Below are 107467 nucleotides of genomic sequence, written 5' to 3'. Positions count from 1 at the left end.
TCGTCATGGGTGCGCCCAACGTGGTGCGCGGCGGCTCTCAGGCGGGCAACGTCTCGGCCGCGGACCTGCTGCGCAAGGGGCAGTGCGACGCGCTGGTGTCGGATTACTATTACCCCGCCCTCGCGGCGGCGGCCTTCCGGCTGGTCGACGACGGGACGATGAGCCTGCCGCAGGCCTGGTCGCTCATCTCGGCACGGCCGGCGGAGATCCTGCGGCTCGCCGACCGCGGGGTGATCGACTACGGCAAGCGCGCCGATCTTGCCGTCGTCAACGAAAGAACCCGCGTGGTGGAAGCCACCATCGCGGGCGGGCGCGTCGGCTATCTCGCGGGCGAGGCGGCGCATCGCTTCTTCGCGGCGGGGGCCCCGCTCGCACTCGCCGCGGAATAGACGCGCCGCCGTCATCCGCGCTTCACTGTCGTGTCGTGGATCGTGTGTATCCCCTGCATCGGGCGGATCGCCCGAATGTGATGCCAGTCGATTTTCGGTTCTGGTGCGATCTCTTCCGGGTGCGATTGCGGGGCGGGCGGCTTGCGGGCCGCCCGTTTTCGCATCTGCGGGGGCTGCACCGCATCAGCCCCCGTATCTTTCGAGAAACGCCTCGGCCGGGAGCGTGCGGAAATCCTCCAGCGCGGCGCGCAGCGCGTCATGGCTCCAGTCCCACCAGGCCAGCGCCATGAGGCGCTCGGCGATCTCCGGGGGCTGGCGCGGCCGGACCGGGCGCGCGGGCACCCCGGCGACGATGGTGTAGGGGTGCACGTCGCGCACCACGACGGCCCCCGCGGCCACGACCGCGCCGTGGCCCACGCGCACATCGGGCTTCACCTGCGCGTTGTGTCCGAGCCAGGTGTCGTGCCCGATCCGGGTGCGCCGGGCGCGGCGGCGCGCGAACCACGCCGCGTCGTCCTCCGCGTCGTTCCAATAGCTCGCCGAGCGATAGAGGAAGTGATGCAGGCTGGCCTTGTCGAGCGGGTGATCCGTGGCGCCGATGCGCACCTGGCTCGCGATGTTGGAGAAGCGGCCGATCTCGGCATTGGCGATGTCGCAGCCGCGATCGCAGTAGGAGTAATCGCCGAACCCGACATGCGTCAGACGGGTGCCGCGCCCGATCTCGGTGTAAGCGCCCAGCCTTGCGTCCGTCAGGTCGCAGTCGGGATGGACGACGGGCGTTTCGCTCAGGCGGGCCATGCGGTTCCGAAAGCCACCCTTACTGTCCGCCCTCGCCGCCCTTGATGAGGCGGCTGCGAAGAAGCCCCGACACCCAGTCCATGAAGATCACCATGAGCACGATCAGCACGATGTAGTAGCTGACCTCTTCCCAGTCCTTCTGGGTGATGATCGCCTGCGTCAGCAGCAGGCCGATCCCGCCGCCCGTGATGGCGCCGATCACGGTGGCGCTGCGCGTGTTGGATTCGAGGTAGTACAGGATCTGGCTCAGGAAGATCGGCGTCACCTGCGGGATCACGCCGAAGCGATAGCGCTGCAACGGCTTCGCGCCGGTGGAGGACACGCCCTCGATCTGCTTGTCGTCCACGTTCTCGAGCGCCTCCGAGAACATCTTGCCGAAGCTGCCGGTATCGGTGACCAGGATCGCGAGCGCGCCCGTGAGCGGGCCCGGTCCGAAGGCGCGCGCCAGGATGATCGTCCAGATCAGCGCGTCCACGCCGCGCACGAAGTCGAAGACGCGCCGCGCGGCAAAGCGCAGCGGTTGCAGCGGGGTGAAGTTCTTCGCCGCGAGGAAGGCCAGCGGCAGCGCCACCAGCGCCGCGCCCATCGTGCCTAGGAACGCCATGAGGATCGTCTCGAAAATCGCCCACATGACGTCCTTGTGCCGCCACATGGCATTGTTCCAGAAATCCCCCGCCATCGCGGCGAGGTTGCTCTGCCCCTCGACGAGACGCTCGCCCGAGACGGCCAGCGCGGCAAGTTCGCCGAAGGACTTGCCGTGGAACGGGCTGTCCAGCGTGAACCAGAACAGCTCCCACCCGAAGGCGTAGCGATAGACCTCGGTCCTGGCCCGGGTGACGATGGCCCGCCCGCCATCGGTTCTGATATCCACGCGCGCGCCGCTTGCGCTGATCCAGTCCGGCACCTCGTCCGAGGGCAGGTCGAGCACGATGTCGCGCCCGTCCACCGTGACCGTCACGTCGCCGTATCCGGGGACCGAGAAGACCAGCGTGGACCCGTCGATCACCGCCGAATGATCGTGCGGCAGGGCGATCTCGGCCCGGTCCTCGCCGGTCAGCGTCACGAAATCGGGCACCATGCCGGGGGGATAGGTGCCCTTGTTCTCTCCTTCCACGGCGAAGCTCAGTCCGCCGTTCCGGTTGTCGTGGGTGACGTGGGTCTTGTAGCTGTAGCTGTCGGCGATCAGCACGCGGGCGTTGTCCATCCGCGCGCGTTCCGCCAGGCCGGGAAGGTCGAAGGCGAAGAAGATGTAGACGAAGTAGATCAGGATCGCGGCGGGCAGGCCGAAGGCGATCCGCCGCTTGCGCGCGAAGAGCCGCGCAACCTCGCCGCGCATGCGGTCGGCCTGGGGGATGTCGGTCACGGACATGCTCAGTGCCCCCTGGTCAGCTTGTTGCGGTAATGGCTCGACACCTGGTCGAAGGTCACGATCGTCAGGAACAGCAGGATGAAGATCGCGGCCACCTCGTCGTAACGGCCCTGCCCCCAGCTGAAGGCGTTCTTCAGGTCGTAGCCGATGCCGCCCGAGCCCACGAAGCCCAGGATCGCCGAGGCGCGGATGTTGATCTCGAAGCGCAGGAGCCCGTAGCTGAGGTAGTTCGGCGCCACCTGCGGCAGCACGCCCAGCCACATGCGCTGCCCCCAGCTCGCGCCCACGGAGTGCAGCCCCTCGACCGGCTTGAGCGAGGCGTTCTCGTTCACCTCGGAGAAAAGCTTGCCCAGCGCGCCGGAGGTGTGGATCGCGATGGCGATCATGGCGGGCACCGGCCCGCCGCCGAGGATGAAGATCAGCACGAGCGCGATGACGATTTCCGGGATCGCGCGCGCGATGTCCATGATCCGGCGGAAGACGCCGATCAGCCGCGGCCAGCGCGCCAGCCCCCGGGTCGAGAGCAGCGACAGCACGATCCCGGCGAATGCGCCCAGAAGCGTCGCCGCGGCGGCGATGTTCACGGTCTCGATCAGCGAGGGCAGGAATTTCCACATCAGCCCGGGCAGGTTGGCCGCTTTCTCGGCGGCCTCGGACAGCACCTCGCCCGGGAAGTCGAAGATGCTGGTGATGCCGCGCCAGAACCCGCCCGCGTTGCGGTCGTTCGCCAGCATGAAGCCCGAGGCCATCAGCGCCACGAAGATCGCCATCAGGATGCCGCCATACATCCGCTTGCGGCGCGTCATCTCCATGTAGGCGGTGCGGACATCCGCCGTGCCGCCCGCGCCGAACGCTACCTCTGCCATGCCATGTCCCCGGTAATGAAACGGCCGGGCCCGCAAGGGACCCGGCCGGAGAGCGCGGTTGCGCTTACATCTTCGACTTGCGCGCCTCGATGATCGAGATGTAGGCGTCGTGGTTGATGGGCTGCATGCCCAGAGCCTCGCCGGCCATGAAGTTGTAGGCGCAGTCCGGGTCCATGTAGGGCAGCGACGCCATCAGCGCGATCATGTCGAGCTTCACGCGCTCGGGCAGGTCGGTGCGCAGCACGATCGGCCCTTCCGGGATCGGCTTCGACTTCCAGATCTCGACGAGCTCGTTCATGTCGACCAGACCCGCGTCCGACGCCTTGCGCAGCGCGCCGGAATTGTAGCCGTCTTCCCACTCTCCCAGGCCGTCGGCCCAGGTCACGCCGGCATCGATGTCGCCGTTGAAGACCGCGACGATAGTCTGCTCGTGTCCGCCGGTGAACTTGACCTCGCCGAAATAGTCGTCCGACTCCATCGATGCGCCGGTCATCTCGGGGATCTCGATCGAGGGAATGAGGTAGCCCGAGGTCGAGTTCGGGTCGCCGAAGCCGAAGACCTTGCCCTGCATGTCCTCGAGCGAGGCGATGCCGCTGTCCTTGCGGGCGAAGCCGACCGAGTGGTAGCCGTAGGAGCCGTCCACGTTGACCTTGACCAGAACGGGCTCGACCGCGTCGGGGTCGGTCAGATGGGTCTTGGCGTAGGCCGAGGCGCCAAGCCACGCCATGTCGATGGTGCCGCCCAGAAGGCCCTGGATCACGCCGTCGTAGTCGGCGGGCGTGAAGAGCTTCGTCTCGACGCCCAAGAGCTCCTCGGTCTTTGCGCGGAAGCACTCGTTGGAGGTCATGCGGTCCTGGGCGTTCTCGCCGCCAAGGATGCCGATGCGGAATTCCGTGATCTCCTGCGCGGCCAGCGGGCCCGCGAGCATGGTGGTCGCCAGTGCGGCGGCAACGAAGTGTTTCATGGTTTTGCACTCTCCTGTGGATGGGCCCCGGCTGTGCGGGGCCGGGGTTGAAACGGGGTGTCGGTCAGACGGTGGCCTCGGCCTCGCGCAGGGCGCGTTCCTGCCGCGCCTCGAGAGCCTGGAGCGACGTCGAGGTGGCCGCCTCCGAGAAGCTCGCGTCGGCGCCATAGATGTCGCGCGCCACGCCGGTGGTCAGCTGGTCCGGCGTACCGTCGAACACCACGCGCCCGTCGCGCATGCCGATGACGCGTTCGCAGTAGCGCCGCGCGGTATCGAGCGTGTGCAGGTTGCAGATCACCATGCGCCCGTCCTCGTCGTGGATGCGGCGAAGCGCGTCCATCACGATCTGCGCGTTCATCGGGTCCAGGCTGGCGATGGGCTCGTCGGCGAGGATGATCCGCGGGTCCTGCATCAGCGCCCGGGCGATGGCCACGCGCTGCTGCTGGCCGCCCGACAGCGCCTCGGCGCGCTTCGGCGCGTGCTCGGCGATGCCGAGCCGGTCGAGGATGTCGATCGCGCGGTGGATGTCGTCCGCGGGGAAGAGGTTGAACATCGTCGCGAGGACGGAGCGTTGGTTTAGCGTGCCGTGCAACACGTTCGAGACGACGTCCATCCGCGGCACGAGGTTGAACTGCTGAAAGATCATCGCGCAGTCGGATTGCCAGCGGCGCTTGGCGGCTCCGGTCAGGGCGGTGATCTCGAGATCCTCGTAGAACACGCGCCCTTCGGAGGCGTCGGTCAGCCGGTTCAGCATGCGCAGAAGCGTCGACTTGCCCGCGCCCGATCGGCCGATGATGCCCACCATCGTGGGCTTGTCGATGGTGATGTCGGCGGCGTCCACGGCCGTGTTCACGCCGAAACGCCTGGTCAGTTTGTCGATACGTAGCAAGCGGCGACCTCCAGAGCGGTTGCCGCCGCAGTACGGGCGCGCCGCAACCGCTTCATGTCAGTTCCGCAAAAGTTTTGTGACGGCCCTGCCCGCCCGCCGGGCAACGAAAAGGGGCCGGCGCGAACGCCGGCCCCTTGCCCGGTTTCCGTGCGCTCAGTTCAGCGCGGCATCGGTGATCGCGTGGGTCCAGGCGCCGTTGCCCGGATGCGCGCTGATCACCGGGTCCGAGCCGCCGGAGAGCAGGCTTTCCACCGTGCGCTCGAAGTCCGCGGGGTCGAGCGCGCCGTTCGAGCCCGCGGTCAGCTTGGCCACCTCGCCCATCATCCGCTTCTGGTGCTTTTCGGTCTGCGCGCCGGTGGCGTCGTTCTCGAGCACGATCATCGCCGCCTCGTCCGGGTTCTCCTCGGCGTATTTCCAGCCCTTCATCGAGGCGCGCACGAAGCGGACCATCTTGTCCGCGAACTCCGGATCCTCGAGCCGGTCCTCACGCACGTAAAGGCCGTCCTCCAGAGTGGCGACGCCCTGGTCCTCGTACTTGAAGGTCACCAGCTGCTCGGGCGTGATGCCCGCGTCGATCACCTGCCAGTACTCGTTGTAGGTCATGGTCGAGATGCAGTCGGCCTGGCCCTGGAGCAGCGGATCGACGTTGAAGCCCTGCTTGAGCACCGTCACGCCGTCCTCGCCGCCCTCGGTCGGGATGCCGAGCTGGCTCATCCAGCTGAGAAACGGGAACTCGTTGCCGAAGAACCAGACGCCGAGCGTGCGGCCCGGGAAGTCCTCGGGGCCGGTGACGCCGGTTTCCTCGAGGCAGGTGAGCATCATGCCCGAGCTCTTGAAGGGCTGCGCGATGTTGACGAGCGGCAGGCCCTTCTCGCGCGCGGCGAGCGCGGCGGGCATCCATTCCACCGTGACGTCGGCGCCGCCGCCCGCGATCACCTGGGTGGGCGCGATGTCCGGGCCGCCGGGCTTGATCGTGACGTCGAGGTTTTCCTCCTCGTAGAAGCCCTTTTCCTGGGCGACGTAGTAGCCCGCGAACTGGGCCTGGGTGACCCACTTCAGCTGCAGCGTCACCTCGTCGGCGGCCTGGGCAAGCGTGCCGGCGGCCATCAGCGCGCCCGCGATTACGGAAGTCTTCAGATGTTTCATGGTTCTCTCCTTGTTGGACCTTTTGATCTTTCGATGCTCCACGGTCTTGCCTGCCGTCTTTTCCGCCTCACGCCCGGCTTCGCTGCGAGGGATGCCAGAAGGTCACCGCCCGCTCGATCAATGCGACCGCGCCGTAGAAGGCCGATCCGGCGAGCGCTGCCACCACGATTTCCGCCCAGACCAGGTCCAGCGCAAGCTGGCCGACGCTGGTGGAGATGCGAAAGCCCATGCCTTTCACCGGAGAGCCGAAGAATTCGGCGACGATGGCGCCGATCAGGGCGAGCGTGGTGCAGATCTTGAGCCCGTTGAAGATGAACGGCATCGCTGCGGGCAGGCGCAGCTTGAGAAGGGTCTGCCAGTAGCCCGCGCCGTAGGTGCGCATGAGGTCGCGCTGCATCGGTGCGCTTTCGCGCAGCCCCTGCACGGTGTTCACCAGCATCGGGAAGAACACCATCACCACGACCACGGCGGCCTTCGACTGCCAGTCGAATCCGAACCACATCACGAGGATCGGCGCCATGCCGATGATGGGCAGCGCCGCGACGAAGTTGCCCACGGGCAGGAGCCCGCGCTGCAGGAAGGGCACGCGGTCCACGGCGATGGCGGTCAGCACCGCGGCGCCGCAGCCGAGGACATAGCCGGTGAGCGCGCCGCGGATCACCGTCTGCACGAAGTCCTCCCACAGGATGCCGGTGGAGGCGGCGAAGCGCGCCGCGATGGCCGAGGGCGGGGGCAGGAGAACGGCGGGGATCTCGAGGCCGCGAACGACGCTCTCCCAGATCACCACGAGCGTCAGCCCGAAGACGGCGGGCACGGCGAGGGAGGTGACACGGCTCCTCGGCAGCCGCGCGAGGCGGACGTTCGTCCACCACCCCAGCCCCCATGCGAGGAGGCCGAGCGCGAGCCAGCCGGTCATCCCTGCGCCTCCATGCCCATGCGCCGGAGCACCATCTTCTGCAGGACGCCGATCAGCCCCACCAAGAGGGCCGCCAGGATCGCCGCCATGATCAGCGCCGACCAGATCTGGATCGTCTGGCCGTAATAGCTGCCGGCGAGAAGGCGCGCCCCCAGCCCCGCCACCGCGCCCGTGGGCAGTTCGCCCACGATCGCGCCCACGAGGCTCGCCGCCACGGCGACTTTCAGCGACGCGAAGAAATACGGCATCGAGGCCGGCAACCGAAGCTTCCAGAAGCGTTGCCGGTCCGAGGCGTTCCAGGTGTGCATCTGGTCGAGCTGCATCACGTCCGGGCTGCGCAGCCCCTTCACCATGCCCACCACCACGGGGAAGAAGGAAAGATACATCGAGATCACCGCCTTGGGCAGGAGCCCGGAGATGCCGACGGCGTTCAGCACCACGATGATCATCGGCGCGAGGGCGAGGATCGGGATCGTCTGGCTCGCGATGACCCAGGGCATCACGCTCATGTCCATCACGCGGTTGTGGACGATCCCCACGGCCAGCGCGATGCCGAGCGCGGTGCCCATGAGAAAGCCCAGAAGCGTGGAGCTGAGCGTGACCCAGCTGTGATACACCAGCGAGCGCTTGGAGGTGACGGCCTTCTCGGCCGTCGTCTCCCAGAGTTCGATCGCCACCTGGTGCGGGGCCGGGAGCTTGGGCTTGTCCTGGCTCCAGGTGTCGGCGACGAGTTCGATCGTCGAAAGCTCGACGCCCGCGCGCCGGGCCTGGTCCTCGGCCCATTGCGCGTTGAGGAAGACCGCCGCGACATACCAGATCGCGACGATCGCCGCGACGACTGTCAGGACCGGCAGCACCCGGTCGCCCAGCCGGCCGAGCCAGGGCGCGCTGCGCCCGGTGCCCGCGCCCGGCGCGGCGATCTCGGCGGCGCTGCTCATCGGCCGCTCTCAGTCATGGCCGTGCCCCGCCCGAAGCCCCTCGCGCACGCGGTGGGCGATCTCGATGAATTCCGGCGTGTCGCGGATGTCGAGCGGGCGTTCGGCGGGCAGGGGGCTTTCGATCACGTCCGTGATACGGCCCGGTCGCGGGGACATCACGACGATCCTCGTCGAAAGATAGACGGCCTCGGGGATCGAATGGGTGACGAAGGCGATGGTCTTGCCCGTCCGCGCCCAGAGCGCGAGAAGCTGCTCGTTCAGATGGTCGCGCACGATCTCGTCGAGCGCGCCGAAGGGTTCGTCCATCAAGAGGATGTCGGCGTCGAAGGCGAGCGCGCGGGCGATCGAGGCGCGCTGCTGCATCCCCCCAGAAAGCTGCCACGGGAACTTGTTCTCGAACCCCGCGAGATCGACGAGCTCCAGCACGCGGCGGGTGCGTTCGGCCTGCTCGGCCCGGGAATACCCCATGATCTCAAGCGGCAGGCGTACGTTGCGCCCGATAGTGCGCCAGGGGTAAAGCCCCGCCGCCTGGAAGACGTAGCCGTAGGCGCGGGCCTGCCGCGCCGCGTCGGGCGTCATGCCGTTGACGGTCATGGAACCCGCGGTCGGGTGCTCCAGCGCCGCGATGACTCGAAGAAGCGTGGTCTTGCCGCAGCCCGACGGGCCGATGAAGCTCACGAAGTCGCCCTTGCCGATGGCAAGGTTCACATCCTTCAGCGCCTGCACCGGGCCGTCGCCCGTCTCGAAGACAAGGTCTAGATCCCGGGCCTCGATCACCGCCTCGCTCGCGCGCGTGTCCTTCATGCCGCCGGTCTCTCCCCTCGCCGCCAATCCCTTGGCCGGTGCGTTCACACGCCGCTCGCCGGAATGCCGGTCCGCTCCACCTTGCGGGGCGCGGTGAGCTCCTTCCAGGTGGACAGCGCGGTGCTCACCGGCCCCATCGGCGGGCGTTCCACGAACTGGCCGTGGCCTTCCTCGGTGCGGATCTCGCCGTCATGCACGGCCACCTTGCCCCGGGTGAGCGTGAAGCGCGGCAGCCCTTTCACATGCTTTCCCTCGAAGACGCTGTAGTCGATGGCGGATTGCTGCGTGTCGGCCGAGATCGTCTTTTCCTTCGCCGGATCCCAGACCACGATATCGGCATCCGCGCCTTCGAGGATCGCGCCCTTCCGGGGATAGACGTTCAGGATCTTGGCGATGTTGGTCGAGGTCACCGCCACGAATTCCTGCATGGTGAGCCGGCCGGTGTTGACCCCGTGGGTCCACAGCATCGGCATGCGGTCCTCGAGCCCGCCGGTGCCGTTCGGGATCTTGGTAAAGTCGCCAACCCCGTAGCGTTTCTGCTCGGTGGTGAAGGCGCAATGGTCGGTGGCGACGACCGAGAGGCTGCCGCTCGCCAGCCCGTTCCAGAGGCTGTCCTGATGCTTCCTGTCGCGGAAGGGGGGCGACATCACCCGCCGCGCCGCGTGGTCCCAGTCCTTGTCGAAATACTCGCTCTCGTCGAGGGTGAGGTGCTGGATCAGAGGCTCGCCCCAGACGCGCTTGCCCTGCATGCGCGCCCGCCGCACCGCCTCGTGCGCGTCCTCCGACGACACGTGCACGACGTAGAGCGGGACGCCCGCCATGTCGGCGATCATGATGGCGCGGTTGGTCGCCTCGCCCTCCACCTCTGGCGGGCGGGAGTAGGCGTGGCCTTCCGGCCCGTCGTTGCCCTCGGCGAGAAGCCTCTGCTGGAGATCGGCCACCACGTCGCCGTTCTCGGCGTGGACGAGGGGAATGCCGCCCAGTTCGGCGCAGCGCCGGAACGAGGCGAAAAGCTCGTCGTCGTTGACCATCAGCGCGCCCTTGTAGGCCATGAAATGCTTGAACGTGTTGATGCCGCGCTCCGTCGCCTGCTTCATCTCGTCGAACACCTGCTCGCCCCACCAGGTGATCGCCATGTGGAACGAGTAGTCGCAGTTCGCCCGCGTCGACTTGTTGTCCCACATCTGTATGGCGTCCATCAGCCCCTGCCCGGGCTGGGGCAGCGCGAAATCGACGACCATGGTGGTGCCGCCCGCCAAAGCGGCGCGCGTGCCGCTTTCGAAGTCATCGGCGGAATAGGTGCCCATGAAGGGCATCTCCAGATGGGTGTGCGGGTCGATCCCGCCCGGCATGACGTAGCAGCCTGTGGCGTCGAGCACCTCGTCGCCTGTCAGCTCCGCGCCGATCTTCGCGATGCGCCCCCGCTCGACCAGCACGTCGGCCTTGTAGACCAGATCGGCCGTGACGATGGTGCCGCCCTTGATGACCTTGCTCATTGGCGTCGTCTCCCTGTTGTCCTCTGTCCGGTCAGACCGAGCCGAAGCAGTCGATGGCGGGGCCGTGCACCCCGATGTCCAGCGGGCCGAAATCGCTTTCCACGCAGAGCGAGAAATAGCCTGCCGTCGGCAGATAGATGACCCGGTAGGATCCGTTCGTGCGCGTCACCGACCAGCAGGTCTGCGTGATCCCGCCGGAGAAGTTGACCGTGACGGGACGCGGCGGGCGGCGGTGCCGGCGGAACTCGTGCAGCGTGCCCGCGCGGGGTGGCCCGGCGCCGTCCCACGCCGCTTCCTCGGCGTCCAGCATCGCGTCGATGCGCGCCGCCATGGCGCTGTCGCTCACGCCGTCACTCCACGATCTCCGCCGTCTCGAGCACCGCGTGCATCAGCACGTCGACGCCTGCCCGGGCCCAGTCCTGGCTGATCTCCTCGGCCTCGTTGTGCGAGAGCCCGTCCACGCAGGGGCACATCACCATCGCCGTGGGCGCCACGCGGTTGATCCAGCACGCGTCGTGCCCCGCACCCGAGACGATGTCGCGGTGCGAGTAGCCCAGCCGCTCGGCGGCGTGGCGCACGGCCTTCACGCAGTCGGGGTCGAATTCCACCGGGTCGAAGCCGCCCACCTTCTCGAAGGCGACCTCGAGCCCCATGTCGGCGCAGATCTTCCCGGCGCCGGCGCGCAGCCGCGCCTCCATGTCCTGGATGACCGCCAGTTCGGGCGATCGGAAATCCACGGTGAAGACCACCTTGCCCGGGATCACGTTGCGCGAGTTCGGGTAGACGTCGATGTGGCCCGCGGCGCCCACCGCGTCGGGTGCGTGCGAAAGCGCGATCTCGTCCACCAATTCCAGCACCCGCGCCATGCCGAGGCCCGCGTTCCGGCGCATGGGCATCGGGGTCGAGCCCGTATGCGCGTCCTTTCCGGTGATCGTGACCTGCGTCCAGGAGAGCCCCTGCCCGTGGGTGACGACGCCCACGTCCTTGCCCTCGGTCTCGAGGATCGGGCCCTGCTCGATGTGCAGCTCGAAGAAGGCGTGCATCTTGCGCGCGCCCACCGGCTCGTCGCCCTTCCAGCCGATGCGCTCCAGCTCGTCGCCGAAGCGTTTCCCCTCGGCATCGGTGCGGTCCTTCGCCCAGCTCTCGTCATGCATGCCGGCGAAGACGCCGGACGAAAGCATCGCCGGGGCGAAGCGCGTGCCTTCCTCGTTGGTCCAGTTCGTCACCACGATCGGATGCTTCGTGCGGATCCCGAGATCGTTCATCGTGCGGATGATCTCCAGCCCGCCGAGCACGCCCAGAACCCCGTCGTACTTGCCGCCGGTGGGCTGGGTGTCGAGATGGCTGCCGACATAGACCGGCAGAGCCGCGGGATCCGCGCCGTCGCGGTGGGCGAACATGTTGCCCATCGAGTCGAGGCCCATCGAAAGCCCCGCCGCCTCGCACCATTCCCGGAAAAGCGCGCGGCCCTCCGCATCGGCATCGGTCAGCGTCTGGCGATTGTTGCCGCCCGCGACGCCGGGGCCGATCCTTGCCATGTCCATCAGGCTGTCCCAGAGCCTGTCACCGTCGATCCTGAGATTCTCGGCCGGTGCCGCCATCCCGCGCTCCCTGTCGTGGTCGCGGTCGCGCGGGCGCAGCCTGTGTCCGGGCTTGCGTCGCGCGCCGCAACTTTTTACCGTTTGGTCAATCGAGCATTGCAACCGCCCCATGGCCTGTCAAGGTTTGACAGGCGGCACTCTTGCCGGCAGGCGCACGACCGGTGACGCTGCCGCGAAAATCATCAGGACCCCGGCATTGGATCAGAGCCCGCCGCAAAAGCAGACCCGCATCCAGCGCCGGAACCGCGCCCGTATCCTCGAGGCCGCGCTCGAGGTGTTCTCGACGGAAGGGTACCGCGGCGCGACGCTGGACCAGATCGCCGCGGCGGCCGGGCTGTCGAAACCCAACATCCTCTACTACTTCGACGGCAAGGAAGAGATCCACGTCACGCTTCTGGCCCAGCTCATGCAAACCTGGCTGGAGCCGTTGCGGCGGCTCGACCCGATGGGCGAGCCGCTGGAGGAACTCATGGGCTATATCCGCCGAAAGCTCGAGATGAGCCGGCAATTTCCGTCCGAAAGCCGTCTTTTCGCGAACGAGATCGTGCAGGGCGCGCCCCGCATGCGCCCGCATCTGAAATCGGAACTGAAACCGCTGGTGGACGAGAAGGCGGCGCTGATCGCGCGCTGGGTGGCCGAGGGGCGGCTCGCGCCCGTGGATCCGCGGCACCTCATTTTCTCGATCTGGGCGACGACGCAGCACTACGCCGATTTCGAGGCCCAGATCGCGGTGCTGATGCCCGAGGGAGACGTGTGGGATCGGGCTGGGGCGCATGTCGAGACGCTGTTCCGCAAGCTGCTGACGCCGCAGCAGGATTAAGGCGCCGTTTACGCTGATCGGGCAAGAGTTGGGGCCATGGCCCACGATCTCGCCCCGCCCGCCCTGCCGGTCCGGCACCCCTCCTGGGGCCGGCGCATCTTCCACGCCAAGGTGGCGGCGCGCGGGGGCGTGCTGCGCCGCTCGGTCCGCGATGTCGAGCGCGAGATCGGGCGCGAGGCGCTGATCGAGGAGGTGCGCGCGCGGGGCTTTTACCTGATCGAATGCGGCGGACAGTTCATCATCATCTGCAACGCCGGCGACATGCGCGTGATCTGCTGACGGGTCCGAAGATTTTTCGATCGAAAAATCTTCCGTCTCCCACCCGGGTCGCCCGCCATCTTTCGATCGAAAGATGGCGGGCTCCGGCTCACTCCGCCGCCTCGGCCGCGGCCGGGTTGTTCGGATGCGTCGTCCAGTTGGCATAAGCCTCGCGCACCACCTCGCCGGTGCGCGGGTCCACTGCGCCCGCCTCCATGCGCACCATTGTGATGCAGTCCTGCACCGGGCAGACGTTGACGCAGAGGTTGCAGGCCACGCATTCGCTGTCGTCCACCTCGAACACGCGCTCCGGCGACATGGTGATCGCCTGGTGGGACGTGTCCTCGCAGGCGGCGAAGCAGCGCCCGCACTTGATGCACATGTCCTGGTCGATCCGCGCTTTCGTCACGTAGTTGAGGTTGAGCGCGTTCCAGTCCACCACGTTGGGCACCGCGCGTCCGATCAGGTCGGGCAGCGCGATCTCCTTTTCGTCGAGATACTGCGAGAGGCCCGAGATCATCTCCTGCACGATCTTGAAGCCGTAGGTCATGGCGGCCGTGCAGACCTGCACATTGCCCGCGCCGAGAGCCAGGAACTCGGCGGCGTCGCGCCATGTGGTGACGCCGCCGATGCCGCTGATGGGCAGATGTGCGAGTTCCGGCGTCCGGGCGATCTCGGCCACCATGTTGAGCGCGATGGGCTTCACCGCGGGGCCGCAATAGCCGCCATGCGCGCCCTTGCCGTCGATGGTCGGTTCGGGCGCGAACAGGTCGAGATCGACCGCGGTGATCGAGTTGATCGTGTTGATCAGGCTCACCGCATCCGCGCCTCCGGCGAGCGCGGCCGCGGCGGGTTTGCGGACGTCGGTGATGTTGGGCGTGAGTTTCACGATGACCGGCATCCGGGTGTTCGCCTTGCACCAGCGGGTCACCATCTCGATGTACTCGGGCACCTGGCCCACGGCCGAGCCCATGCCCCGCTCGCTCATGCCGTGGGGACAGCCGAAATTCAGCTCCACCCCGTCGGCGCCGGTGTCTTCCACCTGTTTCAGGATCCAGGCCCAAGGCTCCTCCTCGCAGGGAACCATGAGCGAGACGACCATCGCCCGGTCGGGCCAGTCGCGCTTGACGGCCTTGATTTCGCGAAGGTTCACCTCCAGCGGGCGGTCGGTGATGAGCTCGATGTTGTTCATGCCCAGAAGGCGCCGGTCCGCCCCCCAGATCGCGCCGTAGCGCGGGCCGTTGACGTTCACGATGGCCGGGTCAAGGCCGAGCGTCTTCCAGACCACCCCGCCCCAGCCCGCCTCGAAGGCGCGGCGGACGTTGTATTCCTTGTCCGTGGGCGGCGCGGAGGCCAGCCAGAAGGGGTTGGGGGATCTGATCCCCACGAAGTCGGAGGCGAGATTGGCCATGATCGGTGTTCCCTGGCTGGTGGCGGCCCGGCGGTCAGCCCGCGAGCGCGCGGTGGATGTCCTCGGCGGCGTCGCGACCCTGGGCCACGGCCGTCACGGTGAGGTCGTCGCCCCCCGCCGCGCAGTCGCCGCCCGCCCAGACGCCCTCGACGCTGGTACGTCCCGCGCCGGTCACCGCGATCTTGCCGCGGTCGAGCTCCGGGAGCGCCGCACCGTCGAGCCGCTGGCCGATCGCCTTGAAGACCTGATCGGCGGGAAGGCGGAAGCGCGCGCCGGTCGGGGCCAGGTCGTCCACGACGAACTCGAATTCGACCTCGCGCACTGCGCCGTTGCCGTGCACGGCGACCGGGACCGCGTTGGTGACGATCTTCACGCCGCGCCGCGCCGCGTGGTCCTGTTCCTTGCGGCTCGCGTTCATCCGGTCGCGCCCGCGGCGATAGACCATGGTGACGTTGAGCGCGCCGAGGAGTTTCGCCTGCACCGCGGCGTCCACCGCGGTCATCCCGCCACCGATCACCACCACGTCGCGCCCGATCGGCAGGGCGGCCAGGTCTTCGGCCTGCCGAAGTTCCGCGATGAAATCGACGGCGTCGTCGACGCCCTCCCGGTCCTCGCCGTCGAGGCCGAGGGCGTTGACCCCGCCGAGACCGATGCCGAGGAACACCGCGTCGTAGGCGTCGCGCAGCGTGTCGAGGGTCATGTCGGCGCCCAGCGCCCGACCCTGCTCGAGCGTGATGCCGCCGATCCGCATCAGCCAGTCGACCTCGCGCTCGGCGAAGCCGTCGACGGTCTTGTAGGCGGCGATGCCGTACTCGTTGAGGCCGCCGGGCTTCGGCCTCGCGTCGTGGATCACGACGTCATGTCCCTTCATCGCCAGCCGGTGCGCGCAGGCAAGGCCGGCCGGTCCCGCGCCGACGACGGCGATGCGCTTTCCCGTCGGCGCGTCGCGCCGGAAGGGGTGACTGCCGGCCGCCATCAGCGTGTCCGTCGCGTAGCGCTGAAGACGCCCGATCTCGACCGGGTTGCGTTCCGCCGTCTCGCGGACGCAGGCGCCCTCGCACAGGGTCTCGACCGGGCAGACCCGCGCGCACATGCCGCCGAGGATGTTCTGCTCGAAGATCGTCTTCGCCGCCGCCTCGGGGGTGCCCGTGGCGATCTGTCGGATGAAGAGCGGGATGTCGATCTCGGTCGGGCAGGCGGCGATGCAGGGCGCGTCATGGCAGAAATAGCAGCGGTCGGCGGCGACCATCGCCTCGTGCGGATCGAGCCGGGGGTGGACGTCGCAGAATCCTTCCAGAAGGCTCTCCTCGTCCAGTCGGCCGGGCCTGATGCCCTCGGCCAGCGCGTTCGGGGTCATCGTCCACCTCTCTGTCGGTCTTTTCTTGAAGAAAACGTCTCACAGCCAAAAATTTTTATCAAGCGGTAAAAGATTTGCGGCCCTTTCGCCGACGTCCTTGCGTCCGGTCTTGCCGAAGAAAACGCCGATCGGGGCAATGACTGCCTCTTTCGGCGCGTTTCCGCGAAGCGTGGCGCATCAGCGGCCGAGTGGACTCACATGCTGGGGGCCAGTGTCATATGTAGGAAACATGCGGGTGCTACCGCCGTCACCGCTTCAACCGGTGGCTGTTCGATGCCCGCGCAGCGGTCTGACGCCCGGCCCGCGCACGAAAGGCGTCGGCGGTCCCGGACCGGGCCGCAACGCCTCGACAAGGGAGAGATGCATGAAAACCGCCGCAGACCCGGTCGCCATGTCGGTCGCCGCCTTCCGTCTTTGCAGCCACACGATCGAGGCGCAGATGCGCATCGGCACGCTCATCGCGCGCAGTTGCTTCGACGTGATGTTCGCCTCGCCCTGGATGCACGGCGCGCAACCGGCCGCGCCGCGGCCCGCGCGGCCCACGCCAAGCGCCCGCAAGGCGAAAGCGCCCGCGCGCAAGCGGCCCGCCGCCAAGCCCGCGACGCCGACCGCGACGATTGCGGCGCGGCCGGCGACGCCGCGGATCGTCGCGTCCACCGACACGCCGGACAACCCGCCCCGTCCGAAGCCCAAGCGCGCACCGTCTCCGCCGCCGCCGATGCCGGAGCGCGCCTCCACCGGCACCGACGAAGGCTGACGCGCGGCCGCCAGGCTTGCGCCAGGCGTCATCCGGCTATGCAGCGCCGCCCGTGGTCATGCGGGCGGGCGCTGTCTATCTATCCGGGCAGGGAGGAAACACGCAAACCGAAGCGAGGTTTCCAGATGACGGACTCGACAGCAACAGACTTCGCGCCAACCCGGCGCAGCGGCTTCATGGCTTTTCTCGTGGCGATCGGCGACGCGCTCGCGATGGCCAGCGACGTGGGCCGGCGCGTGCACCGCGTCGACACGCTGAACGACATGACCGACGATGAACTCGCCGCGCGCGGACTGAAGCGCGACGAAATCGTCCAGCACGTCTTCCGCGATCTCTACTACATCTGAGGCCGGGCCCGGGCAGGGCCCGCCCCACTCCGGCGTGCCGGACCGCACAAGGTCGCAGGCGGGACGCCGCATCGGTCTTTCGACGCAGGGACGGACAGGCCCGGGGCTGCATCCCGCCGCCGCGAGTGGTGAGGCTGTCGGCGGCGCAAGCCGTACCCTGGAGTGTGACGCCTGGCCCGACGCGGCGCGCCACGGCGCGTCTTCCGGGCGCGGATCTCTGGCCCGAACAGCCTTGCAGCGCCTGCGCCCTTGCGGCCTTCGGCCCCGCCGTCATTCCTGTCCGATGAATGGTCGGAGTGGCAGGATTCGAACCTACGACCCCCGCCTCCCGAAGACGGTGCTCTACCAGGCTGAGCTACACTCCGACCGTGACGCGCCGCATAGCCCCTCGCGCGGGGCTTGGCAAGAGCGGATCGCGGCTCAGAGGCTCTCGTCGAGAGCGGCGAGAACGGCGTCTCCCATCTCCCGCGTGGAGGCGGGGGCGCGGCCTTCCGCGTTCATGAGATCGGCGGTCCGCACGCCCTTTGCGAGCACGGATTCCACGGCGCGCTCCAGCCGGTCGGCCTCCGCGCCTTCGTCGAAGGAGTAGCGCAGCGCCATGGCGAAGGAGAGGATGCAGGCGCAGGGATTGGCCTTGCCCTCGCCCGCGATGTCCGGCGCCGAGCCGTGGACCGGCTCGTAAAGCGCCTTGGGCCGGCCATTCGCCATCGGCGCGCCGAGCGAGGCCGAGGGCAGCATGCCGAGCGAGCCCGTCAGCATCGCCGCGAGGTCGGACAGCAGGTCGCCGAAGAGGTTGTCGGTCACGATCACGTCGAACTGCCTGGGCCAGCGGGTGAGCTGCATTGCGCCCGCGTCGGCATACATGTGCGACAGCTCGACGTCGGGGTATTCCGCGTCGTGCACCTCCTGGACCACCTGCCGCCAGAGCACGCCGGATTCCATCACGTTGGCCTTCTCCATCGAGCAGACCCTGTTCGAGCGCCGGCGGGCGAGTTCGAAGGCCGAGCGCGCGACGCGCGCGATCTCGCTTTCGGTGTAGCGCTGGGTGTTGATGCCCACGCGCTCGTTGCCGTCCTCGATGATGCCGCGCGGCTCGCCGAAATAGACGCCCGAGGTCAGCTCGCGCACGATCATGATATCGAGCCCGGCCACGACCTCCGTCTTGAGCGACGAGAACTCCGCCAGCGCGTCGAAGCACTGCGCCGGCCGGAGATTGGCGAAAAGATCCATCTCCTTGCGCAGGCGCAGAAGCCCGCGCTCGGGCTTCACCGAGAAATCCAGATCGTCGTATTTCGGGCCGCCGACGGCGCCCAGAAGCACCGCGTCCACCTCCTGCGCCTTGGCCATGGTGGCGTCGGCGAGTGGCGTGCCGTGCATGTCGTAGGCCGCCCCGCCCACCAGGTCCTCCTCCACCTCGAAGGCCAGCCCGCGCGTCTCGCCGAACCAGTCGATGATGCGGCGCACCTCGGCCATCACCTCGGGGCCGATCCCGTCACCGGGCAGGATGAGAAGCGAGCGGGTGGACATGGGCGAGGGCCTCCTTCGACAGGGTTCGCGACCGCCTACTCACTGGCTTCCACGGGGTCAAGCGGGGCGAGATCCACCCAGACGAGGCGGTGACGGCTGGCGTGTGCCGCGGTTTCGGCAAGGGGGCCGTCATCCGGCCAGAGCACGCCCGCGGCGGTCACCTCCCAGTCCGCCGACGGCAGGACGTAGTCGACGCGCAGGTTGCCGGGCGCCGGTTCGCGCCAGTCGGCGGTGTCGCGCGCCGGGTCGCCCGCGTGGCCGGGGCCGGCGGCGGCGCGCCCGCCTTCGCTGCCGGGGCGCGCGTCCTGCAGGCGCGGGTCGTCCAGAAGCGCGCGGATCGCGGCGTGGCGCCCCTCGCCGTCCACGGGATCGAGATTGGCGTTGCCGAGGATCACGAAGCGCGCATCCGGCGCGGGGCCGAAGGCGCCGTCCATCACGTGCCGCCAGAGCAGGATCTCGTCGTGGTTGCGCCGCCCGTTCATGTCCTCGGGGCCGTCGAAGACGGGGGGCGAGGCGGAAAAGGCCATGATCACGAGCAGGGGGCCGGCCGCCGGACGCACCGGCACGATCCAGTGCCCGGTCGTGGACAGGCGGCGCACCGCGCGGTGATCCTCGGGCATCGCGTCCGGCACGAGCGCGCCCGGCACCTCCGCCCAGAGCAGGTCGCTCAGGTCGCGCGCCGCCGAGCCGTCGATCGGGTGGCGCGACAGGAGCGCCATGCCGCCGGCGCCGGCGAACCGTCCCCAGCCCTGCGCATCGCCCGGCCCGCCGAGCCGCCCGTCGCCATCGAGGTCGAGGCCCGTGGCCATGCCGGTATTGGGCCGACGCGCGAAGAGATGCGGAAACGCGTGGCCCGCCTCCGCGATCCGGTCGCGAAAGGCGCCGAGCGCCGCGAGGCCGTGATCGTAGTCGATGCCGGTCAGCAACAGCACGTCCGGTGCGGCGTGGGCGATCGTCTGCGCGGCCGCGGCGATCTGGGGGTCCTCTCCGCGCAGGATGTCGCGCAGCAGAAGGCCGGGCCCGCGGCGCGTGAGTTCCGCGTGGAACGTGGCAATGCGAAGCGGATCGGCGGCGGCGGGCGCGACGAGTGCAAGCAGCGCCAGCGCGGCAAGCGCGGCCGCGCGCCTCAGGCGGCGGCCAGCTCTCCGTAGGTGCGGCGGCGCTTTTCCTCCACGAGGTCGGCGACCCTGTGAAGGGCGATACCGCGCATGATCATGCTGGTGGGCAGGAAGGCCCATACGCTCATCATCCAGATCAGGGTGTGCGGATCGCCGAAATGGAGCGGTCCGAGCAGCACGCCCGCAAGTGCCACGAGCGCGGGAAGGATGAAAGGTACAAGGCAGCCGATCGCGACGTTCAGCCGGGCGTCGCGCCGCAGGCGCAGCAACACGTCCCCGCCGCTCGTCGGGTCGAAAAGCGGCATGTTCACCCAGACGTTGAAGGCGCCGGACTGCAACGGCCAGTTCAGGAGGCGCACGAGCAGCGCGAAAGCGGCGAGCGTCGCGGCCGATACCAGAAGCGCGAGACCCGCCGCACTGAGCGCGATGTCGAGGTAGGAGACGGGCGCCGTCTCGGCCAGCGCGATCAGGAGGAGCCGGACCGGGGAATAGGGGAAATCCGCCAGGTCGCCGATCAACAGGCCCAGCGAGAACATCGCCCCGGTGAAGAGGGTGGGTTCGATGACGTCGGCGCAGACGACGGCCGTCAGTGCGACGACCCCGAAGAGGCTTGCGAAGCGCAGGCGATTGAAAGGCGGCGCGTCGCGGAATTCCACGAAGCTGGGGTAGTCGGTGGCGTATTCCATGAAGGTGAAGGCGGCCGCGATCAACGCGATGAGCGGGATCAGCAGCCCGGAGGACGGGCTGACCCCCGGAAGCAGAAGCGCCGGCGCGATGACAAGCGCCAGGACGCAGAGCGCGCGCAGAGTTGCGCCGACGAGCCGTCGCATCAAGGACTTATCCCTTCGTACCCGAGGGGAACGATGCAATGCCGTTCCCGCGTTTTTTGCCGTTTTCCGCCGGGACGGACGGCCTGCCTCATTTTTGCCCGATTTCTGCCCTTTTCCGTCCCAACTCTCAAGTTGCCCGCCCACCTAACGGGGAGATTGCGGCGTTTTCGGGGAAAAACTGATGCGACATTGCACCAATCCGGGGTCGGATAGGCACATTTTTCGCCTTTTTTCAACATTTTGTGGGTAAGGGGCGCGGGCCCACAATGCTGGCCTGCGCCGAACGCCCCTCAGACCCAGGGGCGCGCGGCGGAGGCGCGCGATTCGAAGGAATCGATCGCGGCGGATTTCGACAGCGTGAGGCCGATGTCGTCGAGGCCCTCGAGAAGGCAGTGCTTCATGTGGGCGTCGATCTCGAACGGGTAGACCGTGCCGTCGGGCGAGGTCACGGTCTGCGCCTCGAGGTCCACCGCGATGCGGGCATTCGCGCCTTTCTCGGCATCGCGCATCAGCGCGTCCACGGCCTCTTGCGGCAGGGCCACGGGCAGGATCCCGTTCTTGAAGCAGTTGTTGTAGAAGATGTCGGCGTAACTCGGCGCGATGATGCAACGGATGCCGAAATCCTTGATCGCCCAGGGCGCGTGCTCGCGAGAGGAGCCGCAGCCGAAATTCTCCCCCGCGATCAGGATCTCGGCATCGCGATAGGGCGCCCGGTTCAACACGAAATCCGGGTTCTCTTCCCCGTTCTCGTCGTAGCGCATCTCGTCGAAAAGATGCTTTCCGAGCCCCGAGCGCTTGATCGTCTTCAGAAACTGCTTGGGGATGATCATGTCGGTGTCGACATTGATCAGGGGAAGCGGGGCAGCAATGCCGGTGAGCGGGGTGAATTTTTCCATGTCTCGTCTCCGTCAGGGCCGGCGGACGGCCGGCGATTGCGGCTGTGGGTCAAGGGGATCCGTCGGCAGCGAAGAGCGCTGCGCCGCCGACGCCAAGGGGTGGAGGGCCCGTAGCGCGGCCAAGGAAGCGCCGATCCGGCGGGTCCGGCTCCGCCCTTTCCACGGGCTGGCGCATCGTTCGATCGCGGCGCCACGGTGCCGCCCGGCACATCCCCCGCAGAGGGTTCATGCCCGCTTTTCCACCAGGAACACTTCGCGGAACTCTCCGAGAACGCCGATGCGCGGGTCGTTCAGGGTGATCATGCGCACACCGCACGAGGGCGCCCAGGCAAGGATCAGGTCCGAGAGGTCCGTGCCGAAATGGAACGTGACGAGCGCGCCGCGCGAATCGATGGGATTGCCGTGATACTCGGGCTCGGCGAAATGACGCACGCCCTCGGGGCCGTAATGGGCGCGCCGTTCGGTTTTCGGTTTGCCCTCGTAGACGGGGGTCGTGAACAGCATCCGGCCGCCGGGCTTCAGCGTACGCTCCATCTCGGCAAAGCAGGCGGCGGGGTCGTTCACATGCTCGAGCACGTCGAGATGCACATGCAGGTCGATGCTCTCGTCCGCGAAGGTCAGCGCCTCCAGGTTCTCCGAGCGCATGCTCGACCGCGTCTCGCCCGGCGGAACGTCGGGGAAGAACTGCGAGCCGATATACCCCGGGCACTCGGTCCGCATGCGCGCCGAGATCGACCGGTCGGCCGGCGACGACTCGTGCAGCACCAGGCCCCGCCAGTCGGGGCACAGGACGTCGAGGCACCATGCGAAGGCCCGTTCGCGCGGGATGGACCCGCAGGAGGAACACAGCAACCCGTCGCGCAGCCAGTCGTGCGCGCTGACGAACTCGGCATCCGTCCTGCAGACGGGGCAGGTGCCCTGATGGCGGTGGATCAGAGCACCTCGCGCACATCGGTCAGCCGTCCGGTGACCGCCGCGGCCGCCGCCATCGCCGGGCTCATCAGGTGGGTCCGTCCGCCGCGGCCCTGGCGGCCCTCGAAATTGCGGTTGGACGTCGCCGCGCAGCGTTCGCCGGGGGCGAGCTGGTCGGGGTTCATGGCTAGGCACATGGAACAGCCCGCAAGGCGCCATTCGAAGCCCGCTTCGGTGAAGATCTCGGCAAGGCCCTCCTCCTCGGCCTGCGCCCGCACGAGGCCGGAGCCCGGCACCACCATGGCGCGAAGGCCCGGCTTGATCTTCCGGCCCTTGAGCACCGCCGCGGCGGCGCGCAGGTCCTCGATGCGTCCGTTGGTGCAGGAGCCGATGAAGACGGTGTCGATCTCGATTTCCGACAGCGGCGTGCCGGGCTCGAGCCCCATGTACTCGAGCGCGCGCCTCGCCGCGCCGGCCTTGCCGCCCGCGAAGCTGTCGGGATCGGGCACGGCGTCGGTGATCGGCAACACGTCCTCGGGGCTCGTTCCCCAGGTGACGACCGGCGCGATGTCCTCCCCGCGGATGGTCACCACCTTGTCCCATTCCGCGTCCGGGTCGGAATGCAGCGTCCGCCACCAGTCCATCGCCTGGTCCCACTGGGCGCCCTTCGGCGTGTGCGGGCGGCCCCTGATGTACTCGAAGGTGGTCTCGTCCGGCGCGATCAGACCGGCGCGCGCGCCGCCCTCGATCGCCATGTTGCAGACGGTCATGCGCCCTTCCATCGACAGCGCGCGGATCGCCTCGCCGCAGTATTCGATGACATGGCCGGTGCCGCCCGCCGTGCCGGTATGGCCGATCACGGTGAGCGTGATGTCCTTCGCCGTGACGCCGGGGGGAAGCTGCCCGGTGATCTCGACCTTCATGTTCTTCGATTTCCGCTGGATCAGCGTCTGCGTGGCGAGAACGTGTTCCACCTCCGAGGTGCCGATGCCGTGGGCGAGCGCCCCGAAGGCCCCGTGGGTCGCGGTATGGCTGTCACCGCACACCACCGTCATGCCCGGCAGCGTCCAGCCCTGCTCGGGGCCGACGATATGCACGATGCCCTGCCGGATGTCGTTCACCGGGTAGTAGTTGAGGCCGAATTCGCGGGCGTTGCGGTCGAGCGCCTCGACCTGGATGCGGCTTTCCTCGTTCTCGATCCCGTTCACGCGGTCCGGTGTGGTGGGCACGTTGTGATCGGGCACCGCGATGGTGCGTTGCGGCGCACGGACCTGGCGGCCGGCCATGCGCAGACCCTCGAAGGCCTGCGGGCTGGTCACCTCGTGAACCAGGTGACGGTCGATGTAGAGAAGGCTGGTGCCGTCCTCGTCCTCGTGCACCAGGTGGGCATCCCAGATCTTGTCGTAAAGCGTCTTGGGGGACATTGCGGTCTCTCCCGGTTTCGGGTGTCAGGGGGCTGGACGGGTCGGCCGGCCCGCGGCGTCGCGCGCCACGGGGCGTCTGCTCATAGCCGGGCGAGAATACTCCGCGCCGCGCCGAAGAAGCGCCAGGGCAGACGCGCCCGATCGTCCATGTCGAAGACCCGCATCATGGGGCATGAGATACTACCGCGGCCCGCGACTCGCAAGCCTGTCGGCAGCTGCGTGGCCCCGTCGCGACAGCGCCGCGCCCTGAAGGGTCGCGATGCGAGGTTTCATTGAAATGCGGCCGTCCGCTTGCTACCTTCATGACAGGTCCGGCGCCGGGGCCTGCATGCGGCGCGTCAGACAAGGAGGACGATGTCCTGTCTTTTCACGTTGATGCGGCGTCTGCCGCAGACACCGGGATGCCCATGATGAGCCATCCCGCAAACGAGGCTTCGGACATCCCGCTCGCCTCGCTCATCCTTTCCACTCTCGAGGACGCCAAGGCCGAAGACGTCGTGCAGATCGACCTGCGCGGCAAGTCGGCGATGGCCGATCTCATGGTGATCTGCTCGGGCCGGTCGTCCCGCCAGGTAGCGGCGATCTCGGACCGGCTGGTGGACACGCTCAAGCAGGAGCGCGGCGTTCACTGCTCGGTGGAGGGCAAGGAGGCTGGCGACTGGGTGCTCATCGACGCCGGCGACGTGATCGTTCACGTCTTCCGGCCGGAGGTGCGGGAGTTCTACCAGCTCGAGAAGATGTGGATGACGCCCGCGGCGGCGGCCAGCCGCGCCTGAGGGCGTGCGCGTCCACATCTGCGCCGTGGGTCGCCTGCGCGGCGGCCCCGAACGTGCCCTGATCGACGACTACCTCGCGCGCTTCGATCGCGCGGGCCGGGCGCTGGGCCTGACGCTGGGCGCGGAGCACGAGGTCGAGGCCCGCCGCGGCGGCGGGCCCGAGGCCGAAGCGGCGCTTCTCGAGAAATCCCTGCCCCGCGGCGCCGTCGTCGTCGCCCTCGACGAGCGGGGGCGAACACGCTCCTCACCCGACTTCGCCGATGCGCTTGGCGCTTGGCGCGACGGCGGGCGCCAGGATGCGGCCTTCCTTCTCGGCGGCGCGGACGGGCTCTTTCCGCCGCTGCGCCAGCGCGCCGACCTGTTGCTGTCCTTCGGCGCGATGGTCTGGCCGCACGCGCTGGCGCGGGTGATGCTGGCCGAACAGCTCTACCGGGCCGCCACCATCCTTGCAGGGACGCCGTATCACCGGGCATGACCGGGGCCGCCGCGACTTTCCGCACGTCTTTGCCCCGCGCGAGGTTCAATCCCGGCGCCCGGGGCGCTAGAAGGGCCCCGTGGCAAGGAAAGCGAGGGCAGGGCGATGGGCGCTCCGAAACCGGTGGTGCTGTGCATTCTCGACGGCTGGGGGCTGCGCGCGGAGACGGAGGCCAATGCGCCCGCTCTCGCGCACACGCCCAATTTCGACCAGCTCATGGCCGCCTGCCCGAACGCCACGCTGGTGACCCACGGCCCGGATGTGGGTCTGCCCGAGGGCCAGATGGGCAACTCCGAGGTGGGCCACATGAACATCGGCGCGGGCCGCGTGGTCACGATGGATCTGGGGCGGATCGATGCCGTCATCGCCGAGGGTCGCTTCGCCGAACGCCCCGCGCTCCGGCGCTTCATCGAGGCGCTGACCCAGACGGGCGGGATCGCCCATCTCTGGGGTCTGGTGTCGGACGGGGGCGTGCACGGCTCGCTCGATCACATGCTCGCGGCGGCGCGCGCGATCACCGACGAGGGCGTCGCCGTGGCCATCCATGCCCTGACCGACGGGCGCGACGTGGCGCAGAAATCCGCCGCCGAGTATGTCGCGCGGCTGGAAGACCAACTGCCCCAGGGGGCCTATATCGCGACCGTCACGGGGCGTTACTATGCCATGGACCGGGACAACCGCTGGGACCGGATCGCGCTGGCCTTCGAGACCATCGTGCAGGGCAAGGGCCCCCATGCGCGCAGCGCGGCCGATGCCGTCGCCGAAGGCTACGCGCAGGGGCTGACCGACGAGTTCTTTCTTCCGACCGAGATCGGCGACTACACCGGCATGGCCGACGGCGACGGCGTCTTCTGCCTCAACTTCCGCGCCGACCGTGCGCGCGAATTCCTGCGCGCCCTGGCCGAGCCGGGGTTCGACGCGTTCGAGACCGGCCCGCGCCCGGCGCTCGCCGCCTGCCTCGGGATGGTGTCCTATTCCGACGCGCACGACGCCTACATGGACACGCTCTTCGAAACCGAAGAGATCGCGAACACGCTCGGCGCCTGGGTGGCCGCGAAGGGCCTGCGGCAGTTCCGTCTCGCCGAGACCGAGAAATATCCGCATGTGACCTTTTTCCTGAGCGGCGGCGAAGAGGTCCCGGCGCCCGGCGAAGAGCGGTACATGGCTCCGTCGCCGCCGGTCGCGACCTACGATCTCGCCCCCGAGATGTCGGCCGGCGAGGTCACCGACCAGCTGGTGGAGGCGATCGGCGCGGGCTATGACCTGATCGTCGTGAACTACGCGAATCCCGACATGGTCGGCCATACCGGGGATCTGGATGCGGCGATCCGGGCCTGCGAGGCGGTGGACGAGGGCCTCGGCCGCGTGCGCGCGGCGCTCGCGGCGGCGGGCGGCGCGATGATCGTGACCGCCGATCACGGCAATTGCGAGGTGATGGTCGATCCCGATACCGGGGCGCCGCACACCTCGCACACGACGAACCCGGTGCCGGTGATCCTTGTGGGCGGGCCGGACGGCGCGAGGCTGCGCGATGGCGGCCGGCTGGCCGATCTCGCGCCCACGGTGCTCGAGCTCATGGGGCTGGAGGCACCGCCCGAGATGACCGGCCGGAGCCTGATCGCGCGATGAGATCGCTTGCCGCGCTTCTTCTGGTGCTCTTCGCCTCGGCGGTCGCCGCGGCGGAGACGGACCCGGCCGCGGCGGCGCGCGGGGCGATCGAGGAACTCGAGGCGGCCGCGCAGGCGCTGGAGGCCGCAGAGACCGCGCGCGACCGGGTGGCGGCGTTGACCGAGACGGTGCGCGGCTTCGAATCCGGGCTCGCCGCGATGCGCGAGGGGCTGCGCGCCGTGTCGATCCGCGAACGCCAGCTCACCCTCGAACTCGAGGCGCGCGAGGCCGAGGTGGCGCGGCTGCTCGGGGCGCTCCAGTCGATGAGCGCCGCGCCGGCACCGCTTCTTACCCTGCATCCGTCGGGCCCCCTCGGGACGGCCCGCGCGGGGATGCTCGTGGCCGACGTGACGCCCGCGCTGCAGCGGCGGGCGGAGGCGTTGTCCGCAACCCTGACGGAGGTGGCGACACTCCGCGCGCTTCAGCAGGGCGCCGCGCGGCGGGTGGAGGAGGGCCTTCTCGGCGTGCAGACGGCGCGCACCGCGCTCAGCCAGGCGGTGGCCGAACGCGAGGATCTGCCGCGCCGCTTCACGGCCGACCCGGTCGGCATGCAGATCCTGATCGCCGCGACCGAAACGCTCGAAGGCTTCGCGAGCGGGCTCTCGGGGATCGTGCAGGACGAGACGCCCGTGCGCCTGCCGCCGGTCGTGCAGCGCAAGGGTGACCTGCCGCTACCGGTGCAGGGCACCGTCATCCGCCGCGCGGGCGAGGCCGACGCCGCCGGGATCGTGCGGCCCGGCATCGTGGTGGCGACGCGTCCGCGCGCGCTCGTCACGACGCCCGCGGCGGCGACGCTCCGTTACCGTGGCCCCTTGCTGGATTACGGTCTGGTCTCCATGCTCGAACCGCAAGCCGGGGTACTCTTCGTCCTGGCGGGTCTCGACGTGGTCTTCGGGGAGGTCGGAGAGGTGCTGCCAGAGGGAAGCCCGGTGGGCCTCATGGGCGGAGAGGACCCGCAGGTCGGGGCGATCGTGTCACAGTCGGGTGATGGGGCTGGAAGAGACCGGAGCGAGACGCTCTATATGGAAGTCAGAGCGGGCGGGGAGCCCGAGGATCCGCTTGCGTGGTTCCGCAGCGAGAAGGACTGAGCAGATGAAGAAATTCGTGATCGCCGCGCTGGGCGGCATAGCGGCCGGGATCGTCGCGACGACGCAGGTCGCCGGCCCGTTGCTGGCGCAGGAGAGCGAGAGATCGACCAGCGTCTACGAGCAGCTCGACCTCTTCGGCGACATCTTCGAGCGCATCCGCGCGCAGTATGTCGAGGAAGTGGACGAGGGAGAGCTGATCGAGGCGGCGATCAACGGCATGCTGACATCGCTCGATCCGCATTCGAGTTATCTTTCGCCCGAGGACGCGGCGGACATGCGCGTCCAGACCCGGGGAGAGTTCGGCGGGCTCGGGATCGAGGTCACGCAGGAGGACGGCTTCGTGAAGGTCGTCTCGCCCATCGACGGCACGCCGGCGGACGCGGCCGGAATCGAGGCGGGCGATTTCATCACCCATGTGGACGGCGAGTCGGTTCTCGGCCTCACCCTCGACGAGGCGGTGGACCTGATGCGCGGGCCGGTGGGCTCCGAGATCATCATCACCGTCGTGCGGGATGGCGAGGGAGAACCCTTCGACGTCTCGATCATCCGGGACACGATCACGCTGACGGCCGTGCGCACCCGGCTCGAGGGCGAAACTGTCGTGCTGCGCGTCACGACCTTCAACGACCAGACCTACGACAACCTGAAGGAAGGGCTGGCCGAGCAGATCGAGGCCGCGGGCGGCATGGAGGGCGTCAACGGCATCGTGCTCGACCTGCGGAACAATCCCGGTGGGCTGCTGACCCAGGCGATCCGGGTCTCGGACGCGTTCCTCGAGAAGGGCGAGATCGTCTCGACCCGCGGGCGCGTCCTGACCGATGGCGATCGCTACAACGCCACGCCCGGCGACCTGGCAGAGGGCAAGCCCATCGTCGTCCTGATCAACGGCGGCTCGGCCTCGGCGTCGGAGATCGTGGCCGGGGCGCTTCAGGATCACCGCCGCGCGGTGGTCGTGGGCACGCGGAGCTTCGGCAAGGGCTCGGTGCAGACGGTGATGCCGCTGCGCGGCGACGGGGCCATGCGCCTGACGACGGCGCGCTATTACACCCCGTCGGGCCGCTCGATCCAGGCGCTTGGCGTCTCCCCCGACATCGTGGTGGAACAGCCGCGGCGCAGGGCCGAAACCGAGGAGGACGCAGAGGACGGGGCACGCCCGCCGCGCTCGGAGGCGGACCTGCGCGGCCGGCTCGACAACGACTCCCTGTCGGAGGACGAAATCCGGCAGATCGAGGAAGAGCGGTCCAAGGCCGAGACCGCGGCGCGGCTGCGTGAAGAGGACTACCAGCTCGCCTATGCGATCGACATCCTGAAGGGCATGGAGGCGCTCGGGCCGGATCAGCCCTGAGCCCGGCATCCGGGCGCGGCGAAGGCATTGTGCGACGCCTTCGCCGCGCCCCTGGCCGGACAGGGGCCGGCCAAAGCTCTTGCCCAGAGGAGTGCGCCGGATGACGCCCGAGGAGATCGCCCGCCTGCCCTACCGTCCCTGCGTGGGCGTCATGCTCTTGAACGCGGGCGGCGACGTGTTCGTGGGCCAGCGCATCGATTCCGATGTGGCCGCCTGGCAGATGCCGCAGGGCGGGATCGACGGGGACGAGACGCCGCGCGAGGCCGCGCTGCGCGAGCTTCGCGAGGAAACGGGCATCACCGCCGACCTGGTGCGCGTCGAGGACGAGACCGAGGGCTGGGTCACCTACGACCTGCCCCACGACCTCGTGCCCCGGATCTGGAAGGGGCGCTACCGCGGGCAGAAGCAGAAATGGGTGCTGGCGCGGTTCCTGGGCACGGACGCGGACGTGGACATCGCCACGGATCACCCCGAGTTCTCGGAGTGGCGCTGGATCCCGGCGCAGGATCTTCCGGGCGTGATCGTGCCCTTCAAGCGTGTCGTCTACGAGCAGGTTCTCGACGCGTTCCGCGCGCGGCTCTGAACCGGGCGCGGCGCGGACTCCAAAAAAGAACAAAACGTGAATATAATGCCGACTCGTCATGGCCGCGGAACTCTCGATCACCTCGAACTTCACCTTCCTGACCGGCGCCTCGCATCCCGAGGAGTTCATGCGCCGCGCCGGGCTCATGGGGCTGTCCGCCATCGCGGTGGCCGACGAGAACTCGGTGGCGGGGATCGTGCGGGCCCATGCCGCGGCGCGCGAGATGGCCCGCGAGGTGGCCGAGCGCGACGCGCTCGAGGCGGCCCGGGGGCCGATCGGCCCGCCCGCCCCCGAGGGCTGCGCCCCCGGCCCCTCTGCGGCGATCCGGAACGTGCCGCGCCTCATCCCGGCCGCGCGGCTCGTGCCGGTGGACGGCCCCGAGATCACCGCGCTCGCGGCCACGCGCGAGGGCTGGGCGCGGCTCTGCCGGCTGATCTCGCGGGGGCGGCTGCGCGCGCCCAAGGGCGGCGCCGCGCTGCGCATGGACGACATCATGGAGGGGATGGAGGGGCTCGAGCTTCTGCTGCACCCGCCCGCCCGCGCGCTGGACTGGCCCGAGGACTGGCGGCGGCAGGCGGCCCGCCTCGCCCGCCGCTTCGGAGAGCGCCTGCACCTCGCCCTCGCCCCGGCCTATGACGGGCAGGACCCGGCGCGCTTCGACCTCTGGGCGGCGGAGGCTGCGCGGCTTGCCCTGCCGACCCTCGCCACCGCGCGGCCCATGATGCATCACGGCCGGCGCCGCCGGCTCACCGACGTGCTCACCGCCATCCGCACCGGCACGCGGGTGGACGCGCTCGGCCGCGCGGCGCTCGCCAACGCCGAGCAGCGGCTGCGCTCGGAGGCGGAGATGCGCCGGATCTTCCGCGGCCACGAGGCGGCGGTGGCGCGGGCGGAGGCGCTGGCGCGGCGCTGCACCTTCTCGCTCGACGCGCTGCGCTACGAGTACCCTTCCGAGGTCGCCGACGGAGAGCGCCCGCGCGACCGGTTGGCCCGGCTGGCCCGGGCGGGTCTCGCCCGGCGCTATCCCGAGGGCGCGCCGGAGCGCGTGCGCGCCATGCTCGAGCATGAACTCGCGCTCATCGCCAAGCTGAACTACGAGCCCTATTTCCTGACCGTCAACGACATCGTCGCCTTCGCACGCACGCGCGGCATCCTTTGCCAGGGGCGCGGCTCGGCGGCGAATTCGGTGGTCTGCTACTGCCTCGGCGTCACCTCCGTCTCCCCCGAGATCGGCACCATGGTCTTCGAGCGCTTCGTCAGTGAGGCGCGCGACGAGCCGCCCGACATCGACGTGGATTTCGAGCACGAGCGCCGCGAGGAGGTGATCCAGTGGATCTACGCCCGCTACGGCCGCCACCGCGCGGGTCTTTGCGCGACCGTCATCCACTACCGCGGCAAGCGCGCGATCCGCGAGGTGGGCCGCGCGATGGGGCTTTCCGAGGACACGGTGGCGGCGCTCAGCTCCCAGCTCTGGGGCTTTTACGGCATGGGCGGGACGGAGGCGGAGCGGCTCTCCGAGATCGGCCTCGACCCTTCGGACAGGCGCCTGAGCCAGACGATGGAGCTGATCGACGAGATCGTGGGCTTCCCGCGCCACCTGTCGCAGCATGTCGGCGGCTTCGTCATCACCGAGGGGCGGCTCGACGAGCTCTGCCCGCTGGAGAACGCGGCGATGGAGGACCGCACCGTCATCTGCTGGGACAAGGATGACATCGACACGCTGGGCATCCTCAAGGTGGACGTGCTGTCGCTGGGGATGCTGACCTGCATCCGCAAGGCGTTCGAGCTGCTGCGCCAGCATCACGGGGCGGATTACACGCTGGCGACGCTGCCGCAGGAGGATCCGAGGGTCTACGACATGCTGTGCCGGGCCGACTCCGTTGGCGTCTTCCAGGTGGAAAGCCGCGCGCAGATGAACTTCCTGCCGCGGATGAAGCCACGCTCGTTCTACGATCTGGTGATCGAGGTGGCGATCGTGCGGCCGGGGCCGATCCAGGGCGACATGGTTCACCCCTACATCCGTCGCCGCAACGGCGAGGAGCGGGTCGAGTTCCCCTCCGATGCGCTGGGCGCGGTGCTGGCCAAGACGCTGGGCGTGCCGCTTTTCCAGGAGCAGGCGATGCAGATCGCCATCATCGGCGCCAATTTCACGCCCGATGAGGCCGACCGGCTGCGCCGCTCGCTCGCCACCTTCAAGAAGCACGGCAACATCAGCGAGTTCCGGAGCCGGTTCCTGAAGGGCATGGTGGCGAACGGCTACGACCGCGATTTCGCGGAGCGCTGCTTCTCCCAGATCGAGGGCTTCGGCTCCTACGGGTTCCCCGAAAGCCACGCGGCGAGCTTCGCGCTGCTGGTCTATGCCTCCGCCTGGCTCAAGTGCCATCACCCGGGCCTTTTCGCCTGCGCGCTTCTCAACGCGCAGCCCATGGGCTTCTACGCCCCGGCGCAGATCGTGCGCGACGCGCGCGAGCACGGGGTGGAGGTGCGCCCGGTCTGCATCAACGAGAGCTACTGGGACAACGTGATGGAGCCCGACGGCCGCGGCGGGCTGGCGCTGCGCCTGGGCTTCCGCCAGATCAGGGGGCTGAAGGAGGAGGACGCCGCCTGGATCGCGGCGGCGCGCGGCAACGGCTACCTGACGGTGGAGGACGTCTGGCGCCGCGCGGGCGTGACGCCCCCGGTGCTCGCCCGGCTGGCCGAGGCGGATGTCTTCGCCGCGCTCGGCCTCTCGCGCCGCGAGGCGTCATGGGAGGCGCGCGCGCTCCGCGCCCCCGCGCCGCTGCCACTTTTCGAGGGCGACATGGACGGGGAAGGCATCGCCGAGCCAGCGGCGCTCCTGCCGGAGATGACGCTCGGCGAGGAGGTGGTGGAGGATTACGTGGCCATGCGCCTCAGCCTGCGCGCGCACCCGGTGGCGCTGCTGCGCGACCGGCTGACGCCGCCTGCAGCGGGATGAGAGGCCGCGGGCGCCGCCGCGTCAGCCGTTCCTCGGCGGGATGTCGAGCGCCCGCTGCACCGCGGGCCGCGCGAGGAAGCGGTCGAGATAGGCCACGGTGCGCGGGTGCGCGTCCCAGCCCACGAGGTCCTTCGCGCCGTAGAAGTCGAGCGCGCGCAGCCAGGGCGCGAGCGCCATGTCGGCGATGGAATACTCCCCCGCGATCCATTCGCGCCCCTCGAGCGCGGTTTCCACCACGCCCAGAAGCCTGCGCGCCTCGTTCACGTAACGCTCGCGCGGGATCGGGTCCTTCACCTCGGCGCCCTTGAACTTCACGAAGAAGCCGAGCTGGCCGAAGAGCGGCCCCACGCCGCCCATCTGGAACATCAGCCACTGCAGCACCTCGTAGCGCCCGCGCGGATCGGCGGGCAGGAACTGCCCGGTCTTCTCGGCGAGGTAGACCAGGATGGCCCCCGACTCGAAGAGGCCCATCGGTTCCCCGCCGGGCCCGTCGGGATCGATGATGGCGGGGATCTTGTTGTTGGGGTTGAGCGAAAGGAATTCCGGGCTCTTCACGTCGGCGTCGTCGAGCGTCACGCGGTGCGCCTCGTAGGGCAGTCCCGTCTCTTCCAGCATGGCCGACACCTTGATGCCGTTCGGCGTGGGGAAGGAATAGAGTTGCAGCACGGACGGGTCCTGCGGCGGCCAACGGCGGGTGATCGGGAAATCGGCAAGCTCGGCCATCGGGTCTCCTTTCATGCTCCGGTCGCACAATAGGCGCATTACCGGCAGGTAAAACCCTTTGACTTGTGCGCGGGTGCAGGATTGCCTGCGCATGAGGGTCAACCCGCAGGCGCGGGGCGACGGCTGCGCGGCGAAAGGATGGGCGCGATGGAAGACCAGGCGAGACAGCTCATGGAAACGGCGTCGGGCTACGGCCCGATCCTGCTCAATGCACTGAAGGCGCTCGTCGTCCTCGTCGTCGGCTGGACGATCGCCGGCATCGTCGGCGGCACCGTGCGCCGTCGGATCAACCGCACCCCGCAGATCGACAAGACACTCGGCAACTTCGTGGCCAGCGTCGTGAAGTGGGTGCTGCTCCTCGTGGTCTTCATCGCGGTGCTGGGCATCTTCGGGATCGAGGCCACGAGCCTCGTCGCGGTGCTGGGCGCCGCGACGCTGGCGGTGGGCCTCGCGCTCCAGGGCACGCTCGCCGATCTGGCGGCGGGCTTCATGCTGATCCTGTTCCGGCCCTACAAGCTGGGCCAGTTCGTCGATATCGGCGGCACCGCGGGGACGGTCGAGAACCTCGACCTCTTCGTGACCGAACTCGTCACGCCCGACAACGTGCAGATCATCATGCCGAACGGGAAGGCGTGGGGGTCGGTCATCACCAACTACTCCGCCCATGCGACGCGCCGCCTCGACCTGGGTTTCGGCATCGACTACGGCGACGACGCGGACAAGGCGATGGGGATCATCCTGCGCATCGCCGAGGCCGATCCGCGCGTCCACGCCGACCCGGCGCCCTGGGTGCGCGTGGTCGCGCTCGGCGAGAGCTCGGTGGATCTCGGCGTGCGGCTCTGGTGCGCGGCCGGGGATTACTGGGATCTCAAGTTCGACATGCTCAAGCGCGTGAAGGAGACCTTCGACGCAGAGGGCATCACGATCCCCTATCCGCATTCGGTCGAGATCTCGAAGCCGGCCTGAGCGGCCGGGACCGGCGCTGCTTGAAGCGGCGCCGCGCGTCGCGCTAGCCTCGGCGCGACCGAGAGAAAGGAGCCCTGCCCATGCCCGCCGCCCAACCCCCCGTCTGCGACTTCGGCTGGAAGGCCCCGGATTTCCGCCTGCCCGCGACCGATGGGCGGAGCTACGCGCTCTCCGACCTCAGGGGCCGGAACGGTCTGGTGCTGGCCTTCATCTGCAATCACTGCCCCTATGTCCTCGCCGTGATCGACCGGATCGTCCGCGACGCGCGCGATCTCGCGCCGCTCGGCATCGGCTTCGCGGCAATCTGCTCGAACGACGCCGAGAACTACCCGGCCGACAGCTTCGAGAACATGGGCGCCATGGCGAAGGAGAAGGACTTCCCGTTCCCCTACCTGCACGACGCGGACCAGTCCGTGGCGCGCGCCTATGGCGCCGCCTGCACGCCGGACTTCTTCGGCTTCGACGCGGATCTCGGCCTCCAGTACCGCGGCAGGCTCGATGCCTCGCGCGCGGAGGCGGGCCCCGAGGACCTGCGCCGCGACCTCTTCGAGGCGATGAAGCAGGTGGCCGAGACGGGGAAGGGACCGGCCGAGCAGGTCCCGTCCATCGGGTGTTCGATCAAGTGGAAGGCCGCCTGAAAGGGCCGCGCGCCGCCGCGCGCCGCCGCGGCGGGCGGTTCAGCCCCGCAGCACCTTCTGCGGCGAGATCACGTCGATCCCGAGCGCCTTGCCCACGGCATAGTAGGTCAGCTGCCCAGCGTGCACGTTCAGCCCGGCCAGCAGATGGGGGTCGTCGGTGCAGGCCTGCCGCCAGCCCTTGTCGGCGAGCGCCAGCATGAAGGGCATCGTGGCGTTGCCGAGCGCGATGGTCGCGGTGCGCGCCACGGCGCCCGGCATGTTGGCGACGCAGTAATGCACGATCCCGTCCACCTCGTAGATCGGATCTTCGTGGGTGGTCGCCCGCGACGTCTCGAAACAGCCGCCCTGGTCGATGGCCACGTCCAGGAGCACGGCGCCCGGCTTCATCCGGGCAAGGTCGTCGCGGCGCACGAGCTTGGGGGCCTCCGCGCCGGGGATCAGCACCGCGCCCACCACGAGGTCGGCGCGGCCGAGCAGCTCCGCAAGCGCGCCGCTTGAGGAGTAGCGGGTGCGGAACCTGTCGCCGAACACGTCGTCGAGGTAGCGCAGCCGGGGCAGGGACCGGTCGAGCACGGTGACCTCGGCCCCCATCCCGGCCGCCACGCGCGCGGCGTGGGTGCCCACGGTGCCCCCGCCGATCACCACCACCTCGGCCGGGCCGACACCCGGCACGCCGCCCATCAGCGTGCCGCGCCCGCCATTGGCCTTCTGCAGGGCCCAGGCGCCCATCTGCGGGGCGAGCCTGCCCGCGACCTCGGACATGGGCGCGAGCAGCGGCAGCCCGCCCTGCGCGTCGGTGACTGTCTCGTAGGCGATGGCGGTGACGCCCGACGCGAGCAGGTCCCGCGTCTGGTCCGGGTCGGGGGCGAGGTGGAGGTAGGTGAACAGCACCTGGCCCTCGCGCAGCATCCCGCGCTCCGCCGCCTGCGGTTCCTTGACTTTCACGATCATATCCGCCTCGGCGAAGATTTCCTCGGCGGTCTCGGCGAGCCGCGCGCCGGCCTCGGTGTAATCCGCGTCCTCGAAGCCCGCGCCCCTGCCGGCGCCCGACTGGACGATCACCTCGTGCCCGTGCGCCACGGCTTCCTGCGCGGCGTTCGGCGTGAGGCCCACGCGGAACTCCTGCGGCTTGATCTCGGTGGGGCAGCCAATCTTCATCGCGGTCTCCTCTTCCCTGGCACGAGCATGCAGGATATCCGGTGCAAATGCGTTGAAATCTCTCGCGCCGGGAATGCAGTCTTCGGCAGTTTCTTCGCAGATCAAGGCAAATCGGCGAAGGACATGCGGCCGTAATGACGATGGACGAAACCGATCGCCGGATCCTGCGCGCGCTTCAGAAGCAGGGCCGCATCTCGAACGCCGACCTGTCGGAACAGGTCAACCTGTCGCCCTCGGCCTGTCACCGCCGGGTTCAGCGGCTGGAGGCGGCGGGCGCGATCGCGGGCTACGTCGCGCTGCTGTCGCCGCGCGCCCTCGGCGTTCCCGCCACGGTCTTCGTGGAGATCACGCTCCAGGCGCAGGCCGACGAGGTGCTCGAGGCGTTCGAGACCGCGGTGCGGCGCATTCCCAACGTCCTCGAATGTCACCTGATGGCGGGCACCGCGGACTACATCCTCAAGATCGTGGCCGAGGACACCGAGGATTTCGCGCGCATCCACCGGCAATACCTCACGCGCCTGCCGGGCGTGGCGCAGATGCAGTCGAGTTTCTCGCTCCGCACCGTCTGCGCGACCACGGCGCTGCCCGTCTGAGCGTTCAACGCTCCGGCCAGTCCACGACCAGTTCCAGAAGCGGGGCGCCGTCCGAGACGGTCCACACGCGCCGGGTCACGACGAAGACCTCGTCCTGCACTCGCAGCCGGTCGCCGGCCTGCATCGCCGGATCTGGCTTGACGGGCCGCAACTCTTCGCCGATCCCTGACGTAAGGGCACGTGCGGCGGCGCTCGCCGTGAGCCGGAACCTGGTCCGCAATCCGGCGCCGTGTGAAACTGGAGTTACCGACATGCTCGTCCGCTACTGCAAGATGGTGATGGTGTTGGGCCTAAGCCTTTTCGCCTTTCTCGTCACGTTCAACAACCTGACCGATTACAATTCGAATTTCGAGTTCGTGAAACATGTTCTCAGCATGGACACGACCTTCGAGGGCAACGCGGGCATGTGGCGCGCGATCACGGTGCCGTGGATGTGGCACGCCGGCTACTGGGGTATCATCGCGGGGGAGGGGATCACCTTCCTCCTGCTTCTCATCGGCGCGCTGCGCATGTTCGCCGCGCGGGACGCAGACGCCGACGCCTTCCAGTCCGCCAAGACCTACGTGGTGCTCGGCGCGACGGTGGGCTTTCTCGTCTGGTTCGTGGGGTTCATGGCCGTGGGCGGCGAGTGGTTCCTGATGTGGCAGTCGGACACGTGGAACGGCCAGCAGGCCGCCTTCCGCTTCTACATGAGCATTCTCGCGGTGCTCATCTTCGTGATGATGCGGGACGAGGAGGCGTGGTGAGCCGCGTCTGACCGTACCGACGCGGGCGGCGCCCGGCGGGGGACCTGACGCCGGCGGCGCCGGGCCGCGCGCGGGCCCGGACGTTCCGGCGTCCCGACGGGCCCGCCCGAACATGACAAACCCCCGGGCACGAGGCCGCGGGGGTTTCCCATTCGTGTTCGATCGCCGGCAGGCGAACGCTCAGAGGAGCCCTTCGCGCTGGGCCTTCTTGCGCGCGAGCTTGCGCGCGCGGCGAATCGCCTCGGCCTTTTCGCGCGCCTTCTTCTCCGAGGGTTTCTCGAAGTGCTGGCGCAGCTTCATTTCGCGGAAGACGCCTTCGCGCTGCAGCTTTTTCTTGAGCGCGCGCATCGCCTGATCGACATTGTTGTCGCGAACACTGACCTGCATGTGGGTGTCACCACCTTTCGGGCTGAAGTTGCTGTTATTGCAGGAGGTGGCCGTATACCAAGGCCACGCTAGCTTGTCCAGAACATCCACGAGATGCCGAGGAGTCGCCAGATGCCCACGACGCCGGAAAGCCCCGAACTCGCAGCGCTGCTCGACGCCGCGCTTCTTCACGTGCCCTTCGACGGCTGGTCCGAGGCCACGTTCCGCGCCGCGATACGTGACACCGGCATCGACCCGGCGGTCGCCCGTGCGCTCTGCCGGCGCGGCGCCCTGGACCTTGCCGTGACGTTCCACCGGCGCGGCGACAGGGCGATGCGCGAGCGGTTGCGCGTCACCGACCTGACGGAGATGCGGATGCGCGACCGGATCGCCTTCGCCGTGCGCGCCCGCCTCGAGGCGGCGGGCGACAAGGAGGCGGTGCGCCGCGGCACCACGTTCTTCGCGCTTCCCAACCACGCGGCGGAGGGCGCGCGCCTGATCTGGGAGACGGCGGACACCATCTGGACGGCCCTTGGCGACGATTCCGACGACGTGAACTGGTATACCAAGCGCGCCACGCTTTCGGCGGTCTACAGCGCGACGGTGCTTTACTGGCTCGGCGACGAGACGCCCGACAGCAGCGCGACATGGGCGTTCCTCGACCGCCGGATCGCCGACGTGATGCAGTTCGAGAAGGTCAAGGCGCAGGTCGGCGAGAACCCGGTGCTGAAACGGGTTTTCGCCGGACCGGCCTGGGTGCTAGGCAAGGTGCGCGCGCCGATGCGCGCCCCCGACATCGACCTGCCGGGCCGCTGGTCCGGCCCGCCCGCCCAGGAGTGAACCCATGCCAGAGCAGACCATGCGCGCCGTCGAGATCAGCGAGCCCGGCGGCCCCGAGGTGCTGCGCCTGGCAACCCGCCCCGTGCCCGAGCCGGGGGCGGGGCAGGTCCTGATCCGCGTGTCCCATGCGGGCGTGAACCGGCCCGATGCGCTGCAACGCGCGGGCGCCTACGCGCCCCCGCCCGGCGCGTCCGACCTGCCGGGCCTCGAGGCCGCGGGCGAGATCGCGGCAATCGGCCCGGGGGTGACGGAATGGGCGGTGGGAGACCGCGTCTGCGCGCTTCTTCCCGGCGGCGGCTACGCCGAACACGTCGTGACGCCCGCGGCGCATTGCCTGCCCGTGCCCGAGGGGCTCGACCTCCAGCAGGCCGCCTGCCTGCCCGAGACCTTCTTCACCGTCTGGTCCAACGTCTTCATGCGCGGCAGGCTCCAGGCCGGGGAGCGGTTCCTGGTTCATGGCGGCTCTTCCGGGATCGGGACGACGGCAATCCAGCTCGCCCACGCCTTCGGCGCCCGGGTCTTCGCCACGGCGGGAAGCCCGGAGAAATGCGCCGCCTGCGCCCGTCTCGGGGCCGAGCGCGCGATCAACTACCGCGAGGAGGATTTCGTCGAGGCGCTTCGCGCCGAGGGCGGCGCCAACCTGATCCTCGACATGGTGGGCGGCGATTACATCCCGCGCAACGTCAAGGCGCTCGCCGATGACGGGCGGCTCGTGCAGATCGCGTTCCTGTCGGGCCCCAAGGTGGAGCTGAACTTCGCGCAGGTGATGACGCGGCGGCTGACGATCACCGGCTCCACCCTGCGCCCGCAATCCGAACTCGCCAAGGCGCGCATCGCCGAGGGGCTTCGCGCCCATGTCTGGCCGCTTCTCGAGGCGGGGCGCATCGGACCGGTGATGGATTCCGAATTCCCGCTCGAAGAGGCCGCCGCGGCCCATGCCCGGATGGAAAGCTCCGCCCATATCGGGAAGATCGTGCTGAAGGTGGGCTGAGCGTCCCTTCGTCCGCCGCTCAGGGGATCGGCGCGAGAAGCGCGTCGTCGAGACGGCAGTCCTCGACCACGTCGCGGCCGCAGGGCACCGGCGCGAGCCCGTCGCGCGACAGGCAAAGCCGCGCCTCCTGGATGCGGCCCGCCCGGCAGGTGATGGTCAGCATGTCGGGCGCCACGCCGGGATTGGCCTTCAGGAACGCCTCCTCCACCACCCGGGCGGGCAGGCGCACCGGATCGCTCAGCCGGCGGAAGAGTTCGGGCCGCGCCACCGACAGGTAGGCGCGGCGCGACAGCGCGAAATAGTCGTCGGCGGCCAGCCCCGAGCAGCTTCCGTGCTTTTTCCACTGGTGCCAGGCGAGCCCCGCGCTGCCCATGATGTCTGCCATCGCGCGGGTGCCGGCGCGCGAGGGCGGCTGCATCGAGGTCGGGCAATGGCTCGGCCAGCCGCGATGGTATTGCGGCCAGAGCCCGTGCAGCGTCCAGCCGTGATCGGCGGCCGGATCGCATTGCGGCGCGCCGCGCGCCCCGCCTTCGAGCGCGCACCAGGTCGGGCTCCAGCTCAGCGAGAGCACCCAGTAGTCGAAATCGCCCGCCGCCTCGCCCTCGGCGCGCAGCGCCGTAGCCCAGAACAGCAGCAGAATCGCCCAGCGCATTCGGCCCTTCCCTTCGCGTTTCGGCTCGACTATATCAGCGCCGAGTTCCCCCACAACTCGATCCAGCCTCGCAGGGCGAGGCCGCCCGGCCCCGGGCGCCGGGCAATACGTATTGAGGAGACGCGACATGGCCAAACTGCTGCACCCGAAGGCGACCGCCGTCTGGCTCGTGGACAACACCACGCTCAGCTTCAAGCAGATCGCCGATTTCACCGAGATGCACGAGCTGGAGATCCAGGGCATCGCCGACGGCGACGTGGCCGCGGGCGTGAAGGGTTTCGACCCCGTGGCCAACAACCAGCTCGAGCCCGAGGAGATCCGCAAGGCGGAGGCCGACCCGAACTACAGGCTCCAGCTCAAGTTCAACCCCGCCGCGCGCGATGAGGACAAGCGCCGCGGCCCGCGCTACACGCCGCTGTCGAAGCGGCAGGACCGCCCGGCGGCCATCCTCTGGCTGGTGAAGTTCCACCCCGAGTTGGCCGACAGCCAGATCGCGCGGCTTGTCGGCACGACGAAGCCCACGATCCAGTCGATCCGCGAGCGCACCCACTGGAACATCTCCAACATCCAGCCGATCGACCCGGTTGCCCTGGGGCTTTGCAAGCAGAGCGAGCTCGACGCCGTCGTGCAGAAGGCGGCGAAGAAGAAGGAAGCCGAGGGCGCGATCATGTCCGACGACGAGCGCCGCAAGCTCGTCTCCACCGAGCAGAGCCTCGGCATGGAGGCCGAGCCCAAGATGCCGACGGCGATCGAGGGGCTCGAGTCCTTCACGCTCACCGGAGGCAGCGAAACGCGCGCCGACGAGGACGACAAGCGGGATCCCGACAGTTTCTTCAACCTGCCCGACGAGACCGAGGACGACGACGAGGACGGCGGCCGCTGAGCGCGAAAGGCGCGGCGGGGCTTTCCTTTTCCTTCGCCGCGCGGCAGCCTTTTCCCCGCGACAGAGCGGGAGGATGCGATGCGGATCGCCATCATCGGCGCGGGTCTGATCGGTGGCGCGGCGGCGCGGCACCTGGCCAGGGCCGGCCACGACGTGGTGCTGATCGGTCCGGCCGAGCCGGGCGACAAGCGGTGCCACGACGGGGTCTTCGCGAGCCACTACGACGAGGGCCGCATCACCCGCAAGCTCGATCCCTGGGCCTTCTGGAGCCGCGCGAGCCGCGAAAGCATCGCGCGCTATGGCGAGATCGAGGCCGAAAGCGGCATTTCCTTCTACACCGAGGCGGGCGCGATGCTCGCGGGGCCGGCTGACGGCACGCTGATCCGCCAGACCGCCGAGGTGCAGGAGGCGGCGGGTTTTCCCGCCGAGCGGCTGACAGGCGGCGCGCTGGCCGAGCGGTTCCCCTTTTTCGCGTTCGCGCCCGGGACGCTGGCCCTTTACGAAGCGACGGCGGCAGGGCACATCAGCCCGCGCCGTCTTGCCCGGGCGCAGCTGGTCGCGGCGGAACGCGCCGGCGCGCGGTATCTCGCGGCCGAGGCGCAGGGCCTCGACGAAACCGCTGCGGGCATCAGCGTCGCCACGTCCGAGGGACCGGTGCGGGCCGATCGCGCCCTGGTGGCGACAGGCGGATTCACCGACGTCCTCCTGCCCGGGGCGCTGCCGCTTTCGGTCTATGCGCGCACCGTGGCGCTTTTCGAGATCGACGCGGCAGAGGCCGCGCGGCTTTCCTCGATGCCGTCGCTCATCGCGCTTCTGCCGAACGGCGAGGATCCCTATCTCCTGCCGCCGATCCGCTACCCCGACGGGCGGCTCTACCTCAAGCTCGGCGGCGACCCGGTGGACGTGCCGCTGGAGGGCCGCGCGGCGCTCGGCGACTGGTTCCGCGGCGGCGGCTCGGCGGAGGTGGGCGCGCGCCTCGAGGCCATGATCCGGAAGCGGATGCCCGGCATCGCGATCCGGCGCACGGTCACGGACGCCTGCGTGACCACCTACACCCCTGCCGATCGCCCGGCCATCGGGCGGCTTTCCGACCGCGTCGCGGTGGCGGTGGCCGGCTGCGGGCGGGGCGCCAAGTGTTCCGACGAACTCGGGCGGCTGGGCGGCCTTGCCGTTCTGGGCGCCGCGTTGCCGGACTGGGCCGAGCTGCAGCCGGTGGCCGCACGGGCCGCCTGAGCCGCCCCGCGCCGCGTCAGAACGACTTTCGCGCGGTGAGCGCCGCGGCGATGGTGCCGTCGTCGAGGTAGTCGAGCTCGCCGCCCACCGGCACGCCCTGGGCGAGCGAGCTGATCGCGGCCCGCCCGTCCAGCGCGTCGGCGATGTAGTGGGCGGTGGTCTGTCCGTCCACCGTGGCCGAAAGCGCCAGGATCACCTCCTGCACGCCTTCCTCCGCCACGCGCTCCAGGAGTTGCGGGATGCGCAGATCCTCGGGCCCCACCGCGTCGAGCGCCGAGAGCGTGCCGCCGAGGACGTGGTAGCGCCCCTTGAACACGCCCGACCGTTCCATCGCCCAGAGGTCGGCGACGTCCTCGACCACGCAGATCTGGCCGTTGCCGCGCGCCGAATCGGCGCAGATCGGGCAGATCTCGCCGGTGCCCACGTTGCCGCAGCGCGCGCACTCCCGCGCGGTCGCGGCCACCTGCTGCATCTGGCGCGCGAGCGGCGCGAGTTGGCTTTCCCGCCGCGCCACGAGATGCAGCACCGCGCGCCGCGCCGACCGCGGCCCGAGACCGGGCAGCCGGGCCATCATCTCGATCAGCGTGTCGATGTCCGAAGGAGCGCTCATGGCGGCGAAGGCGGCAATCCCGGGCGGTGGCGCGGCGCGCGGCCGCGGCCACGCACCTCAGAACGGCAGCTTCATGTCCTTGGGCAGGCCCATCTCGTCGGTGAGCTTCGACATCTCCTCCTGCGCCGCGGTCTGGGCCTTGGTCTGCGCCTCCTTGACCGCCGCGAGAATGAGATCCTCGACGACTTCCTTGTCGTCGCCCGAGAAGATCGACGGATCGATGTCGAGCGCGGTAAGCTCGCCCTTGAGCGTGCAGACGACCTTCACGAGGCCGCCACCCGACTCGCCCGTCACCGTCATCTGCTTCATCTCTTCCTGCAGGTCAGCCATGCGCTGCTGCATTTCCTGCGCCTTCTTCATCATCCCGGCCATGTCGCCGAGCTGGCCCAGTCCCTTGAACATCTTCGTTCCTTTCCTGTCGCGCGCGGCGCCTGCCGGCGGCTTTCGTCAATCGTCCTCGAAGGGGTCCCACTCGTCCTCGACCTCGGGCAGCGCACCCTCGGCGGCCGCGCTTTCCTGCGCCGCCTGTGTCCGGATATCCTTGATCCGGGCGCCGGGAAAGGTGGCGAGCACCGCCTTCACGAGCGGATGGGCCCGCGCCTCGGCCTCGAGCGCGCCCGCCTCCTCGGCGCGGGTCTCCGCGATCGTGGGGCCGCCGCCCGTCCCGACGACGCTCACCGCCCACCGGGCACCGGTCCAGGCCTGAAGACGCTGGCCGAGGCGCTGGGCGAGGTCCGGGGCGGCCTCGTCCGTGGGCTCGAACTCGATCCGTCCGGGTTGATAGGCGGCAAGGCGCAGATGGCTTTCCACCTCGATCAGCAGCGTCATGTCGCGGCGCGCGCGGACGAGCTCGACCACATGCTCGAAGGCCGGATAGTCGGCCAGCGAGGGCGCGAGCGCGTGGGCCTGCGCAGCGCCGCCCGCCGCGCCGGCCGGACCGCGGGGGGGCGCGGGCGCGCGAAGCCGCGCGCCGGACGTGGCCATCTGCCCGGTCGATTGCTGCGCCGCGCCGCCGCCTCCGCCGCCGCCCGGGGCAGGCCCAGGCGGGGGCGGCTCGGATTGCAGCCGGCGGAGCAGATCCTCGGGGCTGGGCAGTTCGGCCACATGCGTCAGGCGGATGATGGCCATCTCGGCGGCCATCATCGCGTTGGGCGCGGCGGCGACCTCCTCGAGCGCCTTCAGCAGCATCTGCCAGCTGCGGGTGAGCGCGCGCATCGGCAGCCGCTCGGCGAGGTCGGCGCCGCGGGCGCGCTCGGCCGGGCCCACCGTGGGATCCTCGGCCGCGCCCGGCGTGATCTTCACGACGCTGATCCAGTGCGTGAGTTCGGCAAGATCGCGCAAGACGGCCATGGGATCGGCCCCGTCGGCGTATTGCGCCGACAGCTCGGACAGCGCGCCGGCCGCGTCCCCCTTCATCACGAGTTCGAAGAGATCCATGACCCGGCCGCGATCCGCCAGACCCAGCATGGCGCGCACCTGCTCGGCCGTCGTCTCGCCCGCGCCGTGGCTGATCGCCTGGTCGAGAAGCGAGGTCGCGTCCCGGGCCGAGCCCTCGGCGGCGCGGGTGATGAGCGCGAGCGCGTCATCCGCGATCGCCGCGCCCTCCCGCTCGGCGATGCGGCGCAGCAGGCCGATCATCACCTCGGGTTCGATCCGCCGCAGGTCGAAGCGCTGGCAGCGCGAGAGCACGGTGACGGGCACCTTGCGGATCTCGGTGGTGGCGAAGATGAACTTCACATGCGCCGGCGGCTCCTCGAGCGTCTTGAGAAGCGCGTTGAAGGCCGAGGTGCTCAGCATGTGCACCTCGTCGACGATGTAGATCTTGTAGCGCGCCGAGGCCGCCCGGTAGTGGACGCTGTCGATGATCTCGCGGATGTCGCCCACGCCCGTGTTCGACGCCGCGTCCATTTCCAGCACGTCGACGTGCCGGCCCTCGGCGATGGCCACGCAGTGCTCGCAGACCCCGCAGGGATCGGTAGTGGGCCCGCCCGTTCCGTCGGTGCCGACGCAGTTCATGCCCTTGGCGATGATCCGCGCCGTCGTCGTCTTTCCCGTGCCGCGGATGCCGGTCATGATGAAGGCCTGCGCGATCCGGTCCGCCGCGAAGGCGTTCTTGAGCGTGCGCACCATGGCGTCCTGGCCGACGAGATCGGCGAAGGTCTCGGGGCGGTATTTCCGCGCCAGAACCTGGTAGCCGCCGTTGTCCGTCTCGCGCATCACGCCTCGCCCGAATCCTGAATGCGCAGCCTAGGGCCGCCGCCCGGCATCGTCCAGCGGGCGGCGCGCGGACGCCCGCCCATCAGAACGCCTGCACCGCGATCGCGAACCCGTAGACCGCCAGGATCAGGACGCTTTCCAGCCCGATGCCGGCCGGCCCGCGCCGCTGCCGGTAGAGCATCCCGAGGACGAGGATCGCGGTCATGGTCAGTCCCGCGGTCAGCCAGAACAGGTCGTCCCTGCCGATCGCGTGGTAGATGGACCCATTGCGATAGCCGGCATCCGAGAGCGTGATGAAGAGCACGTCGAAGGTGTTTCCGCCGATGATGCCGCCGACGGCCATCTGCAGCGCGCCGCGCCGGATCGCGGCGAGCGTCGTGACCAGTTCGGGAAGCGAGGTGATGACCGCCGTCACGAGCGCGCCGACGACGGAGGCGTTCAACGCGTAGCGGTCGGTCAGTTCCGCCGCCGCGCGCGAAAGCGTCCAGCCCGCCGCCGCCATGATCAGCATCAGCGCCGCGAAAACGGTGAAAAGCGCGAGCGTCGATCGTGGCTCGGGATCGTCCTCCTCGGGCTCGTCCTCGCGGGTCTCGTGCGTGCGCACCGGTCGCCACATCGGTGTCTCGCGCACCTCGCGGACCGCGAGCAGCCCGACCGCGTAGACCGCGACGAGCAGGACCGAGACGGGGTGAACGCCCCAGATCGCGAATTCGGGCAGGGTGTAGGCGACGAAGGGCAGGGCCAGCATCAGCATCAGCACGGTGCCCTGGAAGACGTTGGCGAGTTCGGCGGCGGCATGTTCCAGGTTGGCCTTGCGATGCAGGATGTCCGCGAGCGCGAGGAAGGCCGTCTGCACCGCGATCCCGCCGATCCCGTTGGAAAAGGCGAGCGATGCGCGCTCGTCGAGCGCGGCGGTGACCGAGACGATCGTGCCCGAGATCGACGTCGCCGCGCCGAGGAGGACCGCCCCCACCATCGCCTCGCCCAGCCCGGTTCGGTCGGCCAGGCGGTCGGCGAGCGAGGTCATCCGCACGCCGCTGAGCAGGATGACGATGGCCGTCCCGGCGAGGATCGCCGCGAGGGCCGCGAAAGAGAAGTCGGAAAACATCCACCGCGCCTCGGACCGGGTTGCCCACATCAAGGACATATCAGCGGGCGGCGGCCGGAGGAACCGCGCCCCGTCACATCCGCACGCGCGTCAGATTCCGGACTGGAGGGGAAAGGTGAGAGGTTGGAAAACGACCCAAGCGGGGCTCGTTACGGCTGCTTCCTTCCGGACCTGACCGGGTTGGCGAGGCGCTTGCCCGCACCAACCTCTCAAGCGAGTATCTAAGGCCGGCGGCGCGGATTCGCAACCCGTGCGCTCAGAGCCGCAGCCGGAGTTGCAGAAACCCGTCCGCCGTCTCGCCCGTCTCGGCCACGTCCAGGCCTGCCGCGTCGACAAGATGCGCCCGCGCGGCCGGCCCGGTCGGCGCGAGCGCGGTGGCGCCCGGCAGCCGCGCGAACCGCCAGACCGGGATCGGGTCCGGCCGGACCGGGCTTTCCCGAAGAAGGTGGTCCGCGAGCGCATCGCGGTCGGTCAGGTCCGCATCCCAGACGACCTCCCAGTCGGCGGCGCCGCCGGGCGGGTCCGACGCGCCGGTGCGATGCGCGCTCGTGACGACGAGGAAGTCGTCGGCCGGCCGCACCGGGCGCCCCGCGTGCCGGACCGCGTCCACGCGGCAGGGCCCCGGCCCGGTGGGCCGGCCGGAGATGTCGTAAAGGGCCGGGCGCGACAGGTCGATCCGATAGCTCAGGCCGTGCAGCACGTCGAAGCGGTGGGTCGGGAAATCGGGCTGGAGGAGCGGCTGGTCTGCGACGCCGGGCCGCAGCGTGCGGTAGAGCGCGGCGGCGCGTTCCAGCCAGTCGAGCAGTGCCGCGCCGCTCAGCCGCACGACCTGGAGCGCGTTGCCGAAGGGGAAAAGCTCCGACAGGTGCCGCGCGTGCAGCGGGCCGGCGGCGATATCGACGAAGTGCCCGGGTCCACCGGGCCCGCCCGCCTTGGACGGCGCGACGGCCGAAAGCAGGGGAAGGCCCGCCCATCGGGTGCCGGCGAGCCCGCGCTCTGCCGCGGCGCGCTGCGCCTCGGCCAGAAGGCGCAGCGCCGGCGCGTCGGTCAGAAGCGCGAAATGGCTGTGAAGCGGCCGCGAGGTGGCGCCCGCGACCACGGCGAGACGCGCCTGCGCCGCGCCGTGGTCGCGGGCCGCCGCGCGCAGGACTGCGGCGTCCTCGCCTTCCCCGCCCGTCGGGGCGACGCGGCGCGCCCGGTGCGCCGCCACCCGCCACCCGCCGGTCGACCGCCGCTCGAGGACAAGGTCGATGACGCCCACGCTCTTGCCCAGGAAATCGGGCATCACGGCGGGGATGCCCGCCAGCGTGGCGCCGGGCGTGTCGTCGGGCGGGAAGGCCGCGTGGCTGTGTCCGGCGATCACCGCGTCCAGACCGGGAACCGCCGCGAGCGCGCGGACCACGTTCTCGGCGCGGGGGGCGGGCCGCCTCTCTCCGAGGCCGCTATGGGCGAGCGCCACCACCACATCGGCCCCGTCCGCGCGCATCCGCGGCACGAGCCGGCGCGCGGTGTCGAGGATGCAAGCGGCGCGCACCGCGCCCGCGAGCGCACGACCGCTCCATCGCACGGTCTGGGGCGGCGCGAAACCGATCACGCCCACCCGCACCCGGGCGCGCCCGCCGCCGCCGTTGCGCAGCTCGCGGTCGATCAGCGTGTAGGGCGGCAGCAGGGGCGTGCCGCCCGCGTCCGCGAAATTGGCCAGCACGACCGGAAAGCCCGCGCCGGCCAGCGCGTTGCGCAGGAACGCGAGGCCGTAATCGAAATCGTGGTTGCCGAGCGTCGCGGCGTCGTAGCCCAGCGCCGTCATCGCCGCGATAGCGGGGTGTGGCGCGCCGCCGCGCTCCGCCCAGTTCTCGGCCACATGGTCGGCGAGCGGCGTGCCTTGCAGCGTGTCGCCGTTATCGAGGAGCAGCGTGCCCGGCACCTCCGCGCGAAGCCGCCGGATAAGCGGGCCGAGCGCGGCAAGCCCGGCTCGCGGCACCGGCGCGTTCCGCGCGTAGTCGTGCCCGAGAAGCGTGCAGTGCAGGTCTGTGGTCGCGAGGATGCGCAGCTGTGCCATGCCCGGCGCGAGGGTCAGGGGGGCGAAAGAGATCGTCATCGTTGGGAGTTCTGGCATCCATCGGCTTTGACTATCTGGGAATGTAATCCAATGATTTATTGCAATCTAGGGTTAAGCCAGCCGCCGGGGTCCGCATTTCCACTGGCCTGCGTGGCGTCGCGCATGTCATGGCTCTTACCCGGCGGCGGGCGAACGAACCGGAAGGAAGGATGATGCGGCACGCGGAGACGGTGACTTTCGGTGGATCGGCGCTCGACCGCGCGGACACGCTTCGGGCCGATCAGCGGGCGCTCGCGGACGCGATGTCCGATCCCCGGTCCAGCGTGCTGGCGCTCTGGCGCGGACGGCCGCTCTTCGCCGGCCCGGGGCTCGACCGGCTGGTCCGCCTTCCGGTCGGGCATGCCGCGCTTGACGGCGCGGGCGAGCCCATCCTGATCGGGCGCGAGGATGGCTGCGCGGTCTTCGCCGCCGATATCTCGCACTGGATGCCGGAGACGGCCGAAGAGCCTTCGGAAGATGCCGAACAGCACCACCCCGCCCTTCCCGGGGATCACGCCTTCCGCGAGCTGAGATCGTCCATGACCGCGCTCGGACCGCGCGACGCCGAGCTTGCTGCCACCGCCCGCGCCATTCTCGGCTGGCACCGAAGCCATCGGTTCTGCGCGCGTTGCGGGGCCGAAAGCGCGGCGGCGCGGGGCGGTTGGGTCCGGGTCTGCGCGTCCTGCGGCGGCCAGCATTTCCCGCGCACGGATCCGGTGGTCATCATGCTCGTCGTCTCGGGGCCGCGGGTGCTGCTGGGCCGCTCGCCCCACTGGCCGGGCGGCATGTATTCGCTGCTCGCGGGCTACATGGAGCCCGGCGAATGCATGGAGGCCGCGGTGCGGCGCGAAGTCCTGGAGGAGGCGGGCGTGCACGTCGGCGCGGTGCGCTACCTCGCCAGCCAGCCCTGGCCTTTCCCGGCCTCGCTCATGCTCGGCTGCCTCGCCGAGGCCGAGAGCGAGGCGATCACGCTCGATCCCGCGGAGCTGGAGGATGCGCTCTGGGTCGGCCGGACCGAGCTTCTGGACGTTTTCGCGGGCACGCATCCCCGCATCAGACCGCCGCGCGCGGGCGCCATCGCCGGGTTCCTGCTGCGCAACTGGCTCGCGGACCGGCTGGATTGAAGGTGTGGGCCGGCCGGCGCCTCAGGCGCCGTGCCGCCGGGGATCGGCCGGGTAGACGCCGAGGATCCGCATCTCGTCGGTGAAGTAGTCGAGCTCCTCGAGCGCCAGTTTCACCCCGGGATCGTCCGGGTGCCCCTCGATATCGGCGTGGAACTGGGTGGCCTTGAACGAGCCGCCCACCATGTAGCTTTCCAGCTTGGTCATGTTGACGCCGTTCGTGGCGAACCCGCCCATGGCCTTGTAGAGCGCCGCGGGGATGTTGCGAACGCGGAAGACGAAGCTTGTCATCATGCCGTCGTCGCCACGCGGCGTGTGGTCGGGCTCTCGCGCCATGATGAGAAAGCGCGTGGTGTTGTTGCCCTGGTCCTCGATGTGCCGGGCGAGCACCTCGAGGCCGTAGATCTCGGCGGCGAGGTCGCCGGCCAGCGCGGCCAGCGCGGGATCGTGGGCGTTCGCGACATGGCGGGCGGAACCGGCGGTGTCCGCGCCGGTCACACGGTGGATGCCGTGGGCGCGCAGGAAGTCGCGGCACTGGCCCAGCAGCATGGTGTGGCTCATCGCGCGCTCGATCCGCGACAGGGGCGTGCCGGGCAGGGCGAGCAGGTTGATGTGCACCCGCACGAAGGCCTCGTTCACGATGTGCAGCCCGGACATCGGCAGAAGCTGATGGATGTCGGCCACGCGCCCGTAGGTGGAATTCTCCACCGGCAGCATGGCGAGTTCGGCCTGGCCGTCCCGCACAGCCTCCACCGCGTCCTCGAAGGTGCGGCAGGGCAGCGCCTCCATCTCCGGATGCGCGTCGTGGCAGGCCTGGTGCGAATACGCGCCCGGCTCGCCCTGGAAGGCGATGCGTGCTGTCATGGCGATCGTCCCGCGAAAAAGCCCCGGTCCGGGCGTTTGGTCGCGGTAACTACACCTTGCGCGGGTTGGACGGAACCCTATAGATACCCCCCGACTGACACCGGAAAACGGAAATGCGAGCCATGCCTGACACGATGACGTTTACCAAGGTATTCGGGAGCCTCTGCGGCGCGCTCCTGGTCTTCCTGCTGGGCAAGTGGGCCGCCGAGGAACTCTATCATGTCGGCGTTCCCTACGGCGAGCAGCAAGCCTACGTCATCGACACCGGCGAGGAAGAGGAGGAGGAGGTGGCCGACGCGGCCCCCGTCGAAGAGGAGGAGGAAGTTCCCTTCGTTCAGCTTCTCGCCAACGCGAGCGCCGATGCCGGCGAAGGCGTGTTCCGCCAGTGTTCGGCCTGCCACGTCGTCGATCAGGAGCGCAACGGTGTCGGGCCGCACCTCGTGAACGTCATGGGCCGCGAGATCGCGTCCATCGACGGGTTCCGCTATTCCGGGGCGCTGCCCGAGGGCGCATGGACATGGGAAGAGATGAACGCGTGGATCGAGAATCCGCGCGACTACGCGCCGGGCACCTCGATGGGGTATGGCGGGCTTGCCGATGACGAGGACCGCGCCGACCTGATCGCCTATCTGGGCAGCTACACCGAAGGATGGACCCTGCCGGGCGCGGACGCCGCCGTGGAAGAGGCGGCCGCCGAGGCCCCCGCCGAGGACATGGCCACCGAGGAGGCTGCTGCGGAAGACGCGGCGCCTGAGGAGCCCGCCGCGGAAGAGGCGGCCGAAGAAGAGGTCGCGAGCGAGGACACCGCCACGGAAGACGTCGCGATGGAGGACACCGCCACCGAGGAGGCAGCGACCGAGGAGATGACCGCCGCGGGTGACGCGTCCGAGGATGCGTCCGCTGGCGGCGAGATGTCGGAGTTGCAGATGGCGCTGGCCGAGGCCGACGTCGGCAACGGCGAGCGCGTGTTCCGCCAGTGTTCGGCATGCCACGTCGCGAACCAGGAACAAAACCGCGTCGGCCCGCACCTTGTCGGCATCATCGGCCGCNGATGTCGGAGTTGCAGATGGCGCTGGCCGAGGCCGACGTCGGCAACGGCGAGCGCGTGTTCCGCCAGTGTTCGGCATGCCACGTCGCGAACCAGGAACAAAACCGCGTCGGCCCGCACCTTGTCGGCATCATCGGCCGCGAGATCGGCGCGGTGGACGGCTTCCGCTACTCCGGCGCCCTTCCCGAAGGCGTCTGGACGGCCGAGGAAATGGACGCCTGGCTCGAGAACCCGCGTGATTACGCGCCGGGCACCTCGATGGGTTATGCCGGTCTTCGCGATCTTCAGGATCGTGCCGACCTTATCGCGTGGCTCGACAGCCTCGACGACTGAGCAGTGTCTCGCGCCCGCAAGGCGTATCGGGGCCGTCGCGCGGGAGCGCGGCGGCCCTTTTCGCGCCAGCGGACGGTCGGCCTGCCGGGATCACGCAATCGCAACTTGAACACGCGCGATCTGGCATTCTAGCGTAACTGCACCATTTCCCGTGAAGTGCGCACCGCTTCGGAACGCTGGAGGATCCGACCATGACCCCGTCGCAGCAGCCCGCGCAGGCCATCGTCCAACTCTTCGGTGCCGCGGCGCTCGCGCTTTCGGCGGCGTTCCCGCCGGCGACGGCTGCCGCCGAGACCGGGACGCCCGCCTTCACGCCGGAGCCGAGCGAGGCCGCGCGCGCCCAGGGCGGCGAGGTCGTCGTCTCGCACGGTTACAACTTCTTCGGCGATCTCACCTATCCGCCCGACTTTGCGCATTTCGACTACGTCAATCCCGACGCGCCCGTGGGCGGCGAGATCTCGCTCTGGGCACCGGGCACCTTCGACAGCATGAATCCCTATTCCCGGCAGGGCCGGGCCGGACGCTATTCGTGGATGTTCTACGAGTCGCTTCTGGGCGAGATGCCCGCCTCGGGGGCGGGCGCGCCGGCCGACCAGATCGGGGAATCCTACGGGCTTCTCGCCTGGAAGGTCGAATACGATCCCGGCAAGACCTGGGCGATCTTCCACATGCGCCCCGAGGCGCGGTTTTCCGACGGCACGCCGGTGACCGCGCATGACGTGGTCTTCTCGCACAACCTGCTGCTGGAACAGGGGCTTCCGAGCTACGCGCAGGCGGTCAGCCGCCGCGTCCTCTCGGCGGAGGCGCTCGACGATCACACGGTGAAGTTCACCTTCGCCGAGGATATCTCGCGCCGGTCGCTCATCGACCAGGTGGGCGGCGTTCCGGTCTGGTCGCAGGCGTGGTTCGAGGAGACGGACGCCCGCCTCGACGAGCCGCGCCTCGAGCCGGCGGTCGGCTCCGGTCCCTATGTCCTCGACAGCGTCGACGTGAACCGCAGCATCGTCTATCGGCGCAATCCCGACTACTGGGGCTGGCACCTGCCGATCAACCAGGGCCGGCACAATTTCGAGCGCATCCGGATCGAGTATTTCGCCGACGAGAACGCCGCCTTCGAGGCGTTCAAGGCGGGGGTCTACACCTTCCGCGCCGAAGGCAATTCCCGCACCTGGGCCACGGGCTACGATTTCCCCGCGGTCGAGCGCGGGCACGTGAAGCTGGAGGAGCTTCCGGATGGCACGCCGCCGGCGCCCACCGGCATAGTCTTCAACCTCGGCCGCGACGTCCTCAAGGACAAGCGTGTGCGCGAGGCGATCTCGCTGGCCTACAATTTCGAATGGACCAACGAGTCGCTGCAGTATGGCCTTTTCAAGCAGCGCGAGTCCTTCGTTCAGGACACGCCGATCGAGGCCGAGGGCCCGCCGGAGGGCGCGGAACTCGAGCTGCTGCAATCCCTCGACGTGGAGGTCCCCGAAGAAGTGCTGACCGAACCGGCCCGCGACGCGCACAGCTCCGGCGCCGACCGGCTGAACGACCGCCGGAACCTGCGCCGCGCGATGCGCCTGCTCGACGAGGCGGGTTGGGCCGTGGGGGACGACGGGTTGCGCCGCAGCGCCGCGGGCGAGGTGCTGAGCCTCGACTTCCCGATCTCGTCGTCGAGTTCCGCGACCCTCGTCTCGGTGGTGCAGACCTTCGCGCAGAACCTCGAACTGATGGGGATCGAGGCCAACGTGGAGCGGGTCGATCCCTCGCAGTTCACCCTGCGCAGCCGGGAACGCGACTACGATCTGGTGTTCGACAACTACGTCGCCTTCCTTCAGGCGGGCACCGGTCTGATGCAGCGATACGGCTCCACAGAGGCGGAATTCAGCCTGTTCAATCCCGCCGGGCTCGCCAGCCCGCTGGTGGATGCGGTGATCGAGGCGGCGCTCGCGACCGACAATCGCGAGGACGAGGCCGTGGCGCTGCGCGCGCTCGACCGCGTTCTGCGGCACGAGTTCTTCATGGTGCCGGTCTGGTACAACGACAGCCACTGGGTGGCCTACTGGGACCAGTACGAGCACCCCGAGACCCTGCCGCCCTACGCGCTGGGCGTGCTCGATTTCTGGTGGTTCAACGCGGAGAAGGCCGCGCGCCTTCGCGCCGACGGCGCGCTGAGGTAGGGGCGGCATGGGCGCCTATATCCTCCGGCGGCTTCTGCTCATCGTTCCGACGCTGCTGGGCATCATGATCATCAACTTCACGCTGGTGCAGTTCGTACCCGGCGGGCCGGTCGAGCAGATCATCGCCCAGATGCAGGGGCAGGGCGACGTGTTCGAGGGTTTCGCGGGCTCTGGAGAGGACGCGGGCAGCACCTCGGCCGAGGAGCTCGAGGGCTATGCCGGCGCGCGCGGACTTCCGCCCGAGTTCATCGCCGATCTGGAACGGCAGTTCGGCCTCGACAAGCCGCCGCTGGAGCGGTTCTTCGGGATGCTCTGGGATTACATGCGGCTCGATTTCGGCGAGAGCTACTTCCGCAAGATCGAGGTGACGGAGCTGGTCCTCGAGAAGATGCCCGTGTCGATCAGCCTCGGCCTCTGGTCCACGCTGATCGCCTACCTGATCTCGATCCCGCTGGGCATCCGCAAGGCGGTGAAGGACGGCACCCCCTTCGACACCTGGACCTCGGGCGCGATCATCGTGGCCTATGCCATTCCGGGCTTTCTCTTCGCGATCCTGCTGCTCGTGCTGCTGGCGGGCGGCAGCTATCTGCAGGTCTTCCCGCTGCGGGGCCTGACCTCGGACAACTGGCAGGACCTGAGCCTTCCCGCCAAGATCGCAGACTATTTCTGGCACATCACGCTGCCGGTCGCGGCCTCCACGATCTCGGCCTTCGCGACGCTCACGCTGCTGACGAAGAACTCCTTCCTGGACGAGATCAAGAAGCAGTATGTCATCACCGCCCGGGCCAAGGGCGTCAGCGAGGGGCGCGTGCTCTACGGGCACGTGTTCCGCAACGCGATGCTGATCGTGATCGCGGGTTTCCCGGCCGTCTTCATCGGTATCTTCTTCACCGGCTCGCTTATCATCGAGACGATCTTCTCGCTCGACGGGCTGGGGCGGCTGGGCTTCGAGGCGGCGGTGGCGCGTGACTATCCGGTGATCTTCGGCACGCTGTTCATCTTCGGGCTGATCGGTCTCGTGGTGGGCATCCTGTCGGACCTGATGTACGTCATCGTCGATCCGCGCATCGACTTCGAGAAACGCGAGGGCTGAGCGGTGCAGCAACGCGCGCCCAACGAAACCCCGGTGCCCACCGAGGAGACCGTCCCCCACAAGGAACGTATGCCGGGCCACATGGCCCCCGCGCCGGTCGTTCCGCCGCAGAAGCGCCGCTGGCTTTCGCCGCTCAACGAGCGGCGCTGGCGGAACTTCCGGCGCAACAAGCGTGCCTACTGGTCGCTCATCATCTTCTCGATCCTGTTCGGGCTCTCGCTCTTCGCGGAGTTCATCGCCAACGACAAGCCGATCCTCGTGAGCTACCGGGGCGAGCTTCACACGCCCGTCTTCACCTTCTACCCGGAGACGGCATTCGGCGGCGATTTCCGGACGGAGGCGATCTACCGTGATCCCGAGGTGTCCTGCCTGATCGTCACGGGCGGGCTCGACGCCTGTTTCGACGATCCCGAGGGCCTGATCGAGGACGCGGAGGACGGGATCGTGGGCGGGCAGGAGATCGAGAAGGGCTGGCTGCTCTGGCCGCCCATTCCCTACGCCTACGACACCGTGGTGGACCGGCCGGGCGCGGCGCCGCTGCCGCCCAACGAGCAGAACCTTCTGGGCACCGACGACACGAAGCGCGACGTGCTGGCGCGCATCATCTACGGCTTCCGGCTCTCGATCCTCTTCACGATCATCGTCACCACGCTCGCGAGCGTGGTGGGCATCGTCGCCGGCGCCGTCCAGGGCTTTTTCGGGGGCTGGCTGGACCTCATCTTCCAGCGCATCATCGAGATCTGGCAGGCGACGCCGGCGCTTTACATCATCATCATCCTCTTCGCGATCCTCGGGCGAAGTTTCTGGCTGCTCGTGCTGCTCACGGTGCTTTTCGGATGGACGGCGCTGGTGGGCGTGGTGCGCGCGGAGTTCCTGCGCGCGCGCAACCTCGAATATGTCCGCGCGGCGCGGGCGCTCGGCGTGTCGAACTGGACGATCATGTTCCGCCACATGCTGCCCAACGCCATGGTGGCGACGCTCACCATGCTGCCCTTCATCGTCACCGGCACCATCGCCACGCTCGCCGGCCTTGATTTCCTGGGCTTCGGCCTGCCGTCCTCGGCGCCGTCGCTGGGCGAGCTGACGCTTCAGGCCAAGCGCAACCTTCAGGCGCCCTGGCTGGCCTTCACGGCGTTCTTCACCTTCGCGATCATGCTCTCGTTGCTGGTGTTCATCTTCGAGGGCGTGCGCGACGCCTTCGACCCGCGAAAGACCTTTCAGTGAGCCGGGTCCTCGAAGTCGAGAAGCTGAGCGTGGCGTTCCGTCAGGACGGGCGGCGCATCGAGGCGGTGCGCGGCGTCTCCTTCGCCGTCGACAAGGGCGAGACGGTGGCGCTGGTGGGCGAATCCGGCTCGGGCAAATCGGTCTCGGCGCTTTCGACGGTGTCGCTGCTCGGCCCGTCGGCCGAGGTTTCGGGCAGCGTGCGCTACAAGGGCGAGGAGATGATCGGCGCCCCCGAGGCGGCGTTGCGCCGCGTGCGCGGCAACGACCTGAGCTTCATCTTCCAGGAGCCTATGACATCGCTCAACCCGCTTCACACGCTGGAACGGCAGATCCGCGAAAGCCTCGCGCTGCACCAGGGGCTCGTGGGGGACGCGGCGCGCGCGCGCATTGTGGAGCTCCTGGACCGGGTCGGCATCCGCGATCCCGAAAGCCGGCTCAAGGACTATCCGCACCAGCTCTCGGGGGGGCAGCGCCAGCGCGTGATGATCGCCATGGCGCTCGCCAACAAGCCCGACATCCTGATCGCCGACGAGCCAACGACCGCGCTCGACGTCACGATCCAGGCCCAGATCCTGGAGCTTCTGGCCGAGCTGAAGGCCGACGAGGGGATGGGGCTTCTGTTCATCACCCACGATCTCGGCATCGTGCGGCGCATCGCGGACCGCGTCTGCGTCATGAAGGACGGCGAGATCGTCGAGAGCGGGCCGACCGCCGCGATCTTCTCCCGCCCCGAACATCCCTACACCCGGAAACTCCTGGCCGCAGAGCCGGAGGGGATGCCCGACCCCGTGCCCGAAGACGCCGAGGAGGTGGTGCGCACCGACCGGCTGAAGGTCTGGTTTCCCGTCCAGCGCGGGCTCTTGCGGCGCACGGTGGGCCATGTGAAAGCGGTGAACGACGCCACCATCACGGTGCGGCGGGGCGAGACGCTGGGTGTCGTGGGCGAATCGGGGTCCGGAAAGACCACGCTCGCGATGGCGATGATGCGCCTCATCGGCTCCGAGGGAGAGATCACCTTCGCCGGCGAGGACGTGAACGCGTGGTCCGTGCGCAAGCTTCGGCGCCTGCGCCGGGACATGCAGATCGTCTTCCAGGATCCCTTCGGCTCCCTTTCGCCGCGCATGAGCTGCGAGCAGATCATCGCGGAAGGGTTGGGCGTGCATGGAACCCGCGACAAGCGCCCGCAGCGCGAACTCGTGGCCGAGGTCATGTCCGAGGTGGGGCTCGACCCCGCGACGATGGACCGGTATCCGCACGAGTTCTCGGGCGGCCAGCGCCAGCGCATCGCCATCGCGCGGGCGATGATCCTGCGCCCGAAGCTTCTGGTCCTCGACGAGCCGACCTCGGCGCTCGACATGACCGTGCAGGTGCAGATCGTGAACCTGCTGCGCCAGTTGCAGGAGCGGTACGGCCTCGCCTACCTCTTCATCTCGCATGACCTGCGGGTTGTGCGGGCGATGTCGCACCGCGTCGTGGTGATGAAGGAAGGCGATATCGTCGAATACGGCCCCTCGGAAGAGATCTTCGAGACGCCGCGCCACGCCTACACGCGCGCGCTGCTCGAGGCGGCGCTCAACCCCACGGGCGGCAGCGTCGCGGGCCGCGCCCCCGCGCCGGCCGAGGCGCTGCGCTAGAGACCCGGAAACGTCACCGCCAGCGCCGCGTGATCGCTCGCATGCGGGCGATGCCAGCCCGTCCCCTCGAGCCGCGGTCCCGCGTGCCGGGTGGCCTCGTGCCCGAGCCCCGCGCGCAGGATCTCGGGGCATGCCTGCGGGAAGCGGCCGGCAAGGGCGGGCGAGGCGAGCAGCGCGTCGGGCCGGCCGTACCCGCCGGTCTCGGCGTCGTGCCAGGACCAGCGCCGGCCCGCGGGCAGCCGCTGGAGAAGGTCCACCGAGAAGGGTGGCAGCAGCGGCGCGATGGCCGGCGCGCCGGTCCCGTCAGCCGGTTCGTTCAGATCGCCCAGAACCAGCCAGAGCGCCGCGACCGGATCCGGAAAGCACGCCTCGATCAGTCGGCGCACCGCCTCGGCCTCGAGGCGGCGGATCGCCCAGGCGCGCCGCGCGCTGGGGTAGGGCGCCTTGAAGTGACAGACGAAGAGCGTGAGCGGGCCGGCGCGCGCGCGCAGGCAATCGCGGCGGAAGATCGGGTGGTCGGGATCGACGCCGCGCGGCGCCTCGAGGCCGAGGTCGGCGGGGCGCAGGCTGGCGTGGCCCGCCACGTCCTCGAGGGGCCGCCGGCTCATCAGCGCCACGTCCTGGCCGCGCCCGTCATTGCCCGGCAGGCACACCCGCCAAGGATACCGGCCGTCTCCGGCGCGCGCGAGGAACCGGTCATGGAAATGATCGAGCGAGGCACGGTCGAAGACTTCCTGCAGGGCGACGACATCCGCGTCGGCCCGCGCGATCAGCTTCGCCCCTAGGCTCCGGTCGGCCGGGTCGAGCCGCGCGGCCGTCGCCGTCGCGTCCTCGGGGCGGTCGCCGTCGCGTGCGCCATCGAGGCGCCCGTCGCGCAGGCGCAGGTTCTGCATGTTGAAGCTGGCGACACGCATGAACCCATAGCGCCCGACGGCCGCGCCCCTGTCCAGAGCCCGCCCGCGTCAGATGGCAGAGGAGTGGCCGGCCTTGTCGAGTTCGTAGGCGTCGAAGGCGCGCGCCACCATGCGGGTCAGCGGTCGCGCCTCGGGCGGGATCGAAAGCCCGTCGGGCGTGACCCTGAGCAGCCCCCCGAAGGCCGCCTGCGCCTCTGCGAACATGGCCGAAAGCCGCCGACGCGACACGCCGAAGCTGTCGGCGATCTCTGCCGCGTCGATGCGGAAGTCGCACATCAGCGCCTCGATCATCCGGCTGCGCAGCTTGTCCTCGTCGCTGAAGACGTGACCGCGCGAGGTCGAGAAGCGCCCCTCGCGGATGGCGGTGGTGTGCGCAGAGGTGGCCGGCGCGTTCTGCGCATAGCCCTGCGGAAAGCGCGAGATGGACGAGGCGCCGACGCCGATTAGCACCTCGGCGGTGTCGTCGGTGTAGCCCTGGAAGTTCCGGCGAAGCCGCCCCTGCCGCGCCGCGACGGCGAGGCCGTCCTCGGGCCGGGCGAAATGGTCGATGCCGATCTCGTCGTAACCGTCCCAGGCGAAAAGCTCCCGCGCCGTGTCGAAGAGATCGAGGCGTTCCTGTGGCGTCGGCAGCGCGTCGGAGGGAATCATCTGCTGGCGCTTGGCCATCCAGGGCACATGGGCGTAGCCGTAAAGCGCCACCCGGTCCGGAGAGAGCGACAGGAGCTTCTGCACGCTTTCGGTGATCCGCGCGCGGCTCTGGTGGGGCAGGCCGTAGAGAATGTCGGCGTTCAGGCTCGCGACGCCACGGGCGCGAATCGCGTCCACCGCGTTGCGGGTCGCGTCGAAGCTCTGGATGCGGCCGATCGTGCTCTGGATATGCGGGTCGAAATCCTGCACCCCGATGGAGGCGCGGTTCATGCCCGCCGCGGCGAGCGCGTCGAGCCGGGGGCCGTCGATCTCGTTCGGGTCGATCTCGACGGAAAACTCGTAGTCCTCGGCGAAGGGCGCGACCTTGGCGATGGCGGCGGCCAGTTCCTCCATCATCGGCGCGGACAGCAGCGTGGGCGTGCCGCCGCCCCAGTGAAGCCGCGCGAGGCGGACCCCGCCCGGCAGGGTGTCGCGAAGCAGCGCCAGTTCGGTCTTCAGCGTTTCGAGATAGGCCGCGACGGGCTTTTCGCTCTGGGTGCCCTGCGTCCGGCACGCGCAGAACCAGCAAAGTCTGCGACAGAACGGCACATGCACGTAGAGCGAAATGGCGCTGCCTTCGGGAATCGCACCGATCCAGTCCGCGAAGCGTTGCGGATCGACGCCGCCACCGAAATGGGGCGCTGTGGGGTAGCTGGTGTAGCGGGGCACCTTCGCGTCGAAGAGTCCCAGCTTTGCAAGTTGTGTTCGGCTGTCCATGTCACTAGAATTAGACACTGAGGGATGTGGGAACCTTGACTCAGATCAACCAGCGAGAGCGACCGATCACATGCTCAACGACACCATGAAACCGATCTCGCAGGCATGCTCGGATTGCCCCATCCGCCACCGCGCTGTCTGCGCGCGCTGCGACACCGACGAGCTCGATCGCCTCGAAGAGATGAAATACTACCGCAGCTTCGAGGCGGGGCAGACGGTGATCTGGTCGGGCGACCGCATGGATTTCGTCGGTTCGGTCGTCTCCGGCATCGCCACGCTCACGCAAACCATGGAAGACGGCCGCACCCAGATGGTCGGCCTCTTGCTGCCCAGCGATTTCGTCGGACGCCCCGGCCGCGAGGGCGCGGCCTACGACGTCGTGGCCACCACCGACATGGTGATGTGCTGTTTCCGCAAGAAGCCCTTCGAACAGATGATGGAGCGCACGCCCCACATCGCGCAGCGGCTTCTGGAGATGACGCTGGACGAACTCGACGCCGCGCGGGAATGGATGCTGGTGCTGGGCCGCAAGACGGCGCGCGAAAAGATCGCGTCGCTCCTGTCGATCATCGCGCGGCGCGACGCGACCCTGCAACTTCGGGGCACGCAAGGGCCCCTCGTCTTCGATCTTCCGCTGACGCGCGAGGCGATGGCCGACTATCTCGGCCTGACGCTCGAGACCGTGAGCCGGCAGATGTCGGCGCTCAGGCGCGACGGCGTCATCGAGCTTCAGGGCAAGCGCCACGTCACGGTGCCTGATTTCGGGCGCCTGATGGAAGAGGCGGGCGACGACAGCGACGGCGGCATGCTGGTCTGACCGGGTCGGGCCCCGCCGGCCGCAAAACGCGGCCGGCGCCCCGCACGGTTCAGTGCGCCATGAAGAGCGGCAGCGGAGAATTCTCCAGCATGTTGCGCGTCGCGCCGCCCAGAATGGCCTCGCGGAAGCGCGAGTGCCCGTAGGCGCCCATCACGATCATGTCCGCGTCGATGTCGAGCGCGTGGCGCATCAGCACGTCCGAGATTTGCGGCATCGTCTTCGACAGCACGTCGATCTCGACCTTCACGCCGTGACGGGCGAGGAACTGCGACAAAAGGCCGCCCGGATCGGACCGGTTCGGCCCGTGCGCCGGCGGATCGACGACGACGATATGCACGGTGTCGGCCGCGGACAGGAACGGCAGCGCGGCGCGCGCTGCCGAAAGCGCCTCGTCGCCCTCGTCCCAGCCCAGCAGGATTCGCTCGGGCCGCGTCTTGGCAAGCCCGTCCTCCGGCACGACGAGGACAGGCACATGGCCGTCGAACAGGGCGCCTTCGATCACCGGCTCCAACTCCGCGCCACGGTTCTCGCCATAGGGTTTGGGCAGGATCACCAGGTCGGAAAAGCGCGCGTGCATCGCCACCTGGCGGCCGATGTCCGCAAGCTGGGCGACACCCGTCTCCACGTTCCAGCGCACGTCGCTCTTGCCGAGCGTGTCGCGCACGTGCTGCCCCGCCGCCTCTGCGTCGCGCTGGGCGCGGGCGATCGTCTCCTGCAGGATCATCGCGTTGGCGCCGGCGTAGTAGTAGCCGGTCTGTGTTCTGTCGACGCCCATGCACATCGCCTCGAGATGCGCGTCCCAAGCCTGCGCCAGCGCCACGCTCGCCTCGAGCGGCGGTTTTGAAACGCCGGTGTCGGTGACGACGGTCATCAGTGTCTTGTAGCTCATCTCGTCCTCCAGATAGACTTCGTTCGTGGACCGTAGGGTGCCAGACGGCGTGCGACCTTGATGCGCGTCAACCTTGCCGGCCCAACGCATTGATGCAGATCAAGGCGCGCGGGGCCGCGCCTGTACATGAAAGCTGACACAGACACCCGCCCCCGCGGAGCATGACCCGTGCGGGCAGAACGACCGAAGGGACGACACCTTATGGCGAATTATCTGAAGCTGATCGTGCTCGGCCTGATCACGCTCTTCGCGATGATCGCGGCCAATTTCGCGCGCGACGCGGCCTATCTGGTCCATGCCATCCTGATCATGCTGGTCTCGGGCGGCCTTTTCCTGTGGGTCTTGCGGAACACGGAGGAGGACACCGTAAAGCCCGACCTGTCGGGGCAATACATGGACGGCGTCGTCCGCGCGGGCGTGATCGCAACGGCGTTCTGGGGGATCGTGGGCTTCCTGGTGGGCACCTTCATCGCCTTCCAGCTCGCCTATCCGGGTCTCAATTTCGACTGGGCGGAAGGCTACGCCAACTTCGGCCGCCTGCGCCCGCTGCACACCTCGGCGGTGATCTTCGCCTTCGGCGGCAACGCGTTGATCGCGACCTCGTTCTACGTGGTCCAGCGCACGAGCGCGGCACGGCTCTGGGGCGGTGATCTGGCCTGGTTCGTCTTCTGGGGATACCAGCTCTTCATCGTTCTGGCCGCGACCGGCTACCTTCTCGGCGCCACGCAGTCGCGCGAATACGCCGAGCCCGAGTGGTACACCGACTGGTGGCTGACGATCGTCTGGGTGGTCTATCTCGCTGTGTTCCTCGGCACGATCGTGAAGCGGAAAGAGCCGCACATCTACGTCGCCAACTGGTTCTACCTCAGCTTCATCGTCACCGTCGCGATGCTGCACGTCTTCAACAACCTGTCGGTGCCGGTCTCGATCTTCGGCTCGAAGTCCGTCTCCGCCTTCTCGGGTGTGCAGGACGCGATGACGCAGTGGTGGTACGGCCACAACGCGGTGGGCTTCTTCCTCACCGCCGGCTTCCTCGGCATGATGTACTACTTCATCCCGAAGCAGGCGGAGCGGCCCGTCTTCTCCTACAAGCTCAGCATCATCCACTTCTGGGCGCTGATCTTCATCTACATCTGGGCCGGTCCGCACCACCTGCACTACACCGCGCTGCCCGACTGGGCCTCGACGCTGGGCATGGTATTCTCGATCGTGCTCTGGATGCCCAGCTGGGGCGGCATGATCAACGGCCTGATGACCCTTTCGGGGGCCTGGGACAAGCTGCGCACGGACCCGGTGATCCGGATGATGGTGATCTCGGTCGGCTTCTACGGCATGTCCACCTTCGAGGGGCCGATGATGTCCATCAAGGCCGTGAACTCGCTGTCGCACTACACCGACTGGACGATCGGCCACGTGCACTCGGGCGCGCTCGGCTGGAACGGCATGATCACCTTCGGCGCGCTCTACTTCCTCGTGCCGCGGCTCTGGAACCGCGAGCGGCTCTACTCGCTGAGCCTCGTGTCCTGGCACTTCTGGCTCGCGACCATCGGCATCGTGCTCTACGCCGCGTCGATGTGGGTCACCGGCATCATGGAGGGCCTGATGTGGCGCGAGGTGGACGCGAACGGCTTCCTCGTGAACAGCTTCGCCGACACCGTGGCCGCCAAGTTCCCGATGTACGTGGTCCGGGCTCTGGGCGGGGTGCTCTACCTCTCCGGCGCGATCATCATGTGCTACAATCTCTGGATGACCGTCCGGCGGTCCCCGGCCAAAGAGGCCGCGGGCACCCCGGCGGCCGTCCCGGCCGAATAAGGAGGGCCGAGGCATGGCAATTCTCGACAAGCACAAGATCCTCGAGACCAACGCGACTCTGCTGCTGATCTTCTCGTTCCTGGTCGTGACGGTCGGGGGGCTCGTGCAGATCGTGCCGCTCTTCTACCTCGACAACACGATCGAGGAGGTGGAGGGGATGCGGCCGTACTCGCCGCTCGAGCTTACCGGCCGCGACATCTATGTCCGCGAGGGCTGCTACGTCTGCCACAGCCAGATGATCCGGCCCATGCGCGACGAGGTGGAGCGTTACGGCCACTACAGCCTCGCTGCCGAGTCGATGTACGACCGCCCCTTCCAGTGGGGCTCCAAGCGGACGGGGCCCGACCTCGCCCGCGTGGGCGGGCGCTACTCGGACGACTGGCACGTGGACCACCTGCGCGACCCGCAGTCGGTGGTGCCGGAATCGGTGATGCCCAAATACGATCACCTGGAGCGCACGCTGATCGACGCCCAGTATATCGAGGACCTGCTGGGCACCCACCGGTTCCTGGGCGTTCCCTACACCGACGAGATGATCGAGAACGCGCGCGCCGACTTCAACGCGCAGGCGGATCCGGATGCCGATCACGAGGGGCTGCTGGCGCGCTATCCGAAGGCGCAGACGCGCAATTTCGACGGCCAGCCCGGCATCTCCGAGGCCGACGCGCTGATCGCCTACATGCAGATGCTGGGCACGCTGGTGGACTTCTCCACCTTCACGCCCGACGAAAGCCGCTAGGAGGACGCGATGGAGACCTACTCCGCATTGCGGGGCTTCGCGGACAGCTGGGGTCTCTTGGCGATGTTCGTGTTCTTCATCGCCGTTGTGATCTGGGTGTTCCTGCCCAGCCGCAAGAAGGCGCTGGAGGACAGCAAGACGATTCCCTTCCGCTACGAGGACGCGCCAGCGCCGGACGCCGGCCGCGATGACGACGAACCCGCCGAGAACGAGGAGGCGCGGAAATGAGCAAGTCGCCCAGACAGAAGAAGCACGAGCCGGAAACCACAGGGCACGAATGGGACGGGATCGAGGAATACAACAACCCGCTGCCCCGCTGGTGGCTCTGGATCTTCTATGCGACGATCGTGTGGGCCATCGGCTACACGATCGCCTACCCGGCCTGGCCCGGGATCAACAAGGCGACGCCGGGCCTTCTGGGCTATTCGAGCCGGGCGGAAGTGGCCAAGGAGCTTGCCGAGGCCGAGGCGGCGAACGCGGGCATCAACGAACGGCTCGTCAGCGCGCCGCTCACCGAGATCGGCGACGACCCCGAGCTGCGCCAATACGCGGTGCAGGCCGGCGCGTCGGTGTTCCAGACCTGGTGCGCGCAGTGCCATGGCTCGGGCGCGGCGGGCGTGCAGGCCGCGGGCTATCCCAACCTGCTCGATGATGCGTGGCTCTGGGGCGGCACGATCGAGGACATCCACACCACGATCGCGCACGGCATCCGCAACGAGGACGACCCGAACGCCCGCTGGTCGCAGATGCCGGTCTTCGGAGAGATCCTGTCGGAGGACGAGATCCACCAGGTCACCAACTACGTCATGCAGATGTCCGGCCAGACGCCGCAGGACGCCGCGGCCACCGAAGCCGGCGCCGAGGTCTACGACATCAACTGCTCGGCCTGCCACGGCGCCGAAGGCAATGGCGACAAGTGGCAGGGCGCGCCGGCGCTCAACGACGCGATCTGGCTCTATGGTGGGGATTACGAGACGATCCACGAGACCGTGACCTACTCGCGCTTCGGCGTCATGCCGCCGTGGCAATCGCGCCTCGACGAGCACGAGATCCGCGCCGTGTCGCTTTACGTCCACCAGCTGGGCGGCGGCGAGGATAGCCCCGAGTGACGCGGTAGAGAACACCCGGGGGCATCCCTGCCCCCCGGGCCCAGCGCCGGCATCCCGTCCTGTTCGCGCGTTTCCCGGGATGCCGGCGCGATTTTCCGGCAATGACTGCGGTAGATCGTGATCGGCGCGCCTGCTGACGCGCCGCAGTGCCGCCCGCGTCGGCCTTTGCCCCCTATCGTCCCGATGTCGAAAGTTCCTCTTGGACCCGGGTTCGGCCACGGCGGTCTGAAAGGGCGTCATGCTTGCGCGACCTCGGCACGCCGCTCGTCACCGGCCGGCCTGCGCGGCACGGACCGCAGCATGCCCAAGGCGGCGCTTGCGCCGCGTGTCGCGTGACCTGGTGCCCGACACGACTGCGGCACGAGGCCGCAGCGCAACGCGAATAGGTGGATCACAGATACAGGATTTGATGCAGGTCAAAGCTCGCGCGGCCCCGCCCTGAGACAAGACCGTGACGCATTCCCAGACCGCTGGAGACATTCCGTGAGTTCCACCGACCAAGAGCCCCCCGTCCTTTACGCCGCGCGCGAGCCGATCTTCCCGCGCCGCGTCTCGGGCCGGTTCCGCAACCTCAAATGGATCATCATGGCGGTGACGCTGGGCATCTACTACATCACGCCCTGGATCCGCTGGGACCGTGGCCCGAACCTGCCCGACCAGGCGGTTCTGATCGATCTCGCGAACCGCCGGTTCTTCTTCTTCTGGATCGAGATCTGGCCGCACGAGTTCTATTTCGTCGCCGGTCTGCTGATCATGGCGGGGCTGGGGCTCTTCCTCTTCACCTCCGCGCTCGGGCGCGTCTGGTGCGGCTACACCTGCCCCCAGACGGTCTGGACCGATCTCTTCCTGACCGTGGAGCGCTGGATCGAGGGCGACCGCAACGCCCGGCTGCGCCTGCACAGGCAGAAGAAGCTGGATTTCCGCAAGGCCCGTCTGCGGCTGACGAAATGGGTGACGTGGCTTCTCATCGCGGTGGCCACGGGCGGGGCGTGGGTCTTCTATTTCGCGGATGCGCCGACCCTTCTGGGCAACCTCTTCACGCTCGACGCGCATCCCGCGGCCTACATCACCATCGCGATCCTGACCGGCACGACGTTCCTCTTCGGGGGCTTCGCGCGCGAGCAGATCTGCATCTATGCCTGCCCCTGGCCCCGCATCCAGGCCGCGATGATGGACGAGGAAACGCTGACCGTCGCCTATCGCGCCTGGAGGGGCGAGCCGCGCGGCAAGCACAACGTGCGCCGCGTTTCGGTCAAGGAGGCACAGGCCGCCGAAGAGCAGGCCCAGGCGTCCGGCGAAGGCGCGGTGAAATACGCGCCCACGCCCACGCCCGAAGCGCCCACCGGCACCCGGAGCGAGGACCAGGAGCAGGAGGCCGGCGACTGCATCGACTGCATGGCCTGCGTCAACGTCTGTCCGATGGGCATCGACATCCGCGAGGGCCAGCAGCTCGAATGCATCACCTGTGCGCTGTGCATCGACGCCTGCGACGACGTCATGGAGAAGATCGGCAAACCGCGCGGCCTGATCGACTACATCGCGCTCTCGGACGAGCGGCGAGAGCGCGAGGGGATGGCGCCGCGCCCGGTGTGGAAGCACGTTCTTCGCCCCCGCGTGGTCCTCTACACGACGCTCTGGGCGATGGTGGGCCTCGGCCTCGTCTTCGCGCTCTTCGTTCGCCCCGACATCGAGATGACCGTGGCGCCGGTGCGCAACCCGACCTACGTCACGCTGTCGGACGGATCGGTCCGCAACACCTACGACGTGCGGCTTCTGAACAAGCATGGAGAGGATCGCCCCTTCCGCGTCTCGCTCACGGGCCACCCGCAGCTGCGCATCCAGCTGGAGGGCACGCCCTACGAGACCGTCGAGGTGCCCGCCGACACCACCTTCCTGCAGCGCGTCTACGTCGTCGCGCCGCCGGGATCGGAGCCGGCCACCGCGGAGCGCACCGACTTCCGATTCTGGGTCGAGGATCTCACCAACGCGGAGCGTGCGCATAACGACACGATCTTCTTCGGGAGGGCCTCGGATTGAAACCTGAACGCGAATTCACCGGGCGGCATGCGCTGGCCATCTTCGTCGGCGCCTTCACCATCATCATCGGCGTCAACCTGGCGCTGGCCTGGAACGCGGTCTCGACTTTCCCGGGCCTCGAGGTGAAGAACTCCTACGTCGCGTCGCAGAACTTCGACGCCCGCCGCGAGGCGCAGGAGGCGCTCGGCTGGGACGTCTCGGCCGCCTTCGAGGACGAGACGCTGGTGCTGTCGGTGCGCGATGCGGAGGGCCGGCCGGTGCAACTCGGCCAGCTGGAGACGACCGTGGGCCGGGCCACGCATGTGCGGGACGACTTCACGCCGGAGTTCAGCTTCGACGGGCGCGACTACGTGGCGCGGACCTCGCTCGCGAGCGGCGTCTGGAACCTGCGCATGCGGGCGCAGGCGCTCGACGGCACGCCGTTCGAGCAGCGCATCGAGATCTACGTGCGGGGCTGACCAGGTGAACACCGCGGCCCGCCCCTCGGCCTGTCCCGCATGCAGCGCCGCGCCCGCGGCGGAAGACCTCGCCGCGCGCGCACCCCAGAAGAACGCGCGGATCGCGCTGTCGCTGCCGACGATCCACTGCGCGGGCTGCATCACGACCGTCGAGAAGGGACTTTCGGCACATCCGGGGGTGCATTCCGCCCGGGTGAACCTGACGCTGAAACGCGCCTCCGTGGAGGCCGATCCGGACGTCACCGCCGAGGACCTCACCGGGGTGCTCGACCGGCTCGGCTACGAGGCGCACGAGCTCGATGCCGGCACCCTTTCGGCGACGGAAACCGACCGCGCGGGCCGCGACCTGATGATGCGCCTCGCGGTGGCGGGCTTCGCCTCCATGAACGTGATGCTGCTGTCCATCGCCGTCTGGTCCGGCGCGGAAGGCGTGACGCGCGACCTCTTCCACTGGGTCTCGGCGGCGATCGCGCTTCCGGCCATCGCCTTCTCGGCCCAGCCCTTCTTCCGCAACGCCTGGGCGGCGTTGTCGGCGGGACGGCTCAACATGGACGTGCCGATCTCGCTCGCCATCCTCCTCGCGGTGGTGACGTCCCTGTGGGAGACCTCGCTTTCGGGCGAACATGCCTATTTCGACGCGGCCATCGCGCTCACCTTCTTTCTGCTGGCCGGCCGGTTCCTCGACCACCGCACGCGGGCCGTGGCACGCTCGGCTGCCGAGGAGCTTGCCGCGCTCGAGGTGCCGCGCGCGCTGCGCGTCCGCGACGACGGCGGGACCGAGCAGGTCGCCATCGCCGAGCTTGCCGCCGGCGACCTGGTGCTGGTGCGGCCCGGCGGGCGCATGCCGGTGGACGGCGAGATCGTGGAGGGCGCCTCGGAACTCGACCGCTCGCTCCTCACCGGAGAGACGCTGCCCGTCCGCGCCCAGCCCGGCATGGCGGTCAGCGCGGGCGAGGTGAACCTGACCGGCCCGCTTACCGTGCGCGCCACCGCCGTGGGCGAGGAAAGCTCGCTTCACCGCATGGCCGAACTCGTCGCCGTCGCCGAATCGGGCCGGTCGCGCTACACCTCGCTCGCCGACAAGGCGGCCAAGCTTTACGCGCCCGGCGTTCACATCCTTGCCGCGCTTTCCTTCGCGGGCTGGTTGCTGTGGTCGGGTGATCTGCGCATCTCGCTCAACATCGCGGCGGCAGTGCTGATCATCACATGCCCCTGCGCGCTGGGCCTCGCCGTGCCGGCGGTGACCACCGCGGCCTCCGGGCGCCTTTTCCGCAAGGGGCTTCTGATCAAGAACGCCACCGCGCTCGAGCGTCTGGCGCAGGTGGACACCGTTGTTCTCGACAAGACGGGGACGCTGACCGCGGGCACGCCGGTGCTCACGAATCTCGACGCGCATGAAGGCCAGGACCTCGGACTCGCGCTTGCGCTCGCCGAAGGCTCCGCGCATCCGCTCTCGCGCGCGCTGGCGGAAGCGGCGCGGGCGGCGGGGGTGAAGCCCGCCCCGGGTATCGAGGCGTTGGCCGAGGTGCCCGGCCACGGCACCGAGGCGCGCTGGCAGGGCCGTCGGGTCCGGCTGGGCCGGGCCGACTGGGTCGGGGCCGAGACCGGCGTGACGACCGCAGCCTGGCTGTCGATCGAGGGGCGCGATCCGGTGGCGTTCACCTTCACCGACCGGCTGCGCGAGGGGGCGGAGGCCGCCGTCGACGCGCTGCGTGCGGACGGGATGCGGATCCTGCTCTTCTCGGGCGATTCTGCCGCGCCGGTGCGCGACCTGGCCGACCGGCTGGGGATCGCGGAGTGGGCTGCGGGAATGCGGCCCGAAGACAAGGCCGCGCGGGTCGAGGCGCTTTCGGCCGAGGGCGCGCGGGTGCTCATGATCGGCGACGGGCTCAACGACACGGCCGCGCTTGCCGCGGCGCATGCCTCGATCTCGCCGGCCTCGGCGCTCGACGCCGCGCGCGTCGCCTCCGACATCGTGCTTCTTGGCGGCAACCTGGAGCCGGTGGCGGACGCGATCGCGGTGGCGCGGTCCGCCACGAAGCGGATCCATGAAAACTTCAGCCTGGCGACGATCTACAACGTGATCGCGGTGCCGATCGCGGTGATCGGCTGGGCGACGCCGCTGGTCGCCGCCTTGGCGATGTCCGCCTCGTCGATTACGGTGTCGCTGAACGCATTGCGGCTGAGGGGACGCTCATGAACATCCTCGCCTACCTCATCCCGATCTCGGTGTTCCTGGGGGCCGTGGGCCTCGCCTTCTTCGTCTACACGGTGCGGTCGCGCCAGTACGACGATCCGGAGGGCGACGCGCGGCGCATCCTGTCGGACGAATACGACGACCACCCCAAACCCTGAGCCACGCGCGCCGCGCGTCAGCTGGGCGGGCCGACCATGAAGCAGGTGGTGCCGCGCGCCTGGAGGCGCCGGCAGGCGCGGTCCGCCCCGTCGCGCGTCAGCCCGTGGAAGTTGGCCTCGAAACCGCCGTTGCGCTGCACGACCTTCCGCAGCGCCCCGTCGAGTGTGGACATCTCCGCGAGCGCGGTGGTGAGCAGAACCTTCTCGGCGCTCGTGCGCGTCGGATACCGGCCGAGGTTGACGCCCCATTGCCGCCCGCCCGACGTGGAAAGCCGCGTGACGACGCGGTCTTCCGCGGTCTCCGCCGCGCGCTCGTTCGCGGCGGCGCTGGCAAGTTGCAACGTCTCGGGACGCGTCTCCGGCGGGACGCTCGCCTTCGGCGCGACGCCTGCCGTGGACGCCGCCGCGCCGACGGGTTGGGCGGGCTCTGCCCTGACGGTCTCGGCCACGATCTCGGCGACTTGCTCGTCCGGGTCGCCGACCACCGTGGCGAGCACGTCGCTTACCGAGGCATCCAGCACTTCGGCCACGGCGCTGTCGATCACCTGCGCGCTGGCGACCGCCACCGGGACGGTTTCGGCCGGCCGCGGCCGCGCCATCGGCCGCACCGAGCGCGCGACGAGCCCGCTGACGCGGATTTCCGTGCCGCTGGCGCCGCCGGGGCCGGTATTGCCGAGATAGGGCGGGCGCGCGGGCCGGTGGACCGCGACCCGCGTCGGCGCCCGGGCGAACCCCATGTCGAGCAGTTCGGCCACGCGCTGGTTGCGCCATGCTGTGGAGTGGCCGCCGAAGACCGTCGCGATGATGCGCTCACCGCCCCGCTCGGCGGAGGCCACGAGGTTGAAGCCCGCGGCGCGCGTGTAGCCGGTCTTGATCCCGTCGGCGCCCCTGTAGGCGTCGAGCAGGCGGCGGTTCGTGTTGGGCACGGTCTTGACGCCCGCATGGGTCGAACGGCGGGAGAAGAGATTGTAGTACTCGGGGTAGTCGTAGAAGAGCTGCCGGCCCAGGATCGTCATGTCCCGCGCGGTGGAAAGATGCCCCTCCTGGGTGAGGCCATGGGCGTTCTTGAAGGTGGTGCGCGTCATCCCGATGGCCTTGGCCGTGCGGTTCATGCGCCGCGCGAAGGCGGCCTCGGAGCCCGAGATCGCCTCGGCCAGCGCCGTCGCCGTGTCGTTGCCGGATTTCACGGCGGCCGCGCGGATCAGGTAGCGCAGCTTGATCTTCTGGCCGGCGCGCAGGCCGAGCTTCGAGGGCGGCTCTGCGGCGGCCTTGCGCGAGATCGTCACCAGATCGTCGAGACCGATCTCGCCGTTTTCCACCGCTTCGAACACGACGTAAAGCGTCATCATCTTGGTCAGAGAGGCAGGATGCAGGCGGGTGTCCGCGTTGCGCGAGTGCAGCACTTCGCCGGTGCGCGCGTCCATCACCATCGCCGCATAGGGCGCCGCGGCGGCGCTGAGTGGCACCACCACGACCAACCATACGAACGCAATGAAATACAGGCCCCACCGGGCCGGTTGCCTGCGTACCCGCGCCATCGCTGTCCCGCCTCGTCTGCTCGCGCCGCCGGTTTCCGGCTGGCAATTGTTGTGATGGAAAGTTACCACAGGAAGAACGGCGAATAAAGCGCGACATAGGAACGATTTTTCGGCCTTGAGGGACGCAGGGCGTCCCAAGATGTGGGGCCTGCGCGTTGCGAGGGCGCAATACCTCTCCCCCGGTCCATCGCATGGCGGGTCGAAGCGGCGACCGCGACCAATCGCCCCGCATGTCGCGGCCGTTTTCCCGGCACCGTCATGCAGACAGACGCGAAGCACGAGGCCCCGGGCCTGGCATGAACCGGGCGCGGCGCCGGACATGCCCTGCAACGGCGGGGACCCTTCCGGCCGGAAACCATGATGCTGCCGACCGGACGCCCCCTTTTCAGTGCGCCCCGGTCACTTATATAACCGGGTCGGAAACGATGACGCGAAGCGACACGATGAACACGCCCGCCCGGACATGGACGCTGCAGTCCGACCGCCCCGACGGGGGTGGCACGGGCTCGGACGTCGTCGTCGAGGCCAAGCCCAAGACGAAACGCCCGCCGCTCTACAAGGTCCTGCTGCTGAATGACGACTACACGCCGATGGAATTCGTCGTGCACGTGCTCGAACGCTTCTTCGGCATGAGCCACGCCCAGGCCTTCGAGATCATGCTCACGGTTCACAAGAAGGGCGTCGCCGTGGTGGGCGTCTTCAGCCACGAGATCGCCGAGACGAAGGTGGCGCAGGTCATGGACTTCGCCCGCCGGCATCAGCACCCGCTGCAGTGCACCATGGAAAAGGAATAGGCCGCCCGGGATGGGCGGATCGCGCCTGAGCCTGGCCCTTGGCGGCGGACTGGAGCTGCCCTCCGAGGGGCGGATCGTCGTGCTGGGTCCGCGTGCCGGCATGGATCTCTCGGCGCTGGACCGGGACCGTGTGGATGTGATCCAGCGCTTCCGGCCCGACCACGACGCCTTTGCCGTGGGGGGCTGGAACACGGCGCCAGAGCCGCCCGAGGAGGCCGAGGGGCGTTACGCCGCGGCGATCGTGGTCCTGCCGCGCGCGCGCTCGGAGGGGCGCGACGCACTGGCACGCGCCGAATCGCTGGTGGCGCGCGGCGGCCTGGTGGTCGTCGACGGCCAGAAGACCGACGGTGCCGATGCGCTGCTTCGCGCGCTCAGGGCGCGGGTGGCCGTGGCCGGGCCGATCAACAAGGCGCACGGCAAGCTTTACTGGTTTTCCGCGACGGGGGCGCTTTCGGACTGGCGGGCACCGCCGAGAGAGCAGGTGGAAGGCGGCTTCGTCACCGCGCCGGGGGTCTTTTCCGCCGATGGGCCGGACCCGGGCTCGGTGCTGCTCGCACGGGCGCTGCCCGCGCGCCTGCCCGCGCATCTCGCCGATCTCGGGGCGGGGTGGGGCTGGCTCGCCGCCGCGGCGCTGAGCCGCGACGGGGTGGAGGCGATCGACCTCGTCGAAGCGGACCATCTGGCACTGACCTGCGCGCGAGAGAACATCCGCGATCCCCGAGCGCGCTTTCACTGGGCCGACGCCACCCGCTGGCGTCCCGAAGCGCCCCTTGGCGGCATCGTGATGAACCCGCCCTTCCACGGGGGTCGCGCCGCCGACCCCTCGCTCGGGCGTGCCTTCATCGCCGCCGCCGCGGCCTGCCTCGCGCCCTCCGGACGGCTCTGGCTTGTCGCCAATCGCCACTTGCCCTATGAGACCGCGCTGACGGAGTGTTTCGCGCAGACGGCCGAGACCGGCGGCGACGCGCGTTTCAAGATCCTTGAGGCCGCGCGTCCGCGCCGCCTCCGCTGATCCCCCCCAGGAGCCTTCCCCATGTCCTTTTCCATCGAAGGCAAGACCGCCATCGTCACTGGCGCCGCCAACGGCATCGGTCTTGCGATCGGGCGGCATTTCGCCGACCGCGGCGCGAACGTGATGTTCGCCGACATCGACGAGGCGCGTCTCGCCCACGAGCTGGGCGGGACGGCGGAGGACGGCAACGTCCGATACTTCGCGGGTGATCTGCGAGAGCGCCTGGCCATCGCCAACCTGCTGTCGGCCACGCTCGACAGCTTCGACCGGGTGGACATCCTGGTGAACGGCTCGCGGCAGATGATGGCCTCCGACCCGCTGGACCCCGAGGACACGTCGGTCGAGAAACTCCTCAACCAGAACCTGATGACAAGCCTTCGCCTCAGCCAGTGCGTGGCGCGGCGCATGATCAAGCAGGCGGAGGGCCAGGAGAGCGGGCAGGTGGGCAGCATCGTGAACCTGTCCTCGATCGCAGCACGCCGCACGCATCCCGACCTCATGGCCTACTCGGTATCGAGCGCGGCGCTGGACCAGCTGACCCGGTCGCTTGCCGTGGCGCTCGCGCCATACCGCATCCGGGTGAACGCGGTCGCCTTCGGCTCTGTCATGTCGGCGAGCCTGAAGGGCGCCTTGCAGCAGAACGCGGAATATCGCGAGGACATCGAGGACCACACGCCCCTGTCCCGGATCGCCGCACCGGGCGAGCTTGCCGAAGCCGTGCAGTTCCTGGCCTCCGAGGGGGCGGGCTTCGTGACCGGGCAGATCATGACGGTGGATGGCGGGCGCACGCTGCTCGACCCGGTGGCGGCCCCGGCGCATTGACGAGGCCCCCGCCGGGCCGCCCCGATCGGATCCCGTCAAGGGGGCGTTGCCCGGGCTGATGCGCCTTCGGCCTGATTTGATCCAACTGGCGCGCCTTCGGCCTGGTTTGATCCAACTGGCGCGCCTTCGGCGCGACACCTTCACTAGCGCCGAAGCCGCCTAGCCCTCTGGGTAGGCGGCCTGGCAGGCGCGCACCGCCGCCTCGGTTTCCCGGACAAGCCCCTCGCGCCGTGCCAGCATCGAGTCGAGCTTGCGCCGCTCCGCGTCGAGATCAACGGCGACCGGGGTCCGCACCGTCGTCGGCACCTCGACGGTGCATACGCCGACCGTGCCGTCGGCCAGGCGGCATCCGCGTGTGCGCGTGGTTTCGATCACACGCTCCTCGACCGCGTAGCCGCGGCGGAGCGTCGCGCGCGTCTCGGCGATCAGCCCATCGAGCACGCGAAGATCGCGCGTCGCCTGCGAGATGCAGATGTCTCGCTGCGTGCAGGCCGAAAGCGTCACGAGCGCGACGAGGAAGATCAGCACGAACCGCATTTCGGAACGATAGGCCGGCACGGCGGTCCGCGCAACGCCCGGGCGCGCGAGCGGCGATCAGGGCGGCATCCCGGTTCTGGCCAAGCCGCGCGGGCGCTGCTACGTCTTTGCGGCGACACGGGGAAGAGGGCCGGGAATGACCGCCATGATGGAAAGCGAGAAGGGCCGCGCGAGCGCCTGGTTCCGTGACCTGCGCGACGAGATCGTCGCCGCGTTCGAGGGGCTCGAGGCAAGCCACGACACCGGGCCGCTCTCCGACGCCGCGCCCGCGCGCTTCGAGGTGACCGAGACGCGGCGCTCCTCGGAGGATGGCTCGGACGCGGGCGGGGGCCTGATGAGCGTCATGCGGGGCGGTCGCGTCTTCGAGAAGGTCGGTGTCAACGTATCCACCGTCTACGGCACCCTGGGGCCGGCCGCACAGAAGGCGATGGCGGCCCGGGGCGTGCCGGGCATGGACAGCGATCCGCGTTTCTGGGCGTCCGGGATCAGCCTTGTGGCCCACATGCAGAACCCGCATGTTCCGGCGGTGCACATGAACACGCGGATGTTCTGGACGCCGGGCGCCTGGTGGTTCGGCGGCGGGTCGGACCTCAATCCCTGCATCGAGTACGCGGAGGATACCCGGCACTTCCACGCCACGCAGCAGGCGCATCTCGCGCCGCACGGCGAGGACCTTTACGATGAGCTGAAGGCCTGGGCGGACGAGTATTTCTACATCCCCCACCGGAACCGTGCGCGCGGCGTAGGCGGAATCTTCATGGACGACCGCAACTCCGGCGACTGGGAGGCCGATTTCGCGCTGACGCAGGACATCGGTCGCGCCTTCCTGCCGGCCTTCGTGCCGCTGGTCGAGCGCCGCCGCGTCATGCCGTGGAGCGATGAGGACAAGGAGGCGCAGCTTGTCCATCGCGGGCTCTACGCGGAATACAACCTCGTCTATGACCGGGGCACCAAGTTCGGTCTGGCCACGGGGCACGACGCCAACGCGGTGCTCATGAGCCTGCCGCCGATGGCGAAGTGGATCTGAGGCTCAGACGAGCCCGATCCACAGCGCCAGCGGGATCATCGGCGCGATGGCGAAGACGCCGAGCCCGGCGAGCGCGAAAAGCCCGTCGCGCGTCAGGAACGCCGCCGAGATCAGGACCACCGACAGGCCGAGGACGGAGGAGGAAAACGGCACAAGCTCCAGGAACGGCATGGCAAGCCCGGCGCAGAGACAGATCAGCGTGAACAGGCTTGCCATGGGCTGTACCGTCAGCAGCCGCAGCCGGGTGCCGGTGTTCCGGTCGATCCATTGCCCGATGCGCGCGATGCGCGTAAGCGCGGCACGCAGGCGGCCGCCGGCCACCGCGCGCTTGCGCAGCCCTCGCGGCAGCCAGACATACCGGCGCCGCACGAGCATCTGGGCCGAGACGACGGCGATCGTCAGTCCGCAGATCGACGAGAAGAGCGGAATCCCCGACAGTGGCGAAAAGACCAGAAGCGCCGGCAGCATCAGCGCCGGAACAAAACTCGCCTGGCCGAAGGATTCCAGGATGTCGCCCAGCGACACGCGCTCACGCTGCGAGAGCACCTCGAGCCGCGCGAGGATCTCGCGGATTGTGATCGGATCGGGATCCCGGGGAAGCTCAAGCTCGCCCATGCGGCCTCTGGAAGGGATGCGCCCCGACGGGCACGCCGCAGAGATAGGTGGGCGCCGCGCTGACTGCAATCCGCCTCACAGACGATCCAGCAGCGCGGGCGTCGGCCAGCCATCGGCGGGAAGCCCGAGGCGCGCCTGCACCTCGCGCACGGCGATCCGCGTCTTCGCCCCGAGGATGCCGTCCACCCCGCCCACGTCGTGGCCCATCCCGGCGAGCTTGCGCTGAAGCGCCTTCATCCGATCGCCGGAAAGACCGGGTTCCGGCGTGCCCGCGTCATAGACCGGCGCGCCCTCGAGCCGGGTGGCGAAATAGGCGGCGGTCGTCACGTAGACGAAGCTCTGGTTCCACTCGAAAAGCACATTGAAATTCGGATAGGCGAGGAATATCGGCCCGAGCCGGCCCTGCGGCGCGATCACCGACGCCTGAAGCGCGCCGGGGCCGAGCGGAGCGTTGCGCCCGCGCACGCCGAGCGCCGCCCACTCCGAAACCGGCCGCGTGCCCTCCAGCCCCGAAAGCGCCCAGTCGAAGCCCCGAGGCACCGTGATCTCCTGCAGCCAGGGCTCGTTCGCGCGCCAGCCCAGGCTTTCGAGCATCTTCGCCCCGGAAAGGAGCGCGTCGGGCGGCGAGGTCTTGAGAGAGACGCGGCCATCGCCGTCGCCGTCCGTCCCATGTTCCAGGATGTCCCGCGGCAGCATCTGCACCATGCCGATCTCGCCCGCCCAAGCGCCCGTCGTGCCGTCGGGATCGAGGTCGCCCTGCGCGTAGAGTTCGATCGCCGCGAAGACCTGCGGCCGGAAAAGCCCCGGCCGGCGACAGTCGTGCGACAGCGTCACCAGCGCGTCGCGCGTGTTGTAATCGCCCTGCACCGCGCCGTAATCGGTCTCGAACGCCCAGAAGGACAGCAGGATGCCGCGCGGCACCCCGATCTCGCGTTCGATCCTGTCGAAGACCGCGGCATGGCGCTGGGCGTTGCGGCGTCCGTTCTCTATCCGGTTCTGGCTGATGAGGCGGCGCGAGAACTCCACGAAGGGCAGTTGGAAGACGCCCTGCCGTCGGTCGGCGCGGATCACGTCCGGATCCTGGCGGACATTCGCGAAGAACCGCTCCACGGTGGCGGGATCGAGGCCGCGGCGCTCAGCCTCGCGCTTCAGGCCGTCCACGAAGTCCGGGAACGGGCCGCCGCAGGGCGCGGATTGCGCCGTCGCGGCCCCGGCGGTGTGAAGGAAGATCAGCAAGGCCCAAAGGATCGCCGCGCCGCGCATGATGATACCCTAAACTGGTTTCCACGGGGGCAGGCTAGCAGGCGCAGCCGGGGGAGCAAGGCTGGCCCGCGCCACTCCTGCCGGCCGAATCTTGCCGGTCGGGCCGGGAAGCGTCCGAAATTCCACCCGGCGCGTCGCGTTTGACTTAAGGTAAGGAGGGGAGGGGCGTTTGCGGGCGGCGCGAGGCGCGGGCCCGGCGTTGTAACGGGGGCTCGCATGCGCGTTCTGATCGTGGAGAGTAACCCCGATCTGGGCGAACTCTGGCAACGCCACCTGCACCGCCAGGGCGCGGAGGTCGGGCGCGCGGCGGCCGAGGACGACGCGATCGCCCTTCTTCAGCAGGCGGACTGGCAGGTGATCGTGCTGGACCTCGTGCTCGACCAGGGCAGCGCCTTCGCCGTGGCCGACTTCGCCAGCTACCGTGTCCCGGACGCCAAGGTGATCTTCGTTACCAACACGCGCTTCTTCTCCGACGGCTCCATCTTCGGACTTTGCTCGAACGCCTGCGCGTATATCCAGAGTGCGACCCCGCCCGAGGACCTTGCGGCGATGGTGGAGCATTACGGCTCCACCCCGCCATCCCCGCCGCCCTGAACCCCGGCCCGTCAGCCGCGCCCGTGCGGCGCCTCGAGGTCGAGAACGGGCCCGATGGGCACGATGCGGTGCGGATTGATGGTCTCGTGGCTGTAGTGGTAGTGGCGCATGATGTGCTCGAGGTTCACCGTCTCGGCCACGCCCGGCCACTGGTAGAGTTCACGCGTGTAGCCCCAGAGATTGGGGTAGTCCACGATCCGGCGCCGGTTGCACTTGAAGTGCCCGTGATACACCGAATCGAAGCGGATCAGCGTGGTGAAGAGCCGCCAGTCGGCCTCGGTGACACGCGCGCCCATCAGGTAACGGCTGCCGCCGAGGCGGTCCTCGATCCAGTCGAGCGTTTCGAAGAGGGGATGCACCGCCGCCTCGTAGGCGTCCTGCGTCGTCGCGAAGCCGGATTTGTAGACCCCGTTGTTCACGGTGTCATAGATGCGCGCGTTCACGGGCTCGATGGCCTCGCGCAGGTCCTCAGGCCAGTAATCGTCGGCATTCCCGGTAATCCCGTCGAAGGCGGAATTGAACATGCGGATGATCTCGGCCGATTCGTTCGACACGATCGTCTCGCTCTGCCGATCCCACAGGATCGGCACGGTGACGCGGCCGCTGACATCCGGCTTCGCCTTCACGTAAAGGTCACGGGCGTAGGGCAGGCCGTAAAGCCGGTCGCCGGTCGCGCCGGGAAAGCCCGTGTCGAAGGTCCAGCCGTCCGACAGCATGTCGGGATGGACCACCGAGACGCCGATGTGGTCTTCCAGCCCCTTCAGCTTGCGGAAGATCAGCGTCCGGTGCGCCCATGGGCAGGCGAGGCTGACATAGAGATGGTAGCGCCCGCTCTCGGCGGAAAAGCCGCCTTCGCCGGAGGGGCCCGGCGCCCCATCGGGCGTGACCCAGTTCCTGAATTTCGAATCGGAGCGCACGAAGGCGCCCCCCGTCTTGCTGGTGTCGTACCACCGGTCGTGCCATTCGCCGTCGACAAGAAGGCCCATGCCGCTTTCCTTTCCTCGTTCAGCCAGAGATAGCCATCCTGCGCCGGCATGAAAGCGCGGAGGGTGCGCACCCGCCCTGCGGCATCGCACAGAGCCTTCGGCGCGGGGCGCGGACGCGACATCCTCGCGCAGCTTCGGCATCCGCCGCGCCCCCGGTTTCACTTGATTTTCATCTTTTTTGCGGACCTTCTTGTCGTAAGGGAAAGCGGAAAGCGGATCATGTCCACCTACGTCTCGGCGGAACTGCAAGCGGGTCTCGATGCCGCGCGGTCGATGCGCGCGCGCCGCCGCACCCGCCTCAGGGTGGAAGGGGGCGGGGCCAGCCACGCCGTGCTTCGGATCTGGGAGGGCGGGTTCGTTCTCGACGCGGGCGAAGCGCCGCGTCTGCGCGGCCTCGTCGATCTTTACGACGGCGCGCGCCATCTCGGGCGGTGCCTCGTGGTGACCTCCGCCGAGGAGGGGGGCGAGCGCCGCTACGAGTTCAAGCGGCCGATCGCGGCCCCCGGCGGCGTGGCGCTCGACTTCGCTCGGGACGAGGCCGCGCCCGCCGGGCTGATCGCCGACGCGCGCGAGGGCTGAGGCGTCACTGAAGGTCGGCGAAGGCCGACCGAAGCCGCGAGACCGCCTCTTCGACGCGGGCGCGCGGGGTCGCGATGTTGAAGCGAAGCCAGCTTTCGCCGCCCTTGCCGAAGGTCGGCCCATGATTCGCGGCGATCCGCGCGTCCTTCTCGACGCGGGCCGTAATCTCCTCGCCCGGCATCCCGGTGCCCGAGAAATCCACCCATGACAGATAGGTGGCCTCGAGCGGCATGGACGAGAGCCCCGGGATCTCCGCGATGCCGGCATCGAAGATGCGGCGATTGCCGTCGAGATAGGCCATGAGCGCATTCACCCAGGCTGCGCCCTCCGGCGAATAGGCCGCGGTGGCCATGTGCAGCCCGAAGGCGTTCGGGCTGATCCCGAGCGCGGCCATCCGCGCCGCGAAGCGCGCCCGCAGCGCCTCGTCGGGCACGATGACGTTGCCGAGATGCGCGCCCGCGATGTTGAAGGTCTTGGTGGTGGCGGTCATCATCACGAGCCGGTCGAGGATATCCGGCGCCGCCACGGTCATGGGCAGGTGCCGCGGCGCGCCGGGATAGACGAGGTCGTGATGGATCTCGTCCGACACCATGATCAGGTCGTGGCGCCGCGCGAACTCGGCCACGCCGCGCAGCTCCTCCGCGCTCCAGACCCGCCCGCCCGGATTGTGCGGCGAACAGAACACGAGCATGCGCTCGTCGCCCGTCATCTGCGCGTCCCAGGCGTCGAAATCGAGGACGTAGCGCCCGTCCTCGACTGGCATCTCGCATTCCGCGACGCGGCGCCCGGCGGCGCGGATCACCCGCGCGAAGGCGTGGTAGACGGGGGTGAAGAGCACCACGGCGTCGCCCGGTTGCGTGTAGGCGTCGACGCAAAGGCCCGTGCCGTTCACCAGCCCGTGGGTGGTGAAGATCCACTCGGGCGCGACATCCCAGCCATGGCGTTCCCGCATCCACCACCGGATCGCGTCGAGATAGTCCGTGTCATCGCCGAAATAGCCGTAGATCCCGTGATCTACCATCCGCGCCAGCGCCCAGGTGACGCCCGGGGGCGGGCGGAAATCCATGTCCGCAACCCACATCGCCAGCCCGTCTTCCGCCGGCACGCCGTAGAGGCGCTCCATCTTGTCCCATTTCTGCGAATGGGTCCCACGGCGCTCGATCACCTCGTCGAAGTCGAAATCCATCTGCTCCCTCCGGTTCGGCGCGCGACGCTAGACGAAAGCGCGCGGGGCGCAAGGGGGCGTTGCGCACGGTCACGCGCTCGCTTATCTCAACGGCCATGAAACGGCCCATCCTGATCCACCCCGACCCGCGCCTCAAGAAGGTCAGCGCGGCGGTCGACGACATCACCGACGCGCGCCGGCAGCTGGCCGAGGACATGCTCGAGACCATGTACGACGCGCCCGGCATCGGCCTTGCCGCGCCGCAGGTCGGCGTGCTCGAGCGGCTTGTCGTGCTAGACTGCGCCAAGCGCGAGGGGGAGGAGCCGCGCCCGCTGGCGATGTTCAACCCCGAGATCTTGGCCGCCTCGGACGAGCTCAACACCTACGAGGAGGGATGCCTGTCGATCCCCGAGCAGTTCGCCGACGTGACCCGCCCGGCCGAGGTGCAGGTGCGCTGGATGGACGTGGACGGCGCGCTGCGCGAGGAAGGCTTCGGCGGGCTCTGGGCCACATGCCTCCAGCACGAGATCGACCATCTGAACGGGAAGCTCTTCATCGACTATCTCGGTCCGATGAAGCGGCAGATGATCACCCGCAGGATGGTCAAGCTGAAGCGCGAGCAGGCCCGCGCGTGAGCGCGCGGACGATCCTGCGCTGGCCCGACCCGCGGCTCCGCCGCCCGGCCGCGTCGGTGGAGGCGGTGACCGACGAGATCCGCGGCCTCTGGGACGAGATGATCCGGGTGATGGACGCCATGCCGGGTGTGGGCCTCGCGGCGCCGCAACTTGGGGTCGATCTGCGCCTCGCCGTGGTGGATGCGAGCCGCGAGCGCGGCCGCGCCCTGCGCCTGGCCAACCCCGAGATTCTCGAGGCCTCCGCGGAGCTGGCCGAGCACGAGGAGGCGAGCCCCTGCCTGCCCGGCGTCTCGGCGCGGGTGACACGTCCCGCGACGGTCACCGTGCGCTTCCTGAACGAGCACGGGCAGATCGACCGGCGCGACCTCGAAGGGCTCTGGGCGGTCTCGGTCCAGCACCAGATCGACCATCTCGACGGGCGCTTGTATTTTGACCGGCTGAGCCGCGTGAAGCGCGACATGCTGCTCCGCCGCGCGAAAAAGGCGGGGTAGGGCGGTGCGGATTGTCTTCATGGGCACGCCGGATTTCGCGGCCGAGGCGCTTTCGGCGCTCGCCGATGCGGGCCACGAGATCGCCGCCGTCTACACCCAGCCGCCGCGCCCCGCGGGACGGGGAAAGAAGCCGCGCCCCGCGCCCGTGCAGGCGCTGGCCGAGCGCCTCGGCCTGCCCGTCCGCCATCCCGAAAGCCTGCGGAGCGCCGAGGCGCAGGCCGCCTTCGCCGCGCTCGCGCCGGAGGTCGCGGTCGTCGCCGCCTACGGCCTGATCCTGCCCCAGCCGATCCTGGAGGCCCCCGCGCGGGGGTGCCTGAACATCCATGCCTCGCTTCTTCCGCGCTGGCGGGGGGCCGCGCCGATCCAGCGCGCGATCATGGTGGGCGACACGGAGACGGGCATCTGCATCATGCAGATGGAGGCGGGGCTCGACACCGGGCCGGTGCTCCTGCGCCGCGCGACGCCCATCGGGCCGGAGGAGACCGCCGGCGCGCTGCACGACCGTCTCGCCCGGCTCGGCGCGGAGGCGATCGTGGAGGCGCTCGACCGCCTCGACACCCTGACCCCGGAGCCGCAGCCCGAGGCGGGGGTTACCTACGCGTCGAAGATCGACAAGGCCGAGGCCGTGGTGGACTGGACGCGCCCGGCCGAGGAGGTCGCGCGGCGCATCCGCGGCCTTTCGCCCTTCCCGGGCGCCTGGACGCGGATCGCCGGCGAGCGGGTGAAACTGCTCGGCGCGCGTGTGGAGGCGGGCGCCGGCGCCCCGGGCCGCGCGCTCGACGATCGCCTCGCCGTGGCCTGCGGCGACGGCGCCGTGCGGATCACCCGGCTTCAGCGCGAGGGCCGGGGCCCGCAGGAGGCGGACGCCTTCCTGCGCGGCATGCCGGTGCCCGCGGGCACGCAACTTGGAGGCTAGGCCATGTTCCCGGCACTGATCGGCACCGTCGTCATAGCGGGGCTCGTGGGCTACCTGTCCGAGCGGACGGGCTTCACACGGAACGGCATCCTGCAAAGCGTGATCATCTGCGTGGGCGGGGCATTCCTGTTCTATTTCGTGCGGATCATGTTCGGCGTGAGCTTCGGCCCGCCGGGCATGGATGCGATCCTGAGTTCCGTGGGCGCGCTCGTCATCGTGCCGACGCACTGGCGGCCCCGGCGCTGACGCGGCGCGCGGCCGGGCGTCAGCCCGCCGCGTTCCCGGCGCGCCAGGCGGGCAGAAGGTCGCCCGGCTCGGGCCGCGCCTCGTAAACCGCCCGGGCGATCGCCCGGGCGAGGCAGAGCGCGGCGGCGTGGCCGATCTCTGCAAGTCCCGGCCCGTGGCCGCTGAGCGTGCGCGCGCCCGTGGCGACGGCGAAGACGAGATCGCCATCGTTGGGCGTGTGCGCGGGCACCACGGCGCGGGCGATGCCGTCATGGGCCGCCACCGCCACGCGATGCGCCTCTGGCTTGGTGAGCGCAGCGTCGGTGGCGACGACCGCGATGGTGGTGTTGGCCCCGGCCTGCGCCGCGAAGGCGCTGTGCTTTCGGCTTTCGAGGCTGCGCCCGAGCCCGGGCCGCGGATCCGGGCCGAGCCCGCCGAACTCGTCGCCGATCTCGAAGGGCGCGGCCCAGAAATGCCGCTCGCCCGGCGTCGTGGCGCTGCCGATGGGATTGGCGGCCACCAGTGCGCCCACGGTCACGCCATTTGTGAGCATGAGCGAGGCGGAGCCGAGCCCGCCCTTCAGCATGCCCGTGAGCGCGCCGGTCCCCGCCCCCGCGGTGCCGAGCGCGAAGTCGGCCGAGGCGGCCTCGAGGGCGGCGCGCCCGAGCGCCGGGTAGGGGGTCTCCTCCCACGCCGTGTCGCCCCCGTTCAGCAGGTCGAAAAGGATGGCGGCAGGCACGATGGGCACGCGCACGGGCCCCACGGCGAAGCCGCGCCCCGCGGCGCGGAGCCCGTCCACGACTCCGTCCGCCGCGGCGAGCCCGAAGGCAGAGCCGCCCGCGAGCACCAGCGCGTCCACCGCCTGCACCGTGCGGTCGGGCGCGAGGAGATCCGTCTCGCGCGTGCCGGGCGCGCCCCCCATCACCGCGACCGAGGCGGTGAGCGGCGCGTCGGCGGTCAGCACCGTCACGCCTGACCGCAGCGCGGTATCCTGCGCGTTGCCCACCCGGAGACCGGGGACGTCGGTGATCAGGTTGCGCGCGCCGGGTTCCATCGTATCTCCGAAATGTGCGGGCTGCGCCCGCGCGCCTTCAGTGGCGCGCGCCGCGGGCGCGCGCGGGCCTCCGGCGGGAGTATTTCCGCCAAGAAGACGCGGGCGCAAGGGCCGTGGCTCAGATGCAGCGCCCGCCGTCCACCTCCATCGCCACGCCGGTGATCATAGACGCCTCGTCCGAGCACAGGAAAGCGGCGGCCGCCCCCATGTCCCCGGGCGTGGAGAAGCGCCCCATCGGGATGGTGGCGAGGAAGCGCGCGCGCATCTCCGGCGTGTCCTCGCCCATGAAGGACCTGAGAAGCGGCGTCTCGCCGGCCACGGGGTTGAGCGCGTTCACGCGGACGCCGTGGGGCGCAAGCTCGATCGCCATGGCCTTCGTGGCGGTGATCATCCAGCCTTTGGAGGCGTTGTACCAGTTGAGACGGGGGCGCGGCGAGACGCCCGCGGTGGAGGCGATGTTGAGGATCGCGCCCGCGCCTTGCGCCTTCATCGCCGGGACGAGCGCGCGCGCGGTCAGGTAGACCGACTTGCAGTTCACGGCGAAGACGCGGTCGAAATCGGCCTCGCTCACCTCTTCCATGGGCGCGGGCAGATGGGTGACGCCCGCATTGTTCACGAGGATGTCGAGGCCCCCGAAGGCGACCTGCGCGGTCTCCGCCATCGCGGCCACGCTCTTGCCGTCCGAGACGTCCACCCGGCAGGGCAGCGCCGCGTCCCCGATCTCCGCCGCCATCGCCTTTGCGCCCGCGCCGTCGAGATCGGCCACGAGCACGCGCGCGCCCTCGGCCGCGAAGCGCCGCGCGATCCCCGCGCCGAAGCCCGAGGCGGCCCCGGTGACGATGGCGGTCTTGCCTGCCAGTCTCAAGGTCGTCCCTCCCTTGCAACACAGAGTGCAGGAAACCGGGCGACGCGCAAGGAGGGGCGATGCGCCAGGTCGATTTCCGGGTCTTCCCGGGGAGCGATGCCTCCCGTCTCAAAGTCACTCGGATCGGGGGCCTGTCCGAGCGAGCGGGCGGGGCTTTTCGGCGTGCCGAGCTTTACCGTGGGCGACGCGCTTTTCCGGGGCGACGACCGGCTGGAGGACGCGCTGTCCTGGGCGTGAGGGACGCGTCTCGGCGGTCTAGCCGTGCCGGGCGGCCACCGTCTTGAGCGCGGTGAAGCCGAAGAGCGCCTCGAACCCCTTCTCGCGGCCGTGGCCCGAGAGCCCCGTGCCGCCGAAGGGCAGTTCCACCCCGCCGCCCGCGCCGTAGTCGTTCAGGAAGACCTGGCCCGCGCGCAGCCGCCGCGCGAGGCGCATCTGCCGGCCGCCGTCCGCGGTCCAGACCCCGGCGACGAGGCCGTAGCCCGTGCCGTTGGCGATGGCGGCGGCCTCCTCCTCGCCGTCGAAGGGGATGAGGCACTGGACGGGGCCGAAGATCTCCTCCTGCGCGAGGGGGTGGTCGGGCGGCACGTCGCCGAAGAGGACGGGCGCCATGTAATGCCCGCCCGCGGGCGCGTTCGGGGCGATGCGCCCCTCGCCCGCGCGGGGCAGATCCGCGCCCTCGGCAAGGTAGCCCTCCACGACCGCCTTCTGCCGGGCCGAGATGAGCGGGCCTAGGGCGCGGTCCTCGAGCGCGGGGCCGGCCTCGAGCGCGGCGTAGCGTTCGGCCATCCGCGCGGCGATCTCGGCATAGCGGGGGCGCTCCACGAGGATCCGGGAGGCCGCAGAGCAGGTCTGCCCCGCGTTCTGGATCCCCGCGCCGACGAGGAAGGGCAGCGCGGCTTCCACATCCGCGTCGGCGAAGACGATCTGGGGAGATTTCCCGCCAAGCTCCAGCGTCACCGGCACGACGTTTTCCGCCGCGGCCGCCTGCACCTTCCGCCCGGTTGCCACCGAGCCGGTGAAGCTAAGGTGATCGATGCCCGGATGGCCCGCGAGCGCGGCGCCGGCGGCCTCTCCGGTGCCGGGCACCACGTTCAGTGCGCCCGCGGGCAGGCCCGCGCGCTCGGCCAGATGGGCGAAGAAGAGCGCGGTGATACAGGCTTCCTCGGCGGGTTTCAGAACGCAGGCGTTGCCGGCGGCGAGCGCCGCGCCCACGGAGCGCCCGATGATCTGCATCGGGTAGTTCCAGGGCACGATATGGCCGGTGACGCCATGCGGCTCGCGGAGCGTGTAGACGGTGTAGCCCTCTCGGAAGGGGATCGTCGCCCCCATGAGCTTGTCGGCCGCGCCGCCGTAGAACTCCATGTAGCGCGCGAGCGCGGCGGCGTCGGCGCGCGCCTGGGAGAGCGGCTTGCCCACGTCGAGCGCTTCCAGCCGGGCGAGCGTCTCTACATGCTCCTCGACGAGCCGCCCGAGGCGCGAGAGCGCGCGCCCCCGCGCCGCCGCATCCGCCGCGCCCCAGTCGCCGGCAAGCGCAGTGCGCGCGGCGGCGACGGCGGCGTCCACCTCGGCCGGGCCGCCGCCGGCGATCTCGGCAAGCGCGCCGCCGTCGGAGGGGTTTTCCAGCAGCAGCCGCGCGCCGCTCTCGGGCGCGATCCAGGCGCCCCCCACGAGGCAGCGGGCGGGATCGAAGGGCAGCTCAGGAAGCGGCATCGGGCGTCTCCGTGGCGGATGGCGGCGCGGGCAGGCGCGGCGCGGCGGCGATCAGCTCCTGCGTATAGGGGTGGCGGGGCTGGGAGAAGACCTTCTCGGTCTCGCCCTCCTCGACGATCTCGCCCGCGCGCATGACGAGGACCCGCTCGGTGATGCGGCGCACAACAGTCAGGTCGTGGCTGATGAAGAGATAGGAGAGGCTCAACTCGCCCGAGAGCCGCGCGATGAGGTCCAGGATCTGGGCGCGCACCGAGACGTCGAGCGCCGAGACCGCCTCGTCGAAGACGATGAGCTCGGGGCGGATGATGAGGGCGCGCGCTATGGCGATGCGCTGGCGCTGGCCGCCCGAGAACTCGTGGATGAACTTGGTCGCGTCCCGGGCCGAGAGGCCCACCGCCTCGAGCGCCTCGGCCACCGCGCGGTTCCGCGCCGCGCCGCGGGGCGGGGCGTCGAGCAGGTGGAAGGGTTCGGTGACCAGCCGCGCCACGCGATGACGGGGGTTGAAGCTGCCATAGGGGTCCTGGAAGACCACCTGCATCTTCCGGCGGACCTCCGGGTTGGGGCGGTGGCCGGTGAAGACCGGGGCGCCCTCCATGCGGATATCGCCTTCCTGCACCTCCTCGAGGCCGAGGATCGCGCGGGTGAGGGTGGACTTGCCGCAGCCCGACTCGCCCACGAGGCCCACGCGCTCTCCCCGGCCGATGGACAGGCTCACGCGGTTCACCGCGCGGTGGTGCCGGCGCGGCGCGAACAGGCCCTCGCGCGGGAGCGGGTAGTCGCGGCTGACCCCCCGCACCTCCAGAAGCGTCCCGCCCGTGACGTGGCGCGGCGGGAGGGTCACCCTGTGGCCCGAGGCCTCGAAGAGCGCGCGGGTGTAGGGGTGGCGCATGGCGGCGAAGAGCCGGCGCGTCTCACCCGTCTCCACCACCTCGCCGTCGCGCATCACGGCGATGCGGTCGGCCATGTCGCTCACCACGGCGAGGTCGTGGGTGATCATCATGAGCCCCATGCCGAAATCCCGGGCGAGTTCCTTCAGAAGCGCGAGGATCTGCGCCTGGGTGGTGACGTCGAGCGCGGTGGTGGGCTCGTCCGCGATCAGCAACCGCGGCCGGAGCGCGATGGCGAGCGCGATGCCGACGCGCTGGCGCTGCCCGCCCGAAAGCTCGTGCGGGTAGCGCGAGAGCGGGAAGCGCTCGGCCGGCAGGCCCACCCGGTCGAGCATGGTGCGGGCGCGCGCCATGGCCTCGGCCCGGGGTGCGCGCTCGTGAACGAGGATCGTTTCGGCCACCTGGTCCCCGATGCTCTGCACCGGGTTGAGCGCCGTCATCGGTTCCTGGAACACCATGCCCACGTCGCGGCCGCGCACGGCGCACATCTCGCGCTCGGAAAGGCCGAGAAGGTCGCGCCCCTCCAGGCGGATCGCCCCCGCGACGCTGGCGTTGCCCGGCAAGAGACCCATCACCGAGAGCGCGGTGAGCGACTTGCCCGATCCGCTTTCGCCGGTGACGGCGAGGATCTCGCCCGCCGCGATGGAGAGCGAGACTTCGCGCAGGATCGGCGCACCGCCCACGGACAGATTCAGCCCTTCGATCTGCAGCAGCGTCATGCGCGCGCCACCCGGAGCCGCGGGTCGAGCCGGTCGCGCAGCCCGTCGCCCATGAGGTTGAGGCCGAGCACGGTGAACACGATTGCGAGGCCGGGGATCAGCGCGACATGGGGCGCGAGGCTCACCATCGTCTGCGCGTCGGCGAGCATCCGCCCCCAGGAGGGCGTGGGCGGCTGCGCGCCGAGCCCGACATAGGAGAGCCCCGCCTCGGCGAGGATGCCCAGCGAGAACTGGATCGTGCCCTGCACGATGAGAAGGTTCGTGACGTTGGGCAGGATGTGCTCGGCGCTGATCCGGGCGGTCGACTTGCCGGCCACGCGGGCGGCCATGACGAACTCGCGCTGCCAGAGCGAGAGCGCCGCGCCGCGGGTGAGCCGCGCGAAGACGGGGATGTTGAAGATGCCGATGGCGACGATGGCGTTGACCGCCGAGGGGCCGAAGACCGCGGTGATGAGGATCGCGATCACGAGGCTCGGGAAGGCGAAGACGAGGTCGTTGGCGCGCATGATGATCTCGTCGAGCCAGCCGCCCCGGCGCGCCGCCGCGGCGAGGCCGAGCGGCACGCCGATCCCAATGCCGATCCCCACGGCGAGAAGCGCCACGGCGAGCGAGGTGCGCGCGCCCACCATGATCATCGAGAGCATGTCGCGGCCGAAATGATCGGTGCCGAGCCAGTTCGCGGCCGAGGGCGGCCGGAGCCGCCCGGCGATGTTCATCCGCGTCACGTCCTCGGGCGTCCAGACGAAGGAGAGAAGCGCCGCGGCCACGAAGAGCAGCGTGAGCGCTCCGCCCAGGAAAAGCTTGCGGTCCGCCCCGGTCATGCCCGCCTCCGGAGGCGCGGGTCCACCGCGGCATAGGCGAGGTCCACGAGGAAGTTCACCAGGATCACGGCGAAGACGAGCAGCATCACCACCGATTCCACCACGATGAGGTCGCGCGCGGAGATCGCCTGGAAGATGAGCCGCCCGAGCCCGGGCAGGTAGAAGACCTGCTCGATGATGATCCCGCCGGCGAGCAGGAAGGCGAATTGCAGCCCCAGGATCGTGAGAACGGGGATGAGCGCGTTGCGCAGCCCGTGCCGCCAGAGCGCCTGGCCGCGGCTGAGCCCCTTTGCGCGGGCGGTGCGGATGAAGTCCTCGCCCAGGATGTCGAGCAGGGAGGAGCGCATCACCCGGGCGAGGATCGCCGCCTGCGGCAACGCCAGGCTGATCGCGGGCAGCGTCAGCGCCTTCATCCCGGCCCAGACGCCGGCCTCCCATCCCGGGAAGCCGCCCGCGCCGACCCAGCCCAGCGTGATCGCGAAGAGGAGGACCAGCATCATCGCGAACCAGAAGTTCGGCACCGCCACGCCGAGTTGGGTGAGCCCCATCACGGCCAGATCGCCCGGCCGGCCGCGCCGCGCGGCGGCGTAGATGCCGGCGGGGAAGGCGATGAGGGTCGAGAGTGCGAGCGCGTAGAGCGCGAGCGGCAGCGACACCCAGAGCCGGTCGGCGATCATCTCGCCCACGGGCGCTCGGTAGGTGTAGGAGGTGCCGAAATCCCCGGTGAGCATGCCGCCCACCCAGTCGAGGTATCTCTGCCATTTCGGCTGGTCGAGGCCGAGCTCGGCGCGCAGCGCGGCCACCGTCTCGGGGGCTGCGTTGATCCCCAGCATGAAGCTCGCGGGATCCCCGGGCGCCACCTCCACCACGGCGAAGATGACGAGGCTCGCCACGACGAGCGAGACGACGAGGGAGGCGAGCCTGCGGAGCGTGTAGCGCAGCATGGCCGGACGTTAGGGTCGCCGGCGGGGCCGGTCCAGAGCCGATGCGCGCCGCGCGGGCTGGAAGCGCGCGCGCCGCGCGATATTCTCTGGCAGGCTTGGCGAGGGCGGAGGCCGGCGATGAAAGCGCGCCGCAGATGGATCGAACCCGTGCAGCTCGGGCTTCTGGGGCTGCTCGCCCTTTCCGTGCTGCCCTTCGTGCTGCACTCGGTCGATCTCGCCGGGCGGGGGATGGCGGGCGCGCTCGCGGAGCCCTCGCATCTCTTTCCGCCCGCGGGCGGCGCCGCGTCGGCGGCGATCGCGCTTCACATGGTGACGGGCGCCGCGATCACGGTGCTGGCGCCGCTCCAGCTTGTCGGACCGATCCGCCGGCGCTGGCCCGCGCTGCACCGCTGGTCGGGGCGCGTGCTGGCTGTGGCGGCCGGCGCGGCGGCGCTCGCGGGGCTATTCTACATCGCCGCGCGGGGCACGGTGGGCGGGCCGATGATGGACCTGGCCTTCGCCACCTATGGCGGGCTCATGCTCCTCGCCGCGGTGCAGACCGCGCGCCACGCCCGCGCCCGGCGATTCGAGCTGCACCGGGACTGGGCGCTCCGCCTCTTCGTCCTGGCGATCGGGTCGTGGATCTACCGGGTGCATTACGGGCTCTGGTACATGGCGACCGGCGGGATCGCCTCCAACGAGCAGTTCACCGGGCTTTTCGACCGGGTGCAGCTCTGGGCCTTCTTCCTGCCCTACCTCGTGCTCGTGGAGTTCTACCTGCGCGCCCGCCGCCGCCGGGAAGACGTGGCGGCGGGCGGCGGCGCCGTCACTCGGCCCAGCTGACGCCGGTGAGGTCGATCGCCTGGGTGGGTGCGTTCGCCCAGAACCCCTCGATGCCCGCCTTCACGACCGAGGTCGAGGCGAGCTGGAAGAGGTAGCCGTTCACGAAATCCTCGGCGATGATCCGTTGCGCGTCCTTCAGAAGCGCGGCCCGCAGCGCGGGCTCGGTCGTCGCGTTGAGCTCTTCCATGAGCGCCTGGAAGTCGGGGTTGTCGTACTGGAAATAGTAGTCGGGCCGGGCGTAGATGCCGATGTCCAGGGGCTCGGTGTGGCTCACGATGGTGAGGCCGTAATCCTTGCCGCGGAACACCTCCTCGAGCCACTGGGCCCATTCCAGATTGGTGATCTCGGTCTCGATGCCCACCTCGCGCAGCTGCGCCGCCACGATCTCGCCGCCGCGGCGCGCGTAGGAGGGCGGCGGCAGCTTGAGCGTGGTGGTGAAGCCGTCCGGGTAGCCCGCCTCGGCCAGAAGCGCGCGCGCGCGCTCGGGGTCATGGGCCGAGTTGTCGGTGAGATCCAGGTAGGCCGGATGGTGCGGCGCGAAATGCGTGCCGATCGGCGTGCCGTAGCCGAACATCGCCCCGTCGATGATCTCCTGCCGGTCGATGGCGTGGGCGAGCGCCTGGCGCACGCGCAGGTCGTCGAAGGGCGGCTGGCCGTTGTTGGTGGACAGGATCGTCTCCCCCTCGGTGGAGCCGATCAGCACCTCGAAGCGCGGGTCCGCCTCGAACTGCGGCAGGTTCTCGGGCGCTGGGAAGGCCTGGAAGGCGTCGATGTCGCCGGCCATCATCGCCGCGAAGGCCGCGGTCGGGTCGGAGATGAACTTGAAGGTCGCGCGCTCGAGCGCGGGCGCCTCGCCCCAGTAGCCGTCGTGGCGGGCGATCTCCACCCGGTCGCCCTGCACCCAGTCCACGAAGCGGAAGGGGCCGGTGCCCACCGGGTTCGTTTTTATGTCGGCCACGCTTTCGGGGGCCACGATCACCGCGTCGCCCCAAGCGAGGTTGAACAGCAGGCTGCCCTCGGGACGCGAGAGCGTCAGCCGCACGGTGAGCGCGTCGAGAACCTCGACGGTCTCGATCGCCTCGTAGAGGGCCTTCTGCGCGTTGGTGGACTCGTCCGCGAGAAGGCGCTCCAGCGTGAACTTCACGTCCTCGGCGTCCATCGCCGTGCCGTCGTGGAAGCTTACCCCCTCGCGCAGCGTGAAGGTGTAGGTGAGCCCGTCATCCGAGATCTCCCAGCTCTCCGCGAGGCCCGGCACCACCGAGCCATCCTCCCGGAACCGGGTGAGGCCCTCGAAGATGTTGGCGTAGGTCACGTTGTCGATCGCGCCGGCCGCCGCCGAGGTCGGATCGAGATGCGGCGGCTCGAGCTGCATCGCCACGGTGATGTCGGCGCGCTGGGCGAAGGCGGGCGCCGCGGCGAGCGCGAGCGCGGCAGCGAGCGCTGGGCGTGTGCGGATCATGGAAGCTCTCCCTGGCTGAGCGGCCCCGGGCTCTGCCGGGTGTTCGGTGAAAACCTTGCGCCGGCCGCCGCGTGCTTGTCCAGCCCGCGGACCGGCGCGGCGTCAGCGCAACACGAGGCGCGGCGCGGGGCCAAGCGGGATCGGACCCAGCGCGACGCGCCCGTTCTCGAAGTTGAGCGGCACGTCGAGCGTCTCGCGGTTGCCCGAGATCTGCGCCAGCAGCCCGAGCCCGTCCTCGATCCGCCTCGAAAGACCGTCGGGCAGCGCGCCGCTCTGCCGGCCCATGGCCAGGATCTCGCGCCAGTTGCGCGCCTTCACCTCAAGCCGGCCCGAGGGCACGCCGTCGGCGTCCACGGCAAGACGACCGGCGGCAAGAAGCTCGAGCTCCCCCCAGCGCGCCTTGGCGCGGGTGATGTCGATGCGCCGCGGCTGCGGGCGCGCCTCCTCGATCGCCGCCATGCTCCACGGACGGTCGAAGGTCAGATCGGCCGTCATCGAGACGGCCTCCAGCGTGTCCGGCAGGCCCCGGATCGGACGCGGCGGGGCGATGCCGGCTGCGCGGATGTCCACGGCGTAGGCTTCGGCCAGAGCCTCGCTGCGTTCCGCCGAGGCGTCGAGCCGCGCCACCGCCCAGGCGCCCGTGCCAAGGGGGTCCATGCGGAGCGTCTCGGCCGAGAGCGCGAGGCGGTCCAGCACCTCTTCCGGCGCGGGGCCGAGCGCCAGCTCGGCGCGCATCCCGTCGCTTTCCATCGCCACGCCCCCCTCGGGGGTGGCGAAGCGCTGCGTCTCGGGCCAGACCGCGGTGAGGCGGCGGCCGGTTTCGAGCGGGCGCTCGATCGTGAAAAGGGGCGCCTGCCAGGAAAGCCCCGTCTCGGGATCGGCGAGCACGATGTCGCGGTAGGTGATCTTGTAGCCCGACGGGAACCCGCTGACCTCGACCTCGGCGTCGGCCTGCCAGCCGTCCTCCCGGCGCTCGGCCAGCCAGCTTACTTGGGACCGTTCCAGCGATGCGGCGGCCACGAACCACCAGCCCGGAGCGGCCAGCGCGACGATCAGCACCACGATCAGAATCCGTTTCACGTCGCGCCCCCTCTGGCGGAGTCTTCGGCCCCGTGTTTAACCCTGCGTCGATGGAAGGGCCAGACGCATGACGATGTGGGTTTTCGGTTACGGGTCGCTGCTGTGGAATCCCGGCTTCGCGGTGGCGGAGCGCCGGCTCGCCACGTTGCAGGGCTGGCACCGGAGCTTCTGCATGCGTTCGATCCATCACCGCGGCACGCCCGAGACGCCGGGGCTGGTGCTGGCGCTCGACGCGATGGCGGGTGCGGCGTGCAACGGCGTGGCGCTCGCGCCCGAGCCCGGCACCGAGGTGGCGACGCTCGACTACCTGCGGGGGCGCGAACTGGTGTCGTCCGCCTACCTGGAGACGCGGCTGTCCCTCGATCTCGACGACGGGCGCCGCGTCGAGGCGGTGACCTACGTGATCGATCCCGGGCATGAACAATATGTGCATCTCGAGATGGAAGAGCAGGCGCACATCATCGCCGCGGCCCATGGCGGGCGCGGGCCCAATGACGAGTATCTGCACAACACCGCCTCCCATCTGGCCGATCTCGGCATCCGCGATGCCGATCTGGAATGGCTGTCGGAGCGGGTGCGCGCGATCAAGGGCGCCGATGGGGCTTAGTGCCTTGGCTTGCCTCGCTTTAGCCCGTAGGGTGCGCGCCGACAGCCAAGCTTCAGGAGCCTGTCCCTGATGCACCAGCCCGACCTAGAGGCGGCGCCGCACTTCTCCCAACCCGTCCGCCAGATCGTCCTGATGCTGGTCGCGCTCGGGCTGACGGCGTTCGGCGCCTTCGTGGCGCTGCCGCGCGTGCTGCCGGTGTTCCAGGCCAATCCGTGGCTCAACGGCTTCATCTTCATCGTGTTCGTGATCGGCGTCTTCGCCTGTTTCTGGCAGGTCTTCCAGCTCATCGCCTCCGTGCGCTGGATCGAGGCCTTCGCCGAGGGGCGGCCGGGCGCGGCGGACACCCGCGCGCCGCAGCTTCTGGCGCCGCTCGGCACGCTGCTGCGGTCGCGGGCGAAGCGGATGCAGATCTCCGCCACCTCCACGCGCTCGATCCTCGACTCCGTCGCCACGCGGATCGAGGAGGCGCGCGAGATCACCCGCTACATCGTCAACACGCTCATCTTTCTCGGCCTGCTCGGCACCTTCTACGGCCTCGCGACCACCGTCCCGGCGGTGGTGGACACGATCCGGGGCCTCGCGCCGCAGGAGGGCGAGGAAGGCGTGCAGGTCTTCAACCGCCTGATGACCGGCCTCGAGGCGCAGCTGGGCGGCATGGGGATCGCCTTCGCGTCCTCGCTCCTGGGCCTGACCGGCTCGCTCGTCGTCGGCCTGCTCGAACTCTTTGCAAGCCACGGGCAGAACCGCTTCTACCGGGAGTTGGAGGAATGGCTTTCCTCGATCACGCGGCTGGGCTTTGCCAGCGAAAGCGAGGACCAGGGCGAGACCGCCGCGGTCGTCGCCGTGATCGACCAGATGGCCGATCAGATGGAACAGCTTCGTCAGGTGTTCGCCCAGTCCGACGAAAGCCGCGCGCTGGTGGACGAGAAGCTGGCCCAGCTCGCCGACTCGGTCGAGCGCATGACCGAGCGGATCGAGGCGATGACGCCGTCCACCTCGGCGCTGGTGCGGGTGGCCGAGGGCCACGAGCGGCTTGCCGAGGTGCTGGAGAACCAGGACCGGGCCGAGACGGGCATCGACGCGGAAAGCCGGATGCGCCTGCGCTCGATCGACGTGCAGCTTCTGCGACTGCTGGAGGAGATGTCGGCCGGCCGCCAGGAAAGCATGGCCGAGCTTCGCACCGACCTCGCGGCGCTGACCCGCGCCGTCGGCCAGATCGCCGCGGGCAACCGCGCCGCGGCGCTGCGCCCGCGCAGCGCGGACGCCCCGCGCGAGGCCAAGGGCGGGGAGGGCTGAGCCATGGCGCTCTCGCGGCGCCCCGGCAACAGGTTCCAGGCCTCGATCTGGCCCGGCTTCGTCGATGCGATGACCGGCCTGCTGCTCGTGCTCATCTTCGTGCTCACGATCTTCATGGTGGTGCAGTTCGTGCTGACCGAGGAAATCTCGGGGCAGGAGAGCGAGCTCGACACGCTGTCGGCGGAGGTCACGCAGCTTGCCCGGGCGCTCGGGCTCGCGCAGCGCCGCAATGCCGAGCTCGAGGACGATCTGGGCGAGATCTCGGCCACGCTGGCGGCGAGCGAGCGGGAATCGGAACGCCAGGCCGCGCTCATCGACAGCCTCAGGGCCGAGCGCGACGCGCAGGTCGAGGCGCTGGGCGATGCGCGCGCGGAAATCGCGAGCTTCGAGGAGCAGGTGGCGAGCCTCCTGGCCGAGCGCGAGGCGGATCGCGCGGCGATCGCCGGGCTCGAGGAGGAGCGCGCGGCGCTGAGTTCCGAGCGCGACGCGCTGGAAACCGCGCTGGCCACCGCCCGCGACGAGATCGACGCCGCCGCCGAGGCCGCCCGCCTCGCCGCAGCCCGCCGCGAGGCGCTGGAGGCGCTGGTGGCCGATCTGCGCGCCGAGACGGCCGAGGGCGCGGAGATGCAGGCCGCGCTGGAAAGCCGGGTGAGCGACCTGCAGGAGGCCCTCAGCAAGGAGGAGGCCGCGCGGCTCGCGGAGGCCGCGGCGGCCGAACGGCTCCGAGAGCGGCTGGAGAACTCGGAGGCCGAACTCACCGCCATGACCCTGCGGCTCGAGGAGGAGCGCCGCCGCGCGGAGGAGACGCTCGCGCTTCTGGCCGCCGCCGAGGCCGCGCAGGAGGATCTCGACACGAAGCTCGCCGCCGCGCTCCTTGCCCAGGAGGGGCTCGAGGCCGATCTCGCCGCCGCGCGGGAGGAGGCCGAGGCGGCGGAAACCCGGGCCCGCGCGCGGGCGGGCGAGGTCGCGGACCTCGAAGAGCGTCTCGCGCTGGCGCTCGCCCGGCTGGAGAGCCGCGAGAGCGCGCTGGCCGAGGCCCGCTCCGACGCCGCGGCCGCGCAATCGGAGCTCAGCGAGGCGGAGGCGGCGCTGGCCGCCGCGCTGCTGCGCTCCGAGGCCGGGGAGGAGGCCGAGGCGGCCGCCGAAACGCTCCGCGCCGAGGCGGCGGATCTCGAGGCCCGGCTGGCCAGCGCGCTCGAACGGATCGCCGCCCGGGAGGGCGAGGCCGCGACGCTCCGCACGGAGCTCGAAACCGCGCGCGCCCGGATCGAGACGCTGGAGGCCGCGCGGCGGGACGCCGGCGGGGCGGAGGCCCGCGCCGAGGTGCTCGAGACACGTGTGGGCGAACTCGAGCAGGCGCTTGCCGAGGCCGAAGACGCCCGCGACGCCCAGGCGGCCCGCGCCGAGGACCGCCGGAGCGACCTCGAGCGCCGGCTCGCCGAGGCGCTCGCCGCCTCGCTCGCGGCGGAAACGGCGCGCGAGGATCTGGGCCAGCGGCTCGCCGCGGCCATCGCCGCGCGCGAGGACGCGGAGGCGCGGCGCGCCGATCTCGCGGAGGAGTTGCGCGCCGCCGCCGCCGCGCGGCTCGCCGCCGAGGAAGAGGCCGATCGGCTGGCCGAGGAGCGTGACCGCCGCGATGCGCTTCTGGCCACCGCGAACCGCGAACTCGCGCGCCAGCAGAGCGCGGCGACCGAGGCGCAGGAACGGACGGCGCTGCTCAACAGCCAGGTCCGCGAACTCAACCGCCAGATCGAGCGGCTTCAGGCGCTTCTTGCAGAGTCCCGCGCCGCGGACGCCGCGCAGGAGGTGCAGATCGAGAACCTGGGCGCCGAACTCAACGCCGCGCTGGCCCGTGCCGCCGCCGAAGAGCGCCGCCGCCGCCAGCTGGAGGAGGAGCGCGCCGCCCGCCTCGAGGCGGAGAAGGAAGACCTCGAGCTCTACCGCTCGGAGTTCTTCGGCCGCCTGCGGGAGCTTCTGGGCGCGCAGGAGGGCGTGCGCATCGAGGGCGACCGGTTCGTCTTCGCCTCCGAGGTGCTTTTCGCGCCGGGCGCGGCGGAACTGTCGGAGGAGGGGCGCGCCGAGGTCGCCCAGGTGGCGGATATCCTGAAGAACGTGATGGACGACATCCCGCCGGGGATCGACTGGATCCTGCGCGTGGACGGGCACACCGACACGGTGCCCGTGCGCGCGGACGCGGAGTTCGAGGACAACTGGGAACTCAGCCAGGCGCGGGCGCTTTCGGTCGTGCGCGACCTGATCGAGACCCACGGCATGCCGCCCGAGCGGCTTTCGGCCAACGGTTTCGGGGAATACCAGCCGATCAACCCGGCCGACACGCCGGAGGCGCGGGCGCAGAACCGCCGGATCGAGCTGAAACTGACCGAGAGCTGAGGCGGGCGGCGCTCAGATCACCCGGATCGCGTCCTTGTCCACGGCCAGCATGTAGCCGCGCCGGGCGATGTTGCGCACCAGAAGCGCGCTCACCAGCTGGTTGCCCAGCCCGTCGCGCAGCCGCTTGATGCGCGTCGCGCCCGCGGCCTCGTCGCAGTCCGAGGCGTGGCGCCCGGAGATCACCGCCTCGATCTCGGCCCCGGTCAGCACCTCGTCGTCCATGCGCGCCTCGGCCAGCGCGCTCAGCGTCTCCATCGCGGCGGGGGTGAGGGTGAGCCCGAGATTGTTGAGATAGACGGTATTCTCCTCGCGGCTGATGAGGAGCGAGTTCACCTGGATGCCAGCGCGCTCGATCTGCGCCATGCGGCGGTTGAGCGCCACGAGCATCACCAGGAAAACGAGCGCGGCCACCAGCATCGCGGCGGCGAAGACCAGCAGCACCACGATCACCACGCGATAGCCTGCCAGCGTGTCCGAGAACGCCGTGCCGGATTGCGCGAGGATCTCGAGAAGCTTGATCTCGGCCTGGCTGGTGAGGTCGTCGTTCTCCACGAAGATGCGTTCGACGCGCGCGTTGAAGGCGTCGCCGTCGGGCAGCGTGACGAGCAGCAGCGCCGCCGCCCCCGCGAGCAGCGCGAGGATCGCGGCGATGCCCGCGCCGACGAGGCGCGCGCCGGGGCGGCGCGCCTCAGAACCGGAGGTGGAAGGCGCCGGCACTTTCTTTCCTTTCCGCGAGGCCCTCGGGGCCGAAGACCGAGACCACGTTGAGCAGCGTCCAGCCCGCCGCCGCGAGGCGCGGCGCGAGCGCCTCGGCCGCGGCGGCGGGCGTGCATTGCCCCGCGATCTCGGCGGTTCCGTAATGCAGGCGCAGGGGCGCGTCCTGCTTCGCCTTGTAATCGGCATAGCACTGCGCCGCGGCGGGCGTCGCCGCGAGCGCCGTCGCGATCACGAGGAGCGCGGGGAGGATGGCATGTCTTGTCATGCGCCAGACACTGCGCCCAAGCCCGCGGCTTTTCAATAACGCGGAGCTTGCGCGGGGGCGCTATCGGATAGCGGGGGCCGGTTATTGCCTGCCGCGCCGGACCGGGCCGAAGAGGGACCGCGCAGGCCCCGCGCCGCCGGACGCGGCCGGGGCGCCGGACGCAGAAAAGGAGTCCTCTCATGTCCCGACGTTTCGTCGCCGCCGTTCTGGCGGCCAGCCTGACGATCACCGCCCTGGCCGCCCAGCCCGCCCGGGCGGCCGACCAGGACGACCTCGCCCGCGTTCTTCTGGGCGTGGCGGCGATCGCCATCATCGGAAAGGCGATCCAGGACAATCGCAAGGACGAGCGGCGCCGCGCGGCGCCCGCGCGCCCGCAGCTTGCCAAGACCGTTCCGCCGCGCTGCCTGCGCACGATCGAGGACCGCAACGGCGTGCGCCGCTACATCGACCGCGACTGCGCCGTGCGCGCGGTGCCGCGGCCGGACCGGCTGCCGGGGGCCTGTCTTCAGCGCTATCGCACCTTCCACGGCCGTACGCTGGGCTACGCCGCACGCTGCATGCGCGCCGAAGGCTGGCGCCTCGATCGGGGGTGAGCAGGCCGGCGCCGCCGGGCGGTGCCGGCGACCGGGGGCGCGCGGCTGGCAGGGCGCGACCCCATTTTCGACTTGCCTTCGGCCCGTGTCGGGCGGCATCCCGTGATGCATGGACCGTCCCGACTTCACCCTCGAGCGCGCGCTGCATGGCCGTGGGCTGCTTCGCGTGGCCGGGCTGGACGAGGCTGGGCGGGGTCCGCTCGCCGGGCCGGTGACGGCGGCGGCCGTCATCTTCGATCCGGCGCGGGTCCCCGAAGGGCTGGACGATTCCAAGCGGCTGCCGCCGGCGCGCCGCGTCGAACTTGCCGCCGAGATCACCGCCGCGGGCGAGGTCTGCGTCGCCCATGCCAGCGTCGAGGAGATCGACGAACTCAACATCCTGCACGCCGCGCATCTGGCCATGTCGCGCGCCGTGGCCGGCCTGTCCCGCCCGCCCCAGCACCTTCTCGTGGACGGCAACCGCCTGCCCGCCGCGTTGCCCTGCGGCGCGGACGCGATCGTCGGCGGCGACGGGGTGTGCTGTTCGATCGCGGCGGCGGGCATCATGGCCAAGGTGGCGCGCGACGCGCTCATGCTGGAGCTTGCGCAACAGTTCCCGGGTTATGGCTGGGAGACGAACATGGGATACGGGTCGAAAAGCCACATCGCGGCGCTTCAAGATCTCGGACCCTCCCCACACCATAGGCGGTCCTTCGCGCCGGTGCACAAGATATTGTATCAAGCGAAAATGATAAGTACCTGATTCGAAAAAAGAAATTGACCGCGAATCGCCTTTGACTCATCTTCGGTCTCACCAGACGAGCGCGGACCGAACCGCGCCGGGGACAGAGGCAGAGAAAACACGATGACAACGCGCGAGACCGCGGCCGCCGTGCCGCGCAACGAGATCCTTGCCGGCGACTGCATCGAGGCCATGAAGACGCTTCCGGAGGCGTCGGTGGACCTCGTCTTCGCCGATCCGCCCTACAACCTGCAGCTTCGCGGGGACCTGCACCGCCCGGACAACAGCCGGGTGGACGCGGTGGACGACGACTGGGACCGCTTCGACAGCTTCGCGGCCTACGACGCCTTCTCGCGTGCCTGGCTCGCCGAGGCGCGGCGCGTCCTGAGGCCCGGGGGCGCGATCTGGGTGATCGGCTCCTACCACAACATCTTCCGCCTGGGCGCGGCCTTGCAGGACGCGGGCTTCTGGATCCTCAACGACGTTGTCTGGCGCAAGTCGAACCCGATGCCGAACTTCCGGGGCAAGCGCTTCACCAACGCTCACGAGACGCTGATCTGGGCAAGCCGTGAGGAAGGCGCGAAATACACCTTCAACTACGAGGCGCTCAAGGCGTTGAACGAGGGCATCCAGATGCGCTCGGACTGGGTGATCCCGCTTTGCACCGGACATGAGCGCCTCAAGGACGAGGCCGGCGGCAAGGCGCATCCGACCCAGAAGCCCGAGGCGCTGCTGCATCGTGTTCTCGTCGGCTGCACAAATCCCGGGGATCTGGTGCTCGATCCGTTCTTCGGCACCGGCACCACCGGCGCGGTCGCCCGGATGCTCGGGCGCGACTTCATCGGCATCGAGCGGGACGCGGGCTACCGCGAGCTCGCCGCGAAGCGGCTGCGCGCCGTGCGGCCCTACGATCGCTCCGCGCTGGAGGTGAGCCCGTCGCGGCGCGCGGAGCCGCGGGTGCCCTTCGGCCAGCTCGTCGAGCGCGGGATGCTGCGGCCGGGCGAGGTGCTGACCTCTCTCAGCGGCAAGAGCGCCAAGGTCCGCGCGGACGGCACGCTGGTGGCCGACCAGGTGAAGGGATCGATCCACCAGGTGGGCGCGGCGCTGGAAGGTGCGCCCTCCTGCAACGGGTGGACCTACTGGTGTTTCCGGCGCGACGGCAAGACGGTGCCGATCGACGTGCTGCGCCAGCAGCTGCGCGCCGAGATGGCCGCACGGCCCAACTGAGTCTCCGAACACCGCCGGTGCCTGTCGCCTGACAGCGCGCCGACCTGGCCCCGCCCTTCCGGCGGGGCCCTTTTTTATGCGCCGTTCGTGCTATCTGTTCGGGCGGAACGGCAAGGGGAGCCCGCAATGAAACGCATACTCGTGATCGGCGCGAGCCGCGGCATCGGCCTTGAAGTGACGCGCCAGGCGCTGGAACGCGGTTTCACGGTGCGCGCCATGGCCCGCAGCGCCGACAAGATCGCGCTCGACAGCGAGCGGCTGGAACCGGTGCCGGGCGACGCCACGGATCCAGCCGACCTCCGGCCCGCGCTGGAGGGGGTGGACGCCGTGATCCTCGCGCTCGGCGTGCCGAAGAACCTCGATTTCATCACGAAGCCGGTGGCGCTCTTCTCGACGGCCACCCAGGCGCTCCTGCCGCTGATGTCGGCCGCGGGGGTGCGGCGCCTGCTGGCCGTCACGGGCTTCGGCGCGGGCGAAAGCTCCGAACGGCTGAGCCTTGCGGAAAGATTGCCGTTCCGCGCCGTGATGGGGCGCGCCTACGACGACAAGACGCGCCAGGAGGATCTCATCAAGGCGAGCGATCTCGACTGGACGATCGTGCGCCCGGGCATCCTGACCAACGGGCCGCATACCGGGCGCTACAAGGTGCTGACCGAGAAGGCGGACTGGCGCAACGGGATCATCAGCCGCGCGGACGTGGCGGATTTCCTGCTGAACGCGCTGGAGGCCGACAGCCACGTCGGCGCGGCGCCGGTGCTGGTGCGCTGATGCCGGGCGCGCCCCTCACCTAGCGTTCTGCGCCTGACGTGAGTTCCCCGGAGCGCCTCTGGTGAACCTCCACCGCTCGGCAAAGGTGCGAGCGACGGTTTTGCGCAGGGTCGTAGTTTGCAAAGTTGGAGGATATACCGCGTGGGAAACAACACAAGCGGCCCAAATGCAACAACCACTTGCTAGCCCAGCCCTTTGCAGTAAATGGTCCAAACCTGAGCGAAACTCGTTGCCGTTGCGAATTGATGTCGAGAAAGGCCCCCAAAAAAATTCTCGGTAGACGGTTAGAGTTGATGTCCGCTATTGTAGGGAGGAGCTGTCGTCCGTCGAATGTCCGCTTAGCCACATTCAAGCCCAGGAAGGACGTTTTCTTAGGTCAGGCGATCCAATGGTGGACATTCATACGTCTTCCAGCATTAGACACTTCGGGCTCGAATCGGGCATTGAGCTTCAAGCACTGGTAATATCTCACATGCAACATCTACTGCAAAGGGCTGGCTTGCTTGCCGGAGACACAGATTGAAGCGCCTGAAAACCTCGGAAGTTTAAGATACATCGCGTAGCGTAGTGCCTAAATTTTCTAGATAATCGTTCGTCTTCCCTCTCACCCTCGCGTTTGGATGGTGTATCGAAATAAAAGTAGTACAACCTTTCACAGCACGCGAATGAAATTGCTCCCTTTCGAATGGCACTCCTGCGATTTCGGCCCAAAAACTTTCGTATTTCTTTCCATAGAAGATGACAGCTTTTGGCGCATGCTGCACATTCATATCTTTGATCGACGCTATGCGACCAGATCGATACCGAGCGTTGTAGGCAATCCGGCTTGCCAAAAATGGCATATCGGTGAATTCTGGATACTTCCAAGTAGTGATGCTCGGCGAGGGCAAGGGGTTCAATTCCATAATGCAGGTTGCCGAACCTCGTCTGCCAAGTTGCTGCCGCCAGTGGTTGCGCACACTAAGACCTGACTTGGAGCCTGAATTATAGGCGAGTTGAATGCGGCTAAGTGCTGACCAAGTGTTTTGCTTGGTAATCGAGCTAAAGCCACTCTCAATAAAAGCATCGTGGTACTCTGCCACGTCTTCCAGAGGCGAACATCCTCTTTGCTGCCAGGCGCGAATTCTATTCGTCACCTCGCCCGCGCTGTCTCCACCGCCTTCTTCCATACCTATAAACCATAGCGGGGAGTCGAAATCTCCATAACCGTAGAAGCCTGATGCGAATTCGTCTATTTCGCTCTCAGTGGGAAAGTTCAGTGCCGTCATTGATAAATGTCCTGTCGATAGAGGAAGGGGAATGTTCCGATCAGCGAGGTTCTATGTAATCGTTCGACATTTAATACATATCCAAGATTTAGGGAAGCCATGTATCCGCTCCGGGGCTGACTGCCGTCATCTGACATTCCCAGCCGCAATACTTGCGTCCTGACCTGTCGCCTGCCTTCGCAAGGGCATCTTGTATCAGGTGCAGAATGCTAGCGCGGCATCGGGTTGCGCGCCTTGTTGTAGGGGTGCCAGTCCGCGATCTCGGGGTAGTGCTGGCGCCGCCAGGCGCGCACGCGCGGGTTCATGATCCGCCGCCAGAGCGGCGGAACCATCGCCGCCATCGTCATCACCGGATAGCCGTAGGGCAGCTGCGGCGCCTCCCGGTCGGTGTAGGTCTGCAAGAGCGGGAACCGGCGATCCGGCTTGTAATGATGATCCGAGTGGCGTTGCAGGTTGATCAGCAGCCAGTTCGACGCCCGGTGCGACGCGTTCCAGCTATGGTGCGGCTGCACATGCTCGTATCGTCCGTCGCCCAGATGCTTTCGCGTCAGCCCGTAATGCTCGACGTAATTGACGAGTTCGAGCTGCCAGACCGCGATCACGGCTTGCCACAGAAAGAGCGCGAGGCCCGCCCAGCCCGAGAGGGCGAAGGCCAGCGCCAGCATCGAACCTTGCAGCGCCCAGTAGCGCCAGAACGGGTTCTCGCGCGCCCACCAGGGCCGGCCCTTGCGCGCGAGCATCTGCCGCTCGGCTGTGAAGGCCGAGGCGAGGGACTGGCGCAGTACGCGGGGGAAGAACCGGTGGAACCCCTCGTTGTAGCGCGCCGTCACCGGATCGCGGGGGGTTCCGACATAGCGATGGTGCACCAGCAGATGTTCCGAGCGGAAATGGGAGTAGAGCACCATGGCGAGAAGGACGTCGCCCAGCCAGCGTTCCCACCGGTTCCGCTGGTGCATCAACTCATGGCTGTAATTGATCCCGATGGTGCCGGTGATGACGCCCACGCCGAAGAACAGCGCCACCGTTTCGGGCGTGCCCAGATGATCCGCCCGCGGGACGTACCAGAGAAGACCGAAAAGCGTGACGAACTGTACCGGCGCCCAGACCCGGGTGACGAGGCTGTACCAGCGCAGCGCCTCGTCGGGCGTGTCCGGGTCGGCATTGCCGCTGTCGCGCCCGAGCGCGGCGTCGGCCGCGGCGAAGAGATACCAGGTCACGAGCGGCAGCAGCAGCACGTTCCAGCCCCCGGCCCATGCACCGTACGCCGCGAGCGGCGGCAGCGCCAGCGACAGCCAGAACGGAATGGCCGACTGCCAGCGGCTCAGCTGCGTGGCGGGGATCGTGTGAAGCTGCTGCATGGCGCGTGCGACCGCTTGGTGATGTCTGGAGTCGAGACTAGCACCGGGGCGGCCGCGTGGCGACGGGCGGGCGCACCGGCCGCGAGGCGACCTTGCGTCACCGGGCGCCCCGGCACTCGCCGCGCGGCGTCCGCGGCCGCGCTCAGATCAGAATAAGCATCCCCGCGAGCCCGAGACCGAATCCCGTGACGAGCCCGACGACGATCACGCCGAACCGCATCGTCGGGCGGGCCTGCGCCTCGTCCTCGCCGATCGCCCCACCGTCGGTCGAGGCAAGCGGCGCGCCGGCCCCGTGGCGCGCTTCGATCCGCGCAAGACGCGCCTGGAAATCCGAGTGATTCGACATCGCCCTGATCCGTCCTGGTGACTTTGGGGCGGTGTCGCGCGCGGCCGTGGCAGGCTTGCGGAGAGACTGTGGCGAAATCGCGGTGCGCTACAACTTTCGCGCGATGTCGAAGGCCTTGCGCATGACCGTGGGCAGTTCCGACGGGCGGAACACCTCGGGGTCCAGGAACGTCCCGCGTTCGGGCGCACGGTCCATCGGGACGAGCGCGGTGCGAATCGCAAGGCGCAGGTGAAAGTGGGTGAAGGTGTGCCGCGCCTCGGCGCCCGCGTCGCGCCATTCCGCGCGGATCGGCGGCGCGGGATCGGGTGCGCCCTCGGCCCAGTCGGTGCCGGGCCAGCCCAGCATCCCGCCCAGAAGGCCGCTGTCGGGCCGCCGCTCCAAGAGCCAGGCCCCGTCCACCCGCCGGGCCAGGTAGGCGATGCCGTGGCGCACCGGCTTCGGTTTCTTAGGGGTCTTGCGCGGCAGCCCGGCCGCCGTGCCCTCGGCCCGCGCGGCGCAGGGCGCGCGCCACGGGCAGATGCCGCAGGCGGGATTGCGCGGCGTGCAGATCGTAGCGCCGAGGTCCATCACCGCCTGGGCGTAGCAGCCCGGCCGCGCATCGGGCGTCAGGCGGGCCGCGGCCTTGGTCAGCTCGGGCTTCGCGGCGGGCAGGGGCGTGCGGATGTCGTGCAACCGCGCCATAACCCGCTCCACGTTGCCGTCCACCACCGTCTCGGGCCGGTCGAACGCGATCGCGGCGATCGCCGCGGCGGTATAGGGGCCGATGCCCGGCAGCGCCCGCAGCGCGTCCGCGCTGTCGGGGAACCGACCGCCATGATCGGATGCCACCACGCGGGCGCATTTCAGCAGGTTGCGGGCGCGCGCGTAGTAGCCGAGCCCAGCCCACTCGCCCATCACCGCGCCGTCCTCGGCGGCGGCGAGCGCCTCTACCGTGGGCCAGCGTTCGGTGAAGCGGTGAAAGTACCCACGCACCGCGGCCACGGTGGTCTGCTGAAGCATCACCTCGCTCAGCCAGACGCGGTAGGGATCGGGCCGGCGCCCTTCCGCGCGCTCTGCCGGCCCCACGCGCCACGGAAGCGCCCGCGCATGGCGGTCATACCAGGCGAGAAGCTCATCGGCGGAAGGCGATTCACGCAAGCGTGACATGGAGTTGGCTGACCTCGCGGCGGAAGGGGCTGGCGCGCGGCGCTTGGTCCCTTAGAATAGGGGGTGAGGTAAGGATTCAACCCGTGATCGACAGACCCGCGACCACGCGCGGTTTCGCCCGCGCCGCGACCCTTCTGCAATCCCGCATCCGCCGCGCCGGCGAGGCGCGCGGCTTCGCCGTGTCCCGTCTGCTCACAAGGTGGGAAGAGATCGCCGGCGCCGACATGGCCGCCGTGGCGCGCCCGGTGAAGGTCAGCTACGCGCAGGGCGGCTTCGGCGCGACGCTGACGCTGCTGACGACGGGCGCGCACGCCCCGGTTCTGGAGATGCAGAAGGAACGCCTGCGCGCCCGCGTGAACGCCGCCTACGGCTACAACGCCATCGCCCGGCTGCGCATCACCCAGACCGCGCCCGAGGGTTTCGCGGAAGCGCAGGCGGGTTACACCGCGCCTGCGCGGCGCGCGCCCGCACCCGACCCCCGGACCGAGCGCGAGGCCCAAAGCCTCGCCGCGCCCGTGGCCGACGAGGGCCTGCGCGAGGCGCTCGAGACACTGGCCCGGAACGTGCTCTCCCGCGAGCGCGCCGGCCGCAGCACCTGACGGAGAGACATTCCATGACACGATACATCGTTCCCGCCGCGCTCGC

General features: G+C 69.5%; 110 protein-coding genes, 1 tRNA gene, 1 other RNA gene and 1 pseudogene (2 of these 113 only partly in view). 57 read left to right on the top strand and 56 right to left on the bottom strand.

Annotated features, from left to right (window positions below; genetic code table 11):
* Positions 1 to 389, top strand: partial view of an alpha-D-ribose 1-methylphosphonate 5-triphosphate diphosphatase gene (locus tag AB6A66_RS06705; RefSeq protein WP_371038118.1) — the 3' end only. It extends 793 nt beyond the left edge of the window; 389 of the gene's 1182 nt are visible here — the last part of the coding sequence; its start codon lies off the left edge, out of view; its stop codon occupies positions 387 to 389.
* Between the two features lie 183 nt (positions 390 to 572).
* On the opposite strand, the gene AB6A66_RS06700 is transcribed toward AB6A66_RS06705, so the two are convergent.
* The 12 genes from AB6A66_RS06700 to AB6A66_RS06645 all read right to left on the bottom strand — a co-directional run bounded on the left by AB6A66_RS06700 (position 573) and on the right by AB6A66_RS06645 (position 12176).
* Positions 573 to 1187: a chloramphenicol acetyltransferase gene (locus AB6A66_RS06700; protein ID WP_371038119.1), complete on the bottom strand. Its 615-nt coding sequence runs from the start codon at positions 1185 to 1187 to the stop codon at positions 573 to 575.
* Between the two features lie 19 nt (positions 1188 to 1206).
* Positions 1207 to 2556, bottom strand: coding sequence for a phosphonate ABC transporter, permease protein PhnE (gene phnE / locus AB6A66_RS06695; protein ID WP_371055276.1), 1350 nt, complete (start codon positions 2554 to 2556; stop codon positions 1207 to 1209).
* Between the two features lie 2 nt (positions 2557 to 2558).
* Complete coding sequence (gene phnE / locus AB6A66_RS06690) at positions 2559 to 3422, bottom strand: phosphonate ABC transporter, permease protein PhnE (RefSeq protein ID WP_371038121.1); 864 nt, start codon at positions 3420 to 3422, stop codon at positions 2559 to 2561.
* A 64-nt stretch (positions 3423 to 3486) separates the two neighbouring features.
* Positions 3487 to 4386, bottom strand: a complete 900-nt coding sequence (gene phnD / locus AB6A66_RS06685; protein ID WP_371055275.1) for a phosphonate ABC transporter substrate-binding protein — start codon at positions 4384 to 4386, stop codon at positions 3487 to 3489.
* Positions 4387 to 4450: 64 nt separating this feature from the next.
* Positions 4451 to 5275 carry a phosphonate ABC transporter ATP-binding protein gene (phnC, locus tag AB6A66_RS06680; protein WP_371055274.1) on the bottom strand — a complete coding sequence of 275 codons (825 nt, stop codon included), beginning with the start codon at positions 5273 to 5275 and terminating at the stop codon, positions 4451 to 4453.
* A gap of 153 nt (positions 5276 to 5428) precedes the next feature.
* Positions 5429 to 6421, bottom strand: a complete 993-nt coding sequence (locus tag AB6A66_RS06675; protein ID WP_371055273.1) for an ABC transporter substrate-binding protein — start codon at positions 6419 to 6421, stop codon at positions 5429 to 5431.
* Between the two features lie 67 nt (positions 6422 to 6488).
* Entirely contained in the window at positions 6489 to 7337 is an 849-nt protein-coding gene (locus AB6A66_RS06670) for an ABC transporter permease (protein ID WP_371055272.1), read from the bottom strand.
* Positions 7334 to 8275 carry an ABC transporter permease gene (locus AB6A66_RS06665; protein ID WP_371055271.1) on the bottom strand — a complete coding sequence of 314 codons (942 nt, stop codon included), beginning with the start codon at positions 8273 to 8275 and terminating at the stop codon, positions 7334 to 7336. Before AB6A66_RS06665 ends, AB6A66_RS06670 begins: the two co-directional genes overlap by 4 nt.
* A 9-nt stretch (positions 8276 to 8284) precedes the next feature.
* Positions 8285 to 9079, bottom strand: a complete 795-nt coding sequence (locus AB6A66_RS06660) for an ABC transporter ATP-binding protein (RefSeq protein WP_371055270.1) — start codon at positions 9077 to 9079, stop codon at positions 8285 to 8287.
* A gap of 44 nt (positions 9080 to 9123) precedes the next feature.
* Positions 9124 to 10575: a dihydropyrimidinase gene (gene hydA, locus AB6A66_RS06655; protein ID WP_371055269.1), complete on the bottom strand. Its 1452-nt coding sequence runs from the start codon at positions 10573 to 10575 to the stop codon at positions 9124 to 9126.
* Positions 10576 to 10606: 31 nt separating this feature from the next.
* Positions 10607 to 10921 carry a hypothetical protein gene (locus AB6A66_RS06650; RefSeq protein WP_371055268.1) on the bottom strand — a complete coding sequence of 105 codons (315 nt, stop codon included), beginning with the start codon at positions 10919 to 10921 and terminating at the stop codon, positions 10607 to 10609.
* A 4-nt stretch (positions 10922 to 10925) separates the two neighbouring features.
* Positions 10926 to 12176: a Zn-dependent hydrolase gene (locus AB6A66_RS06645; RefSeq protein WP_371055267.1), complete on the bottom strand. Its 1251-nt coding sequence runs from the start codon at positions 12174 to 12176 to the stop codon at positions 10926 to 10928.
* A 196-nt stretch (positions 12177 to 12372) separates the two neighbouring features.
* On the opposite strand from AB6A66_RS06645, the gene AB6A66_RS06640 reads away from it, so the two are divergent.
* Both AB6A66_RS06640 and AB6A66_RS06635 read left to right on the top strand, forming a co-directional pair.
* Positions 12373 to 12996 carry a TetR family transcriptional regulator C-terminal domain-containing protein gene (locus tag AB6A66_RS06640; protein ID WP_371055266.1) on the top strand — a complete coding sequence of 208 codons (624 nt, stop codon included), beginning with the start codon at positions 12373 to 12375 and terminating at the stop codon, positions 12994 to 12996.
* Between the two features lie 36 nt (positions 12997 to 13032).
* Positions 13033 to 13275 (top strand): hypothetical protein, encoded by a 243-nt coding sequence (locus AB6A66_RS06635; RefSeq protein WP_371055265.1) that lies wholly within the window; start codon positions 13033 to 13035, stop codon positions 13273 to 13275.
* A gap of 88 nt (positions 13276 to 13363) precedes the next feature.
* Here the strand turns inward: AB6A66_RS06635 and preA are convergent, their stop codons facing one another.
* Complete coding sequence (preA, locus tag AB6A66_RS06630; protein WP_371055264.1) at positions 13364 to 14665, bottom strand: NAD-dependent dihydropyrimidine dehydrogenase subunit PreA; 1302 nt, start codon at positions 14663 to 14665, stop codon at positions 13364 to 13366.
* A gap of 34 nt (positions 14666 to 14699) precedes the next feature.
* Positions 14700 to 16022 carry an NAD(P)-dependent oxidoreductase gene (locus tag AB6A66_RS06625; protein WP_371055263.1) on the bottom strand — a complete coding sequence of 441 codons (1323 nt, stop codon included), beginning with the start codon at positions 16020 to 16022 and terminating at the stop codon, positions 14700 to 14702.
* Positions 16023 to 16386: 364 nt separating this feature from the next.
* Here AB6A66_RS06625 and AB6A66_RS06620 point away from each other — a divergent pair, with 364 nt between their 5' ends.
* Positions 16387 to 16779: a hypothetical protein gene (locus AB6A66_RS06620; RefSeq protein WP_371055262.1), complete on the top strand. Its 393-nt coding sequence runs from the start codon at positions 16387 to 16389 to the stop codon at positions 16777 to 16779.
* A gap of 176 nt (positions 16780 to 16955) precedes the next feature.
* Positions 16956 to 17126, top strand: a complete 171-nt coding sequence (locus AB6A66_RS06615; RefSeq protein ID WP_371038136.1) for a DUF1127 domain-containing protein — start codon at positions 16956 to 16958, stop codon at positions 17124 to 17126.
* 288 nt (positions 17127 to 17414) lie between these two features.
* Here the strand turns inward: AB6A66_RS06615 and AB6A66_RS06610 are convergent.
* The 7 genes from AB6A66_RS06610 to leuC form a co-directional block, all read right to left on the bottom strand.
* Positions 17415 to 17491, bottom strand: a tRNA-Pro gene (locus tag AB6A66_RS06610).
* Positions 17492 to 17546: 55 nt separating this feature from the next.
* Positions 17547 to 18653: a 3-isopropylmalate dehydrogenase gene (gene leuB, locus AB6A66_RS06605; RefSeq protein WP_371055261.1), complete on the bottom strand. Its 1107-nt coding sequence runs from the start codon at positions 18651 to 18653 to the stop codon at positions 17547 to 17549.
* 35 nt (positions 18654 to 18688) lie between these two features.
* Positions 18689 to 19891 (bottom strand): endonuclease/exonuclease/phosphatase family protein, encoded by a 1203-nt coding sequence (locus AB6A66_RS06600; protein ID WP_371055260.1) that lies wholly within the window; start codon positions 19889 to 19891, stop codon positions 18689 to 18691.
* Positions 19780 to 20601, bottom strand: a complete 822-nt coding sequence (locus AB6A66_RS06595) for a hypothetical protein (protein WP_371055259.1) — start codon at positions 20599 to 20601, stop codon at positions 19780 to 19782. The genes AB6A66_RS06600 and AB6A66_RS06595 overlap by 112 nt, the downstream gene beginning before the upstream one ends.
* A gap of 290 nt (positions 20602 to 20891) precedes the next feature.
* A complete protein-coding gene (gene leuD / locus AB6A66_RS06590; protein ID WP_371038140.1) occupies positions 20892 to 21497 on the bottom strand; it encodes a 3-isopropylmalate dehydratase small subunit in 606 nt (201 codons plus the stop codon).
* 225 nt (positions 21498 to 21722) lie between these two features.
* Positions 21723 to 22262 (bottom strand): class I SAM-dependent methyltransferase, encoded by a 540-nt coding sequence (locus AB6A66_RS06585; protein ID WP_371055258.1) that lies wholly within the window; start codon positions 22260 to 22262, stop codon positions 21723 to 21725.
* A gap of 167 nt (positions 22263 to 22429) precedes the next feature.
* Entirely contained in the window at positions 22430 to 23833 is a 1404-nt protein-coding gene (gene leuC / locus AB6A66_RS06580; protein WP_371055257.1) for a 3-isopropylmalate dehydratase large subunit, read from the bottom strand.
* A gap of 410 nt (positions 23834 to 24243) precedes the next feature.
* Here leuC and rsfS point away from each other — a divergent pair, with 410 nt between their 5' ends.
* From rsfS to AB6A66_RS06545, 7 genes are all read left to right on the top strand, one after another.
* A complete protein-coding gene (gene rsfS, locus AB6A66_RS06575) occupies positions 24244 to 24609 on the top strand; it encodes a ribosome silencing factor (protein WP_371055256.1) in 366 nt (121 codons plus the stop codon).
* A 4-nt stretch (positions 24610 to 24613) separates the two neighbouring features.
* Positions 24614 to 25084: a 23S rRNA (pseudouridine(1915)-N(3))-methyltransferase RlmH gene (rlmH, locus tag AB6A66_RS06570; RefSeq protein WP_371055255.1), complete on the top strand. Its 471-nt coding sequence runs from the start codon at positions 24614 to 24616 to the stop codon at positions 25082 to 25084.
* A gap of 105 nt (positions 25085 to 25189) precedes the next feature.
* On the top strand, positions 25190 to 26713 hold the full coding sequence (gpmI, locus tag AB6A66_RS06565) for a 2,3-bisphosphoglycerate-independent phosphoglycerate mutase (protein WP_371055254.1): 1524 nt from the start codon (positions 25190 to 25192) through the stop codon (positions 26711 to 26713).
* Positions 26710 to 27840, top strand: a complete 1131-nt coding sequence (locus tag AB6A66_RS06560; RefSeq protein ID WP_371055253.1) for a murein hydrolase activator EnvC — start codon at positions 26710 to 26712, stop codon at positions 27838 to 27840. Before gpmI ends, AB6A66_RS06560 begins: the two co-directional genes overlap by 4 nt.
* Before the next feature lie 4 nt (positions 27841 to 27844).
* Positions 27845 to 29185 carry a S41 family peptidase gene (locus AB6A66_RS06555; RefSeq protein WP_371055252.1) on the top strand — a complete coding sequence of 447 codons (1341 nt, stop codon included), beginning with the start codon at positions 27845 to 27847 and terminating at the stop codon, positions 29183 to 29185.
* Between the two features lie 100 nt (positions 29186 to 29285).
* Positions 29286 to 29768, top strand: a complete 483-nt coding sequence (locus AB6A66_RS06550; protein WP_371055251.1) for an RNA pyrophosphohydrolase — start codon at positions 29286 to 29288, stop codon at positions 29766 to 29768.
* Positions 29769 to 29826: 58 nt separating this feature from the next.
* On the top strand, positions 29827 to 32724 hold the full coding sequence (locus AB6A66_RS06545) for an error-prone DNA polymerase (RefSeq protein WP_371055250.1): 2898 nt from the start codon (positions 29827 to 29829) through the stop codon (positions 32722 to 32724).
* A gap of 21 nt (positions 32725 to 32745) precedes the next feature.
* Here AB6A66_RS06545 and AB6A66_RS06540 read toward each other — a convergent pair whose 3' ends face one another.
* A complete protein-coding gene (locus AB6A66_RS06540; RefSeq protein ID WP_371038150.1) occupies positions 32746 to 33447 on the bottom strand; it encodes a glutathione S-transferase family protein in 702 nt (233 codons plus the stop codon).
* A gap of 171 nt (positions 33448 to 33618) precedes the next feature.
* On the opposite strand from AB6A66_RS06540, the gene AB6A66_RS06535 reads away from it, so the two are divergent.
* On the top strand, positions 33619 to 34413 hold the full coding sequence (locus tag AB6A66_RS06535; protein ID WP_371055397.1) for a mechanosensitive ion channel family protein: 795 nt from the start codon (positions 33619 to 33621) through the stop codon (positions 34411 to 34413).
* An 80-nt stretch (positions 34414 to 34493) separates the two neighbouring features.
* On the top strand, positions 34494 to 35051 hold the full coding sequence (locus AB6A66_RS06530) for a thioredoxin family protein (protein ID WP_371055249.1): 558 nt from the start codon (positions 34494 to 34496) through the stop codon (positions 35049 to 35051).
* Positions 35052 to 35090: 39 nt separating this feature from the next.
* Here AB6A66_RS06530 and ald read toward each other — a convergent pair whose 3' ends face one another.
* Positions 35091 to 36209 (bottom strand): alanine dehydrogenase, encoded by a 1119-nt coding sequence (gene ald, locus AB6A66_RS06525; RefSeq protein ID WP_371055248.1) that lies wholly within the window; start codon positions 36207 to 36209, stop codon positions 35091 to 35093.
* A 134-nt stretch (positions 36210 to 36343) separates the two neighbouring features.
* Between ald and AB6A66_RS06520 the strand changes: the two genes are divergently transcribed.
* Positions 36344 to 36802, top strand: coding sequence for an Lrp/AsnC family transcriptional regulator (locus tag AB6A66_RS06520; protein ID WP_371055247.1), 459 nt, complete (start codon positions 36344 to 36346; stop codon positions 36800 to 36802).
* A gap of 4 nt (positions 36803 to 36806) precedes the next feature.
* Here AB6A66_RS06520 and AB6A66_RS06515 read toward each other — a convergent pair whose 3' ends face one another.
* Complete coding sequence (locus AB6A66_RS06515; protein ID WP_371055246.1) at positions 36807 to 36953, bottom strand: hypothetical protein; 147 nt, start codon at positions 36951 to 36953, stop codon at positions 36807 to 36809.
* Between the two features lie 100 nt (positions 36954 to 37053).
* Between AB6A66_RS06515 and AB6A66_RS06510 the strand changes: the two genes are divergently transcribed.
* Positions 37054 to 37548 carry a DUF2165 family protein gene (locus tag AB6A66_RS06510; RefSeq protein WP_371055245.1) on the top strand — a complete coding sequence of 165 codons (495 nt, stop codon included), beginning with the start codon at positions 37054 to 37056 and terminating at the stop codon, positions 37546 to 37548.
* Positions 37549 to 37728: 180 nt separating this feature from the next.
* Here the strand turns inward: AB6A66_RS06510 and rpsU are convergent, their stop codons facing one another.
* Positions 37729 to 37935: a 30S ribosomal protein S21 gene (gene rpsU, locus AB6A66_RS06505; RefSeq protein ID WP_371038299.1), complete on the bottom strand. Its 207-nt coding sequence runs from the start codon at positions 37933 to 37935 to the stop codon at positions 37729 to 37731.
* 111 nt (positions 37936 to 38046) lie between these two features.
* On the opposite strand from rpsU, the gene AB6A66_RS06500 reads away from it, so the two are divergent.
* Positions 38047 to 38754 (top strand): COQ9 family protein, encoded by a 708-nt coding sequence (locus AB6A66_RS06500; RefSeq protein WP_371038156.1) that lies wholly within the window; start codon positions 38047 to 38049, stop codon positions 38752 to 38754.
* Positions 38755 to 38758: 4 nt separating this feature from the next.
* Entirely contained in the window at positions 38759 to 39745 is a 987-nt protein-coding gene (locus tag AB6A66_RS06495) for an NAD(P)H-quinone oxidoreductase (RefSeq protein ID WP_371055244.1), read from the top strand.
* A 19-nt stretch (positions 39746 to 39764) separates the two neighbouring features.
* Here the strand turns inward: AB6A66_RS06495 and AB6A66_RS06490 are convergent, their stop codons facing one another.
* Positions 39765 to 40397: a ribonuclease T gene (locus AB6A66_RS06490; protein ID WP_371055243.1), complete on the bottom strand. Its 633-nt coding sequence runs from the start codon at positions 40395 to 40397 to the stop codon at positions 39765 to 39767.
* 127 nt (positions 40398 to 40524) lie between these two features.
* Between AB6A66_RS06490 and AB6A66_RS06485 the strand changes: the two genes are divergently transcribed.
* Both AB6A66_RS06485 and AB6A66_RS06480 read left to right on the top strand, forming a co-directional pair.
* Positions 40525 to 41280, top strand: a complete 756-nt coding sequence (locus AB6A66_RS06485) for a DUF1013 domain-containing protein (protein WP_371038159.1) — start codon at positions 40525 to 40527, stop codon at positions 41278 to 41280.
* A 78-nt stretch (positions 41281 to 41358) separates the two neighbouring features.
* Positions 41359 to 42513 carry an FAD-dependent oxidoreductase gene (locus tag AB6A66_RS06480; protein ID WP_371055242.1) on the top strand — a complete coding sequence of 385 codons (1155 nt, stop codon included), beginning with the start codon at positions 41359 to 41361 and terminating at the stop codon, positions 42511 to 42513.
* A 16-nt stretch (positions 42514 to 42529) separates the two neighbouring features.
* Here AB6A66_RS06480 and recR read toward each other — a convergent pair whose 3' ends face one another.
* The 6 genes from recR to AB6A66_RS06450 all read right to left on the bottom strand — a co-directional run bounded on the left by recR (position 42530) and on the right by AB6A66_RS06450 (position 48546).
* Positions 42530 to 43123, bottom strand: a complete 594-nt coding sequence (gene recR, locus AB6A66_RS06475) for a recombination mediator RecR (protein WP_371055241.1) — start codon at positions 43121 to 43123, stop codon at positions 42530 to 42532.
* A 57-nt stretch (positions 43124 to 43180) separates the two neighbouring features.
* Positions 43181 to 43525, bottom strand: a complete 345-nt coding sequence (locus AB6A66_RS06470) for a YbaB/EbfC family nucleoid-associated protein (RefSeq protein ID WP_371055240.1) — start codon at positions 43523 to 43525, stop codon at positions 43181 to 43183.
* A gap of 45 nt (positions 43526 to 43570) precedes the next feature.
* Positions 43571 to 45340 carry a DNA polymerase III subunit gamma/tau gene (locus AB6A66_RS06465; protein WP_371055239.1) on the bottom strand — a complete coding sequence of 590 codons (1770 nt, stop codon included), beginning with the start codon at positions 45338 to 45340 and terminating at the stop codon, positions 43571 to 43573.
* Between the two features lie 82 nt (positions 45341 to 45422).
* Positions 45423 to 46448, bottom strand: coding sequence for a sodium:calcium antiporter (locus AB6A66_RS06460; RefSeq protein ID WP_371055238.1), 1026 nt, complete (start codon positions 46446 to 46448; stop codon positions 45423 to 45425).
* A 114-nt stretch (positions 46449 to 46562) separates the two neighbouring features.
* Positions 46563 to 46659, bottom strand: an RNA gene (ffs, locus tag AB6A66_RS06455) — signal recognition particle sRNA small type.
* Positions 46660 to 46704: 45 nt separating this feature from the next.
* Positions 46705 to 48546 carry a 5'-nucleotidase C-terminal domain-containing protein gene (locus AB6A66_RS06450; protein ID WP_371055237.1) on the bottom strand — a complete coding sequence of 614 codons (1842 nt, stop codon included), beginning with the start codon at positions 48544 to 48546 and terminating at the stop codon, positions 46705 to 46707.
* Between the two features lie 173 nt (positions 48547 to 48719).
* Here AB6A66_RS06450 and nudC point away from each other — a divergent pair, with 173 nt between their 5' ends.
* Positions 48720 to 49670: an NAD(+) diphosphatase gene (gene nudC / locus AB6A66_RS06445; protein WP_371055396.1), complete on the top strand. Its 951-nt coding sequence runs from the start codon at positions 48720 to 48722 to the stop codon at positions 49668 to 49670.
* Positions 49671 to 49691: 21 nt separating this feature from the next.
* Here the strand turns inward: nudC and AB6A66_RS06440 are convergent, their stop codons facing one another.
* On the bottom strand, positions 49692 to 50531 hold the full coding sequence (locus tag AB6A66_RS06440) for a prephenate dehydratase (RefSeq protein WP_371038167.1): 840 nt from the start codon (positions 50529 to 50531) through the stop codon (positions 49692 to 49694).
* 113 nt (positions 50532 to 50644) lie between these two features.
* On the opposite strand from AB6A66_RS06440, the pseudogene AB6A66_RS06435 reads away from it, so the two are divergent.
* The 6 genes and pseudogenes from AB6A66_RS06435 to AB6A66_RS06410 all read left to right on the top strand — a co-directional run.
* Positions 50645 to 51109, top strand: a pseudogene (locus AB6A66_RS06435) (cytochrome c family protein); the annotation flags it as partial.
* Positions 51110 to 51516: 407 nt separating this feature from the next.
* On the top strand, positions 51517 to 51912 hold the full coding sequence (locus tag AB6A66_RS06430) for a cytochrome c family protein (protein WP_371055395.1): 396 nt from the start codon (positions 51517 to 51519) through the stop codon (positions 51910 to 51912).
* 191 nt (positions 51913 to 52103) lie between these two features.
* Entirely contained in the window at positions 52104 to 54074 is a 1971-nt protein-coding gene (locus AB6A66_RS06425; RefSeq protein ID WP_371055236.1) for an extracellular solute-binding protein, read from the top strand.
* A gap of 7 nt (positions 54075 to 54081) precedes the next feature.
* On the top strand, positions 54082 to 55167 hold the full coding sequence (locus AB6A66_RS06420; RefSeq protein ID WP_371055235.1) for a microcin C ABC transporter permease YejB: 1086 nt from the start codon (positions 54082 to 54084) through the stop codon (positions 55165 to 55167).
* A 69-nt stretch (positions 55168 to 55236) separates the two neighbouring features.
* Entirely contained in the window at positions 55237 to 56391 is a 1155-nt protein-coding gene (locus AB6A66_RS06415; RefSeq protein ID WP_371038300.1) for an ABC transporter permease, read from the top strand.
* Positions 56388 to 58025 carry an ABC transporter ATP-binding protein gene (locus tag AB6A66_RS06410; RefSeq protein ID WP_371055234.1) on the top strand — a complete coding sequence of 546 codons (1638 nt, stop codon included), beginning with the start codon at positions 56388 to 56390 and terminating at the stop codon, positions 58023 to 58025. The genes AB6A66_RS06415 and AB6A66_RS06410 overlap by 4 nt, the downstream gene beginning before the upstream one ends.
* On the opposite strand, the gene AB6A66_RS06405 is transcribed toward AB6A66_RS06410, so the two are convergent.
* Together AB6A66_RS06405 and hemN are read right to left on the bottom strand one after the other, a co-directional pair.
* Positions 58022 to 58939: an endonuclease/exonuclease/phosphatase family protein gene (locus AB6A66_RS06405; protein WP_371055233.1), complete on the bottom strand. Its 918-nt coding sequence runs from the start codon at positions 58937 to 58939 to the stop codon at positions 58022 to 58024. The genes AB6A66_RS06410 and AB6A66_RS06405 overlap by 4 nt on opposite strands.
* Positions 58940 to 58987: 48 nt before the next feature.
* A complete protein-coding gene (gene hemN / locus AB6A66_RS06400) occupies positions 58988 to 60343 on the bottom strand; it encodes an oxygen-independent coproporphyrinogen III oxidase (RefSeq protein ID WP_371055232.1) in 1356 nt (451 codons plus the stop codon).
* Positions 60344 to 60413: 70 nt separating this feature from the next.
* Between hemN and fnrL the strand changes: the two genes are divergently transcribed.
* Positions 60414 to 61160, top strand: coding sequence for a transcriptional regulator FnrL (fnrL, locus tag AB6A66_RS06395; RefSeq protein ID WP_371038174.1), 747 nt, complete (start codon positions 60414 to 60416; stop codon positions 61158 to 61160).
* A gap of 49 nt (positions 61161 to 61209) precedes the next feature.
* On the opposite strand, the gene AB6A66_RS06390 is transcribed toward fnrL, so the two are convergent.
* Positions 61210 to 62049, bottom strand: a complete 840-nt coding sequence (locus AB6A66_RS06390; RefSeq protein ID WP_371055231.1) for a universal stress protein — start codon at positions 62047 to 62049, stop codon at positions 61210 to 61212.
* Positions 62050 to 62250: 201 nt separating this feature from the next.
* On the opposite strand from AB6A66_RS06390, the gene ccoN reads away from it, so the two are divergent.
* The 8 genes from ccoN (at position 62251) to ccoS (ending at position 70559) form a co-directional block, all read left to right on the top strand.
* Positions 62251 to 63861, top strand: a complete 1611-nt coding sequence (gene ccoN / locus AB6A66_RS06385) for a cytochrome-c oxidase, cbb3-type subunit I (protein ID WP_371055230.1) — start codon at positions 62251 to 62253, stop codon at positions 63859 to 63861.
* Positions 63862 to 63874: 13 nt separating this feature from the next.
* A complete protein-coding gene (ccoO, locus tag AB6A66_RS06380) occupies positions 63875 to 64600 on the top strand; it encodes a cytochrome-c oxidase, cbb3-type subunit II (protein WP_371055229.1) in 726 nt (241 codons plus the stop codon).
* A 9-nt stretch (positions 64601 to 64609) separates the two neighbouring features.
* Positions 64610 to 64828 (top strand): cbb3-type cytochrome c oxidase subunit 3, encoded by a 219-nt coding sequence (locus tag AB6A66_RS06375; protein ID WP_371055228.1) that lies wholly within the window; start codon positions 64610 to 64612, stop codon positions 64826 to 64828.
* A complete protein-coding gene (ccoP, locus tag AB6A66_RS06370; RefSeq protein ID WP_371038179.1) occupies positions 64825 to 65709 on the top strand; it encodes a cytochrome-c oxidase, cbb3-type subunit III in 885 nt (294 codons plus the stop codon). Before AB6A66_RS06375 ends, ccoP begins: the two co-directional genes overlap by 4 nt.
* A 483-nt stretch (positions 65710 to 66192) precedes the next feature.
* A complete protein-coding gene (locus AB6A66_RS06365; protein ID WP_371055227.1) occupies positions 66193 to 67746 on the top strand; it encodes a cytochrome c oxidase accessory protein CcoG in 1554 nt (517 codons plus the stop codon).
* The gene (locus tag AB6A66_RS06360) at positions 67743 to 68204 is read left to right on the top strand and encodes a FixH family protein (protein WP_371055226.1); all 462 of its coding nucleotides are present in this window, start codon (positions 67743 to 67745) and stop codon (positions 68202 to 68204) included. Before AB6A66_RS06365 ends, AB6A66_RS06360 begins: the two co-directional genes overlap by 4 nt.
* Before the next feature lie 4 nt (positions 68205 to 68208).
* Entirely contained in the window at positions 68209 to 70404 is a 2196-nt protein-coding gene (locus AB6A66_RS06355; RefSeq protein ID WP_371055225.1) for a heavy metal translocating P-type ATPase, read from the top strand.
* Positions 70401 to 70559, top strand: a complete 159-nt coding sequence (ccoS, locus tag AB6A66_RS06350; protein WP_371038184.1) for a cbb3-type cytochrome oxidase assembly protein CcoS — start codon at positions 70401 to 70403, stop codon at positions 70557 to 70559. Before AB6A66_RS06355 ends, ccoS begins: the two co-directional genes overlap by 4 nt.
* A gap of 17 nt (positions 70560 to 70576) precedes the next feature.
* On the opposite strand, the gene AB6A66_RS06345 is transcribed toward ccoS, so the two are convergent.
* A complete protein-coding gene (locus AB6A66_RS06345) occupies positions 70577 to 72097 on the bottom strand; it encodes a serine hydrolase (RefSeq protein WP_371055224.1) in 1521 nt (506 codons plus the stop codon).
* Positions 72098 to 72540: 443 nt separating this feature from the next.
* Between AB6A66_RS06345 and clpS the strand changes: the two genes are divergently transcribed.
* Genes clpS through AB6A66_RS06330 form a run of 3 tightly spaced genes read left to right on the top strand, consistent with a single transcriptional unit; the run spans position 72541 to position 74725 of the window.
* Entirely contained in the window at positions 72541 to 72891 is a 351-nt protein-coding gene (gene clpS / locus AB6A66_RS06340) for an ATP-dependent Clp protease adapter ClpS (protein WP_371038301.1), read from the top strand.
* Between the two features lie 10 nt (positions 72892 to 72901).
* The gene (locus AB6A66_RS06335; protein WP_371055223.1) at positions 72902 to 73903 is read left to right on the top strand and encodes a class I SAM-dependent methyltransferase; all 1002 of its coding nucleotides are present in this window, start codon (positions 72902 to 72904) and stop codon (positions 73901 to 73903) included.
* Positions 73904 to 73924: 21 nt separating this feature from the next.
* Positions 73925 to 74725 carry an SDR family NAD(P)-dependent oxidoreductase gene (locus AB6A66_RS06330; RefSeq protein ID WP_371038187.1) on the top strand — a complete coding sequence of 267 codons (801 nt, stop codon included), beginning with the start codon at positions 73925 to 73927 and terminating at the stop codon, positions 74723 to 74725.
* A gap of 159 nt (positions 74726 to 74884) precedes the next feature.
* On the opposite strand, the gene AB6A66_RS06325 is transcribed toward AB6A66_RS06330, so the two are convergent.
* Positions 74885 to 75262, bottom strand: coding sequence for a hypothetical protein (locus AB6A66_RS06325; RefSeq protein WP_371038188.1), 378 nt, complete (start codon positions 75260 to 75262; stop codon positions 74885 to 74887).
* A 145-nt stretch (positions 75263 to 75407) separates the two neighbouring features.
* Between AB6A66_RS06325 and hemF the strand changes: the two genes are divergently transcribed.
* Entirely contained in the window at positions 75408 to 76289 is an 882-nt protein-coding gene (gene hemF / locus AB6A66_RS06320) for an oxygen-dependent coproporphyrinogen oxidase (RefSeq protein ID WP_371038302.1), read from the top strand.
* A gap of 3 nt (positions 76290 to 76292) precedes the next feature.
* On the opposite strand, the gene AB6A66_RS06315 is transcribed toward hemF, so the two are convergent.
* Positions 76293 to 76904 (bottom strand): exopolysaccharide biosynthesis protein, encoded by a 612-nt coding sequence (locus AB6A66_RS06315; RefSeq protein ID WP_371038189.1) that lies wholly within the window; start codon positions 76902 to 76904, stop codon positions 76293 to 76295.
* A gap of 75 nt (positions 76905 to 76979) precedes the next feature.
* Positions 76980 to 78167: a lytic murein transglycosylase gene (locus AB6A66_RS06310; protein ID WP_371055222.1), complete on the bottom strand. Its 1188-nt coding sequence runs from the start codon at positions 78165 to 78167 to the stop codon at positions 76980 to 76982.
* 216 nt (positions 78168 to 78383) lie between these two features.
* Here AB6A66_RS06310 and AB6A66_RS06305 point away from each other — a divergent pair, with 216 nt between their 5' ends.
* Complete coding sequence (locus AB6A66_RS06305) at positions 78384 to 78761, top strand: response regulator transcription factor (RefSeq protein ID WP_371055221.1); 378 nt, start codon at positions 78384 to 78386, stop codon at positions 78759 to 78761.
* Between the two features lie 11 nt (positions 78762 to 78772).
* On the opposite strand, the gene AB6A66_RS06300 is transcribed toward AB6A66_RS06305, so the two are convergent.
* On the bottom strand, positions 78773 to 79747 hold the full coding sequence (locus AB6A66_RS06300; protein WP_371055220.1) for a glutathione S-transferase family protein: 975 nt from the start codon (positions 79745 to 79747) through the stop codon (positions 78773 to 78775).
* A 219-nt stretch (positions 79748 to 79966) separates the two neighbouring features.
* Here AB6A66_RS06300 and AB6A66_RS06295 point away from each other — a divergent pair, with 219 nt between their 5' ends.
* Positions 79967 to 80326: a hypothetical protein gene (locus tag AB6A66_RS06295; RefSeq protein ID WP_371038193.1), complete on the top strand. Its 360-nt coding sequence runs from the start codon at positions 79967 to 79969 to the stop codon at positions 80324 to 80326.
* Positions 80327 to 80330: 4 nt separating this feature from the next.
* Here AB6A66_RS06295 and AB6A66_RS06290 read toward each other — a convergent pair whose 3' ends face one another.
* Complete coding sequence (locus AB6A66_RS06290) at positions 80331 to 81512, bottom strand: MalY/PatB family protein (RefSeq protein WP_371055219.1); 1182 nt, start codon at positions 81510 to 81512, stop codon at positions 80331 to 80333.
* Positions 81513 to 81607: 95 nt separating this feature from the next.
* On the opposite strand from AB6A66_RS06290, the gene def (AB6A66_RS06285) reads away from it, so the two are divergent.
* The 4 genes from def (AB6A66_RS06285) to AB6A66_RS06270 are packed head-to-tail and all read left to right on the top strand — an operon-like array spanning position 81608 to position 83779.
* Positions 81608 to 82126: a peptide deformylase gene (def, locus tag AB6A66_RS06285; RefSeq protein WP_371055218.1), complete on the top strand. Its 519-nt coding sequence runs from the start codon at positions 81608 to 81610 to the stop codon at positions 82124 to 82126.
* Complete coding sequence (gene def, locus AB6A66_RS06280) at positions 82123 to 82617, top strand: peptide deformylase (RefSeq protein WP_371055217.1); 495 nt, start codon at positions 82123 to 82125, stop codon at positions 82615 to 82617. Before def (AB6A66_RS06285) ends, def (AB6A66_RS06280) begins: the two co-directional genes overlap by 4 nt.
* Before the next feature lie 4 nt (positions 82618 to 82621).
* Positions 82622 to 83533 (top strand): methionyl-tRNA formyltransferase, encoded by a 912-nt coding sequence (fmt, locus tag AB6A66_RS06275; protein WP_371055216.1) that lies wholly within the window; start codon positions 82622 to 82624, stop codon positions 83531 to 83533.
* Positions 83534 to 83536: 3 nt separating this feature from the next.
* Positions 83537 to 83779, top strand: coding sequence for a hypothetical protein (locus AB6A66_RS06270; protein WP_371055215.1), 243 nt, complete (start codon positions 83537 to 83539; stop codon positions 83777 to 83779).
* A 19-nt stretch (positions 83780 to 83798) separates the two neighbouring features.
* On the opposite strand, the gene AB6A66_RS06265 is transcribed toward AB6A66_RS06270, so the two are convergent.
* Positions 83799 to 84812 (bottom strand): P1 family peptidase, encoded by a 1014-nt coding sequence (locus AB6A66_RS06265; RefSeq protein ID WP_371055214.1) that lies wholly within the window; start codon positions 84810 to 84812, stop codon positions 83799 to 83801.
* A gap of 118 nt (positions 84813 to 84930) precedes the next feature.
* Complete coding sequence (locus tag AB6A66_RS06260) at positions 84931 to 85677, bottom strand: SDR family oxidoreductase (protein WP_371038200.1); 747 nt, start codon at positions 85675 to 85677, stop codon at positions 84931 to 84933.
* Between the two features lie 96 nt (positions 85678 to 85773).
* Between AB6A66_RS06260 and AB6A66_RS06255 the strand changes: the two genes are divergently transcribed.
* Positions 85774 to 85914, top strand: coding sequence for a hypothetical protein (locus AB6A66_RS06255; protein WP_371038201.1), 141 nt, complete (start codon positions 85774 to 85776; stop codon positions 85912 to 85914).
* Between the two features lie 18 nt (positions 85915 to 85932).
* Here AB6A66_RS06255 and AB6A66_RS06250 read toward each other — a convergent pair whose 3' ends face one another.
* From AB6A66_RS06250 to AB6A66_RS06235, 4 genes are read right to left on the bottom strand one after another with little or no spacing between them, the layout of a single operon-like run.
* Entirely contained in the window at positions 85933 to 87387 is a 1455-nt protein-coding gene (locus AB6A66_RS06250) for an aldehyde dehydrogenase family protein (RefSeq protein WP_371055213.1), read from the bottom strand.
* Positions 87374 to 88993 (bottom strand): ABC transporter ATP-binding protein, encoded by a 1620-nt coding sequence (locus AB6A66_RS06245; RefSeq protein ID WP_371055212.1) that lies wholly within the window; start codon positions 88991 to 88993, stop codon positions 87374 to 87376. The genes AB6A66_RS06250 and AB6A66_RS06245 overlap by 14 nt, the downstream gene beginning before the upstream one ends.
* The gene (locus AB6A66_RS06240; protein ID WP_371055211.1) at positions 88990 to 89814 is read right to left on the bottom strand and encodes an ABC transporter permease; all 825 of its coding nucleotides are present in this window, start codon (positions 89812 to 89814) and stop codon (positions 88990 to 88992) included. The genes AB6A66_RS06245 and AB6A66_RS06240 overlap by 4 nt, the downstream gene beginning before the upstream one ends.
* Positions 89811 to 90758: an ABC transporter permease gene (locus tag AB6A66_RS06235; RefSeq protein WP_371055210.1), complete on the bottom strand. Its 948-nt coding sequence runs from the start codon at positions 90756 to 90758 to the stop codon at positions 89811 to 89813. The genes AB6A66_RS06240 and AB6A66_RS06235 overlap by 4 nt, the downstream gene beginning before the upstream one ends.
* A 117-nt stretch (positions 90759 to 90875) precedes the next feature.
* Between AB6A66_RS06235 and AB6A66_RS06230 the strand changes: the two genes are divergently transcribed.
* Entirely contained in the window at positions 90876 to 91580 is a 705-nt protein-coding gene (locus tag AB6A66_RS06230) for a DUF2306 domain-containing protein (RefSeq protein WP_371055209.1), read from the top strand.
* Here AB6A66_RS06230 and AB6A66_RS06225 read toward each other — a convergent pair.
* Together AB6A66_RS06225 and AB6A66_RS06220 are read right to left on the bottom strand one after the other, a co-directional pair.
* Positions 91564 to 93039, bottom strand: coding sequence for an ABC transporter substrate-binding protein (locus tag AB6A66_RS06225; RefSeq protein WP_371055208.1), 1476 nt, complete (start codon positions 93037 to 93039; stop codon positions 91564 to 91566). The genes AB6A66_RS06230 and AB6A66_RS06225 overlap by 17 nt on opposite strands.
* A 102-nt stretch (positions 93040 to 93141) precedes the next feature.
* Positions 93142 to 94119: a DUF2125 domain-containing protein gene (locus AB6A66_RS06220; RefSeq protein WP_371055207.1), complete on the bottom strand. Its 978-nt coding sequence runs from the start codon at positions 94117 to 94119 to the stop codon at positions 93142 to 93144.
* Positions 94120 to 94186: 67 nt separating this feature from the next.
* On the opposite strand from AB6A66_RS06220, the gene AB6A66_RS06215 reads away from it, so the two are divergent.
* The 3 genes from AB6A66_RS06215 (at position 94187) to AB6A66_RS06205 (ending at position 98413) form a co-directional block, all read left to right on the top strand.
* Complete coding sequence (locus tag AB6A66_RS06215; protein WP_371038209.1) at positions 94187 to 94726, top strand: gamma-glutamylcyclotransferase; 540 nt, start codon at positions 94187 to 94189, stop codon at positions 94724 to 94726.
* A gap of 69 nt (positions 94727 to 94795) precedes the next feature.
* Entirely contained in the window at positions 94796 to 96022 is a 1227-nt protein-coding gene (locus AB6A66_RS06210) for a biopolymer transporter ExbB (RefSeq protein ID WP_371055206.1), read from the top strand.
* Positions 96023 to 96025: 3 nt separating this feature from the next.
* Positions 96026 to 98413 carry a peptidoglycan -binding protein gene (locus AB6A66_RS06205; RefSeq protein WP_371055205.1) on the top strand — a complete coding sequence of 796 codons (2388 nt, stop codon included), beginning with the start codon at positions 96026 to 96028 and terminating at the stop codon, positions 98411 to 98413.
* A 12-nt stretch (positions 98414 to 98425) separates the two neighbouring features.
* On the opposite strand, the gene AB6A66_RS06200 is transcribed toward AB6A66_RS06205, so the two are convergent.
* The gene (locus AB6A66_RS06200) at positions 98426 to 99130 is read right to left on the bottom strand and encodes a transcriptional regulator (RefSeq protein ID WP_371038212.1); all 705 of its coding nucleotides are present in this window, start codon (positions 99128 to 99130) and stop codon (positions 98426 to 98428) included.
* On the bottom strand, positions 99102 to 99395 hold the full coding sequence (locus AB6A66_RS06195) for a hypothetical protein (protein WP_371055204.1): 294 nt from the start codon (positions 99393 to 99395) through the stop codon (positions 99102 to 99104). Before AB6A66_RS06195 ends, AB6A66_RS06200 begins: the two co-directional genes overlap by 29 nt.
* A 179-nt stretch (positions 99396 to 99574) precedes the next feature.
* On the opposite strand from AB6A66_RS06195, the gene AB6A66_RS06190 reads away from it, so the two are divergent.
* From AB6A66_RS06190 to AB6A66_RS06175, 4 genes are all read left to right on the top strand, one after another.
* The gene (locus AB6A66_RS06190) at positions 99575 to 99988 is read left to right on the top strand and encodes a hypothetical protein (protein WP_371055203.1); all 414 of its coding nucleotides are present in this window, start codon (positions 99575 to 99577) and stop codon (positions 99986 to 99988) included.
* A gap of 109 nt (positions 99989 to 100097) precedes the next feature.
* Positions 100098 to 100730 (top strand): ribonuclease HII, encoded by a 633-nt coding sequence (locus AB6A66_RS06185; protein ID WP_371055202.1) that lies wholly within the window; start codon positions 100098 to 100100, stop codon positions 100728 to 100730.
* A gap of 102 nt (positions 100731 to 100832) precedes the next feature.
* Entirely contained in the window at positions 100833 to 101936 is a 1104-nt protein-coding gene (locus AB6A66_RS06180; RefSeq protein ID WP_371038216.1) for a site-specific DNA-methyltransferase, read from the top strand.
* 126 nt (positions 101937 to 102062) lie between these two features.
* Positions 102063 to 102704, top strand: coding sequence for an NAD(P)-dependent oxidoreductase (locus AB6A66_RS06175; RefSeq protein WP_371038217.1), 642 nt, complete (start codon positions 102063 to 102065; stop codon positions 102702 to 102704).
* A gap of 545 nt (positions 102705 to 103249) precedes the next feature.
* Here AB6A66_RS06175 and AB6A66_RS06170 read toward each other — a convergent pair.
* The 4 genes from AB6A66_RS06170 to mutY all read right to left on the bottom strand — a co-directional run bounded on the left by AB6A66_RS06170 (position 103250) and on the right by mutY (position 106822).
* Positions 103250 to 103972 (bottom strand): hypothetical protein, encoded by a 723-nt coding sequence (locus AB6A66_RS06170; RefSeq protein WP_371055201.1) that lies wholly within the window; start codon positions 103970 to 103972, stop codon positions 103250 to 103252.
* Positions 103973 to 104181: 209 nt separating this feature from the next.
* Positions 104182 to 105330 carry an alkane 1-monooxygenase gene (locus AB6A66_RS06165; RefSeq protein WP_371055200.1) on the bottom strand — a complete coding sequence of 383 codons (1149 nt, stop codon included), beginning with the start codon at positions 105328 to 105330 and terminating at the stop codon, positions 104182 to 104184.
* A gap of 142 nt (positions 105331 to 105472) precedes the next feature.
* Positions 105473 to 105676 (bottom strand): hypothetical protein, encoded by a 204-nt coding sequence (locus tag AB6A66_RS06160; RefSeq protein WP_371038220.1) that lies wholly within the window; start codon positions 105674 to 105676, stop codon positions 105473 to 105475.
* 87 nt (positions 105677 to 105763) lie between these two features.
* A complete protein-coding gene (gene mutY / locus AB6A66_RS06155; RefSeq protein WP_371055199.1) occupies positions 105764 to 106822 on the bottom strand; it encodes an A/G-specific adenine glycosylase in 1059 nt (352 codons plus the stop codon).
* A gap of 83 nt (positions 106823 to 106905) precedes the next feature.
* On the opposite strand from mutY, the gene AB6A66_RS06150 reads away from it, so the two are divergent.
* Together AB6A66_RS06150 and AB6A66_RS06145 are read left to right on the top strand one after the other, a co-directional pair.
* Complete coding sequence (locus AB6A66_RS06150) at positions 106906 to 107421, top strand: DUF721 domain-containing protein (RefSeq protein ID WP_371055198.1); 516 nt, start codon at positions 106906 to 106908, stop codon at positions 107419 to 107421.
* Positions 107422 to 107435: 14 nt separating this feature from the next.
* On the top strand, positions 107436 to 107467 hold the 5' end (the start) of the coding sequence (locus AB6A66_RS06145) for a DsbA family protein (RefSeq protein WP_371055197.1). Its footprint extends 634 nt past the window's final position; only the first 32 of its 666 coding nucleotides appear in the window; it begins with the start codon at positions 107436 to 107438; its stop codon lies beyond the right edge, outside the window.

This window comes from Rhodosalinus sp. K401 (assembly GCF_041365735.1).
GTDB lineage: Bacteria > Pseudomonadota > Alphaproteobacteria > Rhodobacterales > Rhodobacteraceae > Rhodosalinus.
This window is presented reverse-complemented; position numbering and strand designations above follow the sequence as displayed.

Excerpts from the sequence above, each read along its gene's own strand:
- AB6A66_RS06700 (WP_371038119.1), bottom strand. The coding sequence starts at position 1,187 with ATGGCCCGCCTGAGCGAAACGCCCGTCGTCCATCCCGACTGCGACCTG.
- phnE (WP_371055276.1), bottom strand. The coding sequence starts at position 2,556 with ATGTCCGTGACCGACATCCCCCAGGCCGACCGCATGCGCGGCGAGGTT.
- phnE (WP_371038121.1), bottom strand. The coding sequence starts at position 3,422 with ATGGCAGAGGTAGCGTTCGGCGCGGGCGGCACGGCGGATGTCCGCACC.
- phnD (WP_371055275.1), bottom strand. The coding sequence starts at position 4,386 with ATGAAACACTTCGTTGCCGCCGCACTGGCGACCACCATGCTCGCGGGC.
- AB6A66_RS06675 (WP_371055273.1), bottom strand. The coding sequence starts at position 6,421 with ATGAAACATCTGAAGACTTCCGTAATCGCGGGCGCGCTGATGGCCGCC.
- AB6A66_RS06670 (WP_371055272.1), bottom strand. The coding sequence starts at position 7,337 with ATGACCGGCTGGCTCGCGCTCGGCCTCCTCGCATGGGGGCTGGGGTGG.
- AB6A66_RS06665 (WP_371055271.1), bottom strand. The coding sequence starts at position 8,275 with ATGAGCAGCGCCGCCGAGATCGCCGCGCCGGGCGCGGGCACCGGGCGC.
- AB6A66_RS06660 (WP_371055270.1), bottom strand. The coding sequence starts at position 9,079 with ATGAAGGACACGCGCGCGAGCGAGGCGGTGATCGAGGCCCGGGATCTA.
- hydA (WP_371055269.1), bottom strand. The coding sequence starts at position 10,575 with ATGAGCAAGGTCATCAAGGGCGGCACCATCGTCACGGCCGATCTGGTC.
- AB6A66_RS06645 (WP_371055267.1), bottom strand. The coding sequence starts at position 12,176 with ATGGCGGCACCGGCCGAGAATCTCAGGATCGACGGTGACAGGCTCTGG.
- AB6A66_RS06635 (WP_371055265.1), top strand. The coding sequence starts at position 13,033 with ATGGCCCACGATCTCGCCCCGCCCGCCCTGCCGGTCCGGCACCCCTCC.
- preA (WP_371055264.1), bottom strand. The coding sequence starts at position 14,665 with ATGGCCAATCTCGCCTCCGACTTCGTGGGGATCAGATCCCCCAACCCC.
- AB6A66_RS06625 (WP_371055263.1), bottom strand. The coding sequence starts at position 16,022 with ATGACCCCGAACGCGCTGGCCGAGGGCATCAGGCCCGGCCGACTGGAC.
- AB6A66_RS06620 (WP_371055262.1), top strand. The coding sequence starts at position 16,387 with ATGAAAACCGCCGCAGACCCGGTCGCCATGTCGGTCGCCGCCTTCCGT.
- AB6A66_RS06615 (WP_371038136.1), top strand. The coding sequence starts at position 16,956 with ATGGCTTTTCTCGTGGCGATCGGCGACGCGCTCGCGATGGCCAGCGAC.
- leuB (WP_371055261.1), bottom strand. The coding sequence starts at position 18,653 with ATGTCCACCCGCTCGCTTCTCATCCTGCCCGGTGACGGGATCGGCCCC.
- AB6A66_RS06600 (WP_371055260.1), bottom strand. The coding sequence starts at position 19,891 with ATGGGCCTTCCTGCCCACCAGCATGATCATGCGCGGTATCGCCCTTCA.
- AB6A66_RS06595 (WP_371055259.1), bottom strand. The coding sequence starts at position 20,601 with ATGCGACGGCTCGTCGGCGCAACTCTGCGCGCGCTCTGCGTCCTGGCG.
- leuD (WP_371038140.1), bottom strand. The coding sequence starts at position 21,497 with ATGGAAAAATTCACCCCGCTCACCGGCATTGCTGCCCCGCTTCCCCTG.
- leuC (WP_371055257.1), bottom strand. The coding sequence starts at position 23,833 with ATGTCCCCCAAGACGCTTTACGACAAGATCTGGGATGCCCACCTGGTG.
- rsfS (WP_371055256.1), top strand. The coding sequence starts at position 24,244 with ATGAGCCATCCCGCAAACGAGGCTTCGGACATCCCGCTCGCCTCGCTC.
- gpmI (WP_371055254.1), top strand. The coding sequence starts at position 25,190 with ATGGGCGCTCCGAAACCGGTGGTGCTGTGCATTCTCGACGGCTGGGGG.
- AB6A66_RS06560 (WP_371055253.1), top strand. The coding sequence starts at position 26,710 with ATGAGATCGCTTGCCGCGCTTCTTCTGGTGCTCTTCGCCTCGGCGGTC.
- AB6A66_RS06555 (WP_371055252.1), top strand. The coding sequence starts at position 27,845 with ATGAAGAAATTCGTGATCGCCGCGCTGGGCGGCATAGCGGCCGGGATC.
- AB6A66_RS06550 (WP_371055251.1), top strand. The coding sequence starts at position 29,286 with ATGACGCCCGAGGAGATCGCCCGCCTGCCCTACCGTCCCTGCGTGGGC.
- AB6A66_RS06545 (WP_371055250.1), top strand. The coding sequence starts at position 29,827 with ATGGCCGCGGAACTCTCGATCACCTCGAACTTCACCTTCCTGACCGGC.
- AB6A66_RS06540 (WP_371038150.1), bottom strand. The coding sequence starts at position 33,447 with ATGGCCGAGCTTGCCGATTTCCCGATCACCCGCCGTTGGCCGCCGCAG.
- AB6A66_RS06535 (WP_371055397.1), top strand. The coding sequence starts at position 33,619 with ATGGAAACGGCGTCGGGCTACGGCCCGATCCTGCTCAATGCACTGAAG.
- AB6A66_RS06530 (WP_371055249.1), top strand. The coding sequence starts at position 34,494 with ATGCCCGCCGCCCAACCCCCCGTCTGCGACTTCGGCTGGAAGGCCCCG.
- ald (WP_371055248.1), bottom strand. The coding sequence starts at position 36,209 with ATGAAGATTGGCTGCCCCACCGAGATCAAGCCGCAGGAGTTCCGCGTG.
- AB6A66_RS06520 (WP_371055247.1), top strand. The coding sequence starts at position 36,344 with ATGACGATGGACGAAACCGATCGCCGGATCCTGCGCGCGCTTCAGAAG.
- AB6A66_RS06510 (WP_371055245.1), top strand. The coding sequence starts at position 37,054 with ATGCTCGTCCGCTACTGCAAGATGGTGATGGTGTTGGGCCTAAGCCTT.
- rpsU (WP_371038299.1), bottom strand. The coding sequence starts at position 37,935 with ATGCAGGTCAGTGTTCGCGACAACAATGTCGATCAGGCGATGCGCGCG.
- AB6A66_RS06500 (WP_371038156.1), top strand. The coding sequence starts at position 38,047 with ATGCCCACGACGCCGGAAAGCCCCGAACTCGCAGCGCTGCTCGACGCC.
- AB6A66_RS06495 (WP_371055244.1), top strand. The coding sequence starts at position 38,759 with ATGCCAGAGCAGACCATGCGCGCCGTCGAGATCAGCGAGCCCGGCGGC.
- AB6A66_RS06490 (WP_371055243.1), bottom strand. The coding sequence starts at position 40,397 with ATGCGCTGGGCGATTCTGCTGCTGTTCTGGGCTACGGCGCTGCGCGCC.
- AB6A66_RS06485 (WP_371038159.1), top strand. The coding sequence starts at position 40,525 with ATGGCCAAACTGCTGCACCCGAAGGCGACCGCCGTCTGGCTCGTGGAC.
- AB6A66_RS06480 (WP_371055242.1), top strand. The coding sequence starts at position 41,359 with ATGCGGATCGCCATCATCGGCGCGGGTCTGATCGGTGGCGCGGCGGCG.
- recR (WP_371055241.1), bottom strand. The coding sequence starts at position 43,123 with ATGAGCGCTCCTTCGGACATCGACACGCTGATCGAGATGATGGCCCGG.
- AB6A66_RS06470 (WP_371055240.1), bottom strand. The coding sequence starts at position 43,525 with ATGTTCAAGGGACTGGGCCAGCTCGGCGACATGGCCGGGATGATGAAG.
- AB6A66_RS06465 (WP_371055239.1), bottom strand. The coding sequence starts at position 45,340 with ATGCGCGAGACGGACAACGGCGGCTACCAGGTTCTGGCGCGGAAATAC.
- AB6A66_RS06460 (WP_371055238.1), bottom strand. The coding sequence starts at position 46,448 with ATGTTTTCCGACTTCTCTTTCGCGGCCCTCGCGGCGATCCTCGCCGGG.
- AB6A66_RS06450 (WP_371055237.1), bottom strand. The coding sequence starts at position 48,546 with ATGACGATCTCTTTCGCCCCCCTGACCCTCGCGCCGGGCATGGCACAG.
- nudC (WP_371055396.1), top strand. The coding sequence starts at position 48,720 with ATGCGGCACGCGGAGACGGTGACTTTCGGTGGATCGGCGCTCGACCGC.
- AB6A66_RS06440 (WP_371038167.1), bottom strand. The coding sequence starts at position 50,531 with ATGACAGCACGCATCGCCTTCCAGGGCGAGCCGGGCGCGTATTCGCAC.
- AB6A66_RS06425 (WP_371055236.1), top strand. The coding sequence starts at position 52,104 with ATGACCCCGTCGCAGCAGCCCGCGCAGGCCATCGTCCAACTCTTCGGT.
- AB6A66_RS06420 (WP_371055235.1), top strand. The coding sequence starts at position 54,082 with ATGGGCGCCTATATCCTCCGGCGGCTTCTGCTCATCGTTCCGACGCTG.
- AB6A66_RS06415 (WP_371038300.1), top strand. The coding sequence starts at position 55,237 with ATGCCGGGCCACATGGCCCCCGCGCCGGTCGTTCCGCCGCAGAAGCGC.
- AB6A66_RS06405 (WP_371055233.1), bottom strand. The coding sequence starts at position 58,939 with ATGCGTGTCGCCAGCTTCAACATGCAGAACCTGCGCCTGCGCGACGGG.
- hemN (WP_371055232.1), bottom strand. The coding sequence starts at position 60,343 with ATGGACAGCCGAACACAACTTGCAAAGCTGGGACTCTTCGACGCGAAG.
- fnrL (WP_371038174.1), top strand. The coding sequence starts at position 60,414 with ATGCTCAACGACACCATGAAACCGATCTCGCAGGCATGCTCGGATTGC.
- AB6A66_RS06390 (WP_371055231.1), bottom strand. The coding sequence starts at position 62,049 with ATGAGCTACAAGACACTGATGACCGTCGTCACCGACACCGGCGTTTCA.
- ccoN (WP_371055230.1), top strand. The coding sequence starts at position 62,251 with ATGGCGAATTATCTGAAGCTGATCGTGCTCGGCCTGATCACGCTCTTC.
- ccoO (WP_371055229.1), top strand. The coding sequence starts at position 63,875 with ATGGCAATTCTCGACAAGCACAAGATCCTCGAGACCAACGCGACTCTG.
- AB6A66_RS06375 (WP_371055228.1), top strand. The coding sequence starts at position 64,610 with ATGGAGACCTACTCCGCATTGCGGGGCTTCGCGGACAGCTGGGGTCTC.
- ccoP (WP_371038179.1), top strand. The coding sequence starts at position 64,825 with ATGAGCAAGTCGCCCAGACAGAAGAAGCACGAGCCGGAAACCACAGGG.
- ccoS (WP_371038184.1), top strand. The coding sequence starts at position 70,401 with ATGAACATCCTCGCCTACCTCATCCCGATCTCGGTGTTCCTGGGGGCC.
- AB6A66_RS06345 (WP_371055224.1), bottom strand. The coding sequence starts at position 72,097 with ATGGCGCGGGTACGCAGGCAACCGGCCCGGTGGGGCCTGTATTTCATT.
- clpS (WP_371038301.1), top strand. The coding sequence starts at position 72,541 with ATGAACACGCCCGCCCGGACATGGACGCTGCAGTCCGACCGCCCCGAC.
- AB6A66_RS06335 (WP_371055223.1), top strand. The coding sequence starts at position 72,902 with ATGGGCGGATCGCGCCTGAGCCTGGCCCTTGGCGGCGGACTGGAGCTG.
- AB6A66_RS06330 (WP_371038187.1), top strand. The coding sequence starts at position 73,925 with ATGTCCTTTTCCATCGAAGGCAAGACCGCCATCGTCACTGGCGCCGCC.
- AB6A66_RS06325 (WP_371038188.1), bottom strand. The coding sequence starts at position 75,262 with ATGCGGTTCGTGCTGATCTTCCTCGTCGCGCTCGTGACGCTTTCGGCC.
- hemF (WP_371038302.1), top strand. The coding sequence starts at position 75,408 with ATGATGGAAAGCGAGAAGGGCCGCGCGAGCGCCTGGTTCCGTGACCTG.
- AB6A66_RS06315 (WP_371038189.1), bottom strand. The coding sequence starts at position 76,904 with ATGGGCGAGCTTGAGCTTCCCCGGGATCCCGATCCGATCACAATCCGC.
- AB6A66_RS06310 (WP_371055222.1), bottom strand. The coding sequence starts at position 78,167 with ATGCGCGGCGCGGCGATCCTTTGGGCCTTGCTGATCTTCCTTCACACC.
- AB6A66_RS06305 (WP_371055221.1), top strand. The coding sequence starts at position 78,384 with ATGCGCGTTCTGATCGTGGAGAGTAACCCCGATCTGGGCGAACTCTGG.
- AB6A66_RS06300 (WP_371055220.1), bottom strand. The coding sequence starts at position 79,747 with ATGGGCCTTCTTGTCGACGGCGAATGGCACGACCGGTGGTACGACACC.
- AB6A66_RS06295 (WP_371038193.1), top strand. The coding sequence starts at position 79,967 with ATGTCCACCTACGTCTCGGCGGAACTGCAAGCGGGTCTCGATGCCGCG.
- AB6A66_RS06290 (WP_371055219.1), bottom strand. The coding sequence starts at position 81,512 with ATGGATTTCGACTTCGACGAGGTGATCGAGCGCCGTGGGACCCATTCG.
- def (WP_371055218.1), top strand. The coding sequence starts at position 81,608 with ATGAAACGGCCCATCCTGATCCACCCCGACCCGCGCCTCAAGAAGGTC.
- AB6A66_RS06270 (WP_371055215.1), top strand. The coding sequence starts at position 83,537 with ATGTTCCCGGCACTGATCGGCACCGTCGTCATAGCGGGGCTCGTGGGC.
- AB6A66_RS06265 (WP_371055214.1), bottom strand. The coding sequence starts at position 84,812 with ATGGAACCCGGCGCGCGCAACCTGATCACCGACGTCCCCGGTCTCCGG.
- AB6A66_RS06255 (WP_371038201.1), top strand. The coding sequence starts at position 85,774 with ATGCCTCCCGTCTCAAAGTCACTCGGATCGGGGGCCTGTCCGAGCGAG.
- AB6A66_RS06250 (WP_371055213.1), bottom strand. The coding sequence starts at position 87,387 with ATGCCGCTTCCTGAGCTGCCCTTCGATCCCGCCCGCTGCCTCGTGGGG.
- AB6A66_RS06245 (WP_371055212.1), bottom strand. The coding sequence starts at position 88,993 with ATGACGCTGCTGCAGATCGAAGGGCTGAATCTGTCCGTGGGCGGTGCG.
- AB6A66_RS06240 (WP_371055211.1), bottom strand. The coding sequence starts at position 89,814 with ATGACCGGGGCGGACCGCAAGCTTTTCCTGGGCGGAGCGCTCACGCTG.
- AB6A66_RS06235 (WP_371055210.1), bottom strand. The coding sequence starts at position 90,758 with ATGCTGCGCTACACGCTCCGCAGGCTCGCCTCCCTCGTCGTCTCGCTC.
- AB6A66_RS06230 (WP_371055209.1), top strand. The coding sequence starts at position 90,876 with ATGAAAGCGCGCCGCAGATGGATCGAACCCGTGCAGCTCGGGCTTCTG.
- AB6A66_RS06225 (WP_371055208.1), bottom strand. The coding sequence starts at position 93,039 with ATGATCCGCACACGCCCAGCGCTCGCTGCCGCGCTCGCGCTCGCCGCG.
- AB6A66_RS06215 (WP_371038209.1), top strand. The coding sequence starts at position 94,187 with ATGACGATGTGGGTTTTCGGTTACGGGTCGCTGCTGTGGAATCCCGGC.
- AB6A66_RS06210 (WP_371055206.1), top strand. The coding sequence starts at position 94,796 with ATGCACCAGCCCGACCTAGAGGCGGCGCCGCACTTCTCCCAACCCGTC.
- AB6A66_RS06205 (WP_371055205.1), top strand. The coding sequence starts at position 96,026 with ATGGCGCTCTCGCGGCGCCCCGGCAACAGGTTCCAGGCCTCGATCTGG.
- AB6A66_RS06195 (WP_371055204.1), bottom strand. The coding sequence starts at position 99,395 with ATGACAAGACATGCCATCCTCCCCGCGCTCCTCGTGATCGCGACGGCG.
- AB6A66_RS06190 (WP_371055203.1), top strand. The coding sequence starts at position 99,575 with ATGTCCCGACGTTTCGTCGCCGCCGTTCTGGCGGCCAGCCTGACGATC.
- AB6A66_RS06185 (WP_371055202.1), top strand. The coding sequence starts at position 100,098 with ATGGACCGTCCCGACTTCACCCTCGAGCGCGCGCTGCATGGCCGTGGG.
- AB6A66_RS06180 (WP_371038216.1), top strand. The coding sequence starts at position 100,833 with ATGACAACGCGCGAGACCGCGGCCGCCGTGCCGCGCAACGAGATCCTT.
- AB6A66_RS06175 (WP_371038217.1), top strand. The coding sequence starts at position 102,063 with ATGAAACGCATACTCGTGATCGGCGCGAGCCGCGGCATCGGCCTTGAA.
- AB6A66_RS06170 (WP_371055201.1), bottom strand. The coding sequence starts at position 103,972 with ATGACGGCACTGAACTTTCCCACTGAGAGCGAAATAGACGAATTCGCA.
- AB6A66_RS06165 (WP_371055200.1), bottom strand. The coding sequence starts at position 105,330 with ATGCAGCAGCTTCACACGATCCCCGCCACGCAGCTGAGCCGCTGGCAG.
- AB6A66_RS06160 (WP_371038220.1), bottom strand. The coding sequence starts at position 105,676 with ATGTCGAATCACTCGGATTTCCAGGCGCGTCTTGCGCGGATCGAAGCG.
- mutY (WP_371055199.1), bottom strand. The coding sequence starts at position 106,822 with ATGTCACGCTTGCGTGAATCGCCTTCCGCCGATGAGCTTCTCGCCTGG.